General features: G+C 61.2%; 102 protein-coding genes and 1 tRNA gene (2 of these 103 cut by a window edge). 56 read left to right on the forward strand and 47 right to left on the reverse strand.

The genetic code is table 11. The features are described from left to right. Positions 1–12: the start of a DNA-directed RNA polymerase subunit omega gene (rpoZ, locus tag ASD83_RS06010; protein ID WP_056309918.1), read on the reverse strand. Its footprint begins 357 nt before the window's first position; 12 of the gene's 369 nt are visible here — the first part of the coding sequence; the start codon lies at positions 10–12; its stop codon lies beyond the left edge, outside the window. Positions 13–235: 223 nt separating this feature from the next. Here rpoZ and ASD83_RS06015 point away from each other — a divergent pair, with 223 nt between their 5' ends. Continuing rightward, positions 236–787 (forward strand): NYN domain-containing protein, encoded by a 552-nt coding sequence (locus ASD83_RS06015; RefSeq protein ID WP_056308842.1) that lies wholly within the window; start codon positions 236–238, stop codon positions 785–787. A 165-nt stretch (positions 788–952) separates the two neighbouring features. On the opposite strand, the gene smpB is transcribed toward ASD83_RS06015, so the two are convergent. Together smpB and dapA are read right to left on the reverse strand one after the other, a co-directional pair. Then, entirely contained in the window at positions 953–1,453 is a 501-nt protein-coding gene (smpB, locus tag ASD83_RS06020; protein WP_056308843.1) for an SsrA-binding protein SmpB, read from the reverse strand. A 60-nt stretch (positions 1,454–1,513) separates the two neighbouring features. After that, positions 1,514–2,389 carry a 4-hydroxy-tetrahydrodipicolinate synthase gene (dapA, locus tag ASD83_RS06025; protein ID WP_156385776.1) on the reverse strand — a complete coding sequence of 292 codons (876 nt, stop codon included), beginning with the start codon at positions 2,387–2,389 and terminating at the stop codon, positions 1,514–1,516. A 230-nt stretch (positions 2,390–2,619) separates the two neighbouring features. On the opposite strand from dapA, the gene ASD83_RS06030 reads away from it, so the two are divergent. Then, positions 2,620–3,564: an alpha/beta hydrolase gene (locus ASD83_RS06030; protein ID WP_056308847.1), complete on the forward strand. Its 945-nt coding sequence runs from the start codon at positions 2,620–2,622 to the stop codon at positions 3,562–3,564. 3 nt (positions 3,565–3,567) lie between these two features. On the opposite strand, the gene ASD83_RS06035 is transcribed toward ASD83_RS06030, so the two are convergent. Both ASD83_RS06035 and ASD83_RS06040 read right to left on the reverse strand, forming a co-directional pair. After that, entirely contained in the window at positions 3,568–4,923 is a 1,356-nt protein-coding gene (locus tag ASD83_RS06035; protein ID WP_156385778.1) for an OmpA family protein, read from the reverse strand. Between the two features lie 285 nt (positions 4,924–5,208). Further along, a complete protein-coding gene (locus ASD83_RS06040; RefSeq protein WP_056308850.1) occupies positions 5,209–6,663 on the reverse strand; it encodes a hypothetical protein in 1,455 nt (484 codons plus the stop codon). Positions 6,664–7,065: 402 nt separating this feature from the next. Between ASD83_RS06040 and ASD83_RS06045 the strand changes: the two genes are divergently transcribed. Beyond that, positions 7,066–7,806, forward strand: coding sequence for an SDR family oxidoreductase (locus ASD83_RS06045; RefSeq protein ID WP_056308852.1), 741 nt, complete (start codon positions 7,066–7,068; stop codon positions 7,804–7,806). Between the two features lie 41 nt (positions 7,807–7,847). Here the strand turns inward: ASD83_RS06045 and nagA are convergent, their stop codons facing one another. The 3 genes from nagA to ASD83_RS06060 are packed head-to-tail and all read right to left on the reverse strand — an operon-like array spanning position 7,848 to position 10,818. Beyond that, positions 7,848–9,008 (reverse strand): N-acetylglucosamine-6-phosphate deacetylase, encoded by a 1,161-nt coding sequence (gene nagA, locus ASD83_RS06050; protein ID WP_056308855.1) that lies wholly within the window; start codon positions 9,006–9,008, stop codon positions 7,848–7,850. Continuing rightward, positions 9,005–10,033: an SIS domain-containing protein gene (locus ASD83_RS06055; RefSeq protein WP_056308858.1), complete on the reverse strand. Its 1,029-nt coding sequence runs from the start codon at positions 10,031–10,033 to the stop codon at positions 9,005–9,007. The genes nagA and ASD83_RS06055 overlap by 4 nt, the downstream gene beginning before the upstream one ends. Then, on the reverse strand, positions 10,030–10,818 hold the full coding sequence (locus tag ASD83_RS06060) for a GntR family transcriptional regulator (protein WP_056308860.1): 789 nt from the start codon (positions 10,816–10,818) through the stop codon (positions 10,030–10,032). Before ASD83_RS06060 ends, ASD83_RS06055 begins: the two co-directional genes overlap by 4 nt. A gap of 249 nt (positions 10,819–11,067) precedes the next feature. On the opposite strand from ASD83_RS06060, the gene ASD83_RS06065 reads away from it, so the two are divergent. Beyond that, positions 11,068–11,964, forward strand: a complete 897-nt coding sequence (locus ASD83_RS06065; protein ID WP_056308861.1) for an N-acetylmuramic acid 6-phosphate etherase — start codon at positions 11,068–11,070, stop codon at positions 11,962–11,964. A gap of 116 nt (positions 11,965–12,080) precedes the next feature. Beyond that, a complete protein-coding gene (locus tag ASD83_RS06070) occupies positions 12,081–12,557 on the forward strand; it encodes an SRPBCC family protein (protein ID WP_056308863.1) in 477 nt (158 codons plus the stop codon). A gap of 148 nt (positions 12,558–12,705) precedes the next feature. On the opposite strand, the gene ASD83_RS06075 is transcribed toward ASD83_RS06070, so the two are convergent. From ASD83_RS06075 to ASD83_RS06090, 4 genes are all read right to left on the reverse strand, one after another. Beyond that, on the reverse strand, positions 12,706–13,215 hold the full coding sequence (locus ASD83_RS06075) for a GNAT family N-acetyltransferase (protein ID WP_056308865.1): 510 nt from the start codon (positions 13,213–13,215) through the stop codon (positions 12,706–12,708). Then, complete coding sequence (locus ASD83_RS06080) at positions 13,215–14,315, reverse strand: M24 family metallopeptidase (protein ID WP_056308868.1); 1,101 nt, start codon at positions 14,313–14,315, stop codon at positions 13,215–13,217. The genes ASD83_RS06075 and ASD83_RS06080 overlap by 1 nt, the downstream gene beginning before the upstream one ends. Before the next feature lie 195 nt (positions 14,316–14,510). Then, positions 14,511–16,100, reverse strand: a complete 1,590-nt coding sequence (locus ASD83_RS06085; protein WP_056308870.1) for an ABC transporter substrate-binding protein — start codon at positions 16,098–16,100, stop codon at positions 14,511–14,513. Further along, entirely contained in the window at positions 16,097–16,771 is a 675-nt protein-coding gene (locus ASD83_RS06090; protein ID WP_056308871.1) for a helix-turn-helix domain-containing protein, read from the reverse strand. Before ASD83_RS06090 ends, ASD83_RS06085 begins: the two co-directional genes overlap by 4 nt. 210 nt (positions 16,772–16,981) lie before the next feature. Between ASD83_RS06090 and ASD83_RS06095 the strand changes: the two genes are divergently transcribed. The 5 genes from ASD83_RS06095 to ASD83_RS06115 are packed head-to-tail and all read left to right on the forward strand — an operon-like array spanning position 16,982 to position 20,952. Next, positions 16,982–17,974, forward strand: coding sequence for an ABC transporter permease (locus tag ASD83_RS06095; protein WP_244489127.1), 993 nt, complete (start codon positions 16,982–16,984; stop codon positions 17,972–17,974). Beyond that, positions 17,974–18,876 carry an ABC transporter permease gene (locus tag ASD83_RS06100; protein WP_056308872.1) on the forward strand — a complete coding sequence of 301 codons (903 nt, stop codon included), beginning with the start codon at positions 17,974–17,976 and terminating at the stop codon, positions 18,874–18,876. The genes ASD83_RS06095 and ASD83_RS06100 overlap by 1 nt, the downstream gene beginning before the upstream one ends. Beyond that, positions 18,873–19,709 carry an ABC transporter ATP-binding protein gene (locus ASD83_RS06105; protein WP_056308874.1) on the forward strand — a complete coding sequence of 279 codons (837 nt, stop codon included), beginning with the start codon at positions 18,873–18,875 and terminating at the stop codon, positions 19,707–19,709. The genes ASD83_RS06100 and ASD83_RS06105 overlap by 4 nt, the downstream gene beginning before the upstream one ends. Further along, complete coding sequence (locus ASD83_RS06110) at positions 19,706–20,437, forward strand: ABC transporter ATP-binding protein (protein ID WP_056309922.1); 732 nt, start codon at positions 19,706–19,708, stop codon at positions 20,435–20,437. Before ASD83_RS06105 ends, ASD83_RS06110 begins: the two co-directional genes overlap by 4 nt. A gap of 26 nt (positions 20,438–20,463) precedes the next feature. Further along, complete coding sequence (locus tag ASD83_RS06115; protein WP_056308876.1) at positions 20,464–20,952, forward strand: hypothetical protein; 489 nt, start codon at positions 20,464–20,466, stop codon at positions 20,950–20,952. Between the two features lie 137 nt (positions 20,953–21,089). On the opposite strand, the gene putA is transcribed toward ASD83_RS06115, so the two are convergent. Continuing rightward, positions 21,090–24,458 (reverse strand): bifunctional proline dehydrogenase/L-glutamate gamma-semialdehyde dehydrogenase PutA, encoded by a 3,369-nt coding sequence (putA, locus tag ASD83_RS06120; RefSeq protein WP_056308877.1) that lies wholly within the window; start codon positions 24,456–24,458, stop codon positions 21,090–21,092. 120 nt (positions 24,459–24,578) lie between these two features. Here putA and ASD83_RS06125 point away from each other — a divergent pair, with 120 nt between their 5' ends. The 7 genes from ASD83_RS06125 (at position 24,579) to ASD83_RS06155 (ending at position 31,526) form a co-directional block, all read left to right on the forward strand. Then, positions 24,579–25,046, forward strand: a complete 468-nt coding sequence (locus tag ASD83_RS06125; RefSeq protein ID WP_056308879.1) for an Lrp/AsnC family transcriptional regulator — start codon at positions 24,579–24,581, stop codon at positions 25,044–25,046. A 136-nt stretch (positions 25,047–25,182) separates the two neighbouring features. Next, entirely contained in the window at positions 25,183–26,220 is a 1,038-nt protein-coding gene (locus ASD83_RS06130; protein ID WP_056308881.1) for an ABC transporter substrate-binding protein, read from the forward strand. A 202-nt stretch (positions 26,221–26,422) separates the two neighbouring features. Continuing rightward, a complete protein-coding gene (locus ASD83_RS06135) occupies positions 26,423–27,247 on the forward strand; it encodes an ABC transporter permease (protein ID WP_056308882.1) in 825 nt (274 codons plus the stop codon). After that, positions 27,247–28,035, forward strand: coding sequence for an ABC transporter permease (locus tag ASD83_RS06140; protein WP_200946463.1), 789 nt, complete (start codon positions 27,247–27,249; stop codon positions 28,033–28,035). Before ASD83_RS06135 ends, ASD83_RS06140 begins: the two co-directional genes overlap by 1 nt. A gap of 9 nt (positions 28,036–28,044) precedes the next feature. Further along, positions 28,045–29,112 carry an ABC transporter ATP-binding protein gene (locus ASD83_RS06145; protein WP_056308883.1) on the forward strand — a complete coding sequence of 356 codons (1,068 nt, stop codon included), beginning with the start codon at positions 28,045–28,047 and terminating at the stop codon, positions 29,110–29,112. Positions 29,113–29,269: 157 nt separating this feature from the next. After that, positions 29,270–30,592, forward strand: a complete 1,323-nt coding sequence (locus ASD83_RS06150) for an amidohydrolase family protein (protein ID WP_056308884.1) — start codon at positions 29,270–29,272, stop codon at positions 30,590–30,592. A gap of 40 nt (positions 30,593–30,632) precedes the next feature. Further along, positions 30,633–31,526 (forward strand): nucleoside hydrolase, encoded by an 894-nt coding sequence (locus tag ASD83_RS06155; protein ID WP_056308886.1) that lies wholly within the window; start codon positions 30,633–30,635, stop codon positions 31,524–31,526. Here the strand turns inward: ASD83_RS06155 and ASD83_RS06160 are convergent, their stop codons facing one another. Continuing rightward, positions 31,527–32,696 (reverse strand): M20 aminoacylase family protein, encoded by a 1,170-nt coding sequence (locus tag ASD83_RS06160; RefSeq protein WP_056308888.1) that lies wholly within the window; start codon positions 32,694–32,696, stop codon positions 31,527–31,529. A gap of 73 nt (positions 32,697–32,769) precedes the next feature. On the opposite strand from ASD83_RS06160, the gene ASD83_RS06165 reads away from it, so the two are divergent. After that, positions 32,770–33,456, forward strand: a complete 687-nt coding sequence (locus ASD83_RS06165) for a phosphoribosyltransferase (RefSeq protein ID WP_056308890.1) — start codon at positions 32,770–32,772, stop codon at positions 33,454–33,456. 2 nt (positions 33,457–33,458) lie between these two features. On the opposite strand, the gene ASD83_RS06170 is transcribed toward ASD83_RS06165, so the two are convergent. Then, a complete protein-coding gene (locus ASD83_RS06170; RefSeq protein ID WP_056309926.1) occupies positions 33,459–34,247 on the reverse strand; it encodes a creatininase family protein in 789 nt (262 codons plus the stop codon). Positions 34,248–34,257: 10 nt separating this feature from the next. Beyond that, positions 34,258–34,647 (reverse strand): RidA family protein, encoded by a 390-nt coding sequence (locus ASD83_RS06175; RefSeq protein WP_056308891.1) that lies wholly within the window; start codon positions 34,645–34,647, stop codon positions 34,258–34,260. A gap of 216 nt (positions 34,648–34,863) precedes the next feature. Here ASD83_RS06175 and ASD83_RS06180 point away from each other — a divergent pair, with 216 nt between their 5' ends. The 12 genes from ASD83_RS06180 to pepT all read left to right on the forward strand — a co-directional run bounded on the left by ASD83_RS06180 (position 34,864) and on the right by pepT (position 48,607). Next, positions 34,864–35,877, forward strand: a complete 1,014-nt coding sequence (locus tag ASD83_RS06180; protein ID WP_056308893.1) for an ABC transporter substrate-binding protein — start codon at positions 34,864–34,866, stop codon at positions 35,875–35,877. Positions 35,878–36,009: 132 nt separating this feature from the next. Beyond that, positions 36,010–36,774 carry an ABC transporter ATP-binding protein gene (locus ASD83_RS06185; RefSeq protein ID WP_056308895.1) on the forward strand — a complete coding sequence of 255 codons (765 nt, stop codon included), beginning with the start codon at positions 36,010–36,012 and terminating at the stop codon, positions 36,772–36,774. Then, positions 36,771–37,640, forward strand: a complete 870-nt coding sequence (locus tag ASD83_RS06190; RefSeq protein WP_056308896.1) for an ABC transporter permease — start codon at positions 36,771–36,773, stop codon at positions 37,638–37,640. Before ASD83_RS06185 ends, ASD83_RS06190 begins: the two co-directional genes overlap by 4 nt. 160 nt (positions 37,641–37,800) lie before the next feature. After that, a complete protein-coding gene (locus ASD83_RS06195) occupies positions 37,801–39,114 on the forward strand; it encodes a cytosine deaminase (protein WP_056308898.1) in 1,314 nt (437 codons plus the stop codon). Continuing rightward, complete coding sequence (locus ASD83_RS06200) at positions 39,108–40,511, forward strand: FAD-binding oxidoreductase (protein ID WP_413813489.1); 1,404 nt, start codon at positions 39,108–39,110, stop codon at positions 40,509–40,511. The genes ASD83_RS06195 and ASD83_RS06200 overlap by 7 nt, the downstream gene beginning before the upstream one ends. Then, positions 40,511–41,101 carry an NAD(P)H-dependent oxidoreductase gene (locus ASD83_RS06205; RefSeq protein WP_056308902.1) on the forward strand — a complete coding sequence of 197 codons (591 nt, stop codon included), beginning with the start codon at positions 40,511–40,513 and terminating at the stop codon, positions 41,099–41,101. The genes ASD83_RS06200 and ASD83_RS06205 overlap by 1 nt, the downstream gene beginning before the upstream one ends. 111 nt (positions 41,102–41,212) lie before the next feature. After that, complete coding sequence (locus tag ASD83_RS06210; protein ID WP_056308904.1) at positions 41,213–42,208, forward strand: BMP family protein; 996 nt, start codon at positions 41,213–41,215, stop codon at positions 42,206–42,208. Positions 42,209–42,401: 193 nt separating this feature from the next. Then, positions 42,402–43,943 (forward strand): ABC transporter ATP-binding protein, encoded by a 1,542-nt coding sequence (locus ASD83_RS06215; protein WP_056308905.1) that lies wholly within the window; start codon positions 42,402–42,404, stop codon positions 43,941–43,943. Next, complete coding sequence (locus ASD83_RS06220; protein WP_056308907.1) at positions 43,940–45,013, forward strand: ABC transporter permease; 1,074 nt, start codon at positions 43,940–43,942, stop codon at positions 45,011–45,013. Before ASD83_RS06215 ends, ASD83_RS06220 begins: the two co-directional genes overlap by 4 nt. A 2-nt stretch (positions 45,014–45,015) precedes the next feature. Continuing rightward, positions 45,016–45,963, forward strand: a complete 948-nt coding sequence (locus ASD83_RS06225) for an ABC transporter permease (RefSeq protein ID WP_056308909.1) — start codon at positions 45,016–45,018, stop codon at positions 45,961–45,963. Positions 45,964–46,051: 88 nt separating this feature from the next. Further along, positions 46,052–47,341, forward strand: a complete 1,290-nt coding sequence (locus ASD83_RS06230; RefSeq protein WP_056308911.1) for an amidohydrolase family protein — start codon at positions 46,052–46,054, stop codon at positions 47,339–47,341. Between the two features lie 33 nt (positions 47,342–47,374). Beyond that, positions 47,375–48,607 carry a peptidase T gene (pepT, locus tag ASD83_RS06235; RefSeq protein ID WP_056309928.1) on the forward strand — a complete coding sequence of 411 codons (1,233 nt, stop codon included), beginning with the start codon at positions 47,375–47,377 and terminating at the stop codon, positions 48,605–48,607. Positions 48,608–48,748: 141 nt separating this feature from the next. On the opposite strand, the gene ASD83_RS06240 is transcribed toward pepT, so the two are convergent. Then, positions 48,749–49,780, reverse strand: coding sequence for a helix-turn-helix transcriptional regulator (locus ASD83_RS06240; protein WP_056308913.1), 1,032 nt, complete (start codon positions 49,778–49,780; stop codon positions 48,749–48,751). Positions 49,781–50,080: 300 nt separating this feature from the next. Here ASD83_RS06240 and ASD83_RS06245 point away from each other — a divergent pair, with 300 nt between their 5' ends. The 5 genes from ASD83_RS06245 (at position 50,081) to ASD83_RS06265 (ending at position 55,611) form a co-directional block, all read left to right on the forward strand. After that, positions 50,081–50,947, forward strand: coding sequence for a sugar phosphate isomerase/epimerase family protein (locus ASD83_RS06245; protein WP_056308916.1), 867 nt, complete (start codon positions 50,081–50,083; stop codon positions 50,945–50,947). After that, complete coding sequence (locus ASD83_RS06250) at positions 50,944–52,455, forward strand: sugar ABC transporter ATP-binding protein (RefSeq protein ID WP_056309930.1); 1,512 nt, start codon at positions 50,944–50,946, stop codon at positions 52,453–52,455. The genes ASD83_RS06245 and ASD83_RS06250 overlap by 4 nt, the downstream gene beginning before the upstream one ends. Further along, on the forward strand, positions 52,452–53,432 hold the full coding sequence (locus ASD83_RS06255; RefSeq protein WP_056308917.1) for an ABC transporter permease: 981 nt from the start codon (positions 52,452–52,454) through the stop codon (positions 53,430–53,432). The genes ASD83_RS06250 and ASD83_RS06255 overlap by 4 nt, the downstream gene beginning before the upstream one ends. Beyond that, positions 53,429–54,415 carry an ABC transporter permease gene (locus ASD83_RS06260; RefSeq protein ID WP_056308919.1) on the forward strand — a complete coding sequence of 329 codons (987 nt, stop codon included), beginning with the start codon at positions 53,429–53,431 and terminating at the stop codon, positions 54,413–54,415. The genes ASD83_RS06255 and ASD83_RS06260 overlap by 4 nt, the downstream gene beginning before the upstream one ends. Before the next feature lie 65 nt (positions 54,416–54,480). Then, positions 54,481–55,611: a substrate-binding domain-containing protein gene (locus tag ASD83_RS06265; RefSeq protein ID WP_244489114.1), complete on the forward strand. Its 1,131-nt coding sequence runs from the start codon at positions 54,481–54,483 to the stop codon at positions 55,609–55,611. A gap of 97 nt (positions 55,612–55,708) precedes the next feature. Here ASD83_RS06265 and ASD83_RS06270 read toward each other — a convergent pair whose 3' ends face one another. Then, positions 55,709–56,581, reverse strand: a complete 873-nt coding sequence (locus ASD83_RS06270) for a helix-turn-helix transcriptional regulator (protein ID WP_056308923.1) — start codon at positions 56,579–56,581, stop codon at positions 55,709–55,711. Positions 56,582–56,699: 118 nt separating this feature from the next. Here ASD83_RS06270 and ASD83_RS06275 point away from each other — a divergent pair, with 118 nt between their 5' ends. Both ASD83_RS06275 and ASD83_RS06280 read left to right on the forward strand, forming a co-directional pair. Beyond that, positions 56,700–58,106: a glycoside hydrolase family 4 gene (locus tag ASD83_RS06275; protein ID WP_056308924.1), complete on the forward strand. Its 1,407-nt coding sequence runs from the start codon at positions 56,700–56,702 to the stop codon at positions 58,104–58,106. Positions 58,107–58,229: 123 nt separating this feature from the next. After that, complete coding sequence (locus ASD83_RS06280; protein ID WP_056308926.1) at positions 58,230–59,522, forward strand: ABC transporter substrate-binding protein; 1,293 nt, start codon at positions 58,230–58,232, stop codon at positions 59,520–59,522. A 285-nt stretch (positions 59,523–59,807) separates the two neighbouring features. Here ASD83_RS06280 and ASD83_RS06285 read toward each other — a convergent pair whose 3' ends face one another. From ASD83_RS06285 to ASD83_RS06310, 6 genes are all read right to left on the reverse strand, one after another. Next, positions 59,808–61,301, reverse strand: coding sequence for an amidohydrolase (locus ASD83_RS06285; RefSeq protein ID WP_056308928.1), 1,494 nt, complete (start codon positions 61,299–61,301; stop codon positions 59,808–59,810). A gap of 64 nt (positions 61,302–61,365) precedes the next feature. Beyond that, on the reverse strand, positions 61,366–62,379 hold the full coding sequence (locus ASD83_RS06290) for an ABC transporter ATP-binding protein (protein ID WP_056308930.1): 1,014 nt from the start codon (positions 62,377–62,379) through the stop codon (positions 61,366–61,368). Beyond that, complete coding sequence (locus tag ASD83_RS06295; RefSeq protein WP_056308931.1) at positions 62,376–63,383, reverse strand: ABC transporter ATP-binding protein; 1,008 nt, start codon at positions 63,381–63,383, stop codon at positions 62,376–62,378. The genes ASD83_RS06290 and ASD83_RS06295 overlap by 4 nt, the downstream gene beginning before the upstream one ends. Next, positions 63,380–64,291, reverse strand: a complete 912-nt coding sequence (locus tag ASD83_RS06300) for an ABC transporter permease (protein WP_056308932.1) — start codon at positions 64,289–64,291, stop codon at positions 63,380–63,382. Before ASD83_RS06300 ends, ASD83_RS06295 begins: the two co-directional genes overlap by 4 nt. Continuing rightward, positions 64,291–65,265: an ABC transporter permease gene (locus ASD83_RS06305; RefSeq protein WP_056308933.1), complete on the reverse strand. Its 975-nt coding sequence runs from the start codon at positions 65,263–65,265 to the stop codon at positions 64,291–64,293. The genes ASD83_RS06300 and ASD83_RS06305 overlap by 1 nt, the downstream gene beginning before the upstream one ends. Positions 65,266–65,320: 55 nt before the next feature. Next, positions 65,321–66,898, reverse strand: a complete 1,578-nt coding sequence (locus tag ASD83_RS06310; protein ID WP_156385780.1) for an ABC transporter substrate-binding protein — start codon at positions 66,896–66,898, stop codon at positions 65,321–65,323. A 414-nt stretch (positions 66,899–67,312) separates the two neighbouring features. On the opposite strand from ASD83_RS06310, the gene ASD83_RS06315 reads away from it, so the two are divergent. Continuing rightward, entirely contained in the window at positions 67,313–68,233 is a 921-nt protein-coding gene (locus ASD83_RS06315; protein ID WP_056308937.1) for a LysR family transcriptional regulator, read from the forward strand. An 18-nt stretch (positions 68,234–68,251) separates the two neighbouring features. On the opposite strand, the gene ASD83_RS06320 is transcribed toward ASD83_RS06315, so the two are convergent. Both ASD83_RS06320 and ASD83_RS06325 read right to left on the reverse strand, forming a co-directional pair. Beyond that, on the reverse strand, positions 68,252–69,922 hold the full coding sequence (locus ASD83_RS06320) for a GMC oxidoreductase (RefSeq protein ID WP_056308940.1): 1,671 nt from the start codon (positions 69,920–69,922) through the stop codon (positions 68,252–68,254). Between the two features lie 10 nt (positions 69,923–69,932). Next, the gene (locus ASD83_RS06325) at positions 69,933–70,841 is read right to left on the reverse strand and encodes a sugar phosphate isomerase/epimerase family protein (protein ID WP_056308942.1); all 909 of its coding nucleotides are present in this window, start codon (positions 70,839–70,841) and stop codon (positions 69,933–69,935) included. Positions 70,842–71,145: 304 nt separating this feature from the next. Between ASD83_RS06325 and ASD83_RS06330 the strand changes: the two genes are divergently transcribed. After that, positions 71,146–72,201 (forward strand): AraC family transcriptional regulator, encoded by a 1,056-nt coding sequence (locus tag ASD83_RS06330; RefSeq protein WP_056308944.1) that lies wholly within the window; start codon positions 71,146–71,148, stop codon positions 72,199–72,201. 13 nt (positions 72,202–72,214) lie between these two features. On the opposite strand, the gene ASD83_RS06335 is transcribed toward ASD83_RS06330, so the two are convergent. Then, positions 72,215–73,183: an MBL fold metallo-hydrolase gene (locus tag ASD83_RS06335; protein ID WP_056308946.1), complete on the reverse strand. Its 969-nt coding sequence runs from the start codon at positions 73,181–73,183 to the stop codon at positions 72,215–72,217. Between the two features lie 200 nt (positions 73,184–73,383). On the opposite strand from ASD83_RS06335, the gene ASD83_RS06340 reads away from it, so the two are divergent. The 4 genes from ASD83_RS06340 (at position 73,384) to ASD83_RS06360 (ending at position 79,047) form a co-directional block, all read left to right on the forward strand. Beyond that, positions 73,384–75,387, forward strand: coding sequence for a primary-amine oxidase (locus tag ASD83_RS06340; protein WP_056308948.1), 2,004 nt, complete (start codon positions 73,384–73,386; stop codon positions 75,385–75,387). Positions 75,388–75,635: 248 nt separating this feature from the next. After that, complete coding sequence (locus tag ASD83_RS06350; RefSeq protein ID WP_156385781.1) at positions 75,636–77,234, forward strand: APC family permease; 1,599 nt, start codon at positions 75,636–75,638, stop codon at positions 77,232–77,234. 56 nt (positions 77,235–77,290) lie between these two features. Next, the gene (locus tag ASD83_RS06355; RefSeq protein ID WP_056308953.1) at positions 77,291–78,469 is read left to right on the forward strand and encodes an amidohydrolase; all 1,179 of its coding nucleotides are present in this window, start codon (positions 77,291–77,293) and stop codon (positions 78,467–78,469) included. Between the two features lie 71 nt (positions 78,470–78,540). Further along, complete coding sequence (locus tag ASD83_RS06360; RefSeq protein WP_056308955.1) at positions 78,541–79,047, forward strand: MarR family winged helix-turn-helix transcriptional regulator; 507 nt, start codon at positions 78,541–78,543, stop codon at positions 79,045–79,047. On the opposite strand, the gene ASD83_RS06365 is transcribed toward ASD83_RS06360, so the two are convergent. From ASD83_RS06365 to ASD83_RS06385, 5 genes are all read right to left on the reverse strand, one after another. Next, positions 79,044–80,585: an indolepyruvate oxidoreductase subunit beta family protein gene (locus ASD83_RS06365; RefSeq protein WP_056308957.1), complete on the reverse strand. Its 1,542-nt coding sequence runs from the start codon at positions 80,583–80,585 to the stop codon at positions 79,044–79,046. The genes ASD83_RS06360 and ASD83_RS06365 overlap by 4 nt on opposite strands. A gap of 13 nt (positions 80,586–80,598) precedes the next feature. Then, positions 80,599–82,752, reverse strand: a complete 2,154-nt coding sequence (locus ASD83_RS06370; RefSeq protein WP_056308959.1) for an indolepyruvate ferredoxin oxidoreductase subunit alpha — start codon at positions 82,750–82,752, stop codon at positions 80,599–80,601. Between the two features lie 86 nt (positions 82,753–82,838). Further along, positions 82,839–83,621, reverse strand: a complete 783-nt coding sequence (locus ASD83_RS06375; RefSeq protein WP_056308960.1) for an SDR family NAD(P)-dependent oxidoreductase — start codon at positions 83,619–83,621, stop codon at positions 82,839–82,841. A 1-nt stretch (position 83,622) separates the two neighbouring features. Beyond that, complete coding sequence (locus tag ASD83_RS06380; protein WP_056308962.1) at positions 83,623–84,474, reverse strand: fumarylacetoacetate hydrolase family protein; 852 nt, start codon at positions 84,472–84,474, stop codon at positions 83,623–83,625. Further along, a complete protein-coding gene (locus tag ASD83_RS06385) occupies positions 84,471–84,899 on the reverse strand; it encodes a cupin domain-containing protein (protein WP_056308963.1) in 429 nt (142 codons plus the stop codon). Before ASD83_RS06385 ends, ASD83_RS06380 begins: the two co-directional genes overlap by 4 nt. 95 nt (positions 84,900–84,994) lie before the next feature. On the opposite strand from ASD83_RS06385, the gene ASD83_RS06390 reads away from it, so the two are divergent. Beyond that, a complete protein-coding gene (locus tag ASD83_RS06390) occupies positions 84,995–85,504 on the forward strand; it encodes a MarR family winged helix-turn-helix transcriptional regulator (RefSeq protein ID WP_056308964.1) in 510 nt (169 codons plus the stop codon). Here ASD83_RS06390 and ASD83_RS06395 read toward each other — a convergent pair. The 10 genes from ASD83_RS06395 to ASD83_RS06440 all read right to left on the reverse strand — a co-directional run bounded on the left by ASD83_RS06395 (position 85,501) and on the right by ASD83_RS06440 (position 97,130). After that, positions 85,501–85,905: a RidA family protein gene (locus ASD83_RS06395; RefSeq protein WP_056308965.1), complete on the reverse strand. Its 405-nt coding sequence runs from the start codon at positions 85,903–85,905 to the stop codon at positions 85,501–85,503. The two genes, ASD83_RS06390 and ASD83_RS06395, sit on opposite strands and share 4 nt — an antisense overlap. Continuing rightward, on the reverse strand, positions 85,902–86,315 hold the full coding sequence (locus tag ASD83_RS06400) for an acyl-CoA thioesterase (RefSeq protein ID WP_056308966.1): 414 nt from the start codon (positions 86,313–86,315) through the stop codon (positions 85,902–85,904). Before ASD83_RS06400 ends, ASD83_RS06395 begins: the two co-directional genes overlap by 4 nt. Positions 86,316–86,325: 10 nt before the next feature. Then, positions 86,326–87,120: an SDR family NAD(P)-dependent oxidoreductase gene (locus ASD83_RS06405; RefSeq protein WP_056308968.1), complete on the reverse strand. Its 795-nt coding sequence runs from the start codon at positions 87,118–87,120 to the stop codon at positions 86,326–86,328. Continuing rightward, positions 87,117–89,423 (reverse strand): bifunctional salicylyl-CoA 5-hydroxylase/oxidoreductase, encoded by a 2,307-nt coding sequence (locus tag ASD83_RS06410; protein WP_056308970.1) that lies wholly within the window; start codon positions 89,421–89,423, stop codon positions 87,117–87,119. The genes ASD83_RS06405 and ASD83_RS06410 overlap by 4 nt, the downstream gene beginning before the upstream one ends. 125 nt (positions 89,424–89,548) lie before the next feature. Then, positions 89,549–91,183 carry an AMP-binding protein gene (locus ASD83_RS06415; RefSeq protein WP_056308972.1) on the reverse strand — a complete coding sequence of 545 codons (1,635 nt, stop codon included), beginning with the start codon at positions 91,181–91,183 and terminating at the stop codon, positions 89,549–89,551. 47 nt (positions 91,184–91,230) lie between these two features. Continuing rightward, positions 91,231–92,904, reverse strand: a complete 1,674-nt coding sequence (locus ASD83_RS06420) for an AMP-binding protein (protein WP_082560982.1) — start codon at positions 92,902–92,904, stop codon at positions 91,231–91,233. 2 nt (positions 92,905–92,906) lie between these two features. Then, positions 92,907–93,692: a cyclase family protein gene (locus tag ASD83_RS06425; protein WP_082561063.1), complete on the reverse strand. Its 786-nt coding sequence runs from the start codon at positions 93,690–93,692 to the stop codon at positions 92,907–92,909. 2 nt (positions 93,693–93,694) lie between these two features. After that, positions 93,695–94,939 carry an SDR family oxidoreductase gene (locus ASD83_RS06430; protein WP_056308974.1) on the reverse strand — a complete coding sequence of 415 codons (1,245 nt, stop codon included), beginning with the start codon at positions 94,937–94,939 and terminating at the stop codon, positions 93,695–93,697. Continuing rightward, positions 94,936–96,123, reverse strand: a complete 1,188-nt coding sequence (locus ASD83_RS06435; RefSeq protein ID WP_056308975.1) for a thiolase family protein — start codon at positions 96,121–96,123, stop codon at positions 94,936–94,938. Before ASD83_RS06435 ends, ASD83_RS06430 begins: the two co-directional genes overlap by 4 nt. Positions 96,124–96,218: 95 nt before the next feature. After that, entirely contained in the window at positions 96,219–97,130 is a 912-nt protein-coding gene (locus ASD83_RS06440; RefSeq protein ID WP_056308977.1) for a LysR family transcriptional regulator, read from the reverse strand. A 156-nt stretch (positions 97,131–97,286) separates the two neighbouring features. Between ASD83_RS06440 and ASD83_RS06445 the strand changes: the two genes are divergently transcribed. The 9 genes from ASD83_RS06445 to ASD83_RS06485 all read left to right on the forward strand — a co-directional run bounded on the left by ASD83_RS06445 (position 97,287) and on the right by ASD83_RS06485 (position 109,946). Next, positions 97,287–98,777 (forward strand): aldehyde dehydrogenase family protein, encoded by a 1,491-nt coding sequence (locus ASD83_RS06445; protein WP_056309936.1) that lies wholly within the window; start codon positions 97,287–97,289, stop codon positions 98,775–98,777. Positions 98,778–98,800: 23 nt separating this feature from the next. Continuing rightward, positions 98,801–100,405: a GMC family oxidoreductase gene (locus ASD83_RS06450; RefSeq protein WP_056309938.1), complete on the forward strand. Its 1,605-nt coding sequence runs from the start codon at positions 98,801–98,803 to the stop codon at positions 100,403–100,405. Positions 100,406–100,583: 178 nt separating this feature from the next. Further along, positions 100,584–102,188, forward strand: a complete 1,605-nt coding sequence (locus ASD83_RS06455; protein WP_056308979.1) for a GMC family oxidoreductase — start codon at positions 100,584–100,586, stop codon at positions 102,186–102,188. Next, complete coding sequence (locus ASD83_RS06460; protein ID WP_056308980.1) at positions 102,185–103,729, forward strand: sugar ABC transporter ATP-binding protein; 1,545 nt, start codon at positions 102,185–102,187, stop codon at positions 103,727–103,729. The genes ASD83_RS06455 and ASD83_RS06460 overlap by 4 nt, the downstream gene beginning before the upstream one ends. Beyond that, on the forward strand, positions 103,726–104,757 hold the full coding sequence (locus tag ASD83_RS06465; protein ID WP_056308982.1) for an ABC transporter permease: 1,032 nt from the start codon (positions 103,726–103,728) through the stop codon (positions 104,755–104,757). The genes ASD83_RS06460 and ASD83_RS06465 overlap by 4 nt, the downstream gene beginning before the upstream one ends. 89 nt (positions 104,758–104,846) lie before the next feature. Then, on the forward strand, positions 104,847–105,839 hold the full coding sequence (locus tag ASD83_RS06470) for a sugar ABC transporter substrate-binding protein (RefSeq protein ID WP_082560983.1): 993 nt from the start codon (positions 104,847–104,849) through the stop codon (positions 105,837–105,839). A gap of 54 nt (positions 105,840–105,893) precedes the next feature. Continuing rightward, complete coding sequence (locus tag ASD83_RS06475) at positions 105,894–106,940, forward strand: AraC family transcriptional regulator (protein WP_056308986.1); 1,047 nt, start codon at positions 105,894–105,896, stop codon at positions 106,938–106,940. 105 nt (positions 106,941–107,045) lie between these two features. Next, complete coding sequence (locus ASD83_RS06480; protein ID WP_056308989.1) at positions 107,046–108,548, forward strand: aldehyde dehydrogenase family protein; 1,503 nt, start codon at positions 107,046–107,048, stop codon at positions 108,546–108,548. Between the two features lie 6 nt (positions 108,549–108,554). Further along, a complete protein-coding gene (locus tag ASD83_RS06485; protein ID WP_056308991.1) occupies positions 108,555–109,946 on the forward strand; it encodes an amidase in 1,392 nt (463 codons plus the stop codon). A 101-nt stretch (positions 109,947–110,047) separates the two neighbouring features. Here ASD83_RS06485 and ASD83_RS20600 read toward each other — a convergent pair whose 3' ends face one another. Then, a complete protein-coding gene (locus ASD83_RS20600; protein ID WP_082560984.1) occupies positions 110,048–110,587 on the reverse strand; it encodes a class I SAM-dependent methyltransferase in 540 nt (179 codons plus the stop codon). 150 nt (positions 110,588–110,737) lie between these two features. Here ASD83_RS20600 and ASD83_RS06495 point away from each other — a divergent pair, with 150 nt between their 5' ends. Continuing rightward, complete coding sequence (locus ASD83_RS06495) at positions 110,738–111,052, forward strand: hypothetical protein (protein WP_056308995.1); 315 nt, start codon at positions 110,738–110,740, stop codon at positions 111,050–111,052. Between the two features lie 98 nt (positions 111,053–111,150). On the opposite strand, the gene ASD83_RS06500 is transcribed toward ASD83_RS06495, so the two are convergent. Then, positions 111,151–111,240: transfer RNA gene (locus ASD83_RS06500), tRNA-Ser, on the reverse strand. 197 nt (positions 111,241–111,437) lie between these two features. On the opposite strand from ASD83_RS06500, the gene ASD83_RS06510 reads away from it, so the two are divergent. Then, the gene (locus ASD83_RS06510; RefSeq protein ID WP_082560985.1) at positions 111,438–111,998 is read left to right on the forward strand and encodes a DUF2147 domain-containing protein; all 561 of its coding nucleotides are present in this window, start codon (positions 111,438–111,440) and stop codon (positions 111,996–111,998) included. A gap of 110 nt (positions 111,999–112,108) precedes the next feature. Here the strand turns inward: ASD83_RS06510 and ASD83_RS06515 are convergent, their stop codons facing one another. Next, positions 112,109–112,813, reverse strand: a complete 705-nt coding sequence (locus ASD83_RS06515; RefSeq protein WP_056309000.1) for a glutathione S-transferase N-terminal domain-containing protein — start codon at positions 112,811–112,813, stop codon at positions 112,109–112,111. 116 nt (positions 112,814–112,929) lie between these two features. Continuing rightward, positions 112,930–113,370 carry a glyoxalase superfamily protein gene (locus ASD83_RS06520; RefSeq protein WP_056309002.1) on the reverse strand — a complete coding sequence of 147 codons (441 nt, stop codon included), beginning with the start codon at positions 113,368–113,370 and terminating at the stop codon, positions 112,930–112,932. Positions 113,371–113,645: 275 nt separating this feature from the next. Between ASD83_RS06520 and ASD83_RS06525 the strand changes: the two genes are divergently transcribed. Further along, a complete protein-coding gene (locus ASD83_RS06525) occupies positions 113,646–114,413 on the forward strand; it encodes a sulfite exporter TauE/SafE family protein (protein ID WP_056309004.1) in 768 nt (255 codons plus the stop codon). Here ASD83_RS06525 and ASD83_RS06530 read toward each other — a convergent pair. Next, positions 114,410–115,343: the 3' portion of a molybdopterin-dependent oxidoreductase gene (locus tag ASD83_RS06530; protein WP_244489115.1), read on the reverse strand. The gene runs 1,148 nt beyond the window's last position; 934 of the gene's 2,082 nt are visible here — the last part of the coding sequence; the start codon falls outside the window, past its right edge — the gene reads right to left on this strand; its stop codon occupies positions 114,410–114,412. The two genes, ASD83_RS06525 and ASD83_RS06530, sit on opposite strands and share 4 nt — an antisense overlap.

The raw sequence follows: 115,343 nt of genomic DNA on the forward strand, positions 1-115,343 counted from the left end.
GACGCGTGCCACGAACGTCTCCAAAATTGTGGGGAGAAAGTCTCCGCATACACCACGTTAACCGGGATGGCAAGCTTGACGGGACAAAGCGCGCCCCCTTGCGCTGCCGATGCCAAGAAAATATACGGATAGCGAAGTTAAGATAGGTGTCCGGGCGAGATTTCCTCGCCGCGCCCCAGGCAAGCCGGCACCAAGTGGTTGGAAACCACTCATTTCATTGGAGAATTTTGAGAGCATGGCCGTAGATCCACGGGAAAAGATTGCGCTCTTCATCGATGGCGCCAATCTCTATGCCACGTCGAAAGCCATCGGCGTCGACATTGACTATCGCAAATTGCTCAGCGAATTCAGCGCCAAGGCCTATCTTTTGCGGGCCAATTATTACACCGCACTGATCGAGGATCAGGAATATTCCTCGATCCGCCCGCTGATCGATTGGCTCGATTATAACGGCTATACGGTCGTCACCAAGCCGGCCAAGGAATTCACCGATGCGCTCGGGCGGCGCAAGGTGAAGGGCAATATGGACATCGAACTTTGCGTCGATGCGCTGGAACTTTCACCCTATTACGACCACCTTATTCTCTTTTCCGGCGACGGCGACTTCACCGCGCTGGTGGCGGCGCTGCAGCGCAAGGGCAAACGGGTGACGGTGGTTTCGACGCTGACGACCTCGACGCCGATGATCTCGGACGACCTGCGGCGGCAGGCGGATTTTTTCCTCGATGTGGTGGAACTGGCAAAAACGGTTGGTCGCCCGCAGGTGCAGAGGCCGGTCGAGGTTTAAGTTGAGGGCTTGGGTGTTTGCCAACACCCCCTCCCATCCTCCGCCATCAAGGGGGAGGTGTCATATCCAGTTCTTGGGCGCTACCTAGCCAAAATCACAGCCGCAGCACCGCCCCCTTATGAGGGATGGGGGGTGTTGGTGAGCGTTAACGGCTCAAACCAAAACCTAGCCCCGCCCGCCTTCCTTCATGATGCGGGATTTGTCGCGGTTCCAGTCGCGATTGCGCTCGGTTTCGCGTTTGTCGTAATTCTTCTTGCCCTTGCCGATGCCAATAAGAAGCTTGGCGCGGCCCTGGTCGTTGAAGAACAGCTTTAGCGGTACGATCGTGTTGCCGGCGCGCGAAACTTCGGTTTCGAGGTGGGCCAACTGCTTTTTGGAAACCAGCAGCTTGCGGGGCCGCTTTTCGACGTGGTTGAAACGGTTGGCCTGCAGATATTCGGGGATGTGGGCGTTGATCAGCCAGAGCTCGCCTTTTTCCGGGGAGGCGTATGACTCGGTGATCTGTGCCTTGCCCAGACGCAACGACTTGACCTCGGTGCCGGTCAGCACGAGGCCGGCTTCCATGGTCTCGCCGATCGCATAGTCATAGCGCGAGCGGCGGTTTTCAGCCACGAGACCGTGGCTGATCACACCGTTTTTCTTCTTGTCGTTCTTTGCCTGTACCATAAGTTCCCTGGGCGCCTCTCCGGCGTGAAAAACCGGTGCCCACTTTTTCGCTCGATGCTCTTAGATAAGACCTGCATGGCTCATTGCAAAGTCCATGGCGTCCTGGGCCGGCTTGCTGATGGGGGTCAGCGGCAGGCGCATTTCGTTGGCGCAGAGATTGAGACGGTTCGCCACATACTTGGCCGGAGCCGGATTGGGCTCCATGAACAGGTCCTTGTGGAGGAAAGCGAGCTTGTCGTTGATATCGCGGGCCGCGGCAAAATCGCCGGCCAGCGAGAGCTCCTGCATCTGCGAACAAAGGCGCGGGGCGACATTCGCCGTGACCGAAATGCAGCCATGGCCGCCATGGGCGTTAAAGCCGAGAGCGGTGCTGTCATCGCCCGACAGGAGAACGAAATCCTTGCCCAGCTTGATGCGCTGCATGGTGGCGCGTTCGAGATTGCCGGTCGCGTCCTTGACGCCGATGATATTGCTGTGCGCATCGCGCAGGCGCGCAATGGTATCGACGGTCAGGTCAACGATCGTGCGGCCGGGTACGGAGTAAAGAATGACCGGAATGCCCACAGCCTTGGCGACAGCGGAAAAATGCTGGAAGAGGCCTTCCTGGTTCGGCTTGTTGTAATAGGGCACGACCGAAAGCACGGCATCGGCGCCGGTTTCTTCGGCGAACTTGGCCAGCGAAACGGCTTCAGCGGTCGAATTGGACCCAGCGCCGGCAACGATCGGTACGCGCTTATTGGTGACTTCGACGCAAATTTCGACGACGCGGCGGTGTTCTTCGTGGCTCACGGTCGGGCTTTCGCCCGTGGTGCCGACCGGCACGAGGCCGTGCGAGCCCTGCTCGATCTGCCACTCGACAAAGCTGGCGAAGGCTTTCTCATCCACTGTCCCATTGCGCATGGGAGTGATGAGTGCCGTAATCGAACCTCGCAGCATTTTGTCAGTATTCCTCAATTGGCCCGGAAAACCGGGTTGCGCATGTCTGGATTGTCGCCGAAGGGGCCTTCGGAGACGCGCACCATACTTTCAAGTTCAATCTGTCACAAGACGAATGGCGCGCTTCGGCAACTCTGCGCAAAAAGCTGCGGCGCAAAAACATCAGGACTTGATCGCTATGCCCTCGGGCGGGCACAACAGGCAAAGCCCGAGGGCCTGAGGAAAATTCCATGTTGCGCAAACGGCGCGCCGTTCCGCCCGATCACAAGCCTTTTGCCGATTTTCCGGTGGAGTTCATCGCAACCCGGGACGCCAGCGTGCGCGCAGCGGTGCATGTCACTGCGCCGCTAGGCCGGGGGAAAATACCGCTTGTGTGCCTGGCGGGTCTGCAGCGGAACATGAGCGATTTTGCCGATTTCGTGGGCTATTTCTGCCGTCTGGGACCGGGAAACTGGCCGGTGGTGTTGATTGACTTGCCGGGACGGGGCCGCGCCGACGACCGCGCAAAGGCTGGCGACTACAATTCGCTGACCGATGCGCGTGATGTCGCCGATATTCTGACTGCTTTGGGCATAGGGCGGGCAATCATTTTGGGTCAGGGGCATGGCGGGCAGGTTGCCATGGCGTTGGCCGCGGCGCATCCGCTGCTGGTGGCGGGTACGATCCTGCTCGATGCCGGGCCTATCGTTGATTCTCGCGGCATTGTGCGATTGCGTAACAATCATAGGCATATCGATGCGCTGAGGGGCGGCAAGCGCGTTGCGGCCGGGTTCCGACGCATGCTGGCGGGCGACTATCCGGAGCTTTCGGAAGAGGCGCTGGATGCCTTGGCGCAGCGGAGCCACACGATCGACAAGCGGGGGCGCGCGCGGCCACTGTTTGACCAACGACTGCTGGCGCCGCTGGAAGAAATCAGCTTTGACGATGTGCTGACGCCGCAATGGCCGCTTTTCGACGCGTTGAACGGCATGCCGCTGATGATCCTCCGCACGCAACTGACGGATCAATTGCGGCGCGAGACTTATGAGGAAATGGTGCGGCGGCGGCCCGATGCGCTGGCGCTGACCATTGCCGGGCAAGGCTCCCCTGCCCTTTTCGACCAGCACGATGAAATCGAAGCCGTTGCCGGCTTCGTTTTCAAGGTGGGCGCGCCGGTGCGGAGCAAAGCTGCCTGACGATCAAGCGCCGTCGCGCACCGACACGACGATGCGACGGTTTTGTGCTTTGCCGGCGGAGGTGGCGTTGTCGGCTACTGGCTGGGACTCACCATAGCCGATGGCATAGAGGCGTTCCGGGTCAATACCGAGACCAATCAGCGCCGTGGTCACTGCCTCGGCGCGCGCAACGGACAGGGCCAGATTTGCGGCGGCCTCGCCATCGGAATCGGTGTGGCCGGCAACGTCGATGGCGACATCAGGACAATGAGTGATCGCATCGGCGATGGATGCAAGGATCGTCGCTGTGCCCTCGGCCAGGACGGCGGCGCCGGAGCGGAAGAGAATGCCATTTTGGGCGGACAGAGCCGCGAGATTGGTTCGGCACTGCTCGAGGGTTTCGGGTGGCGTGGACGGCGCAGGTGCGGCTGGGACTTGTGGGGCGGCCTGCGCCGCTGGCGCCACGACAGGTTCCGGTTCGGGCTGCGTGACTTCTGCTGGAGGAACCGGCTCCGCTGCGACGGGTTCGGCCGGTGCCGTTGCGACCTGGACGGGTTGGGGCGCATCAGGCGCGGGCACGGCGAGAGCAAGGCTCCAGCCGGCTTCGCTCAAGCGATCGCGGGCGAAAGTCGCGCGGATGGATTCGGCGTCGGACGTCGTCAGGGGCCTGCCGGAAAAAAGCCAGGTACCGCCTTCGAGTTTGATCTCTCCATCTTTCAGCAAGGCGAAGAGAGGCAGGACCTTGTCGAGACTGGCTTCGAAATTGAGGGGTTCGCCCGAGCCGAAGCGCAGGGTGGAGCTGGCGCGCGCGCCGACCGCCAGGAGAAGACGCTGTTCGAGCGCAGGTTTTGGGACAAAGCCGGAGAGGAGCACATTGCCGTTGGGCTGGCGGCGGAGCGAGAAGGCGTAGGATTCGACGCGCGGCGCGGAAATTTCGGCCATGGCGAGGATAAGTCCGGCGGGGACTTCTTTCGCGAGCGACTGAAGCGCGATGAAATCGGCCTGGGTCGCAGCAGTGCCGCTGAGCGACAGCACGGTTCCGCGCAAGGCGAAACGACCTTCGGAGAAACGATCGAGGGCAGCAAGACCGAAGGCCGTCGCGGCGTCATAGCCGGCGGGTGCGCCGGAGCCGAGTTTGAGCCAGGAAACATCGGCGCCCGTGTGGGCACCGAGAGCGTCGCGAATGACAGCACTGGGGGCATAACCATCGAAAACGAATGTGCCGCCGGGTTGGCGCGAAATGCTGACCCAATAGTCGGAAACCTGCGGCGGCGGAACGGCGACGACGGAGGATTGGGCCGCCGAAGGATGGCCAAAGCTCAGAGCCAGGCCAAGCGCGATCATTCCAGACGTCACGAGGTGACGAAGGTGCCTCTTCATATCGATTCCATTAAGTGCCGCATTGCCGGGAAAGTAGATGATTTGGCGCGGGGGCAAAAGTCATCAGCGCTAAAGAGAAGCAAGAAGAATGGTCTATCTCGGCTGGTATGACGCGATTGTCAGCGGATCAAGGCGCGCAAATCTCAGGATGGGCCCCGGACTTCGCCGGGGTGACGGCTGTGCGAGAGTGAACTGTCACGCGACCCGACCTGCCTACCGCTGGCGTTAAAAGCAGAAAGGCCCGGCGTGAGCCGGGCCTTTCCGTTTTGTAACCGAGACCTCGAATTATTCGAAGGACTTGGCAGCCTTGAACTGAACGCGGTAGGCGTTGTTCGAGTACACTTCGCCCTTGATGGACGAGGTGAAACCGCCGCCGGGAGCCCAAGCGAGTTCGGCTGCACCGTAGTACACGCTGTCGCCGCTGTTGGAGGTGTTCGTAGCACCAGCAGCTGCAGGATGAGCAGCCGGAAGCGTGACGTTGTTGAAGTAAGCACCGAGTTCGCCGGTGATCTTGATGGTTTCGGTGACGGCAGCGACGAGCTGAGCCGAAACCTGGGTGGTGCCTTCGTTGACCGAAACGCCAGCGTTGTTGCTGAGGTTGAAGTAACGAGCGCCGAGGTTGATCGAGACGCCTTCGGTAACGGTGGCGCCAACGGAGCCGCCGATGCCGTAGCCGTCGGTGATCACGCCAGCGATATCCTTGCGCTGATATTCACCCGACAGAGCGATCTTGAACATGTCGAATGCAGCTTCGCCGGTCACAAGACCGTGGAACTTGTTCGTGGAGGTCAGGCTGTCGTTGAAGTAAGCGCCAGCAGCGCGGACCTTGAACTGGTCGAAGGTACCGGTTGCGCCAGCATGGAGACCCCAAGCATTGACCGTGCCGTCGAGAACGCCGATGGCAAGACCAGTGACGTGAGCAGTGATACCTTCACCGGCATAGGACAGGACGCCAACGAGCGTACCAGCGTTCTGTGCATTGGCGCCGGGAAGCACCAGAGGGTTAATTGTACCAGAGTTGCTACCGTCGATGTTTTCGAGACCAGCAGCGACGCTCACGCCGTTGCCGAGATCGGAAACGACCTGGATGACATGGCCGCCGAGGTAAGCCGGGGTATCATCATTGTCGAACAGGACGCCGTTGTCGACCTTGGAGTAGCCGAAGAGGCCGAGGTAATTGAACGGAGCGGCATCGCCGAAGTTAGCGATCGAACCCTTCTTACCAGCCATGATGACAGTGGTATCACCAACGGAGACGTAAGCTTCGTCGATGTTCCAGGGCTTGTTGTCGCCCCAAGGAGCGTAGACGCCGTTCTGAGCACGGTAGGCTTCAGCGGTCTTCAGCTTGATGACAGCCTTGGCAGGACCAAAGTCGCTGTCGGCGGTGCCGACGAACTTGAGCCAGGCTTCAACCTTGCTCTGCCAGTCATTACGGACACCGGTTACGTTGTCGAAATCAGCACCGATAACGTCGATGTTCGGGTTGCCATTGGCAAACACGTTGTTGTCCAGAACGGTCGGGCCGACCAGTTCGGACGCACGGTAGTCACCGAAGCGCATTTCGTAGGAAACGCCGCCCGAGATCTGCAGGCAGTTGGTGTCGGACGAGATCGTCAGGCCGGAAAGACCGAGCGCATCGCAAACGTCCAGCGAGGTAAGAACGCCAAGATCGGCAGCAAAGCCGGCGGTCGAGAGACCAGCAGCGGCAACAGAACCGAGGATAAGGCTCTTGAGTTTCATTAGTTGACCTCCAAAGTCAGTCATTTGGTGCCGGTTACCCAGCGGTTTGTCGTAACGCGACCACACTATTCGTGGTGCAGTGTGTTGCCGTCGCGTTGCGACCGACAAACGATCCCATGCATGGATTCGCAAGACCCACTCTACGCATGCAAACATCGGACGCAATCAAACAAAGCCGGTTTCACCCCCGCCACAATATGGTTGCTATCCGGATGTTGCAGATTCAGCACACAGATGGAAACCACCTGTTAAGACTTGTGAAGCAGCCATTAAAAACCACGGCTTTGCAGGGGTTTCGGCTTTCACAATGACGAGATTGCGGCCGCGCAAGCCAGCATTTGACACACGTACCCCACTGCCCGACACATGGCGTAACCGTGACCAGCTTGTGGAGGAGACACTATGACGACCACCGGAATCGCCCTTGTAACAGGGGGCACGTCGGGCATTGGAAAGGCAGTGGCGCTGGGGCTGGCGCAGGCGGGATGGGCCGTCACCATTTGCGGCCGGCGCGCGGAACTGGTTGAGGAGATCGCTCGGGGCGGGCAGGTCGAGGGGCTGGTTTGCGATGTGACCAAGCCCGATGAGGTCGCAACGCTGTTCTCCAAGATTGGGGAAAAGCATGGCCGGTTGGACCTGGTGTTCAACAATGCAGGCCGCTTTGCACCCGCAAAACCGTTCGGCGATCTCGATGTAGAGACCTGGCGCGAGATGATCGATACCAATCTAAACGGCGCCTTCTATGTGGCGCGCGAAGCGTTCCGGCTAATGCGTGAGCAAAGCCCGCAGGGTGGCCGGATCATCAACAATGGGTCGATCTCGGCCTATGTGCCGCGGCCGCAGGCGGCGTCCTATACGACATCGAAGCATGCCATTACCGGGCTGACCAAGGCGATTTCGCTCGATGGACGGGCCTATAATATCGCCTGCGGGCAGATCGATATCGGCAATGCAGCGACGGATATGACGAGCCAGATGAACGCGGGATCATTGCAGGCCAATGGGCAGATGATGCCGGAGCCGACGTTCGATGTGAACCATGTGGTGGAGGCGGTGCGCTATATGGCCGGGCTGCCATTGAGCGCCAATGTGCAGTTCATGACCGTGATGGCGACGAACATGCCCTATATCGGGCGCGGTTGAGGGAGGCGGCGTCCGGGAAGCCCCCCTCACCCGGCCCCCGACTAGGCGTGGAAAACTTCCACGCCGTCGATCCACGTTGCGCGCATCTGACGGGTATCGGAGAGATACGCGAAGCTGGCGACGGCGCCCCGTTGCAGCGTGCCGTAGGTGGCTTCGATGCCCATGGCCTCGGCGGGGTAGAGCGAGGCCATGCGGAGGACTTCATCGACCTCCAGCCCGATCGTATCGACCATGAAATTGACGGCGTCGATCATATCGAGATCGGCGCCGGCCAGGGTGCCATCGGCCAGACGCAGGGCGCCGCCGGCGCGGGTGATGGTGCGGCCATTCAGGGTCAGGGTCTGGATGTCCGTACCGGTCTGCGACATGGCGTCGGTGACGAGGAAGATTTTTCCTGGCCCGCGCTTGGCGCGAAGGGCGGCGCCGATGCTGGCGGGGTGCACGTGGATGCCGTCGGCTATGAGGCCGGCAAAGGCTTTGGGACTATCGAGCGTGGCGCCGACGACGCCGGGCTCGCGATTGCCCATCTGGCTCATGGCATTAAAGAGATGCGTCGACATGGTGGCGCCGGCCGCGAAGGCCGCCATGGCGGTCGCGTAGTCGGCGTCGGAATGGCCGATACTGACAACGGCGCCGGCCTCGGAGAGGATCGCGATCTGCTGCGGCGTCGCCGTTTCTGCGGCAACGGTGCAGATGAGATTGGGCAGGGCTTCGGCGGCGCGCTTGAGGCGGGCGAGATCGGACGCGTCCATGGGACGGATCAGAGCCGGATCGTGCGTGCCTTTGCGCGCCAGCGACAGGTGGGGACCTTCGAGGTGGAGGCCGATGAAACCAGGCACGCGCGCGGCTTCGGCGGCTATGCCTGCGGCGATGGCTTTTTCGTTGACCGCCGCCGTATCGGTGATCAGCGTCGGCAATAAAGCCGTGGTGCCGAACTGCGCGTGGGCAGCGCAAATGGTGCGGATGGCTTCGAGCGAGGTATCGTTGTTGAAAAGGACGCCGCCGCCGCCATTGACCTGCAGGTCGATGAAGCCGGGGACGATCATGCCGCCATCTAGGGCGACGCGCTCGGCATTGGCGGGAATGTCGCTGGCCGGGACGATACCGGCCACATAGCCGAACTCGATCAGCAGAGCAGCGTTATCATGCCAGGCGGCACTGTCGAAAATGCGGGCGCCGGATATGGCGAGAAGATCGCTCATACCGTTTCCGTGACTTTCTTGAGGGCCGGCGGCACGTCCGGATTGAGACCACGATGGCGAGAGAGCGCCTCGACGAAACCGTAGAAGGAGACGATCAGCGCCAGCGGATCGGTGATGGGGTGGCCCGTAGTGGCGAAGGGCAATGCCTTTGCGGCGCCCGGCCGGTCGCTGGTCAGGAAGGCGAGAGCCCCCTGCCCCGCGAGCTTGTGCGCCATATCGGCGACCGAGGCTTCGGCAGCGTCGCGCGCCGCTAGGCCCAGGACCGGATAGCCTGGCGTGACGATGGCGACGGGGCCGTGCATGACTTCGGCGGCGCTATAGGATTCGGCCTGGATATTGCAGGTTTCCTTGAATTTCAGCGCGGCTTCATTGGCGATTGCAAAGCCTGGGCCGCGGCCCAACACATAGAGGGCATTGTGGCCATCGAGGGCGGTGACCAATTCGGACCAGTCGCAGGTTACGGCCTTGGCAAGACTTTCCGGCAGGGCAGCAACGGCGCGGGTGAGATCGGCATCGCCGCTCCAGCGCGAGAGGAGAGCAAGGCCGGCGACGACCGAGGTCACGAAACTCTTGGTCGCGGCGACGCTCTTTTCCGTTCCTGCATGGAGATCAATGGTGAAATCGCTGGCTTCGGCGATGGGCGAGCCGGCGGTGTTGGTGATGGCGATGGTGGTTGCGCCGCTGCGGCGGGCCGACTGGGCCATGCCGACAATGTCGGGGCTTTTGCCGGACTGGGAAATGGCGATGGCCACGGCGTTGGAAAGGCGCAAATCCCGCCCATAGATCGAGGCAATGGAGGGGCCGATGGAGGCGACCGGCAGGCCGAGCGTCAGTTCGATGGCGTATTTCAAATAAGCCGAAGCGTGGTCGGACGAGCCACGGGCGACGGTGACGACGACGGAGGGATCGACTTCGCGGAGACGTGCAGCGGCGGCATCGAGCGTCGGCGCGGATTCGACGAGGAAGCGGGACACAACCTGCGGGATTTCATCCACTTCGCGGCGCATGTGGGTTTGGCTGGTCATGATTTTATCGCTCCATTGGCAGGTGCTTCGCCCAACCGGAGCTCGGCGACGAAGTCGTACATATCGCCCCGATAGATGGAGCGGGTGAATTCGATAACGCGGCCCGAAGACAGGTAGGACGTGCGTTCGATATTGAGGCCAGCCGAGCCCACGGGGACCTGCAGCAGATGCGCATCGTCATCGTTGAGATGGGCGGCGCGAATGCGCTGGATGGCGCGGACCGGGCGATTGCCGGAGAGATCGAGGTGCTTGTACAGCGAATCCCCGATTGCCGCGGGCTCAGGCAGGATTGAACCGGAAAGGCTGGCGCGCTCGATGGCCAGCGGCATGTCGCCGGTCAAACGCAGTCGAGAAATGCGCGCGACTTTTTCGCCCGAGGACAGGCCGAGGATGACGGTTTCTTCCGGCGAGGGAATATAGAGGCCACGATCGAGCCATTCGGCGCGCACGGCCATGCCGCGGCGTGCCATATCTTCGGTGAAAGAAGTGAGTTGGGAGAGCGACTGTTCGACACGCTGGGTGGCCGGGGCGACGAAAGTGCCCGATCCATGGCGCTGTACGAGCACGCCTTCCTGCACCAGATGCGACACGGCCTTGCGCACGGTGACGCGGGACACATCGACTTTCAGGGCCAGATCGCGTTCGGATGGCAGGGCATCGCCGGGATTGAGCGCGCCGCTTTTGATGGCCTCTTCGACCCAGCGCTTGAGCTGGAGATAGAGTGGGCCGCCCTGGGGCAAGGTGACGGGGCGATCGGAAAAGAAGGTTTCATATGTCTCGGACATGTTTTTCCTCCTGATCTCTGCGATAACCGGGTTCATATCCTGGGCAGGAACTGCCCGCGCCCGCGCTCACCCACAATACCAATAAAATACCATTCGTGGGATTTCGTTTCCAGAGCTTTTAGCCCAAAGCGCCGAAGCGCTGGACATTTCTCAACAAAAACTTGGGTCCGACGACAAGCGGGTTATGACCCGAGGCGTTCGGCTGGACAAGTGGTATTTTTTTGGCATTATCCGGCCAAGGAGTTTCTTATGGCCGAAAGACAAACGGAAAAGCGCCACGCGGCAGCCCAGGGGCTTGAGTTGCGACCGCCTGTGGAGATTCTCTCGCTGCTGGCAGCGGGACAGGCAGAGGCGGCGAAAAGCGTTGCGACGGCAGTGGACGCGCTCGCCGATGGCGCAGCGCTGGCGGCCGCGAGCATCGAGGCCGGGGGGCGTCTGGTCTATGTCGCGGCGGGTAGTTCGGGGCTGATGGCGCTGGCCGATGCGCTGGAATTGCCGGGCACCTATGGCATTGCTCCGAGCCAGATCGTGGTGCTGCTGGCCGGCGGGCTCGACTCGCTGGTGAACATGACGGGCGGCCCCGAGGACGACGGCGATGTCGCGAGGGCCGCAATCGAGGATCTGCGGCTCGACGGGCGGGATTGCGTAATCGGCCTGACGGCGAGCGGACAAACGCCCTACCCTCTAGAGGCGCTGGCCGCGGCGAAAGCGGCGGGCGCGCGGACGATTGGCATTTCCAACAATGCGGGCGCCCCGGTGCTCGATATAGCCGATGTGGGTATCTGCCTGCCGACGCCACCGGAGGTAATTGCCGGATCGACGCGCATGGGCGCAGGCACGGCGCAGAAGATCGCGCTCAATATGCTATCGACGCTGATGGCCATTCACCTCGGGCATGTGCATGACGGGTTTATGGTCAATGTGATCGCGGACAATATCAAGTTGCGCGAACGGGCACGGGGAATTGTGGCGACGATTTCCGGGGTGAGCGAGGCTCAAGCTGCGGCTGCGCTGGAAACAAGCAAGGGCGCAGTGAAGCCGGCGGTATTGCTCGCGGCGGGTGTGGCTAGTCTCGGGGCGGCCGAGGCGGTGTTGGCGGAACACAAGGGGCGGTTGCGGCCGGCTTTGGCGGCGTTGCAGGCTTAGACCAACAAAACGTCGCACGGCTTCCTGCCGCGAGAAATTTTCATCACAGAATGTCGAAGGCGCGTTGGGCGCTTCGTCGTTTGGGCATATCAACGCGAAATGCCTGGGAGCAAAAGATGAGCACCGACAATACTATCGATAGCGAACGCGACCTCGTTCTCACCCGCCTGATCGACGCGCCGCCATCAGCGGTTTATCGCTGCTGGACCGATCCGGCGCTGATGGTGAAGTGGTTCGCGCCAAAGCCGTGGAGCACGCCGCGGGCGACTGTAGACCTCCGTGTAGGTGGCGCCACCGAGGTGGTGATGGCCGACGAGGCGGGCAATGAATATCCTAATCCCGGCCAGTATCTCGAAGTGGTGCCGAACAAGAAGCTGGTATTTACCGATGCCTATGTCGGCGACTGGAAGCCATCGGGAAAGCCGTTTTTCACCTGCACGCTGACCTTTGAGGATGAAGGCGGCAAGACGCGCTACACCGCGGTCGCCCGGCACTGGACCAGGGAAGACAAGGAAGGCCACGAGAAGATGGGCTTTCACGAGGGCTGGGGGCTCTGTGCCGCGCAGCTTGAGGAAGTAGCCAAGGGGCTTTGATCTTTACCTCCCCCTGGGGGGAGAGGTCGACGCGAAGCGGCGAGTGAGGGGCCTTTGGTAAGCATCAAGCGAGAGGAAGGCCCCCTCACCCGGCCCTGCGGGCCGACCTCTCCCCCAAAGGGAGAGGTGAAAAGGCTCCCCCATCCGCCTACCGGCGCGCCAGCAAAATCGACGGCTTGTCGTGGTAGGAGATTGTCTTCTCTTCCACATATCCCATGCGTTGCGCCAGCCTGAGTGAGGGCGTGTTTTCCGGGTCGATCAGGCAGCAGGTGCGCGCCATATCTTGCGCATCTGCCCAGGCCAGCAGCGCCGTGAGCGCCTCCACGGCAAGGCCCTGTCCGTGATAGTCGGGATGCAGAACCCAGCCGGCTTCGGGCTCTTTCAGCGGTGGCTCGATGGTCCGATGAAAATCGGCGAGGCCGAATTCGCCGATCACGCTGCCGGACTGCTTTTCGACCACGGCAAAGTAGCCGTAGCCGAGCAGGTCCCAATGCCCGGCATAGCGCAGGATGCGCGACCAGACTTCTTCGGGCGTGCTGGGGCGACCGCCGATATAGCGGGTCACTTCAGCATTGCCCCAAAGCCGGCAGCAGGCCGCGAAATCGGCGACCTGATGGCGGCGGAGGGTTAGCCGCTCGGTTTCCAGAACCGGCGACATCAGCCCGCGGCGACGGCAGTGCGCGGCATTTCCGAGAAGATTTCGGCTTTGCCGTTGCGGATGATGACAATTTCTTCGAGGCGGAGGCCAAACTTGCCCTGGAGATAAATGCCCGGCTCGATGGAGAAGACCATGCCTTCGTCGAGCACGGTTTCGCTGGTGCCGGTGATGTAGGGCGCTTCGTGCACGTCGATGCCGAGGCCATGGCCGGTGCGGTGCAGGAAATTGGGACCGTAGCCGGCGGCGGTGATGACATCGCGCGCAGCCTTGTCGACGTCGCTGGCGACGACGCCGGGTTTTGCAGCGGCAATGGCGGCTTCCACGGCGCGGTCGATGATCGAGTGGATCTGGCCATACCCCTCGGGCGCTGACTGGAAATAGCCCATACGGGTCATGTCGGACGGGTAACCGTCGAGGCGGCAGCCGGTGTCGATCAGCACGGCGTCGCCTGATTTAAGCTGGGTCGCGCCGGTGTGGTGGTGCGGGAAGGCGCCGTTGGGACCAAAGCAGACCGAGCAAAACTCGGTGGTGGCGCCATTGGCCTTGTAGAATTCGCCGATGAAGGTGGCGACGTCGACTTCGGTCATGCCGGGCTTTAGAGCGGCGAAGGCCGCTTCCACCGCGCGATCGTTGAGCAGGTGTGCGGCTTTGATCAGCTTGTACTCGGCCTCATCTTTTCGCGAGCGCAGATAGCCGACCGTATCCTGGGTGAAACGGCGTTTGGCGCCCGGCAGCGCGTCGAGCAGCAGCAGAGCGAAATCGGCGCGCATGGTTTCGTCGAGCACGACCGACGGATTTTCGCGCGAAATCCCGGTTGCTTCGATCAGTTGTTCCAGCGCGGCGCCCGGGCCCTCGGCATCGGCCCAGGGAAAGAAGGGCAGATCGGTATGCTGGCGCGAGGAATCGACGTTGAGCGAGGGCATAAGGAAGCCGGCATAGGTCTGGCTGACCAAGAGCATGACGGGGCGTTCGTCGCCATGAGGCGAGAGATCGGCCAGCCAGCGCATGTGGCTCGACGGGCCGATGGCCACGAGATCGGTTGAGGTCTCGGCCATGCGGCGGCGGAGATTGGCCATGCGGGTGGTGAGCGCGGGGTTCATTGTCGGTCTCAAAACTGGTTTTGGGCTTTTAAGCCCCTCACCCTAACCCTCTTTTTCCAAGGGCTAGGGTGAGGAGCTCTGAGGGAAAATGGGCGGAGCCGGACGGGAGGAGGTGTCCGGCTCCGCAGGCGGCGACCGAGGGACAATCGCCGCCATTGGTGATCGCGGGGATTTTGGCCCCGCGACCGTATTGGATCAGTTCTTCGTCACGAGACGGTAGTAGACGAAATCCGAGTTGGAGCCGTTCACATAGCCTTCGACATTGTTGGCCATGCCGATCTGCAGCTCGGCCTGGAACATGATGACGATCGGGCTTTCGGCCTGAACCTTCTTCTGGAGGTCGATGTAGAGCTCGTTGCGCTTGGCCTGGTCGGGCTCGGCGAGAGCGGCGTTGACTTCGTCGTTCATCTCGGCCGGCACGGCCCAGGCGTTACGCCAGGTCGTGGTCGCGGTGTAGTTGTCATCAGCATTGTTCGAATTGTAGGCGAAAGCCTTGGCGTTCGAGTGCGGGTCCATGAAGTCCGGGCCCCAATAGAGCAGCATGGCCTGGTGGGTACGTTCACGGTACTTGGTGATCACCTGAGCACCGGTGCCGGGCAGGATTTCGAAGTTGATACCGGCTTCGGCAAAGCCGGCCTGCAGCGACTGGGCAATGTCGGTGAACGGGGTCGAGTTGATCACGTCGAGAGTGACGTTGATCGGGGTCTGGATGCCGGCGTCAGCCAGGATCTGCTTGGCCTTTTCGACGTCGTAACTATATGGCGTTTCGTCATAGGAGCCGGGGAAACCCTTGGGCCAGAAGGCCTGGTGCTTTTCCATCTGGCCCTTGAGGAAGGTCTCGGTCATCCCGTCATAATCGACGAGGTAACGCGCGGCTTCCCACACGGCCGGCGGGGTCAGCGATTCCGTCTTCTGGTTGAACGAGAGGAAGTGGACGGCAGCCTGCGGGTAGGACTCGACCTTGACCGTATCGGCCGGCAGGCCGGCGATCTGGTCGGGGGTCAGGTTCTTGGCCATATCGACATCGCCCGAGGTCAGCAGCAGCTGCTGGGTCGCGGCTTCGGCAACGTGACGGATCAGCACCTGCTTCATGGCCGGAGCGCCATCGAAATAGGTTTCGTTGGCGGTGAGGCGAACGAGTTCGGCCGGACGGTAGTCGGTCAGCACATAGGGGCCGGAACCGGCCGAGTTGGTGTTGAGCCAGGCATTGCCCCAGTCTTCGCCTTCAACGTGCTGAGAGACCAGCACTTCGTCGACGATGGCGGCCGGGCGGGCGGCGAGCACGTTCAGCACGAAGGCGGAAGCGAAATCGCCGGTCCACTTCACGGTGACGGTATTGCCGTCAACGGTGACCATTTCGTCGATGTTTTCCGGGGTCCAGCCGAGCTGAGTCAGGATGAAAGCCGGGGTCAGATTGAGCGTGATGACGCGCTTGAACGAATAGTGCACGTCTTCGGCGCGGACCGGATTGCCCGAGGCGAAGGTAGCGCCTTCGCGCATGGTGAAAGTCAGCGACTTGGCGGCTTCGTCGGCAGTCCATTCCGAAGCAAGGCCGGGGGCGAGAACAGTGGTGTCCTCGGCGGCATACTGCACCAGATGGTCATAGAGGTTGGCGTTGATTTCGCCGGCCGAGAATTCATAGGCCTGGGCGGGATCAAGCGCGACGATGTCGTCGATATTCTGAGCGATCACCAGTGCATCGGCTGGGGTCGCGGCGTAGACGGCGCCAGCTGCCAGCGGCAGACTGAGCGCGGATGCCAAGAGGGCAGCGCGGAAGAGTTTCATGTGCGTTTCTCCTTTGAAATGACTTTTTTGCGGACCGGCTTGTTGACGCCGGTTTTGGGTTTCGCGACCACCGGGCGCGGGGGGCGCGCGGTAGAGCGGAAAAGGGCAAGCGTGCCGGTCCAGAGGAGCTTGGCAGGCTGATCGGTGTGGTTTGACCACGAATGGGGGCGGTTGCCGCGGAAATGGAGGCTATCGCCTGATTTCATCACCATCTCCTCGCCGTCGAGGCGCTGGGTGATGGCGCCCTCGAGCACGTAGAGAATTTCCTCGCCCTCGTGGGCAACGGTCTCCGACCGGTAGCCGGGCGGCACGAGCATGATGAAGCTCGAAAGCTGATTGCCCGGAAAATCGGCGCCAAGGCGCTCGTAGATGATCGAAGAGCCGTCAAGCGAGAAGCGATTGCGCTCCCCTGCCCGCGTCAAGGCATTGTGCGGCGCGGGGGCTGCGACGAAATACTCTATGGAAACGCCAAGGGCCCGGGCAATCTGGGCGAGCGTGCCGAGCGAGGGCGTGGCATGGTCGCGCTCAACCTGGCTGAGATAGCCCACCGAAACCTCGGCGGCGGTACCCAGATCCATGAGCGTCATATGCTGCTGACGACGGCGCGCACGAATGAGCGCACCCACTTTCGGGTGCCCCTGCTCCACATCTGCCAGAGCGCTCTGTGCCATCCGTCCCACCAAAATTTTTTTGATATAAGCAAAGTTTCTTGTATGGTGAAAGTGAAATGTGAAGGTTTTGCAACCCGCAAGAGATTCAGCTTGCGGCAATAAAACCTTGTTCTTGCAAGAGGATTTCGTGTGACGACAGAACAGCCCGCACTGACCTCACCAACGGGGCCAAATTTATCTGGCAGGCGCGCCAGGCGTCAGGCCACGGCTATTGCCGGCTTCCTCATCACACTTTTCCTCACCTTTTTAGGCCTCCTGGCCATCACCTTCTTCATCGGGCGCGTGATCCCGATCGATCCGGTGCTGGCTGTGGTCGGCGACCGCGCAACACAGGCGCAGTATGACGCGGCCAAAATCGCCATGGGGCTTGATCGGCCGCTTTACGAACAGTTTTTCTCCTATGTGGTGAACGTTTTTACGGGTGACCTCGGACGATCGGTTTCGACCGGCCGCGCCGTTGCCGACGATCTCAGCCGGTTTTTCCCCGCAACATTTGAAATGGCGACGCTGGGTATTCTGATCGGCGTCGTCATCGGTGTACCGCTCGGGGTGACCGCTGCGGCACGTCAGGGTTCTTGGCTCGATCAGGCCATTCGCGTCGTTGGTCTGCTTGGCTATTCGGTGCCGGCTTTCTGGCTGGGGCTTGTGGGTCTCGCCATCTTCTATGCGCGGCTGCGCTGGGTTGGTGGACCGGGTCGTCTCGACATTTTCTTTGATGGGCTGGTGACGCCAATCACGGGCATGATCCTGATCGACAGCCTCATTCAGGGCGAGTTCGAGATTTTTATGAACGCGCTCTGGCACATCATTCTGCCAGCGTCGGTGCTGGGCTTTTTCAGCCTTGCCTATATCGCTCGCATGACGCGCAGTTTTATGCTGGATCAGTTGAGCCAGGAATTCGTCACCACCGCTCGCGTCAAAGGCGTGCCGGAGCGGATCGTCATCTGGCGCCACGCTTTTAATCCTATTCGCGTGCCGCTGATTACGGTTATCGGGCTCTCCTATGCCGGCCTTCTCGAAGGTTCCGTGATGATCGAGACGGTGTTCTCCTGGCCCGGCATCGGCAATTATCTGACGACGGCGCTGCTCAATGCCGACATGAATGCCGTGCTCGGTTCGACGCTGGTGATCGGCGCCGTCTTCATCGTCATCAACAAAGTTTCGGACGTGCTTTATCGCGTCCTCGATCCGAGGGCACGCTAATGACCACTCGCGCCTGGCTTCTCGCCGATTCCCCCACTTCGCGCTGGCAGGCTAATGCCGGGCGCGCCTATCGGGTGTTCACCGCCCTCCTCCGCAATCCGCTTTCGGTACTGGGCGGGGTCATCATTCTCGTGCTGCTGCTGACGGCGCTGTTTGCGCCGTGGATCGCGCCGTTTTCGCCAACCGGGCAGAACCTGAGCCAGCGCCTCTTGCCGCCCTCGGGCGTCAACTGGATGGGCACGGATGAGCTTGGCCGCGATATCTTTTCGCGCGTGGTCTGGGGTTCGCAGATTACTCTCACCATCGTCTTGCTGGTGGCGCTGATCTCGGCGCCGCTCGGGCTGCTGATTGGCGCGATTGCCGGCTACTTTGGTGGCTGGGTCGATAAGATCCTCATGGGCTTTACCGACATCTTCCTGTCGCTGCCCAAATTGATCCTGGCGCTGGCCTTTGTGGCGGCGCTTGGGCCGGGCATCAACAATGCCATCATCGCCATCGCCGTCACCTCGTGGCCGGCTTATGCCCGCATCGCGCGCGCTGAAACGCTGACCATTCGCAATGCCGAATATATCTCGGCGGTGCAGCTGGCCGGGGGCGGGCCGATCCGCGTGATCGTGCAGCACATCCTGCCGCTTTGTACCTCATCGATGATCGTGCGCGTGACGCTCGATATGGCCGGCGTGATCCTGACCGCAGCGGGCCTCGGCTTCATCGGCCTCGGCGCACAGCCGCCGCTGCCCGAATGGGGCGCGATGATTTCGCGTGGCCGCACCTTCATTCTCGATCAATGGTGGGTCGCCACCATGCCCGGCTTTGCCATCATCATCGTCTCGCTCGGCTTCTGCTTCCTCGGCGACGGCCTGCGCGATGTGCTCGACCCCAAGAGCGAGGGCAAGTCATGAGCGCGCCTCTCCTTGAAGTCGAAAATCTGCGCGTTTCGTTTCCGACGCATTCCGGCCGCGTCGAGGTCGTGAAAGGGCTCTCCTTCACCCTCGGCCGCGAGCGGTTGGGCATTGTGGGCGAAAGCGGGTCCGGCAAGTCGATGACGGGCCGCTCGATCCTGAAGCTCATTCGCAAGCCGGGTGAAGTGACCGCCGACAAGCTGCATTTCGATGGGATCGACATTCTCGACCAGAGCGAAAAACAGATGCGCGCCATCCGCGGCGCCCGCATTTCCATGGTCATGCAGGACCCGAAATTTTCGCTCAACCCGGTGATGACCGTCGGGCAGCAGATCGCCGAAGCGCTGGTGACGCACCAGAAGCTGGGTCGCAAGGAAGTGCAGCAGCGCATTCTCGACATGCTGACGGCCGTGCGCATCAACGATCCAGAGCGCGTGGCAAAACTCTATCCGCACGAGGTTTCGGGCGGCATGGGCCAACGCGTCATGATCGCCATGATGCTGATTCCCGAGCCGGAGCTGCTCATCGCCGACGAGCCGACTTCGGCGCTCGACGTTTCGGTGCAGGCGCAGGTGCTCGACATCATCGATGATCTCGTCACCCGTAAAGGCATGGGCCTGATCCTGATCAGCCACGATCTGGCGCTTGTCAGCCGCTATTGCGACCGCATCCTGGTGATGAATTCGGGGCAAGTGGTTGAGGAATGCGCGGCGGGGCAGCTCGATCAGGCGCAGCACCCCTATACGCGCGGGCTGCTGGCGGCCATGCCAGTGCTGAACGAAACACGCGACGAATTGCCGGTGCTCGACCGGACACAATGGGCGGGCACATGAGCGCACTTACCCTCAAAAATCTCGACATTTCCTATGGCGACACCAAGGTCGTGCATGGGGTCAACCTTGACGTGCCGGAAGGCGAAAGTTTTGCCCTCGTGGGTGAGAGCGGCTCGGGCAAATCCACGATCCTGCGCGCCATTGCCGGGCTCGCACCCGAATGGACCGGCGAGATTTCGGTGCTGGGCACGCCGCGCACCCATCGCGTCGACCGCAATGTGTCGCGCCAGGTACAGATGGTGTTTCAGGACCCTTATGGGTCGCTGCATCCGCGCAAGACGATCGATTCTGCTCTGTCCGAACCGCTCGCCATCCACGGCATCGGCAATCGCGACGAACGCGTCGAAGCGGTGCTGAAGCAGGTCGGGCTCGACCAGCGTTTCCGGTTTCGTTTTCCGCACCAGCTTTCCGGCGGCCAGCGGCAGCGCGTCGCCATTGCACGGGCGCTGATGCTCGAACCCAAAGTGCTGCTGCTCGACGAGCCGACCTCGGCGCTCGACGTTTCGGTGCAGGCGGAAATTCTCAATCTGTTGAAGCGCCTGCGCCGGGAACAGAACCTCACCTTCCTGATGGTGACACATAACCTGCCCGTCGTGAGCTTTCTCTGCGACCGCCTCGCCGTGATGCGGCATGGCCGGATCGTTGAAATTGCCGATGTCGCCCAGCTCAAGCAGGGCGAACTCAGGGAGCCCTATTCGCGCGAGCTCCTCGCAGCGACGGCCGGCTAACAATTTTAGACCAAGGACTTGCCCATATGACTGACCATTCCGCCGCCCTCGCGGCATTCGATGCTGCCATTGCCGAGACCAAGGGCGTCGAGGCGGCTTTTGCCGCGCTGCAGACGCTGGCCGAAGCGACGGTTGGCGTGAAGCTTTTCACCTATATGACGGTCGATATGACCAATGAAGTTGCGCGCCGCGCCTATACGAGCGATGCCGCGAGCTATCCGACCTCGGGCACCAAACCGATCCATTATGACGCCTGGTTCGACATCGTGCACAAAGAGCACGCCTATTTCGTCGCCAACACGATCGAAGACATCGCCAAGGTGTTTCCCGACTATGAGCTGATCAATTCGCTCGGCTGCCAGTCGGTGGTGAATATGCCGGTGATCCTCGGCGGCGAACTGGTGGGCACGGTGAATATGCTGCACGAGACCGGCTACTACACGCCCGAGCGCGTGGCGGAGATCAAGGCGGTGCTGTCGATCCCGGCGAAATTGGCGGCAGCTGTCGCCTGGTGAGATTGAACTTCAGGTAAGAAAAACAAAAGCCCGCGGCGGTTGCTGCGGGCTTTTTTGTCTCCGTGGTTGCCGTTACCCCCGCCTAGCCTCCCCCTAATAGGGGGAGGGATCTGCCGGTGCCAAGGGGAGGGTTAGCCTCAGCTTGCCGTGGCGATCAGCGTGGCATTGCCGCCGGCCGCCGTGGTGTCGATGCAGACGTGGCGTTCGTGCTGCAAGCGGGCCACGTCTTCGGTTGATGTGAGGATTGGCAGGATCGGGCCGTCGCGACCGGCTAGGGTCTTGCGGATCGTTGACAGCGTCGCGTCATCGCCAAACCAGGCGACGGCGTCGAAGGTGGCGACGGCGAGCATATCCTTGTCCAGCGAGGCGACCAGCGGCACGCAACCGGCCTGGCCGGCCATGACCTTCTGGGCCGAAATATCGGCTTCGGTCGGGCCGAGGCACAAGAGGGTTCCGCGCGGCGAGACGTGCAGCACGTTGCTTTCGCCGGTGGGACCCGGCAGGGTTTCGGCGGCGGATTGCAGACCGGAATGACCCTTGGTGAAGCGAGCCACGTAGTGTGGACCGCCGGCCTTGGGGCCGGTGCCGGAGAGGCCTTCGCCGCCAAAAGGCTGGGAGCCGACGACGGCACCGATCTGGTTGCGGTTAACGTAGATATTGCCGGCGTGAACTGCGGCCGAGACCTTCTTTACGCGGCTCGAAATACGCGTGTGCATGCCGAAGGTCAGGCCATAGCCGGAGGCGTTGATGGCGTCGATGACGCTATCGAGCTCGTCGGCCTTGAAGGTCGCGACATGGAGGACCGGCCCGAAGATTTCTTCGGGGATTTCGCCGATGCCACCGACCTTTACAACGGTGGGCGCAACGAAGGTGCCAGCGGCGGGCGCCTTCATGGCGTGAATCACATTTGTGGCGTTGACCTTCAGATACGCCTCGATTTTCTTGCGCGCCGGCTCGTCGATGATGGGGCCGATGTCGGTGGCGAGATCCCAGGGATTGCCGAGGGTCAGTTCGTCCATCGCGCCCTTGAGCATTTCAATGGTCCGCTCGGCTGCATCTTCCTGCACATAGAGCACACGGAGGGCCGAGCAGCGCTGGCCGGCGGACTGGAAAGCCGACGCGATTATGTCGCGCACCGCCTGTTCGGGCAGCGCGGTCGAGTCGACGATCATGGCGTTGAGGCCGCCGGTTTCGGCGATCAGCGGCGCCTTGGCATCGACATGCTCGGCCATGGCGCGATCGATGCGATGGGCGGTCGGCAGCGAGCCGGTGAAGGCGACGCCGGCTATGCGGGCATCTGAGGTCAGTGCTGTGCCGACGTCGGGGCCGCCCGGCATGAGCTGGATGGCGTCCGTCGGAATGCCGGCTTCGTGCATGAGCTGCACGGCGCGGAAGGCAATGAGCGGGGTCTGTGGAGCGGGCTTAGCTATCACGGGATTGCCGGCGACGAGCGCCGCGGCGATCTGGCCGGAGAAGATGGCGAGCGGAAAGTTCCATGGCGAGATGGCGACGAAGGGGCCGCGGGCAGCCGCCAGCGGCTTGGTCTCGGCTTCGTCGGCGTAGTAGCGGAGGAAGTCCACGGCCTCGCGCACTTCGGCCACCGCGTCCGCCCAGGATTTTCCGGCTTCGCGGGCTAGCAAGGCGAAGAGTTCGGCGCGGTTGGCCTCGTAGAGATCGGCCGTTTTGCGCAGCAATTCGGCGCGGGTGCCGGCGGCGGTCTGCGGCCAGGTGCTGGCGACGGCGGCAGAGATGGCCGCGGTGACGCCCTTGGCCGAAGCCGAAACGACTTGGCCAACGATGTCGGTCGGGTCCGCCGGGTTGATGACCGGCGTGGTTTCGCTTGAGGCTTCCGCAAGCGGCAGCGGTGTTGCGAGCCATTGAGTCTTGCAGAAGGCTTCGCGGGCCGCCTCCACGGCGCCGAAGGCCAGCGGATCGGTCAGGTCGAGACCAGCCGAATTGCGGCGCGCGCCGAAGACGGCATCGGGCAGCGGGATGTTGGGGTTGGCAAAGGTGTCGAGCGCGAGGAGCTTGGCGATCGGGTCTTCGGCAACCTTGGCGGCCGGAATGTCCTCGTCGGCGATCTGATAGACGAAGGAGCCGTTGGCGCCGTTTTCGAGCAGGCGACGCACAAGATAGGCCAGCAGATCCTTGTGCGGACCGACCGGCGCATAAATGCGCGTACGCGTGCCGTGGTTGGTGCGCAGCACTTCGTGCAGGCGCTCGCCCATGCCGTGGAGGCGCTGGAACTCATAGGTGTCGTTGAGGCGTCCTGCTTCGGCGGCGAGATGCAAAACGGCAGCGGCCGTGTGGGCATTGTGCGAGGCGAACTGAGGATAGACGCGCTTCTTGGAAAACAGCTTTCGCGCCGCAGCGATGTAGCTGACGTCGGTGATGGCTTTGCGGGTGTATACAGGAAACCCCGGCAGGCCGAGTACCTGGGCGCGCTTGATTTCGGCATCCCAATAGGCGCCCTTCACCAGACGCACCATGATCTTGCGATCGTACTTTTCGGCCGTGGCATCGAGCCAGTCGATCAGCGGCAGGACGCGCTTGCCATAGGCCTGAACGACGACGCCAAAGCCTTCCCAACCGGCGAGTTCGGGTGTTGCCAGCACGGCCTCGATGATTTCCATCGAGAGATCGAGGCGATCCATTTCTTCGGCGTCGATATTGAAGCCCATGTTCGCTTCGCGGGCGGCAATAGCCAGTTGCCGAGTGGCTTCAACGAGTTCGGTTAGGACGCGCTCGCGCTTGGCATATTCGTAGCGTGGGTGCAGCGCGGAGAGTTTTACGGAAATGCCGGGATTGTCGCGCACCGCCGAGGAGGTGCAGTGCGGGGCGAGCGTCGCGATGGCATCCGAATAAGCGTTGAAGTAGCGCTCTGCGTCTTCGGCGGTGCGGGCGGCTTCGCCGAGCATGTCGTAAGAATAGCGATAGCCCAATGCTTCGGGCTTTTTAGCATTGGTGACGGCTTCGTCGATGGTGCGGCCAAAGACGAACTGGCTGCCGAGGAGGCGCATGGCCTGGCCGACGGCGGTGCGAATGACCGGTTCGCCGAGACGGGCAACGGCGCGGTGCAGCGCGTTCCTGGGGCCGACTTCGGGATCGCCGAGCACGTCAGCCGTGAGGTTCAGCGCCCAGGAGGAGAAATTGACGAGCGAATTGGAGGAGCCGCCGAAATGGCTGGCCCAGTCAGACCCGCCAACCTTGTCGTGGATCAGCATGTCGACGGTTTCCGCATCGGGAACGCGCAACAGCGCTTCGGCCAGCGACATCAGCGCCACGCCTTCGTCGGTCGCGAGACCATATTCGGCGAGGAAGCTTTCCATCAGGCCGAGCTTGTTGCCGGTGCGGACTGATGTCACCAGCTTTTCGGCATGGCCGGAGATGGTCTGGCGTTGCGCGGCATCAAGGCCGGTGGCCTCGATCAGCTGGGGAACAAGGATGTTTTCATCCGCATAGATACGGGCGCGCATGGAGTCGCGAAAGGCGGTCGTGTCGGTCATGGAAGAGCACTCAAAAGCGTTGCCTTAAAATGCCAGAAGCCGGGAAGTCGTTTCGCCTATTTGTATGGCCGCAACGCGACGACGGTGGTAATTTTGCCTGACTAGGCAGGCGAAAGCACCATGAGAACCGTCACTCTCGAAACTTTAGACCAGATCGACCGCAAAATTCTTGATGAGCTGGCGCGTGATGGCCGCATCAGCGTCGCCGAACTGAGCCGCAGGGTCAATCTTTCCAAGACTCCATGCCAGGCGCGGATCAAGCGTTTGGAGGCCGAGGGCTATATCCTGGGCTATCGCGCGGTCGTGGATCCCAAGCGACTGGGATTGCCCCATGTCGCCTTTGTGGAAGTCAAACTTTCCGATACGCGCAAGGCGGCGCTTGCAGCCTTTAACAAGGCCGTGCGCGCCCTGCCTGAGGTCGAACAGGCGCACATGATCGCGTCCAGTTTCGACTATCTGTTGAAGGTGCGCACCAAGGATATCGCCGCCTATCGCGAGGTGCTGGGCGAAAAAATCTCGGCCCTACCGCATGTTGCCCATACGAGCACGCATGTCTCGATGGAGGCCGTTAAGGACGACGCCGAATAGAGCAGCGATTTCATGCGGATTGCGACGAAAGCCTACAAATTAGTCTTGTGTTAACTCGGCCGCAAAAATAGGCTGAAATTCGAGGGAGCACACTCAATCACCAGCGGTCCCAAGCCTGCTGGAACAGGGAACAGACATGTCACGTATCGTTGCAACCACTCTGGCACTTGGCCTTGCCGCCACGGCCGCTTTTGCTACGCCTGCCTTCGCGCAGACCAAGACGCTCACCATCTCCTGGTGGGGTTTTAACGGCGAAAAGCTCGAATCCATCATTCTGGCCCCGTTCCGCGAAAAGTGCGGTTGCGAAATCCAGTTCGAAACCGGCAATAATGGCGAGCGCCTGAACAAACTGCAGATCCGCGATGGCGCTGGCGTCGACGTGGCCTATTTCACTGACAATTTCAGCCAGCAGGGCATCGAACTGGGCCTGTTCCAGAAACTCGATCGCACCAAGCTCCCGAACCTTGAAGGCGCTTACGATCTCGCCCAAGACCCGCAGGGCGGCTATGGCCCGGCCTATTCGATCGGCCGCGTCGGCGTCGTCTATGACAGTGCCAAGGTAACGACTCCGATCACCTCGTGGAACGACCTGTGGCGCGAAGACCTCGCCTCTTCCCTGTCGCTGCCGGGTATCACCACCACGGCCGGTCCGATGGTCGTGCTCAAGGCCGGTGACCATCAGGGCGTCGATGCCTTCGCGGATCCCGATGGCGCCTTTGCGGGCGTTGAAGCGCTGAAGCCGAATGTGGTGAAAAACTACAATACCGGCTCGGAGATGATCAATCTCTTCTCGACCGGCGAAGTCACCGCGGCCATCGCTCAGGACTTTACCCTGGCCCAGATCCAGGCCGCGGTTCCCACCGTCGTCTGGGCTGACCTGTCCGAAGGTTCGATCGCAACGCTCAACACGGTCAATATTCCGAAGGGTGCTGCCGAGCCGGAATTGGCCTATGAGTTCATCAACTTCATCCTGTCGCCCGAAATCCAGCAGCAGTTGGCCGAACAGGGCGTTGATGCTCCGGTCAATACCTCGGTCACCCTGACGCCGGAACAGGCAGCGCTCTGGACCTATGGTGCGGACGTGATCGCCGGCCTGCAGCGCGTCGACTATGCCAAGCTCAATGCCGCCAAGGGCGGCTGGGTCGATCGCTGGAACGAAATCTTCGGCATGTAAGATTTTCAGGTGGGGGAGGCGCGCTTCCCCCACCCTCCTTTCTGCATGACTATCCACAGCCAATTCACGGAGCCATTCCCGCGGATGCGGGAATCCCTCTAGAGCTTGGCTCCTTAGAATGTCGCTGACGTGGAAAAAAGCGTCGCAAGGCGGCAAGAGTAATGCGGTGGTTGAGGGGCTACCAAGGAAAAGGCCATAGGCGATGAAACGCTTTGCAGGCTGGACGCTGGCTTCGCCGGCAACCCTGCTGGTGCTGCTGGGACTAGTTGCTCCCGTTGCAGCCACTATCTACACCACCTTCGGCACGCCGGGCGGGCCGTTCGCGACCTATCAGGCCTTCTTCGGCAGCGGCTTCCGTCGCACGGTGCTGCTGCGGACCATCAACGTGTCGCTGATCGTCACGCTGATCGCCGTCGTCATCGGCTTTATCACCGCCTATGTCGTTTCGCGCGCCCCGGGCTGGCTCAAATCCATCCTGATCATTGCGGCAGTCTTCCCGCTGCTGACGGGCGTCGTCGTGCGCTCGTTCGCCTGGCTGATTATCCTTGGCAAGAACGGCATTCTCAATTCGACGCTGATCAATCTCGGTGTGATCGCCGAGCCGCTCTCCATGCTCTACACGCAGGGGTCGGTCATCGTTGCCATGGTCTACCTTTTCGTACCGCTGATGGTACTCACCCTTGTCGGCGTGCTCGAAGCCATTCCCGATGATCTGATCCAGGCTTCGGCCTCGCTCGGCGCCAATTCCTGGGCGACGTTCACCCAGGTCATCCTGCCGCTCGCTGTGCCGGGCCTGATCGTCGGCGCCGTGCTGGTCTTTACCGGCAGCTTTACCTCATACGCGACGCCCCAGCTTCTCGGTGGCGAGCAGGTGATGATGATGGGCACGCTGATGTATCAGCAGGCCATGGTCACCTTCGATTGGGTGAGTGCCTCCACCATCGCCGCCATCATGGTGGTGATCACCATTGCCATCGTCATGGCCATGAACGCCGCGGCGCGCCGCCTCAACCCGATGACCGTCTGATGCCGACAAAAATCCATCCCGCCCTGATCGGCTTCACCGCTCTCGTTTTTTTGTTCCTCGTGGGGCCGCTCGTTATCGTGGTGGGCGCAGCCCTCAGCGACACGACATTCCTCACCTTCCCCCCGCAGGGGTTTAGCCTGCGCTGGTTCCAGAACATCTTTGAGATCGACGCCTTCCGGCGCACCATTCTCACGAGTTTGCAGGTCGCCGTTATCTCGACCTTCGTGGCGCTGCTGATCGGTATTCCGGCGTCTTACGCCATGAGCCGCTACCGCATCCAGCTGCCGGGCTGGCTCTCGACCCTGTTCGTGCTGCCGGTGCTGGTGCCCGAACTGGTGCTGGGCTTTTCGCTCTTGAAAAACCTCGCCTTCCAGTTCAATGCGCCGATCTTTCTGTCGCTGATCATCGGCCACACGATCCTGATCCTGCCCTATGTGATCAGGGTGATTTCGGCCTCGCTCGCCTCGTTCGATTTTTCCATCGAGGAAGCCGCGATCAGCCTGGGTTCGCCGCCATTGAAGACCTTCTTCACCGTGCTCCTGCCCAATGTCCGCTCGGGCGTGATCGCGGCCTTCATCCTGGCCTTCATCACCTCGGTCAACGATGTGTCGATCTCGATCTTCCTCACAGGACCGGGCATTTCGACCCTCCCCATTCAGCTGCTCGCGCATATGGAGCAGTTTTTCGATCCTACCGTCGCCTCGGTTTCGGTCATGCTCATGGTGCTCACAGTGGCCGTCATGGCCATTGTCGAGCGCACGCTGGGCCTCACCTTCCTTGCCAAATAGAGGTCTGCCGTGACCAAGCCGCTTTCCATTCGCAACATCACCGCCCACTACGGCCAGACCAAGGTTCTCGAAGACCTGTCGCTCGACATCGCCGAGGGTGAACTCGTTTCCCTCCTCGGCGCCTCCGGCTGCGGCAAGACCACGACCCTGCGCCTCGTCGCCGGCTTCCTGCAACCGACCTCGGGCAATATCACGCTCGGCGGCAAGGATCTGACGAAGCTGCCGGCGCATCAGCGCGATATTGGCCTCGTGTTCCAGAACTATGCGCTGTTTCCCCATCTTAGCGTGGCCGAAAATGTCGGCTTCGGCCTCAAGCAGCGCGGCATTTCGGGCGAAGCGAAAACCAAACGCGTCGGCGCCATGCTAGAAAGGGTCGGCCTTGCCCATCTAGCCGAGCGCCTGCCCGGCGCCCTTTCGGGTGGCCAGAAGCAGCGCGTGGCCCTCGCCCGCGCCCTCGTGATCGAGCCGCCACTGCTGATGTTCGATGAGCCGCTGTCGAACCTCGATGCCAAGCTGCGCGTCGATATGCGCGTCGAAATCCGCCAGCTGCAGCGCGCCAATGGCACGACCTCGGTCTATGTGACCCATGATCAGGAGGAGGCCTTCTCGATCTCGGATCGCGTCGCCATCATGCATGCGGGCAAGATCATGCAGCTCGACACGCCGGAAAACCTTTATCAGCGCCCGGCCAATGCCTTCGTCGCCCGCTTCGTCGGCTTCGAAAATCTTGTGCCGATGAAGGTCGTGGCACGCGATGGAGCCCAGATCACGGCGGAGGCCGCGGGTGGGGTAAAGCTGACGCTGGGTCTTGAGCATTTTGGCGCCATTCCCGACAATTTCGTGCTGGCCTGCCGTGCCGATGGCCTCGCGGTCACCGACAATATGGGTGCCGAAGGCATCCCGACGACGCTGGGCCTGCGCACCTATCTCGGGCGCGCCTATCAATACCAGAGCGATACCGCAGCCGGCATGCTGGTGGCCAATGGACCGCTCTCGCGGCCGCTTGAGCCTGGTTCGAGTGCCAAGCTGGTGCCGGTGCCGGATCAGTGCACTATTCTGGCGGTGGAAACGCCGTGATGCTGGTGCGTGGGGATCACCCCCTCCCATCCTCCCCCATCAAGGGGGAGGTGCCGACCCAGTTTGGGGCAGTATCTGTTCATAGCCACCAGCCAGACACCTCCCCCTTGATGGGGGAGGATGGGAGGGGGTGGAGCCGCGCGCTCCAAGCTACCCAATGAGCACCCTTCTCACCAATGCCCTCATCGTCACCATGGACGATGCCTTGACCGTCCATGAAAACGGTTGGGTCCAGGTAGAGGGCACGACGATCACCGCACTAGGCTCCGGCAAGCCGCCAAGCGTACTCGGTGCGGAAATCGTCGATTGCGGCGACGATATCGTCATGCCGGGCATGGTCAATGCCCATTGCCACATGGGCATGTCGGTGTTCCGCGGTCTCGGCGAAGATGTCGATGATCGGCTCTATCGTTATATCCTGCCGCTCGAACGCAAGTTCGTATCGCCGGAAATGGTGCGCATCGGTTCGGCGCTGTCGGCGCTGGAAATGATCCAGGGCGGCGTGACCACCGTTGCCGACATGTATTACTTCGAAACCGAGGTGGGCGATGTCTGCGACGAGGCGGGGCTGCGCGCCATTGTCGGGCAGACGCTGGCGGATTTTGATCCGCCTGATCACAAGACTTTTGACGAGGGCTTTGCGCGGGTCGAAGAGCTGGTCGATCGGTTTGCCGGCCACCCATTGGTCACCCCTTCGATAGCCCCGCATGCCCCCTACTCTACCGGCCGCGACGTGATGGCGCGCATCGCCCAGTGGTCGGCCGATCACCCCGACGTGCCCGTGCAAATGCACCTCGCCGAGAGTTCGCTGGAGGTGAAGTGGGCACTCGATACGCATGGCAAGTCCACCGTCGCCGTGACGGCCGAAGCGGGCCTCCTGAAGCCCAATCTCATCTGCGCGCACTGCCTGCAACTCGATGACGCCGATATCCGCATGATGTCCGAGCATCAGGTTTGCGTCGTGACCAATCCGCGCTCCAATGGCAAAGCCGGTCGCGGCATCGCGCCGGTCGAAAAGATGCGCAATGCAGGCTTGCCCGCCGGTATTGGCAGCGATGGCGCCATGAGCGGCAATACGCTCGATCTCTTCAGCCAATTCGCGCCGGTTTCAATGTTTGCCAAACTCCTGGCTGGTTCGCGGAAGCCGCTGCCGGCGGTGGACGTGATCCGCATGGCGACCATCGAGGGCGCGCGGGCCTTGAGCCTCAATTTGAAGACCGGCTCGCTGGAGGTTGGAAAGCAGGCGGACCTGATCCGCATCAGCCTCGCCGCGCCGCGTTTCCACCCAATATATGATCCCTATTCCGCACTGGTTTTTGCGGCCATGCCGTCGGACGTGACCGACACCATGGTTGCCGGACGCTGGCTGATGCGCGACCGGAAGGTGCAGACGCTGGATGTCGGCAAGACCGTCGCCGATGCCAATCAGATTGCCCGCCAGTTCAAGGCGGAAATGGATAGGATCGACCGCCAGGGCTAATGCTCGCGGTCGCCGCTAACGCGTTGAGGATGATAAGACCATGAAAAAGCGCGTCATTATCGACACCGATCCGGGCCTTGATGATGCTTTGGCTATCCTGTTCGCCCTCGGGTGCGGGAAGTTCGACGTGCTTGGCCTGACGACTATTGCCGGCAATATCGGGTTGGAACGGACGACCGCCAATGCCGGTGGGCTACTGGCGGTTATGGGTCGCGGCGACATTCCGGTCGTTCGCGGCACCGACATTCCGCTGACGCGAGAATTGCAGGACCTCGTCGCTATCGTTCACGGCGCTGATGGGCTGAAAGGTGTCATGCTGCCGGAGCCGCTCGCGGCGCCGCTCGATGATGCACCCGGCTGGATTGCGCGTGTTCTTGCCGAGGCAGACCCCGGCAGCGTGGACATTCTGGCGCTCGGCCCGCTGACCAATGTTGCGCATGTGCTGACGGAGCACCCGGAGGTCGCTGATCGGATTGGCGAGATTATTGTCATGGGCGGGACCATCCACGAGCCGGGCAATTCCGGCCCGAATTCGGAGTTCAACTTTGCCTCCGATCCGGAGGCGGCGTCGGTGGTTATCGGCAGCTCCGCGAAAGTGACGATCATACCGCTCGATGTGACCCGAAAAGTGCGCGCGCAGGCCGACTATGTCGAGGCACTGCCGGACACACCACATGGCCGGCTCGCCCGCGAATTGCTCACGGCCTATCTGCAGGATGGGCGGCAGAGCCGGCCGCTGCATGATCCCTGCGTCATGCTGGTGGCGCTCGATCCGAGTCTTTTCAAGATCGAAAACATGAAGCTCGACATCGACCTTGGCGATGATCCCGATGCCGGCCGGTTGCTCGTTGATCGGCGCGGCAAGCTGGTCGATGTGGCGCTCGGCGTCGATACCGAGCGCGCCTTGGCGCTGCTGCGGACCGGGTTTGAGTGATCAGGCGGGCAATTCCTGCTCGACCAGCGTCGCCCAGAAGCGCGCGCCGGTGAGAATGGCTTCATCGTTGAAATCATAGCGGGAATTGTGGTGCAGCGCGCCGTCTACCGCGGGCCCATTGCCCAGCCACACATAGGCGCCCGGCACTTCGGCGCCGAAGAACGCAAAATCATCGCCCGCAGTTGAGGGCGGGAAATCTGTCACGACGGGTTTGCCAGTCACCGCTTGCGCGGCCTTGAGGGCCCGCGCGGTGGCGTCGGCGTCGTTCACGACGGGCGGAATGCGGCGCAGGAATTCGTAGTCCACTCCAATGCCGAACGTGGCAGCGACGCCGCGTGCGATGTTCCCGATCTCAAGTTCGAGTTGATCACGAATGTCGGGCCGATAAGCCCGGGCTGTGCCGCCGATACGGACTATATCGGGAATAACGTTGAGCGCCTTGAAGTCGCCGGCCTCCAGCGCGCAGGCGCTGACCACGGCGGGCTGCAACGGATCAACGACGCGGGCGACGATGGTGTGGATGGCGGCGAGGAAATGGCCTGCGGCCGTCACCGCATCGCGGCCGAGATGCGGTTTTGCGCCATGCGTACCAACGCCTTTGAAGCTGACGGTCCAACTGTCGGACGACGCGAGTTGGGGACCGGCGACGACGGCCATTTCATCGGTGGCAAGGCCGGGCATATTGTGAAGGCCATAGACGGCATCGACAGGGAACAGTTTGAAAAAGCCCTGATCCACCATGGCCTTGGCGCCGCCCCTGCCCTCTTCGGCTGGTTGGAAAATGAAATGGACGGTGCCGGAAAAATTCCTTGTTCGCGCGAGGTGACGCGCGGCGGCGAGGAGCATGACCGTGTGGCCATCGTGGCCGCAGGCGTGCATGGTGTTCGGCGTTTGGGACTTGTAAGGACGATCTGCCAGCTCGGGCATGGCGAGGGCATCCATGTCGGCGCGAAGGGCAATGCGGCGCTTACCGTCACCGACTTTGAGCGTGCCGACGAGACCGGTTTTGCCGAGGCCACGATGAACTTCGATGCCGGCTTCCTCGAGCTTTTCCGCGACGATGGCGCTGGTGCGGATTTCTTCGAAGCCGAGTTCGGGATGGGCGTGAAAATCGCGGCGCAGCGCTGTCATGGCTTCGAGTTCGAAGGGATCGTTGCTGCGCGATTGCATTGGCCTGCTCGTCTTGTCATAGGTTCGATGGAGAACCTTTGCGTGCACCGCATCATTGAATCAAGGACTTGGCGTGAGTTTCGAGCCACATGAATTCTGGCAGGCCTTCGCCGCGCCGGGTACGCATGAGCAAAACCCGGCCGATGGGCATCTGGGCTTTTATCCCGCGCTGCTGGCCGATGGGCGGCAATTGCCGCTGCCGCTGCGGGTGTTGCCGGGCGATGGCAAATCGGCCGTTGCTTCGCTCATTCTCAACCAGGCGAGTTTTGCGGTTGAGGACGGTTTGGCGGCGGCTCTGGCGGCGCTACTCAAACCCAAAAATCTGGAAATTATCATTGGGGTGCCGACACTTGGCTTGCCGCTGGCGTCTAACGTGGCGCGCCGATTGGGGCACACGCGCATGGTGCCGCTCGGGACGTCACGCAAATTTTGGTACCGTGATGACCTGTCGGAACCGATGAAATCGATCACCAGCCCGACGGCAGCGAAGACGCTTTATGTCGATCCGCGCATGCTGCCGCTATTGCGTGGAAAGCGCGTGGCGGTGGTGGATGATGTGATCAGTTCGGGGCAGTCGATGGGCGCGGTTTTGCGGCTTTTGCATAAGGCCGAGATCGAGCCGGAAGTTATCGGCTGCGCCATGTTGCAGGGCACGAACTGGCGGGAGCCGCTGGCGGCCTGGCGCGACCGGATTGTCGCGCCTTTGGCTTCGCCGCGCTTTGCGCTCAATGAAAAAGAGCGTTGGGCGCCAGTGGGTTAGCCTCAGCGGGTGCCGGGGAGCGGCATGGATTCGATTTCGCGGAGGACTTCGATCATGCCGGCGACATTGGCTTCGGCGATGATTTTTCCCTTTTCGGCGGTGGCGATGCTCGCATCGCCGACGGCGCCCGAGGGGTTTATGTCCCCGGCGATCCAGGCATAGGTGTGGCCGAAGGCGCCGGTGGGCCTAAGGTACTGGAATTGTTGCTCATCTCGCGCGGCGATAGAGACAAAATTCTCCGCTTTCGACATGTCGACAAGGTGCGGTTTGAAGTGGAGGACGAGCGAAGTCTCGGCGTCGCCGCCGTGGATGCCGTGGCGGCGTTCCTGATCGCTCAAAACTCCGGGCGGGGTGAAGCGCCAGCCGCTTTTGACCGCCAGCATGCCGGCGCGGACGCGGAGTTCGCGGGCGACGATGCCCATGATTTCCTCGTTGCCGCCGTGAGAGTTGATGAAAATCAACTTCTTAACCCCGGCGCGGGCGACTTCGAGACCGATCTGGGTCCAGGCGTCGATGAGGTTGGTGGCGGTGTGGGTGATGGTGCCCTTGGCCCAGATATGCTCGTTGGATTTGCCGATCTGCTGGACTGGCAAGATGCGGATATCGAGGTCAGTTGGTGCACAGACTGTTAACATTTCGAGCATCGAAGTGTTGATTATGGTGTCGGTTCCGACAGGCAAGTGCGGACCATGCTGCTCCACCGCCGCGATGGGCAGGATGGCGATCGTTTTCATCGGGTCGAGCCCCTCGAATTCGCGCGCGGCGAAATCAGTCCACCAGATCTTTCGCATATAAAATTCCTCAGGCGGGTCCGGCCGCAATGACTTCGATTTCGACGACGAATTCGGGCCGGGCGAAACCGGAAACGATCATCAGCGTCGAGGCGGGGTAAGGCGCGGCAAAGAGCGCGTTGCGCACGCCCATATATTGGGGGAGATGCTCCCGCCCCGTGACATAGGCATTGATGCGGATGATGTGTTCGAGGCCGAGCCCGGCTTCGCGGAGGATCGCTGCGACATTATCGAAGCAGAGCGCGGTCTGGCCGGCGCAACCGGGGGGAATGGTCTTGTCGGCCGCGATGCCGAGTTGGCCGGAGCAGAAGACCAGACGCTGGCCCGGCGGGACGACTATGCCGTGGCTATAGGGCGCGAATGGGGGGTGGATGTCCTTGGGGTCCAGGGCGGTGGTCATGATTATCCAATGCTTGCCGGGCGAATGCTAAGCCAAAGGTAAAGCGCTTGACCAGCCCCAAAACACATAAAATGCACGCATAGCAGGCATTCGCAAATATTGCCTATTTTTTGGGTTCACAGATGGGGCGTGGTGCGAAATGGTGCTGCAAGGGCGAAGGAGATCGCCCGACAAATTAGCCCTGGCAAAACGATCAGGGCTCAGGGGACGCAGCAAATGCACGCTTCAATCAAGACGACCATTCTGGCCGCCATGGCGGTGGCCGCCACGCCGGCGATAACGCCGGCCTTCGCTCAGGACCTCGACAAGGTCACCTTCGCCACCAATTGGCTGGCCCAGGCCGAGCACGGCGGCTACTACCAAGCTATCGCCGACGGCACTTACGAGAAGTATGGGCTTGATGTGACCATCATGCAGGGTGGCCCGCAATCGCCGGGGCGGCCGATGCTGGTTTCGGGTCAGGTGCAGTTTTACATGGGCGGCGCCACCGGGGCGATCAACGCGGTCAAGGAAGGTATTCCGACCATTACGCTGGCGGCGATCTTCCAGAAGGATCCGCAGATCCTGATGTCGCATCCGGGCAAGTTTGCGAGTTTTCCTGAACTGGCTGGCGCTTCGAAGTACATCCTCAGCGCCGATGGTTTTACGTCCTATTTCAGCTGGATGAAGACCGAATGGCCAGAATTCGTTGAAGAAAAGTACGAACCGTACCAGTTCAATCCGGCCTCGTTTCTCTCCGACGACATGGCGATCCAGCAAGGTTATCTGACATCCGAACCACTCTCGATCGAGCGCGAGGCTGGCTTTGCGCCCGATGTCTGGCTATTGGCCGATCAGGGCTATCACCCCTATTCAACTACCATCGAAGCGATGAAGCCTTGGGTTGATGAGCACCCCGATATTGCCAAGCGCTTCGTTGAAGCGACGATCGTGGGCTGGTCGAACTATCTCTATGGCGACAACGCTGCGGCCAATGAGCTGATCAAGGCCGACAATCCGGAAATGACCGACGACCAGATCGCCTATGGCATCGACAAGATGAAGGAATATGGGATCGCCGTTTCGGGCGATGCCGAGACCAAGGGCATCGGCTGCATGACCGACGCGGGCTGGACCGACTTCTACAATTCCATGGTCGAAGTCGGCGTGTTCGAAGCCGGTATCGATGTGAGCCAGGCCTATACGACCGAATATGTCTGCCAGGGCCTCGGCGTCGATCTCTTCAAGTAATTTTTCACACGCCGGCGCGGGCACGACGCCCGCGCCGCTCCGACCCTAGATTGGGCGTTCGTTTTGACCGACTTGATAAACTCCCTGCCGGCTTCGGCCGAGCAAACCGCTGCGCCACGACTGGTCGTTTCCATGCGGCACGTCAGCAAGCTCTTTTCCAACGGCACGCTGGCGCTCAAGGACATGTCGCTCGACGTGCATCGCGGCGAGTTCCTGAGCCTGCTGGGCCCGTCGGGCTGCGGCAAATCCACGGCGCTGCGCATCATTGCCGGCCTTGGCGCGCCGAGTTCGGGGACAATCGACTGGCCGTCTTCGCAGATCAGCAAGAAGGGGTTGCCGGAGGGCGATGTCGGGTTCGTTTTCCAGGAACCGACGCTGATGCCCTGGCAGACTGTGTGGGGTAATGTCTACCTGCCGCTGCGGCTGCGCGGGGTTTCCAAACGCGACGCTGATCCCGCGATCATGGACGTGCTCGGCTCGGTCGGGCTGGCCGATTTTACCAAATCCTATCCGCGCGAGCTTTCGGGCGGCATGAAAATGCGCGTGTCGATTGCGCGTGCGCTGGTGACCAAGCCAAAACTGCTGCTGATGGACGAGCCCTTTGCGGCGCTGGATGAAATCACGCGGCAAAAACTCAATGACGACGTGCTGCGCCTGTGGCGCGAGACGGGGATTACGGTGATTTTCGTCACCCACTCGGTGTTCGAAAGCGCGTTTCTGAGCAATCGCATCGTCGTTATGCGGGCCCGGCCGGGTCAGGTTTATGCCGACCTGCCGCTGATCACCTCGGCGGTGCGGGACGAGAACTATCGCACTTCGGAAGAATATCGCGCCACCACCGACACGGTTTCGCGCGCCCTGCAGGAAGCCATCATGCGTGGAGCCCAGGCGAAATGACCGACGCAGCTTCTCTTCCCAATTCCAATGCCGAAGCCGGCACCGACAGCCAGGTCATTGTGGTGACCAGCCGCTCCAGCGTGAGCGAGCGCGTGCTGTCCGTGGTCATTCCCGTTTTCATGGTCTTGTTGGCGATTGCCGCCTGGCAGGCGCACATCATGATCAATCAGGTGCCGCGCTATATCATGCCGGCGCCGCTCGATGTGGTGAACGCGCTCTGGACCGACTGGGGCACGCTGTCGCCATCGCTGCTGGTGACGCTGCGCATTACCCTGATGGCGCTCGGTCTGGCGCTGCTTGGCGGCGTGGGTCTTGCCATTATTCTGGTGCAGAGCCGCTGGATCGAACTGGCGCTGTTTCCGTTTGCGGTGATCCTGCAGGTGACGCCGATGATCGCCATTGCGCCGCTGCTGATCATCTATATGCCCGATACGCAGTCGGCGCTGCTGACCTGCGCGTTCGTCGTCGCGTTTTTTCCGATCCTTTCCAACATGGTGGCGGGGCTGAAAAGCGTGGATCATAACCTCCTCAATCTCTTCGAGCTTTATGGCGCGAGCCGCTGGCAGACGCTGATCCACCTGAAACTGCCGTCGTCCCTGCCCTATTTTGCGGCCGGTCTGCGGATCGGCGGCGGGTTGTCGCTGATTGCGGCTGTGGTCGCGGAATTTGCGGCTGGGTCGGCGGGCAAGGGATCGGGGCTGGCGTTCCGGCTGCTCGAATCCGGTTATCGGCTGAATTATCCGCGGCTTTACGCGGCGCTGTTGCTGCTGATGGCGACAGGGGTCGTCATTTTCGCGCTGACCTCGCTGATTTCATGGGCGATGCTGCATCGCTGGCACGAAAGTGCGCTGAAGCGGGAGAATTGAGGATGGGAGCATTTGCAGTAGACCTCATGGTGAGGTGCTTTGCCCTTGCAAAGCCTCGAACCACGAGGGCGTGCCCAGATGGTGCAGTGCCACGCCCCCGTGGTTCGAGGCTGCGCTTCGCTCCGCACCTCACCATGAGGGCTACTGGGGGAACTCTGTCATGACCATCTCCATTCCCGCTCACGGCCACTATGTCATCGCCAATGCTTCGGTGCCGGTTTCGCTTCTGGGCGACGCGGCTTCGGGCGATCTGGCCAAGGTCGATATGACGATTGCCGATGGCAAGATCGCGTCGGTTGGCGCGCCGGGGTCGGCCACTCTGCCGCAGCAGATCGATATGCGGGGCGATATTGTGTTGCCGGCATTTGTCGATCTGCACACGCATCTCGACAAGGGGCATATCTGGGCGCGCAAGCAAAACCCGGATGGGACCTGGCTCGGGGCGCTGATGGCGGTGCTGGGGGATCGCGAGGCCAATTGGGCGGCGAGCGATGTCGAGCGGCGGATGGATTTTTCGCTGCGCTGCGCCTTTGCGCATGGCACGGCGGCGATCCGCACGCATCTCGATATGGCGCCGCCGCAGCACGACATTACCTGGAGCGTGTTCGAGGCCATGCGCGAGCGCTGGGCCGGGCGGATCGAATTGCAGGCCGCCGGCCTGATGGGGCCGGATACGATTTTGGACGCGGAGAAGCTGCGCAGTGTCGCAGTGCGGACGAAGGCCGCGGGCGGGATATTGGGCGGGTCCACGGCGGTACATCCGGAAAATCCGGAAATCATGCGGCGGCTGGTGGAGATGGCCGGGGAACTGGGGCTCGATATCGATCTCCACACCGATGAAAGTCCGGACCCGGCGGCCAATGCATTGGAATGTTTGGCGGATGCGGTGATCGAGAGCGGCTTTACCGGCGCGGTGACAGCCGGGCATTGCTGCTCGCTGGCGGTGCAGGACAGCGAAACCGCCAAGCGCGTCATCGACAAGGTGGCGCGGGCGGGAATTGCCGTCGTGTCGCTGCCGATGTGCAACATGTATCTGCAGGATCGCGACAATAGCGCCGGGGTGCGAACGCCGCGCTGGCGCGGAGTAACGCTGGTCAATGAGCTGAAGGCGGCGGGCGTAAAAGTCGCCATCGCCTCGGACAATACGCGCGATCCGTTTTATGCCTATGGCGATCTCGATGGCTTTGAAGTGTTTCGCGAGGGCGCGCGGATTTTGCATTTCGATCATCCGCAGGCTGAAGCTTTTGCCTGGGCGCGGGTGGTTTCGGCTGATCCGGCAGCGATTGCCGGCTTTGGTTACACGGGTGAGCTGGCCGTGGGGGCGCCGGCTGATCTCGTGCTCTTTAAGGGCCGCACCTGGACTGAACTGATGTCGCGACCGCAGGCTGACCGGACGGTGATCCGGGTGGGCCAGGCTGTTGACACCGCACTCCCCGATTACCGTGAACTCGACGACTTGATGGGCCTATCATGAGCATTGCCGCATTCCGCGCCGACCTCGGCGACATTCCGCAAGAAGACAATCCGCGCATCGTGCAGCAGCGCAGCCGCGACCATTATTGGTATTCGCCGGTGCTGAAGGCCAAGCTCGACCATGTGAGCGCCGAAGTGGTGGTTTCGCCGCGCACCAATGAGGAAGTGAAGACCGTGCTGCGCGCTGCCTACAAGCATGGCGTGGCGATCACGCCGCGCGGGGCCGGCACGGGCAATTATGGGCAGGCGATGCCGCTTTCGGGCGGGGCGATGCTCAATCTCATGAACATGGACAAGGTGCTGGAGATCAAGAAGGATCGCGTGCGGGCGCAGGCTGGCGCGGTGCTGGAAAAGCTCGATCATGAGACCAAGGCCGCTGTGGGCGGGGAGTTACGGTTTCATCCCTCAACCTATCGCATGGCTTCGATTGGCGGGTTTATTGCCGGTGGCTCGGGCGGGGTCGGGTCGATCCGCTGGGGTGGGCTCAGGGCGCTGGGGTCGATCCTCGGTTTGAAGATCATCACCTGCGAAGCCGAGCCGCGGGAGTTGGATCTGGTGGGCGAGGATATTCTCAAGGTCGCGCATGCCTATGGGACCAATGGCATTATCGTCGAGGCGGAAATGCCGCTGACCGAGGCGCATGACTGGATCGATGTGCTCGTCGGGTTCGATGATTTCATCGAGGCGGCGGCGTTTTCGGAGAAATTGGCGCGGCAGGATGGCATTCTGCTCAAGGAGCTTTCGCCCTGCGCGGCGCCGATCCCGCAGGATTATTTCAATCGCCACAAGCCTTATATCAAGGATGGGCAATCGGTCGTTTTGATCATGGTGGCGCCGGTTTCGGTCGAGGCGCTGGCGCTGTTCGTCAAGCACCATAAGGGGGAGATGCTCTATCGCTCGGACAGGGCGAGCGAAGAGGAATTGAAGCGCCTGCCGCCGGTTTATGAGCTGGCCTGGAACCACACGACGCTGCGGGCGCTGAAGGTCGATCCGAGCATCACCTATTTGCAGACGCGCTATCCGACGCTGGAGCATGTGAAGAAGATCGTTGCGCTTTTGGGCGACGAATTGCCCATGCATATCGAGATGACGCGGCAGGATGGGCTCATCACCTATGCCGGGCTGCCGATGGTGCGGTATACGAGCGAGGAGCGGCTGGAAGAGATTATCCGCATTCACGAGGAAAACGGCTGCGACGTGTTCAATCCGCATCGGTTTACGCTCGAAGAGGGCGGGATGAAACGGACGGATCAGAAACAACTGGCGTTCAAGCGCGAGGCTGATCCCAAGGGCATTCTCAATCCGGGCAAGATGATCGCCTGGGAGAACCCGGACTATGACTTTTCCTCAGGCAAGGCGTGGTTGTTCGACGGGCTCAACCCGGTGCACGCGGCCTGATGCGGGTCCATGTCATTCACGCGCATCCGGTCGAGACGAGTTTCAACCGGGCGCTATTTCGGACTTCTATCGAAGGGTTGCGGAGCGCGGGGCACGAGGTCGATGCGCTCGACCTTTATGAGGAGGGCTTTTCGCCCATTCTGACGCGGGAAGAACGGCTCAACTATCACAATGTGCCTGACAATATTACGCCGGAGATCGCGCCATATGTGGAGCGGCTGCGGGCGGCGGATGCGCTGGTCGTCGTGCATCCGGTCTGGAACTATGGCTATCCGGCGATTTTGAAGGGGTATTTTGACCGGGTGTTCCTGCCGGGCGTGTCTTTCACCATGGAGGGTGGCGGGGATCGCGGGAAGCTCGTGCCGTGCCTCAGCAATATCAAGAAGGTCGCGTTTGTGACCACCTATGGCGGCAATCGCTGGCGCAGCTGGGTGATGGGCGATCCACCGCGCCGACTTGCCATGCGCTGGGGCTGGGTGACGTTCAGGACGCGGCCGAGATATCTGGCGCTTTACGACATGAACAATGTCTCGCCGGGGCGGCTGAATGGTTTTCTCGGGACCGTGCGAAGGACGCTCAGCCGGTTCTGAAATATGACAGTTCGGTGCACAACGGGGCGCTTGTGCTTGCCAAGACCGGGGTTCTTGCTCAGAGAATGAGCAAGGGATTGCCCGGATGAAGTTTTCGACACGAGGGACAAAATGAGCAAATTTTTTACGCTTGGACGACGCGGCTTTGTAGGCGTGCTGGCGGCCGGCATGGCGCTGGCCATGAGCGGGGTCAGCATGGCGCAGGACCTGACCAAGGTGGCTGCGATCTGGACCGTGCCGGTCGAGCAGCAATGGGCGAGCCGGTTGCACAATGCGCTGATCGCGGCCAAGGATCGCGGCGAGATCGATTACGTTTATTCGGAAAACATTTCCAATACCGACTATGAGCGCGTGATGCGCGAATATGCCGAGCAGGGCGTGGCGCTGATCGTGGGCGAAGCGTTCGGTGTCGAGCAGCCGGCGCGGGCCGTGGCTTCGGAATATCCGGAAATCTCGTTTCTGATGGGTTCGTCGCTGCCCCCGGTCGCGCCGAATTTTGCGACCTTCGACAATTTCATCCACGAGCCGAGCTATCTGACGGGCATCGTTGCTGGTCTCAAGACCGAGAGCAACAAGATCGGCATGGTGGGTGGCTACGCCATTCCCGAAGTGAACCGGCTGATGAATGCCTTCAAGGCGGGCGCGCTGTCGGTGAACCCGGACGTCAAGTTTTCGGTGAGCTTCATCAACTCCTGGTATGATCCGCCGAAGGCCAAGGAAGCCGCCTTCGCCATGGTCGATGCGGGCGCTGATATTCTCTACGCCGAGCGTTTTGGCGTGTCGGACGCCGCCAAGGAACGTGGCATTCTCGCCATCGGCAATGTGATCGATACCTCGGCCGACTATCCGGGGACGATCCTTGCGAGCGCGCTCTGGCATGGTGAGCCAATGATCGATAAGGCGATTGCCGATGTGAAGGCCGGGTCGTTCACTGCTTCGGACTACGGCATTTATGCGTTCATGGAATATGGCGGGTCGAGCGCTGTTTATGACGAGGCGCTGGCCGGGGCTGACGCGGTTGCTGCGGCCAAGGCCAAGGAAGCCGAGATTTTGGCCAAGACGTTTGTGGTCGAAATCGACGATAGCGAGCCGACTTCGACGCAATGATTTGTTTGGGGGCCGCGAAGTTTGTGGCTCCCTCACCCCCTCCCAGCCTCCCCCATCTAGGGGGAGGTGCCGTATCCAGTTTGTGGCGCGATCTGCTACCAACCGCCAGCCCAGCACCTCCCCCTTGATGGGGGAGGCTGGGAGGGGGTGACGGCAAACACCAAGTCCCGACCATCCCTCTGGAGCACCAATCATGACCGATACCCCAGTGCTCCTGTCCCTCACCAATATCACCAAGCGGTTTGGCCCCCTGATCGCTAACAATGCCATTTCACTCGATCTGCATCGGGGCGAAATTCTGGCGCTGTTGGGCGAGAATGGCGCGGGCAAGACGACGCTGATGAATATCCTTTTCGGGCACTATGTGCAGGACGAGGGGGATGTGCTGGTGCTGGGCGACGGGGGGCTGGCAGCCTTGCCCCCGGGTTCGCCGGGCGCGGCGCTGAAGGCCGGGATCGGCATGGTGCATCAGCATTTTACGCTGGCGGAGAACCTGTCGGGGCTTGCCAATATCCGGCTGGGGACGGAGCCGCTGCTGTCGTTTGGGCGCGAAGGTGACGCGCGGGCCAAGGTCAAAAGGATCATTGCCGAGAGTGGGCTCGACGTCGATCTCGACCGGCGCGTAGCTGACCTGACCGTGGGCGAAAAGCAGCGTATCGAGATTTTGAAGGCGCTCTATCGCGACGCGAAAGTGCTGATCCTTGATGAGCCAACCGCTGTGTTGACGCCGCAGGAGGCCGAGGGGCTGTTCGTGGTGCTGCGGAGATTGGCGGCAAATGGCCTCGGGGTCATTTTCATCTCGCATAAGCTCGGGGAAGTGCTGGCCGTATCGCATCGCATTCTGGTGTTGCGCGGGGGGACCAAGGCGGGCGAACTGGTGACGGCAGATGCTGATCGGAGGGCGATTGCCGACCTGATGGTGGGCAAGGCCGTGGCCGAGGTGGTGCGCATTCCGGCGCTGCCAGGGGAAACGCTGCTGGAATTCGACGGCGTGTCACTGCACGCTGGCGGGCGGCAGGCGCTGAGCGGGGTCAGCCTGAAACTGCGGGCGGGTGAGATTGTCGGCTTGGCCGGGGTTTCCGGCAATGGACAATCTGGCATTGCGGCGCTGATTTCGGGGCTCGCGGTGCCGACGAGCGGCACGATGCGGCTTTATGGCGAGGCCGTTGCCAAGGCCAGCCCGCGCGATTTCGTGATGGCCGGGGTGGCGCGCATGCCCGAGGACCGGCAGCATGATGGCGTCGTCGGGACCATGAGCGTCGCCGACAATATCGCCATCGAGGACGTGCGGAGCCCGGCATTTTCGAAGATGGGTCTGCTCGACCGCAAGGCGATGCGGGAGCGGGCGAGCGCGGCCATTGCCGGTTATGACGTGCGCTGCCCCGGTCCCGATGCCGAGGCGCGGCTGCTCTCGGGCGGCAATGTGCAAAAGCTTATTCTGGCGCGGGTGCTGGAGCGCGAACCGCGCGTCATTCTCGCCAATCAACCGACGCGCGGGCTCGATGTCGGCGCGCAGGCGGAGGTGCATCGGCGTATTCTGGCGGCGCGGGATCGGGGCGCCGCGGTGCTGGTGATTTCGGAAGATCTCGACGAGCTTTTTGCGCTCGCGGATCGGTTCGTCGTGGTGCATGCCGGTGAATTGAGCGACGCGGGGCCGAGCGAAGGGCTCGATCGCGGCACGATCGGGTTGATGATGGCCGGACAGGCCCGGCCGCCCGTGGGGATTGCGTCATGAGCTTTCGACTGGAACCGCGGGAGCACGCATCCGTCGGGCTGAAACTCACCGTGTCGCTTGCGGCCGGCATTGTCGCCTTGCTGCTGGTGGCCATTCCGGTGCTGTCCGCCGGTGGCTCGCCCATTGAGGCCTATGGGCTGATGGTTCAGGGCGCGTTTGGCTCGATGTTTGCGCTCAGCGAAACGCTCAACCGGGCGACGCCGCTGATCCTGACCGGGCTTGCCTGTGCCGTCGCCTTCCGCGCGAAACTCTGGAATATCGGGGCCGAGGGGCAGCTTTATATTGGTGCGCTGGCGGCCGTCTGCGTCGGCAGCGGCCTGCTGCAATTGCCGCCCGCTTTGATGATCCCTACCGTGATGATCGCGGGCTTTCTGGCGGGCGGGTTGATGATGGTGATCCCCACGATCATCAAGCAGCGCTTTGGGGCCGACGAGGTGGTCATCACCCTGCTGCTCAATTTCGTGGTCATTCTCTTCATTCAGATGCTGGTCGAGGGCGTTCTTAAGGACCCGCTATCGATGGGCTGGCCACAGTCGGTGCCGCTGATCGCCGAGGCAAAGCTGCCCAAATTGCTGCCGCGGTTGCGGATGCATTGGGGGCTGATCGTTGGCGTCGTCGCGGCGCTGATCCTTTGGTTGATGGTGCGGAAAACCGTGTTGGGCTTTGAAATTCGCGCCGTGGGCGAGAACAAGGCGGCGGCGCGCTTTGCCGGTATTCCGGTCGATGCCACCATGCTGAAAGTGGCGCTGATTTCGGGCGGGCTGGCGGGCCTTGCCGGGGTGGGCGAAGTGGCCGGCGTAAAGGGCTATCTCTCCGCCGACCTGTCGCCGGGCTTTGGCTATTCAGGCATTGTGGTCGCCATGCTGGCGGGGCTTTCGCCCATTGGCACGGTGATATCAGCGGTGTTTGTGGCCGCCGTATTCGTGGGCGCGGATTCAATGAGCCGGGCGACGGGGATTTCGAGCTATATCGCCGATCTCGTCGTGGCCTTGTCGCTGCTCTGCGTGCTGGTCGGTAGCTTCTTCCTGCGGTTCCGCGTCAAATTCGAACGCCGGCAAGTGGGGGCCTGACCATGGATGCGCTGTTCGACATTCTGGGCTCCGCCAATTTCTGGGCTGCCGCCATTCGTATTGCGACACCGCTGATTTTCGGGGTGCTTGGCGCACTGATCTGCGAGCGGGCGGGCGTGCTTAATCTCGGGATCGAGGGGATTTTTGTTGCCGGGGCAATGGCGGGGTGGCTGGCGGTCTATCTCGGCGCGGGGCTTTGGGGCGGCGTGCTGGTGGCGGCACTGGCGGGGGCGCTGTTCGGGTTGCTGCATGCGTTTCTCACGGTCATTCTCGGCCTTTCGCAGCATGTGTCGGGCATTGGCATTACGTTGCTGGCGACCAGCGTGAGCTATTTCACCTATCGTACTGCCCTGCCCGATGTGACTTCGCCGCCACGCATTGCGGCGTTTCAGCCGCTCAATATTCCCGGGCTTTCCGATCTGCCGTTCATCGGCCCGGCGCTGTTTCAGCAGACGCCGCTGACATTTCTGGCGCTGGTCTTTGTGGTGCTGGTGGCGCTCGTGCTTTATCGGACGCCGCTGGGGCTCGCCATTCGCGCGGTGGGCGACAATCCCGCCTCGGTCGAGGCGCAGGGGCTTTCGGTCGTTGGGCTGCGGGTGGGCGCGGTGGTTGCCGGGTCGGCGTTGATGGCGCTCGGTGGGGCGTTTCTCACCATGTCGGCATTCGATGCGTTCTTCTTCGGCATGGTCAATGGCCGGGGCTGGATTTGTATTGCGCTGGTGGTTTTTGCCTCGTGGCAACCGGGCAAGGCGTTGCTGGGAGCGCTGCTGTTCGGGGCGTTCGACGCGTTTCAAATCCGGTTGCAGGCGCAGATCGGTCAGGTGGTGCCGGGTCAGGTGTTCCTCATGCTGCCATATCTGCTATCCATCGTGGCACTGATCCTGGTGGCGCGGCGGGCGGACTATCCGCGGGCGCTGTTGCAGCCGTGGACCAAGGGGCAGCGGCATTAGAGGCGCAACAATGTGCCACGCCTTCGTCCTTCGAGGCCGCTTCGCGGCGCCTCAGGATGAGGGCTACTTAAATGACTGAGGAATAAAAATGTTCGAGCTGAAAATCACCAATGCTACCCTGCCAGATGGGCGCAAAAACGTCGATATCGGGGTCAAGGGGGGCAAGATCGCTGCTATTGAGGCCAATCTTGGCGGCGAGGCGGGCGAGGTGATCGATGCCGATGGGCAGCTGGTGGCGCCGCCTTTTGTCGATTGCCACTTTCATATGGATGCGACGCTGTCGCTGGGGCAGCCGCGGTTCAATGAAAGCGGGCGGCTCCTGGAAGGCATTCAAATCTGGGGCGAATTGAAGCCGCTGCTGACCCAGGAGGCCGTGGTCGAGCGAGCGCTCAACTATTGCGACCTTGCGGCTGCGCAGGGACTACTCGCCATTCGCACCCATGTCGATATTTGCGACGAGCGGTTGCTGGGGGTCGAGGCGCTGCTGGAGGTGAAGCGGCGCGTGGCGCATTATATTGACCTGCAGCTCGTGGCGTTTCCACAGGATGGCTACTATCGCTATCCCGGTGCGATTGACCTCTTGAATCGTGCGCTCGACATGGGTGTCGATGTGGTCGGCGGCATTCCGCATTTCGAGCGGACCATGGCCGATGGCGCGGCGAGCGTGAAGGCGCTGTGCGAGATTGCCGAGAAACGCGGGCTGCTGGTTGATCTCCATTGCGACGAAACCGACGATCCGCTGAGCCGGCATATCGAAACGCTGACTTATGAAACGCAGCGGCTGGGGCTCAATGGCCGGGTCAATGGCTCGCATCTGACCTCGATGCATTCCATGGACAATTACTATGTCTCAAAGCTGCTGCCGCTGATGGCGGAGGCGGATGTTTCGGCGACGGCCAATCCCAATATCAATATCGGCATTCAGGGGCGGCACGACACCTATCCCAAGCGCCGCGGGATGACCCGCATTCCCGAAATGCTGACCTATGGCATTACCTGCGCCTTTGGGCAGGATTGCATGATGGACCCCTGGTATTCGCTGGGTCAGGCCGACATGCTGGAGGTGGCGTCGATGGGTTTGCATGTGGCGCAGATGACCAGCCGCGATGCGATGCGGCAGTGTTTTGACGCGGTGACGAGCGGGCCGGCGAAGATCATGCATCTTGAGGGCTATGGGGTCGAGGTTGGCAACAAGGCCGATATGGTGCTGTTGCAGGCGGCGGATTCTATTGAAGCCATTCGGCTCAAGGCGACGCGCATTGCCGTGATCAAGGGTGGCCGGGTGATCGCGCGGACCGCGCCGCGGCAGACAGCGCTGGCCCTGCACGACCGGCCGACGCGGCTCGATCCGGCGCGCGTGGGTCCGAGCGCCAACTAAGTAGCGACTTTTCTTTTGCAGATGAGCTTTTCCATGACCGATACCGTTCTCGACCGTTTCCTGCGTTATGTGCAGATCGATACTCAATCGGACGGCACTTCGCCGAGCCAGCCGTCGACGGAAAAGCAGAAGGATTTGAGCCGCTTACTGGTGAACGAACTGCTGGCGATTGGCTTTGCGGATGCGGAAATGGACGGCAATGGTTATGTCTATGCGACGGTGCCGACGAACACCGACAAGGACGTGCCGGTCATCTGTTTCTGCTCGCATGTGGATACGGCGCCGGACTTTAGCGGCACGGGCGTGAAGCCGCAGATCGTTCGCAATTATACGGGCGGCGATATTGTGCTGGCGGGGGACACGAGCCGCGTCATCAGGGTTTCGGAGCATCCGGAACTGGCCAATCAGATCGGCAATGACATTGTCACCTCCGATGGCACGACGCTGCTGGGGGCGGACGACAAGGCGGGGGTTGCCGAGATCGTGACGGCGGCGGAAATCTTGCTTAAGGACAAATCCATTCCGCATGGCGTGATCAAGCTGTTGTTCACGCCGGACGAGGAAATCGGGCGCGGGGTCGACAAGGTGGACCTCGAAAAGCTCGGGGCGCGCTTTGCCTATACGATGGATGGCGAAACTGCGGGGACCATCGAGGACGAGACGTTTTCAGCCGATGGGCTGGAGATTTCCATCACCGGTGTCGCCATGCACCCCGGCTTTGCCAAGGGCCGGATGGAAAATGCGATCAAGATCGCGAGCGAGATCATTGCGAGGCTTCCCCATGACGTATCGCCGGAAGGCACCGAGGGGCGCGAGGGGTTCGTTCATCCGGTCGGGGTGACGGGGTCGATGGAAAAGGCCGTCATTTCGATGATCGTGCGCGATTTCACCGAGGTGGGGCTCAAGGAAAAGGAAGCCATGATCGACGGGATCGCCAAGGCTGTCATCGCCCTCTATCCGGGGTCGAGCTATCGTGTTGCGATTAAAGAGCAATATCGCAATATGAAGCAGGTGCTCGACAAAAATCCTGAGATTGTCGAATACGCCGTGGAGGCCATTCGACGGGCGGGGATGGAGCCGGTGCGCGGATCGATCCGGGGCGGCACCGATGGGTCGCGGCTGTCGTTCATGGGCCTGCCCACGGCCAATATTTTTGCCGGTGGGCATGCGTTCCACTCGCCGCTTGAGTGGATCAGCCGGCAGGATATGGACAAGGCCGTGGCCACGATCGTGGAACTGGCGCGGGTCTGGGAGGAGCGGGCTTAGGGCGGTTCTCATGGTGAGGGCGTGCCGCTGAAACATCGGGGCACGCCCTCGTGGTTCGAGGCTACGCTGCGCTTCGCACCTCACCATGAGGGCTACTTGTGGGGCTGCGGGTGGGGCTACTGGTGGGGTTAAACCTGCGCTCTAAGCCGCGCGCTGCTCTCGTCTTGTTTCCTGCGGGGAAAAGCCGAAGCGGCGTTTGTAGCAGGTGGCGAAATACTGGCTTGAGGAGAAGCCGCATTCGAGGGCGACTTCGGTCACGCTGGCATCGGCGTTTTCGCTGAGCCAGCGCTTGGCCGCTTCGAGCCGCACCATTTGCAGGTAGCGCACCGGGGTCATGTTGGTGAGCGCCTGGCAGTGCTGGGAGAACTGGGTGCGCGAAAGGCTGCATTCGGCGGCCATGTTTTCGAGCGTCCAGTTTTCGTCGAGCGCGTGCGGCAGGCGATTGAGAAAAATCTGCACGGTGCGCTTGGAGCTGGCGAGATCTTCGTCGAGCATGGGGGCCTGGCGCTCCAGCTGCTCCATGAATTGCAGCAGCATCAGCGAAATCAGCAGACGCAGGCGAGTTTCGTTACCGGCGACATCGTGACCGGCGACGATCTCGGCAATGTCGTGGAAACTGCGGCCGACGTCGCGGCTGGCGGTGAGCACGTGCTGCTCGTTGCGGGAGAGAAGTTTGGTCAACCGCTCGGTATCGCGCTCGGGCCAGGCCATCCAATCGGGCCAGAGCCAATCTTCATGCGGGCGGCGGACGCCGACATCGAAGAGAACCCAGATGATCTGGCTGGCCGAAACATGGGGATCGCCGAACTGGTGTAATTGCCAGGGGCGCACGACGAACATCTGGCCCTCGGTCAGTTCGTGGCGCTGGCCATCGACTTTCAGCACCATGGAGCCGCGCGCCAGATAGGCGATTTTGACGCCCTCGTTGCAGTGTTCCTTGAGGCCCCAGTCCTGACCGCGCGCGGCGTCCCAGCCGCCGACGGACAGAACCTGCGGGAGCGCATCGCCGAGCGGTTTGCCGGGATATTTGCGGCGGGTCCAGGCGTTGAGTGTCACCTTGCCGGCGAGCGAGGCCTCATAAAGGTCGGCGCAATTGCCGGCATACATGAGCGCGCCGGGCTCGGTGAAGACGGCAGGACGCGCCAGAGCGTGCAAACGGGCTTCTGCGTTCATGGTCCCCTCCCCATGTATAAATTCTACCAGTGTTCTCATTCGAACGCGCGCTCACTTGCATTGCGCAATGATCACAGCGTTCGCCTCCTGGCCATGAACCTAGAGAATCGGATGCCCGGAAGTCAACTAGAGCCGTCATAAAGACAGCCAGACTGACATAACGGGCCGTAGAGGAGTTTTGACTGGAGCCGGTTTTTGCCGCGTTCGAAATTCGCTGGCGGGGTGCGGTGCAACAATTGTTGTACGTGCCTCAAGGCGGGTGCGAGCGGCGGCGCCAGGGTCCAGTGTGAGGGGAAGAGTATGAAGCTCGGCATCAATCTGCTGTGCTTGACCGACTTCGTGACCGAAGCGCATCTGCCGGCAATCCGGCAGATCAAGGCGCTGGGTTATGATGGCGTCGAGGTGCCGGTTCTTTCCGGCGAGCCATCGCATTATGCCTGGCTGGCGAAAGAACTGGATGCCATAGGGCTCGAGCGCTGCACGACCTCCATAGTGCCGAGCCCCGATGCCAGCCCGATTTCAAGCGATCGGGACAATCGCGCACGGGGCAAAAAGCATCTCGACTGGGCGCTCGATTGCGCCATCGCGCTTGGCGCGCAAAGCGTCGGCGGGCCGATCCATGCGCCGATCGGGCATTTTACGGGTTTTGGGCCGACCGAGAGCGAGCTTTCTTATGGCGCCGAGGCGCATCGGGCGCTGGCGACGCGGGCCGAGGCCAATGGCATTTATCTCAGCCTCGAGCATCTCAATCGGTTCGAGACTTATTTTCTCAACACCACCACCCAATGCCGCGACTATGCGCGGCGGGTCGACCATCCCGCATGCCGGATCATGTACGACACGTTTCACGCCAATATCGAGGACCGGAACCAGGTTCAGGCCTACGAAACCGTCGCGCCGCATGTCGGGATTGTCCATATCTCGGAGAATGATCGCGGCATTCCCGGGCGTGGGCATATCGATTTTCTCTCGATCATGCAGGCCGTGCGGCGCTCGGGCTATGATGGCTGGGTGACGCTGGAGGCTTTTGGGGCGGGTCTGCCCGCTATTGCCGCGGCGACGCGTGTCTGGCGGCCGCTGTTTCCCGATTACGATACGCTGTTTGCCGAAAGCGCGGCTTTCATCCGTGACACATGGGACGCGGCCGGGCGGGAAATCGCCGCATGAGTGATGTTCCAACCATCGAAATGCGCGGCATTACCAAGTCGTTTCCAGCGGTGAAGGCGCTGCGCGGTGTTTCCTTCACCTGTTCCAAAGGCGAGGTGCATGCGCTTTGCGGCGAGAACGGCGCGGGCAAATCGACGCTGATCAAAATCCTCTCCGGGGTCTATCGGCCCGACAGCGGCGAGGTGTTGATCGACGGGGTTGAGCAGCATTTCAGGCATCCGCAGGAAGCGCTGCTGGCCGGGATTTCGGTGATCTATCAGGAATTTTCGCTGCTGCCGGAGCGGACGGTGGCACAGAACCTGTTCCTCGGGCGCGAGCCGATGAAGAATGGGCTGATCGACAATAGAGCCATGGTTGCCGAGACGCGGCGCGTGCTGGGACTTTTCGGCGTGCGCCACCGGATCGAGCCGGAAACGCTGGTGGCCGATCTCGACGTGGCGAGCCAGCAGATGGTCGAAATTGCCAAGGCGATTTCGCTCAATGCCAAGGTTATCGTCATGGACGAGCCGACCGCCGCGCTCAACGAAGCGGAATGCGAGGTGCTGTTTTCGCTGGTCGATCAGCTTCGCGCCGCGGGCACGGCGATTGTCTATATTACCCACCGCATGCGCGAGGTTACGCGCCTCGCCAATCGGGTCACGGTCATCAGGGATGGCGAGGTGACGGCGAGTTTTGATCATGTGCCCGCGCCAGATGTCATTGTCCGCGCCATGGTGGGGCGCGATATCTCGGAATATTATCCGGAGCCGGCCACGCCGGGCGAAATCGGCTCGGTGGTGCTATCCGTTTCGGGCGGTGGGAACGCCGCATTGCGCGATATCAATCTTGAACTGCGCTCGGGCGAGATTGTCGGCTTTGCGGGCCTCCAGGGCGCGGGCCGCACGCCGCTGGCCATGGCGCTGTTTGGCGCTGCGCCCTTTACGTCGGGGACGATGATGCTCGATGGCGAGGAGGTCCGCCTCACTTCGCCACGTGATGCGATCCGCGCCGGGATCGGCATGTTGCCGGGCGACCGCAAGGCGCAGGCGCTGTTTCTGATGCAGTCGGTGCGCGACAATGGCATGCTGACGGCGCGTAGTTTTGCCAGCGCCGTGGGTGGCGATGGCGCTAATCGCTTTACCGATATTGCGGGGATGAATGCGCTGCTCGACCAGATGAAGGTTCGCGCGCCATCCTATGATCAGGAAATGCGCTTCCTGTCCGGGGGCAACCAGCAGAAGGCCATCGTGGCGCGCTGGCTGGCGTTGCGCCCAAAGGTGTTGATCTTCATCGAACCCACGCGCGGCATCGATGTCGATGCCAAGGCCAGCATCTATCACCTGATGCGCGATCTCGCCCGGGCGGGCACGGCGGTGATGATGGTGTCGTCGGACCTGCCGGAAATTCTCGGCGCATCCGACCGCGTTATCGTCATGCGCGAGGGGCGGATTGCCGGGGAATTTGGCCGCTCGGCAAGCGAAGCCGAACTGATGTTGGCGGCAACCGGGGAAACGGGGGTGGCCGCATGAGCGATACGCCCCTGCCCGCGCGCCGCCGCTTCCGCTTCGAGCGCCATGCGTCCACCATCCTGCTGCTGGCGTCGGTCGCGCTTTATGTCGCCTTGATCATCATCATGGGGCAGACGCGGTTTCTGACGCTCGAAAATCTGGTGGCCATTCTTGGCCGCTCGATTACGCTTGGTATCACCGCGATTGGTCAGACCTTTGCGATCCTGGTTGCGTCTATCGATCTCAGCGTTGCCAGCGTGATTTCGGCTTCCGCCGTCGTCACTTCGGTGGTGATGAATGGCGACCCGGCCATGATGTTGCCGGCGGTTATCGCGGTGCTGGCGCTCGGTGCCGTCGTCGGCCTCGCCAATGGCCTCGTCATCACCAAATTGGAGGTCAATCCGCTGATCGCGACGCTTGGCATGTCGCTGATCATCCAGGGTGTTTTGTCCTATTATTACAATAACTTCGCCGGCAATGTGCCGGCCGAGTTCCAGATCTTTGCCTATGGCACGGTGGGCATTGTGCCCTTCTCGCTGGTCTTCATGTTCGTGCTCGCCGGTTGCGCGTGGTTCGTGCTGCGCTTTTCCCGCTTTGGCTCGGATGTCTATTCGGTGGGCGGCAACAAGGATGCGGCGCGGCTTGCGGGGATCAAGACTGATCGCGTCGTTATCGGCGCGCATGTCATCTGTTCGCTCTGCGCCGCCATTGCCGGGATTTATCTCGCCTCGCGCTTGCGTTCAGGGGCGCCGTGGATCGGGGCCGAAGGGGTCTATGACCTTGAATCTATTGCCGTCGTCGTCATCGGCGGCACTGTTCTGGCCGGTGGGCGCGGCGGGATATGGGGCACCATGGCCGGCGTCATCATCTTCTCGCTGATCGACTCGATCTTCAACGTCGCCGGCGTCGATGCCTTCGTAAAACAGGTGCTGCGCGGCATCATCATCGTGGCTGCCGTTGCCTTTTATGCCGCCCGTTCGAAGAGGCCTGTCGCATGAGCGCGCAATCCCTGCCCCAAACCGAAACGCCGAAGCGCGGCCTGCCCAAGATCAATCCGGTCTATGTGCTGGTCGTGGCGCTGATCCTGGCCATCGTGGTCATGAACCCGGCCTTCGGCGAACCGACCGGCTATATGAACTTTTTGAAGCGCGTCACCGCCCTCGCCATTCTTTCGGGCGGGGCGCTCTATGTCATCGTTTCGGGAGGATTCGATCTCAGCGTCGGCTCGATCATGACGCTGACGGTTATCGGCTCGTCCATGCTGGCCAGCAACGATCCCAATTCGACCTATTGGATCATTCCGCTGATGCTGGGTATCGGGGCGGTCGTGGGGCTGATCAACGGGCTCGTGGTCAGTTATTTGAAGGTGCCGTCGCTGATTGCGACCCTGGGCATGATGATCACGCTCAATGGCGTGGCGTTCATGTGGTCGGGCGGTGCGCCGCGCGGCTATCTGCCCGATACGTTCCGCTTCTTCGGCCGCTACAATATCACTGATGTGCCTGTCATCACGCTGCTACCGGTGGCCGTGATTTGCCTCGTGGTCTTCGGGGTTATCCTCTGGTGGGGCATGCATCGGACCAATTTCGGCCGCATGCTGCATGCGGTGGGCGATAACCCGCAGGCGGCGCGTCTTGCCGGTGTGCCGGTCGAGCGCGTGCGGATTTCGGCCTTCGTGGTTTCGGCGCTGACGGCGGTTCTGGCCGGGGTCATTCTTGGCGGCCGGGCCGGTGTCTCGGTCAATATCGGATCGGGCTTTGAACTGCAGGCCATCACGGCGGCCGTCATTGGCGGGGCGCAACTGCTCGGCGGGCGCGGCTCGGTGCCCGCGGCAATTGCCGGGGCGCTGGCGCTCGAAGCCATTTTCACCCTGCTCAACCTCTTGGGATTGGCTCAGCCGGTCCGGCTGGTAGTGCAGGGACTTATCCTCATCGGCGCGGTGGCGCTGGCGACCTATCAGCGCAAGCGCTCGGGCCGATGAGCAAGAACAGGCGGCCGTCCGGTCGCCTGAGGGAAGAGTGGGAAAACCTCACGAGGGAGGAAGACGTGAAGAAGATTATTGTGGCAGCAGCCATATTCGGCATGCTGACGGGAGCGGCCTTTTCGCAGGCTCCGAACTTTGACGATCCGGCCGAATTTGCCAAGCAGCGGGAACAGCTGACGGCTAATTTCAACGGCCCGGCCGACAAGATGTATCTGCAATATGCCGGCGAGGCGATGGTCGATACCGCCCAATACAAGAAGGACGCGCCGTGGACGGTGTGCTTCTCCAATGCCGGGGTGAACAATCCCTGGCGTGTGGTGGGCTTTACCAACATGACCGAGGAAGTGAAGCTGCATCCGGAAATCGGCACCTTCACTCATGTCGATGCCGAAGGCTCGGACGACAAGCAGATCGCTGACATCGACGACCTGCTCGCAGGCGGCAATTGCAGCGTGCTGATCGTTTCGCCAAACTCCACCGCGGCCCTGACGCCCGCGGTCGAAAAGGCCTGCGCGGCTGGCCTGCCGGTCATCGTCTTCGACCGTGGCGTGACCACCGATTGCCCGGTGACCTTCGTTCACCCTGTGGGTGGCTATGGTTTCGGCATCCAGGCGGCTGAACACATCATCGCCAATGTGCCGGCCGGCGGCAAAGTGCTGATGCTGCGCATCCTGCCCGGCGTCGACGTGCTCGAAACCCGCGCCTCGGGTGCACGCAATATGTTCAAGGAAGCGGGCCTGACCGTCCTTGGTGAAGAATTCACCGATGGCGACAATGCCAAGACCAAGTCCATCGTTGAAGACTATCTGCAGCGCGGCACCATCGACGCCGTGTGGATGGATGCCGGCGCCACTGCCGTTGCCGCCGTCGAAGCTTTTGAAGACCAGGGCGTCGATGTCCCGGTCGTCACCGGCGAAGACCAGCAGGACTATCTGCAGAAGTGGCGCGACCTTGGCTTCAAGGGCATTGCCCCGACCTATCCGAGCTATCAGTGGCGCACGGCAATCATCGCCGCCGTCCAGACGCTCAAGGGTGAACAGGTCCCCGGCCCGGAATGGGTGCTGCCGCAGCCGGCAATCACCCAGGACGTGCTCGACCAGTACATCAACGAAAAAATGCCGCCGCTGCACTACGCCATGTGCGGGTGTGAAGACATGGCGACCTACCCCGAGGCTTGGGGCGGCACGAAATAAACGTTTCCCAACGACGACGGCGGGGCGCCCACGGGCGCCCCTTTTTGGCAGCAGGGCACATAGCGGCTTATCCACGCGACATCACGTAATTCGTGCTTTAGCGATCGGGAGTTGAGTGGATCTGACGCCGAAGAGATTTGTAGGCCTTGGGTGTCAAGCCAACCAAACTTCGGAAACTCGTCGCAAACCATTGGCTCGAGGAAAATCCGAGATCGAGCGCGATCGTGGTCACCGCATCATCGGTATTGATCAGCCGCCGCTTGGCCTCCCGTATCCGCGCCTCCTGAACGAAACGCGACGGAGAAATACCCACCTCGCGCTTGAATCGTTCATGAAGATAGCCCGGGCTCAGGTCGAAGCGCTTTGCCACCTCGGGGATTGCCAGGGGCTGTTGCAGATTGGCCCTCATGTATTCGGTCACCTGTACCATGCGTTCCGAAGGCATTTCGGCAATGACGAGGTTATGTTCCCGGACCACCAGCACGAGGATCTGCTGGAACAATGACCGGCTATATTGCTCGGCATAGGCATCCGGGTGCCGTTGCTGATTCAACAGGTCGGTAAAAAGCTGAGAGAAGCGGCTCGAAGCCGGAAAATGGTGCCGGGAAATAGAGGCCAGGCCGCGGTTGATGTCGGCGGCGACGCCCGGGTCCATTCCCGGAAGACTGGTGAACGGGAACTCGAAGCGCAGCCAATAGCGCACGCAGGGGTGCACAATGGCGCTCTTGCCGCCCTGCCAATCTCCCGGCCGATTCACAAGGACACTACCGGGCCGCGCTTCGTCGATCTGTTCACCATCCCACCACTCGACCGACCCCGACTCCAGGTAGCCGATCTCAAGACCATCATGTCCATCAGGCCGGGCGCCCCCCAAATGGGATTCGGTTGTTTCGTAGCGACCGAGGCTGACGAGCTCGGGCAAGACCAGACGATGCGGGCGCCGATATATCTCAAGGACTGACTTGTTCATTTTTCTCAGCCTCACCAACTGAAAGACTGCGGATCCCGAGCCACGATAGTGTCCTCCCCAACGAAGCGCGTCAAACAGCCTTCATGGTTGATCTGAGGCGCATAGACGAGGAGCATTTATGTCGGTCGCGAATCCGAAAGTCGTCGTCATCGGCGCCGGGAGTCTGTTTTTTGGACGCCAGGCAATTTGGCAGATGGCGCAGTCAACCTACCTTAACAAGGGCACGCTATCGCTCGTAGATACCGATGCCGGCAAGCTCGGCAAACTCAAGATACTTGCCGAAATGGTGGTTGCGGAAACCGGCGTGGCGCTTGAGATCGAGGCCAGCACGGACCGTAGGGCCGTTCTCGACGGCGCAGATTTCGTCGTGCTCAGCTTTGCCGAGGACACGGTGCGCTATCGCGGGCTCGATGTCGAAATCTCGGCAAAGTATGGAATTCGCATGTGCTCTGGCGATACGATCGGGCCAGGCGGGGTTTTCCGCGCCATGCGAGAACTTCCAGAAATCCTCGATTGCGCCAGGGATATCGAACAAATCTGCCCCGACGCATGGGTGATCAACTACATCAACCCTTCCGCAGTGAACGGAATAGCGTTGAAGCGCTTTGCCCCCAAGCTGAAGAGTTTTGGTCTCTGCGATAGCCTCCACATGCCGCATGTGAAGCGCCACTATGCCGAACGTGCCGGGATCATCGAACCGGGCAAAACGCTGTCGCCCGAGCAGGATGAAAAATTTGACCTGCGCATTGCGGGCGTCAATCACCTCACCTGGGTGCTGAAGGCCGAATATGACGGCAAGGACGTCATGCCCAACATCGGCGAAGCCATCCGCTTGAAAGCGGCCACCGAGACCGCTGGCGGCGACACCGGCGCCAAGGCCATCCACAACGATGCCATCGGCTACCAATTGTACCAGATGTTCGGCAAGGTGCCGGCCTGCGTCCCGCATACCAAGGAATATGTGCGGTTCTGGCAGGGGCATGGAAGGACCGCGGAAGCCATCCCCTCGCTATCCCTGTGGGAGACCGAGGCCCGCTACGCGCGCCATCGCGAGATGTGGGAAGAAATCGATCAGTTCATCTCCGGCGATCTGCCCATTTCACAATTCCTCACCCGCTATGGTGCCGACCACGCAACCGACATCATCGAAAACATGGTCGGTAATCTCGGCAAGCGCTTCTACATCAACACCTTCAACGATGGCGCCGTGCCCAATATGGCCGACGACGCCTATCTCGAACTGCTGTGCGACCTCGACATGAACGGTCCCAAGCCTATTGCCGTGGGCGATATGCCCCGGGGGCTGCGCGCCATTCAGGAAACGGTGCTCGACACGCATGAATTGACGGCTGAAGCCGTTGCCAAGGGCGATCGCGCCTTGCTTCGCCGCGCCTTGCTGATCGACCCGCTGACCAATTCCATCGCCGATACCGAAGCCATCATCGAGGAGCTTCTCGATGCTGAAAGGGACATCATTCCCCAGCACTGGTACGGCGGCGAAGGCGCCTTGCAAAAGACCGCGTAAAGCAAAAGCCAAGGCGCTTGGAGGCGTGCCTTGGCGCCTGACTTTTCGTTAGATCGCAGCCCGACAACGGCGCTGCGAAAATTACGGGATGCGGACCCAAAGGGCCGCAATTTGGAGGAAAAAATGCAATTTCAAACCAACCGTCGCACCTTTTTGATGGGCGGCACAGCGCTTGGCTTGGGGCTCGCGATGGGGACCTTGCCCGCCTTCGCACAAGCGAGCAACCTACGCCTTATGTTCTGGGGCGGCCAGGACCGCGCCGACCGCACCAATGGCGTCGGCGATCTGTTCAAGGACGCGACAGGCGTCAGTATCGATACCGAATTCATGTCGGGGAGCGACTACTGGCCAAAGCTGGCGACCCAGACTGCCGGCGGCAGCGCGCCAGATATCATGCAGATGGACTACCAGTACCTGCTCGAATATGCCAAACGCGGCGCCCTCGCCCCGCTTGATGAATTCGTCGGCGAACAGCTCAAGCTCGATGGCTTTGACGTCGATCAACTCAATGGTGGCAAGGTCGATGGAAAGCTCTTCGGGGTCTCGCTTGGCGCCAATTCCGTTGCCGCTATCGTCAATACGACAGCGTTTGAGGAGGCAGGCATCGACCTGCCCACCAACGACTGGAATTATGAGGACATTTTCGAAACCGGCCAGGCTTTCGCAAAGGCGAACATTCGCGGCGGCATGACGATGATCGCGGATTTCTCGGGGTCAGTGCCCGCCTTTGAGAACTGGCTGCGCCAGAAAAAGCGCGCCCTTTATACCGCAGACGGCCAGCTTGGCTTCGGCGCCGAAGAGGCCACGCAGTGGCTCACCATGTGGAAGGAATTCCGCGACGCCGGCGTAACCGTCTCAGCCGAGAATGCTGCGCTTTCGACCGGCGCTCTCGAGACAACGTCGCTGGTCAGCGGCAAGTCGGCAATCACTCACGCGCATTCCAATCAACTGTTGGGCTTTCAGGCTTTGATGCAGGATCGCCTTGGCCTTATTGGCTATCCGCGCCTCGCAAAGGGCGTTGGCGGCGGCCACTATCGCAAACCCTCGCAACTCTTTGCCGTCGCGAGCACGTCGCAGGGCAAGAAAGAGGCCGCGGAATTCATAAACTTCTTCGTCTCGAACCCAGAGGCCGCAAAGATTCTCGGCGTGGAGCGCGGCGTTCCATGCCTTGCGGCCACGCGTGATGTGGTCGCGCCAACGCTGAGCGAAGAAAACCGTGCTGCCGTGGACTTCGTGACCAATCTTGGCGACCTCCTCGGCGCTTTGCCGCCGCCGCCGCCATCGTCTTCGGGCGAGATCGAACTCTCGCTCTTGCCCAGCATCAGCCAGGAAGTGGCCTTTGATGCTCGAACCCCGGAAGACGCGAGCCAATACTTTGTCTCCGAAGCCTCAGCGATCCTCGAGAGAGCATCCTGAACGAGATGGCGCGCCCCCAACGGGCGCGCCAATTTTGACTCCTTGGATAGAATAAGCGCAGCGGAGCTGGCTGCGGCCGCCCGTTTCACCTTCGACTTTAGCGCTTGCCGCAGATCGTAGGGACCAGGATGGAGTGGCGATCGGACGGTCCGCTTTGATGTGCATGCGGCCGTCGATACCAAGCATCATGTCGTCGATAGCTGTCTTCAGACATTGGAGCTGAAGTGCCGTGCATTCACATCGCGTAGGTCTGCTAATCCGGCAACGTGACGTTGACGCTCTTCATCAGGCAGGATCACTTGATGGCTGAATTGTTGAGCGTCGGTTCGACGTTGAGTTGTTTGGCGGCACCGTGCCTTCGGGAAGAGGCGACGTGTAAGCCTCGCCTCGACGCCGATCAACTAAGTCAGAAGCAGCACGCGCTCTCAGTTCTGGATCGCGGATGACCCGCGCGGCTGTTGCAGCCATTACCTTGGCCGCCGTGATCATGCCCTTGTGCGCTGCGGGAAGTTTTCCCTGGGTCACGGTTTGCCAAGTGTGGAATGGCGTACCAATGGCGGTGGTCGCAACAAGGCATTGTGCGGTCGGCACGATACAACTGACATCACCAACGTCTGTGGACCCGAAAAACAGACGCGGCTCTGCAGGCAGAGGCAAAATTTCGTCGTGCAGCGACTTGGTGAATTGCCTCGATACCCCAAGAGCCTCGGCGCTGGCGCGGCGGTCGGCATCGGTCAACGCGGCAGCACTCAAGCGGTCGGCAAAATCGAAATCGTCATGGTCGAAGGCCGGTGCGCCGAGGCGCTCAAATTCCTCGCGCATCGCCTCTTCCAGCGGGCGGTTCGGCAAGACACCTGATGTGGCGCGATCAAAAATCATTTCGACCTTGGTCTCGGTCATCATCGCAGCGCCTTCGGCGATTTTCTGTACACGGCCGAACAGCGTGCGGACGTCTTCGAGGCGCGGGGCGCGAACCAGATAAAGCCCTTCGGCGAGCGATTGCACGACGTTGGGGGATACACCGCCCGTTTCCGTAACGGCGTAATGCACGCGCGCTTCAGACGGCATATGTTCGCGCATGTAGTTGATGCCCACATTCATCAGCTCGATCGCGTCGAGCGCACTGCGCCCAACTTGCGGGCTCACGGCGGCATGGGAACTGCGTCCGGTAAATCGGAAATAGGCCTGAAAATTGGCCAGAGTGGCGGCTGACATAACTGCGTTATAGTCACTCGGATGCCAGCAGAAGGCCGCATCGAGATCGTCGAAAACGCCCTCGCGCGCCATGTAGGTCTTGCCTGAACCGCCCTCCTCCGCCGGACAACCGTAATACCGTACACGCGCGGCGATGCCGGCCTCTGCCAGGGCGTCCCGCAAGGCAACTGCTGCGAGCAGCGATGCTGCTCCGAGGAGGTTGTGGTGACATCCATGGCCGTTGCCTCCCTCCTGCAAAGGACGGAACTCGGTCAGGCCTGCGCCTTGCGACAATCCCGCGAGGGCGTCGAACTCTCCCAAGAACCCAATGGTGACTTCGCCCTCACCGGCCTCGGCCACAAAGGCGGTGGGAATGCCTGCCACGTTGCGCTGGATGGAAAAGCCTTCGGCTTCGAGAGCCTGAATATGCTCTTCGACAGAGCGATGTTCTTCAAAGCGAAGCTCCGGCATCCCCCAAATGCGATCGCTTAACTCTGTATAAGTGGCAGCCTTGCGATCCGCGCAGCGAGCGATCTGCTCCGTACCGAGAATGTCGTTGCTGGCAAAAGGCGTAGTGGTGGTCATGTTTTTACTCAAAAAGAATTTTACACGCGGCTTGTCGGCAGCGTCCTGCGACGCGGCCCGCTGTTCAGGCCGGTGTGTTCAGATGACAGGCCGAAACCCGGCCGGGACCGACAGGCAGCAATTGCGGCATGTGGCTTTTGCAGCGGTCCATGACGTGTGGGCAGCGGGGATGAAAGGGACAGCCTGAAGGCGGCTTCAGCGGCGAAGGAAGTTCGCCCACGATGGGCTGGTAATCGCGTTCACGCGCCTCAAGCAGCGGCAACTGCTCGAGGAGAAGACGCGTGTAGGGATGGTTCGGGTTGTCGAACAGGTCCTCGGTCGAGGCCACCTCAACCGCCTTGCCGAGATACATGATGACCACACGGTCCGAGATATGCTCGACCACACCCAAATTGTGCGAAATGAACAGATAGGTCAGGTCGAATTCTTCGCGCAGGTCCATGAAGAGGTTGAGGACTTGTGCCTGGATGGAAACGTCCAGAGCCGCCACGGCCTCGTCGCAGATGAGGACTGAAGGCTTCACCGCGAGCGCACGGGCGATGCCGATGCGCTGACGCTGCCCTCCGGAGAACTGGTGCGGATATCGATCCGCATAGGCTCCCGACAGGCCGACTTTCTCCATCAACCCTGTGACGTAGTCACGCTTTTCCGAAGACTTGACGATGCCGTGCACCACAGCGGGCTCGCCGATGATGTCAACGACGCGCATGCGCGGATTGAGCGAGGCGAACGGGTCCTGGAAGATCATTTGCACGCCAAGGTCGAATGCCCGGCGCTGTTCTCTCGTCATGTCCGGTACACGGACGCCTTGATAAGAGATTTCGCCCGCAGACAGGCTGGCAATGCCCGCCAGCATGCGCGCGACGGTTGACTTCCCACAGCCCGACTCGCCAACAATGCCCACGACCTCGCCGCGTCGGACCTGCAGATCCACACCGGCCACCGCCTTGATTTCCGTCTTCTTCACTCTGGCGCCAAACAGATTGGCGATGTGACCGATCACTCCGATAGGCGTGACGAAGCTCTTGGCCAGTCCCTGGAATTCCAGGATGGCCTCCGAAGTGGACTGCGTCGTCATGGGCGTGGTCCTCCCAAAGGGTTCCAGCAGCGATACGCGCGACCATCCGGTTCGATCGTATTCAGGGGTTCGTCACCACACGCTGCAACCGCATAGGCACAACGCTCACGGAAGGCGCAGCCTTGCGGCAAGTTGAGCAGCGACGGCGTCATGCCGGGAATCTGGTGCAGGCGGCTGCCTCGCGTTGACCGCGACGGCACGGAATCGATCAGCCCCTTTGTGTAAGGGTGCCGTGGATTTTCGATGATCTCCTCGGTCGTGCCGAGTTCGACAATGCGGCCCGCATACATAACGGCGATGCGGTCGGCCAAGCCTGCGACCACGGCAAGGTCATGGGTCACCCAGATCAAGGCAGTGCCGACCTGCCGGCACAGCTTCTTCATCTCATGGATGATCTGACCCTGGATCGAGACGTCGAGCGCCGTCGTGGGCTCGTCGGCGATGATCAGACCGGGCTTGTTCATCAAGGCTATGGCAATGGCGATGCGCTGGCGCATGCCACCCGACAATTCGTGGGGATAGCTGCGCAGACGCTCGTCCGGCGACGGGATGCCAACCATGACCAGCACTTCGCGTGCCCGGGCATAGGCCTGGGCCCGGTTGACATTGGCATGGGCCTGCATGGCCTCGATCATCTGGGCATCGATCCGCAGAACCGGATTGAGCGTCATGGACGGATCTTGGAAGATCATGGCGATGTCGCCGCCGCGCAGCTGCCGCCAGCCTTCCTCGTTCAGAGCCGTGAGGTCTTTTCCATTGTAAGTCATAGAGCCGGAGACGACGCGACCGGGCGGATCGATCAGCCCTAGAATGGAGAAGCCCGTGATGGATTTACCGGAGCCGGACTCTCCGACAAGGCCCAGGATTTCACCCTTGGCCAATTCGATATCGACACCATCGACTGCCTTCACCACACCTGCGCGCGTCGCAAAATGCGTCTTTAGGCCCTTTATCGACAACAGGTTTTCGGCGGCCTGGGCGCGCGCACTATTTGTTCCGATCATTGTGCGCTCCTCGGATTGAGAATGTCGCGGAGGTGATCGCCCACAAGATTGATGGCGACGATGATCAGGGCCAACGCGATGCCGGGAAAGAACGAGATCCAGTACTGACCCGACAGCATGAATTCGAAGCCGTTTGCGATGAGCATGCCCAGGGATGGCTGTGTCACGGGAACGCCGATGCCCAGATAGGATAGGGTTGCTTCGGCAGCGATGGCATGCGCCAGGTCGATAGTGGCAATGACGATCAGCGGCGGCATGCAATTGGGCAGCATGTGCCTGAAAATGATGCGCTGCGGCGAGAGGGCGAGGCAGCGAGCCGCCTGCACATATTCTCGGTTGCGCTCGACCAGCGCCGTTCCGCGGGCGGTCCGCGCGAAGTAGGCCCATTGGACCACGATCAGCGCGATGATGACTTTATCGATGCCTTGTCCAAGCACCGACAACAGGATCAATGCGAGCAGGATCGCCGGGAAGGATAATTGCAGGTCGACAATGCGCATGAGCAGCGCATCGACCTTCCCACCGAAATAGGCCGCCGTGAGGCCGATAGTAGCGCCGATCAGCAACGACCCGGTCACCGATACGAAGGCCACGATGAGGCTGGTGCGCATGCCGTAAAGAATCGCCGAGAGCACGTCTCGCCCCTGCCCGTCGGTGCCCAGCCAGTAGGTTATGCCAAGCGATTCCGAAACGCTGCCCGGCGGCAACTGGGACTCGAAAATATCGAGTTTGCCAATATCAAACGGGTTCTGCGGTGCGACCCAGGGCGCCAGCACAGAAGGCACAATTATGAGCGCGAGGAGGATCAGCCCGAAAGTGGCCAACCGGTTTTCCAGAAACTGGGACCTGAGCCGCTGAAACGGGGTTTCGACTGCAACAGTCGGTGCTTGTGGTGATGCGGTGCTCATTAATCACGGACCTTTTCACGCGCCGTGGGATCGATCGCCATGTAGAGAATATCGACCACCAGGTTGAGCATGATGAGAAAGAACACCATCAGAACGAGGTAAGCGACGACGACAGGGCGATCGAGAATGATGATGGAATCGATCAGCAGCTTGCCCATGCCGGGCCAGGCGAAGACGGTCTCGGTCACCACAGCGAAGGCCACAGCCTGTCCGAACTCCAGGCCCGTCACCGTGACGATGGGAATAAGGATGTTGCGGAGGAGATGAACCCCCACCACGCGCCGCGGCCGCACTCCTTTGGCACGGGCGAACTTGATGTAGTCCATCGGCAGTACTTCGCGGGTGGCGGCCCGCGTCACACGAATGATGAGCGCCGCCTTGGCCAGGCCCAGCGTCAGTGCGGGCAGGATGAGATGGCGCCAACCGTCGGGGGTGAGCACACTCAGCGACAAGCCGCCGACACTCACCGTGCTGCCGCGACCTGAAGAGGGTAAAAGTCCGAGGTAGACCGAGAAAAACATAATCAGCATGAGGCCGATCCAGAACGTCGGCAGGCTGAACCCGAGGATGGAGACGGTCATGACGGCCTTTGAGGAGGCCGCCTTGGGACGCAAACCCGCCAGCATACCGAGCGGCACGCCGACCAGGACGGCAAAGCCGATGGCAACCACCACCATCTCGATGGTGGCCGGCATACGCTCGAGAATGAGTTGCATGGCTGGCTGGCCGGTCAGGAAGCTGCGGCCGAAGTCGCCGCGAGCGGCATTACCGACAAAGGTCAGGTATTGCATCCAGATGGGTTGATCGAGGCCGAACGCCTGCCGCACGGCGGCGCGCTCCAAATCATTGGCTTCAGGGCTGACGAGCATCGCTGTCGGGTCGCCGATGAGGTAGAGGCCGATAAAGACCAGCATCGACATCACCACCACTGCTCCCGCAGCCTGAATGAGCCGATTGATGATGAAAAGGAGCACTGGACCGTTCCCCGGTTATCGAATTGGCCCCGGCATGCACCGGGGCCAAAAGAAGTTATTCTGCGCTGACGATATACTGGGGCAGCGTGTACTGATCGGCGCGGCCCTCCATCGTCAGGCCATTGCGCAGAGCCCAGACAGGCACTTCGTAATGGACCGGAATGATGCCGAAGTCGTTGAGCACCATGGAGTCGGCCTGAGACAGAATGGCGCCGCGCGCTGCGTCGTCCATGGTGGATGCTGCTTCGGCGAGCAACGCATCAACCTCAGGATTGGAATAGCGGCCGCCATTGGCGGTGCCCTTGCCCTGCTCGCGGTCATAGGTGTTGATAAGAGCATTTAGCGTGGTGAGATTTTCGCCACTGCCGTTGCCCCAGGCACCCAGATAGGCGCTGTACTTCATTTCATCGCGGTTCTGGAAGAATACCGGCGGCGCCGAAGCCTCGACTTCCGTGGTTACACCGACGCGGCTCCACATGGATGCGATGGTCTGAGCAATGCGGACGTCGTTGACGTAGCGGCCGTTTGGCGAACCCAGCACGATCGAGAACCCGTCAGGATAGCCCGCTTCGGTGAGCAGGGCCTTGGCCCGTTCCACGTCAACGGTCGGCGCAGTCGCGTGATCCGGGCTCGAACCGAGGAAGTGAGCAGGAACCAGATCGCCGGCGGGTTCGGCCAGGCCACCCATCACGCGGTCGACAATGCCGTAGCGGTCAATGGAAATGAACAGGGCTTCCCGGACCCGAGCATCCATCAGTGGATTGGTGTCCGTGCCGGAAATACCCGGGCTTTCACGATCCTGCTGATCGAGCGCAATGTAGACGACGCGACCCGCCGGCGCCTTGGCGATGGTAAGGTCGGGGTTGTTTTCGAAGTCCGAAAGGTTTGCAGTCGGAGGATCTTCCATGACAGCAATGTCGCCGGCGAGCAAGGCTGCAGCACGAGCCGCGGCGTTGGTCATTGGGCGCATGGTGACCGTGTCCCATTCGGGCGCATCGCCCCAATAGTTTGGATTGCGCTCGACCACAAAGTCAGCGCCCTTTTGCCACGAAACGAATGTGAACGGCCCGGTGCCGATCAAACCATCGCCGCGGTTGAGTTCGGTCGTCGTCTTGCCTTCGGGCGCGTCGCCGGCGGCGGCGAGATGAGACATGATCACGACCGATGTGATGTCGGCGGCAAGCAGAGGATACGGCTTAAACGTCGTCATCTTGACCGTGTAGTCGTCGATGGCTTCAACGCTTTCGATCTGACGCGTGAAAAGCGTATAGGCGCTTGGGCTATTAGGGACTTTTGCCACGCGGTCGAAGGAGAACAGAACGTCCTCTGCAGTGAATGGCGAGCCGTCGGAGAACGTCACATCCTTGCGCAGGTTGAACACCCACTCCGTCGGGGTGACATTTTCCCAGCTTTCAGCCAGCGCCGGCTGCGGAACCGCAAAAGCGTCCATCATCACCAGCGGTTCGAACATGGTAAACGCAACCTGCATATTGGTTGCCAACACATGGAACTGAGGATCGAGCGAGCTAGGTTCCGACTTGATGCCGATCATCAGATCAGCCGCATGAAGGGGCATAGCCCCAAGCATCAGTGCTGCCACAGAAGTGGCAAGGGTGCCTGTAAAGAGGCGCATTTTGTTCTCCTTTTTCACCCCGCGCTTTCACGCAAGGCATTCCCGTTCGGCATATTCCCTTCGGTCCAACCTGCTCAAATTTTTCCCTCGTCACCTGCCCCTTGGAGCTTATTCGTGACTTTTGAACAGGGAGGCAGACCTCCTGCGACCGCGAGAACTGGCGGATGAACGCCAAGAAACACGGCACATAGTCGATCGCGGTGCAGCCTAGCCAACTGCCGAAGGGGTGGCGGCGTCACGCTTTGCGAGCGACTGGACGCCATTGTTTGCGCATGGATATATGCATTTCAATAAACTATCACGGCACAAGCCATGAATAGTAGTTATATTGAAATCCTGGCTTAGCCAGAGTAATCCAGCTATGTGATCTAGGCGCCGTCGAAGCCGGCGCCTCGCAAGTGACCGGAGCGCGACATGGATTTTCGCCAGCTTAGAAATCTGGTTTTCGTCGCTCGCCACGGCAGCTTCGGCATCGCGGCCAACACCCTTAACGTCACACAGCCAGCGCTGAGCAAAAGCCTGCGGGTATTGGAACAGTCGATGGGTGTGCGGTTGCTGGATCGGGGCCCCTGGGGCGTCAAGCCTACGGAATATGGCCGCAGGCTCATCGAATATGGAGAAGTCATTCTCAGTCTCAGCGACGAGGCGCGCAACGAGCTGGATGCCATGCGCGGCGCACGCCGAGGACTGCTCAGAGTGGGCGCCAACGCCACTGCCATGCGAGAAATCGTCCCGAAGGCCACGCGGCAATTTCTCGGCACGCATCCTGACGTGGCCGTGACTCTCAATGAGGAATTGAGCCCTGCCCTGCTCAATCTTCTGATAAACGGCTCGCTCGACCTTGCCGTGATGACCCGGCCCAAGGACTTTCCGGCAGAAGAGATCGAATTTCGAACGATCCTCGAAATTCCGGTCGATATCGTTGCCGACCGAGGCCATCCGCTCGCGTCGAGACAAACAGTCGTTACATCGGAACTTTGCGCCTACGACTGGATCTTGCCGGCCCGGCCCGATCCGGACAGGCTGGCGCTCGATTCCCTGTTCGCTACGGCCCAGTTGCCGCTGCCTCAGGCTGCCTGCGAAACAACATCGTCGAACTTGCAAATTGCCATGCTGATCGGGTCGAACTGGCTAAGCTATCTGACACGCACCAGCGCTTATGCCCACGCTGCAGACGCCAAACTCATGCCACTGAACATGTCTGGTCCAACCTGGACCAGACAGATCGGCGTCGCCATACGCAAGAAAAGCATCATGCGTCCGGTCGTCAAAGCCTATCTCAAGGCCGTCGACGCGATTGGCATGGATATACAGCAGCGATCAACTGCTGTCTGAGCCAAGCCTTGGTGCAAGTCAGGCATGGGCAGCATCGAGGCGCCCCGAACGCATTTCATCCGCCAGGCGGCGACAGGCACGCACCGTCAGTGCCATCACGGTCAGCGTCGTGCCCGAAAGGCCGCTACCGGCAAATGCGCTGGCGTCAGTAACCAGGAGATTGGGAACATCCCAGCTCTGGTTCCAGCGATTGAGCACCGAGTCCTCAGGCCGTTCGCCCATGCGTGCGCCGCCGCTTTCATGGATGGCCGATCCCATAACCATGGTCTTGCGGAAAAACAGCCGGAACAGCGCCCGGCTTAGGGGATCCGCCTTAGGATAAGCCCCCGGCCCCATTTCCACCAGACCAAGCGGTGAACCGAGAAACTCGAACTCGCCGCCGGCCCCCTTGATCATATCGAGCAGCGCCGCGTTTTGTTCGCGCATCGTCAGCTCATCGCTCGAATGCATGGCACAACGGATATGCGGCACCGGAATGCCCCACGCGTCCTTGCGTCGCTTGTCGAGCGTCACTCTGTTGTGCGCATGCGGCATCATCCGGCCAAAGCCGAAAAACGCCCAACGCGATGCGGCACCGTCAGCGACCGGACTTCTGCCTATTGCGCCTTGAAAGGTGAAATCTCCCGCGGCTGTACTATCATCAGCGTCGGCAGGCGATATGAATACACCACCAGAGGCGGCGTAGAAGGGATCCTGCAGTGCCGTCTCGTCCTTGCTCCAGCCGGGTGAAGGCGGGAAACTGCCTTGGGCGACATTGGGCAACTGGTCCATGAAATAGCGTCCGAGCATGTCCGAAGTGTTGCCCAGCCCGCGCGGATGGCGCGTCGAAGCCGAGTTGAGCAAAAGCCGGATGCTTTCGATTGGCGACGCGCAGACGACGACAGCAGCAGCATCGACCCGGCGAACGGCGCCCGTTGGTCCGTCGAGATACTCCACGCCAGTGGCGCGGTTGCCCTCCCCGTTTGTCAGGATGCGCCGCACGATGGCGTTGTGCCGCACTTCCAGCAGACCGGTGGCCAGCGCATCGCGCATGGGCCGATACACCCTTTCTGGATCAGGCGCTATATAACGCCAGGAAACGACGTGATGGCGCGGATATTTCGCCTCGATGATACCCTTAAAGGCCGCCTCGGCTTTGCTCAGTCTGGCCTGTTGCGCATAAATGCCGTCCGGCATCGTTGCGAGCCCATCCGTGTTGCCAATGAGGCCAAGGCACTGCTCCACCTCATCGTAGAACGGGGCAACATCCGCGTAACTGATGGGCCAGTCTACCCCGGCATTCTTGCGGCTGCGGATCTTGAAGTCGTCATCGGACCAGCGCAACAGCACGCGACCGAAGCTATGCAGCCGCCCCCCGCCCTGTTTGCCGCGAATCCAGAGGTAGGGCGCGTCGGGCGGCGTCGTGTAGGGGTTCTTGCGATCGTTGACGAATAAATGGCTCATCCATTTGCGGAAAAACACGGCCCGTGCCTGGACACCCTGGCCTTTGAGCGTCGCCTCAGCTCGCTCCATCACATTCGGATCACGCTTCGGCCCGACCTTGCGCGCCGGATCGAAATCACTGGGCGACAGGGATCGTCCAGCTTCAAGCATGAGCACCTTCAGTCCCTGGGCTGTCAGTTCCCTGGCGGCAAAGCTTCCGGAGGCGCCGGAGCCAACCACCAGCACATCATACTGCGCGTCCTGCATCGAGACGGTCCTAGGATACGATCGGCTTCTTGAGGCCAGACAGCCACCGCGCACTCGCCTCGGCGGAGGCAAACGGGGACATGGTGGGAAAGTCCACTTCGGCAATCAGCCAACCGTCGAAGTCAGGTCCTACCGCGCCGATCATGGCGACGAGGTCGAGCTCGCCCAAGCCGGGTTCGGCCCAGAGCCCGTCAACTACGGTTTCGCGATAGGTCTTGCCTGCAGCCTTAGCGGCGTCGCGGACGGAAAGGCGGCAATCCTTGATATGCATGACCGTGACGCGGTCCCGATAGTCACGAACCAGCCCGACGACGTCTGCCCCCGCCCATGACAAATGGCCGGTATCGGGACCAAAGGCCAACTGAGAGGCGGAAATGGCATCAAGGATCTGGCGGGCTTCGCTTTCCGTCTCGCCCCAGCACCCAACGTGAGGGTGGAAAGCTGCCAAAACACCTTCTTCGCGGATAACCGCCGAAACCTTATCTAGGATGGACACCACCTCCGAGAATTCGGAACTCGCGATTGAGGCTCCTATGCCTGGCCTTTCTACGCGAAGAGGGTTCATACGCGGTGACATGAACATGTCGGTGAGCCCGAGAGCAGCGTGCTGGGCCGCGCTCTTCCGAGCATTTTCGCAGGCCACATCGACGCTGACACCGTGGTCAGGCAGTCCAAGCGAGAAATAGCCCGGCGCCGGCTGCAGCCCGGCTTGATCAAGTGCGTCCTTATATTGCGGCACCGTCCAGTCCGGGGGGACTTGGGCGTGGATCGCCTTAAACCCGGAGCGGGCAACTTCAGACATGATTTCGCGAGGCGCCGGCCCCGAATTGGGATTGAGCCAGCCATCTGCGGTAGCAAACCATTGAATAGGATTCAGCGCGACACGGTAGCCGCCATCCATGCGCGATGTATCATTCATTGGATTTCTCCGTTCTGCCCGTGAGGGTTGCTTGTCATGTGAGCGGGGTGGGACCCGGTATCGCGTCGACGCCAACCTCGGTGCGCCAAAAGCGCTGCTCGCTACGATCCTAACGCGCGCCATGGTAGCGCGAAAATGAAAATGAGGCCTCTGGCCATAGCTTTGAGGCATGATGCTCATGAGGAAATTCGGTCCGAAGCTGACATGCGGATTGCACTGGCAGGCTAGACGGCAGGTATAACAGGCATATTCTGAGCAAAGGCCGCGCCTAATTCAGAGGGCCAGCTGTTCCTGGAGGGCACTCATGCTCGGAGAAGTGGTTGCAGCGCATCATGGGCCATCCTCCATCCGGGCCTTTTTCCTCGAACCAGCCCTTGCCGAATTGCGACGGTTGCGGCTTCCGATTCAGAGCAGGCTGAAGCAGTTTGGGTTGACGCTCTCCGACGTCAGCTCGCCTTATGCCTGGGTGCCGCTGCGATGCCACACCGAACTACTCGAAGCCGCCGCGCGACTAACCCAAAACGAATATCTCGGTTTCGAGATTGGGCGCCGTTTCGACGCTCAAAGTCTTGGCCCGTTTTCGGCTTTGCTTGCCAATGCACGCACCCTGGGCGAGGTCTTCGAGCTATATCGCAGCTTTCAATCGGTTTGGCAGGCGAACACCAGTTTCGTAACGGAGCGCTATTCCGACGTAACGCATTATGTCTATGTCATCGACGATCCAACTATATGGCCTCGCCGCCAGGACGCGGAATTCACGATCGCCGCGTTGGTCACGCTGGGCCGGCATCTCGGGTTAACCAAATGGTGCCCGGAGGCAGTGGAGTTCGAGCACCCGCTACCCGCCGATACGCGACCGCTCAAAGCGTTCTTCAATGCGCCTGTCTCAGCAAACCGCGACGCGAACCGGATCATCGTGTCCAATTCGGACTTGGACCGCCCGTTGCCCCGAAACAAAGATGGGCACGAAGAGGCCACAAACGTGCTCGAGCGCCATTTGCGCGACCTCATGAGTGCGGACCACATGAATAGCCCGACGCATGACCTCGTCGACGCCATCAACGCGATTATCAACCGGCGTATGGGGCGTGCCCATCTTGACATCGGAGCGGTAGCCCTTGAAGTCGGGACGTCGGAACGCAGCCTCCGTCGACACCTGGAACAGGCAGGCAAGAGCTTTCGCGACCTGGTTCAGGAACAACGCCTCCTCAGGGCGAAATCTCTTCTGAGCACCGGGCGGACGTCTGTTGCCGATGCCGCGGCAAAGCTGGGCTATGCTGACGCCGCAGCCTTCTGTCGCGCGTTTCGCGATTGGACCGGGATTTCCCCCATGCGCTACGCCCGGCAGCGCAAGAGTTGATCCAGCTGAGCCATTAAACGCGCTGATATTGAAACGCCCCGTCCTCGTCCCGCCACTTCTGCATGCGGCCCGTCGCGACAAGATGGTTGAGCAGTGCGGCGGCCATCGCGTAGTGGATGTCCAATACCTGTTGGCCTGAATTCACGCGAAATAGGGCGGATAGCAAGCCCGCGCCGGTAATCGGAACGTCTGCCGCCTGCCAGGCGCGATTGAGCCGCCGCTCATAGGAAGCCAGATGACCGGTTATCCGGTCGCCGACATTTTGAAACGGCGCGCCATGACCCGGCAAGGCGATGATGGCACTATCGACATCCGCCCAGCTCCGAAGAAAATCCAGCATCCTGCCGAGCGGATCGGCATCGGGGGCATCGATGGCGAGCCCGACATACGGGGTCATTTCCGGTAGTATCTGATCTCCAGTTATCAGTAACCCGTGCTTTTCGTCCAAAAACAACGCAGGCGCGACGGAGTGACCGCCGCCAAGTCTGACGAGCCATTCACGGCCGCCAACGCCGAGGCGCGCGCCTTCGAGCAGTGGACGGTGATGAGCGGTCGGGATCGTCGCCCTGCCGCCCAGGGGCCTTGACGGACTGGCACCGGAACGATGCGCACCCATCTCGCGCAAGAAGCCTTGCCGCAGCAAGGCTGCATCAGAGGGCGTAAGCGCAAATGCGGTCCGAGCTATGTCCATCTCTGCGTCGCTGACGTAAATGGGCAGTCTGTGTGCCTGCTCGAAGTGGTGCGCGAGACCCACATGGTCGGCATGGGCGTGAGTGCAGTAAACCCCGGTCAAGCTTTGCGTACAGTCCAGCTCATCCCACACGCGTCTCGTGCCCGTGTCATCCTTGCCGGTGTCGAAGAGAATATTCTCATCCGCCAACCAGGCATTCACATGCTGCAGCGCGGGATTGTCGGACTGCATCGGCAAGATGATGCGACGCATCCCTGCTTGGTCGAGGCGTTGTTCAGTCGAAAGCGCCATTGGGAAGTTGCCTGGTCTGCGGACGGCCACGGGTGCCGTCCGCTCCTACCATCGCCCGAAACAGCCGGTCCAGCGTCGTCGCAGGACGAACTCAAAAATTTGGCCCGTGGCCGAAAATGCAAAGAACTTGGCCGGGCTTGCCTACTGCCTGCCGTCAATCGCGTGCCAATCTTCGCATAAGAAGACTGGCAGGTGATGACATGCTCAATACGCAAGACAAGACCAATGCGGCTCAGATTTCCGTTGTTCATCCACTAGACCCGTTGACGTTCGAGGAGATCCGCCAAGCTTGCGAGATCGTGCGGGCGGACACAACCGATGCTACTCTGCTGCGCTTTCCATGGGTCGAACTGCTTGAGCCGGTCAAAAGCGAGGTGGACGGATTTTCTGCCGGCAGCGCATTTTCCCGACGTGCGATGCTGGTCACCCTGGACACGGGCACAGGTGCGACGACGGAAGCCATCGTCGACTTGCGCAGCAACAAGTTAGAGAGCCGCAAATCGATTGCGACGGACCACGAACATGGCCAGCCGCCGATCCTCGTCGAGGATTTTCATCGCGCGGCTGCCATCGTCAAAGCCAATGCCGATTGGCGTCAGGCTCTAAAACGGCGCGGCTTGACGGACGAGGAAATTGATCTGGTTCAGGTCGATCCTATTTCGCCCGGCTATTTCGATTTTGAGCCGTACAAGGGACGCCGCATCCTGCGCGCAGTCACCTACTATCGCGCCTACGAAAAGGACAATGCTTACGCTCATCCCGTCGAAGGGCTGGTTGCCGTGGTCGATCTGATCGAAGGGGCGATCATCTCGCTGGAAGACGATGGGCGCAACGTGCCGATCCCACGCCGCCAGTACAATTATGAGACGGCAGCTCTCGGCGCGCCACGGACCGATCTCAAGCCGCTGGAAATCGTCCAGCCGGACGGACCGAGCTTCAGCGTCGATGGATGGAAGGTTACCTGGCAAGACTGGGAATTCCGGGTCGGCTTCACGCCGCGCGAAGGCGTGGTTTTGAGCCAGCTTGGCTTTCGCAATGACGGCCGCGTACGGCCGATCATCTATCGCGCAAGCATCACCGAGATGGCCGTGCCCTATGCAGACCCGACGCCCCAGCACTTCGCCAAATGCGCGTTCGACGCTGGCGAATTTGGGCTAGGCAAGCTCGCCAACCAGTTGGAGCTGGGGTGTGATTGCCTGGGTCACATCCACTATTTCGACGTGCCGGCAAGCGACGATTTTGGTCAGCCCTTCATCATGAAAAATGCCATTTGCATGCATGAGGAAGACTACGGCATCCTTTGGAAGCACAACGAATTCCGCAGCAATGTCAGCGAGACGCGCCGGTCGCGCCGCCTGGTCATCAGCTTCTTTGCCACTGTCGGCAACTACGACTATGGCTTCTATTGGTACCTATACCAGGACGGCACGGTTCAGCTCGAGGCGAAGTTGACCGGCATCGTTCAGACCGCTGCGCTGGAGAATGGCGAGCGCTACAAGTATGGCGGCATGATCACGCCGGACCTTGGCGGCCCCAGCCACCAGCACTTCTTCAACGCGCGCCTGCATATGGCCATCGATGGGACCGGCAATAGCGTCACCCAGCACGAGTATCGAAGCGTGCCTATGGGCGAAAAAAATCCCTTCGGCAATGTTTTCGAGGTGGCATCGGAACTACTCGAAAACGAAGCAGACGCTGCGCGCAATGCCGATGGCGCTACGGGCCGCTACTGGAAAGTCATAAATCCCAACATCACCAACGAGGTCGGTAACCACCCCGGCTATAAGGTGGTGGTCATGCCCTCACCCACCCTTTTGGCCGATCCCGACGGTTCGGTCGCCAAACGCGCCGGGTTTGCTCAGAAGCACATCTGGGTCACGCCCTATGCGCCTGAGGAGCGGTTCGCCAGCGGTGACTATCCGAACCAGCATGGGGGCGAATGTGGCTTGCCGGTTTATATCCGGCAGAAGCGCAGTATCGTGAACCAGGACATCGTGCTTTGGCACAGCTTCGGACACACCCATGTGTGTAAGCCGGAGGACTTTCCGATCATGCCGGTCGAATATGCCGGCTTCACGCTCAAGCCGAACAACTTCTTCATGACCAGCCCGGCCATGACGATCCCACCGGCCGGCAAACATCATCCCGGCAAGTCAGGCAGCTCCGACGCGTGCTGCCATGGGCCCACCGATACCTCGAATTGACCAAAAGCGCCGTCTGAACTTCAGGCGGCGCTGACCTTTTGCGGAGGAAGCGATGATTTGCTGCGCAACACTCATCTTCACTTTAAAGCTGGCCTGGACCGCTGCCAGGGCTCGCCCCGTGACGTGCACAGCGTCAGGCAGCACATGCATGGACACCTCCCCTCAAAAACCGGCATGGCTGCTGCTGGAAATCGGGGTAGCTACCGGTCTGCTTCTGCTCTTGTGCCTGGCCATCGGCGGCTTGGCATTTGGCCAGCCGCCCTCTGCGATCATCGGCAACATTCATCAAATCGGCTGCCTGGCTTTGGGAAGGTTGGGAGCACCTTAAATCGAGCACAATCGCCGCCGGTCGAGGGAAAGGACCGGCGGCGAGAACAATCAACTGGGGAACGCAAATGACAATATCTGAAGGGGTTCGGCGCGACCACGCCGACGAACGTTTACAGGGCGGCCAATTGGGCACCACCTCGGTCGTCTTCATGGTGCTTGCGGCGAGTGCGCCGCTCGCGGTCGTGGTGGCGCTGATGCCGATCGCTTTTGCCTATGGCAACGGCGCCGGCCTGCCGGGCGCCTATTTCATCGCTGTAATGGCTATGATCCTATTCGCCATCGGTTACGTGAGGATCATTCCATTCGTAAAAAATGCCGGGGCCTTCTACGCCTATATCGCTGCGGGCTTCGGGAAGGAGATCGGCTTGGCTGCGGCCTTCATGTCGGCAACAGCCTATTTCACGCTTTGCGGTTCGACTTTGGCAGCGCTGGCATTTTTCTGCGCCGACCTGTTCAAGACCATGACCGGCATGGACACACACTGGGCCGTATGGGGCATCCTGAGCACGCTCCTCATCTTCTTTGTTTCGACCCGCAAGATCACCTCCGCCGCCATTGTGCTGACCCTGGTCCTGCTGACCGAAATTGTCGTCATCGTTGCGTTGGACATCGCGGTTTGGGTGCGCCTGGGGCCGCCGGCTTTCAACCTCAGCGACTTTTCCATCCCGAGCGTTTTTGCGCCTGGCCTCGGCATCGCCTTGATCTATGCATTCAACGGCTTGGCTGGCATCGAAGGCACGGCGATCTACCAGGAAGAAGCCAAGGACCGCACAAGGACGACCAAGCGCGCAACGTTCATCGCCCTGCTGCTGGCTGGAGTTTTCTACATTCTGACGGCCTGGTCGCTGGCCAGCGCAGTCGGTAGCGGCCATGTGGCAGCAATCGCCGGTGCCGACCCCGGACATTTCGTCTTTGCGCAGGCAAATGACTATCTTGGCGCCTGGAGCGGCACCATGTTCAGCATCCTGGTCATCACCAGCGCCTTTGCGGCGTCTTTAGGCCTCTTCAATAACGCGTCGCGCTACGTTTTTGCCCTGGCCCGAGATAGGGTGTTGCCTGCCACTTTTGCCAAGACCCACCCTGTCAATCATTCCCCCCGCAATGCGGCGGTGCTTCTTGGAAGCATCCTTCTCGTTGTGATCGTGCTCTCTGCGGTGAGCGGGCTCGACCCGCTGCTCAATGTATCACCGGCCTTGATCGGCATCGGGTCGATCAGTCTGATGTTGCTGATCGTTTTGACCTCGTTTGCCATCGCGGTGTTTTTTGCGCGCAGGGGGGAGATATCCATAGCAAAGACGGCCGCACCCGTCGCCGGCGGCGTAGTTGTCGGCATTGCCAGTTGGATGGCGATTACAAACTACTCTGCCCTGACAGGTGTCGATTCTCCTGTGGTCAACAGCCTGATCTGGGTCGTCCCCGCCACTGCGCTGATCGGGTTCTGCCTCGCGGTATATCTTCGTGCCGCCAAACCCGAGACCTACGGCAATATCGGCGCTTCGCGCGTGGAAGCGGCGTGATCATTAGAGGCCGGGCGCTGCCCGGCCATTTTGACGGGCTTAGAAGGGAAGTCGAGATGAACGACCGAATTGAGAAGCTGGTTGACGGGGTCCGCGACCAAGTCGTCGGCTGGCGGCGGCACCTGCATGCCAATCCCGAGCTCTCTTTTCAGGAGCATGAGACCGCAGCCTTCATCGTTGAACGCCTACAGGAAATCGGTGGCATCGAAATCCTGCGCCCGTCCGGCACAAGCGTTGTTGGCCGGCTCAAAGGGAATAGACCCGGTCCGACGATCGCCATTCGCGCTGACTTCGACGCCCTTCCTATCGAGGAGGCCACCGGTGCGGCTTATGCCTCGCAGAGGCCGGGCGTGATGCACGCCTGTGGACACGATGGCCACACCGCCATGCTGCTCGGCACAGCGACGGTCCTGTCGCAACTGCGTGAGGATTTCGCCGGCGAGATCCGGCTTCTGTTCGAGAATGGCGAAGAAACCCCGCCAGGCGGCGCTAAAGGGATGATCGAAGGGGGCGCCATGGATGGGGTCGACCGCGTGATCGGCCTGCACTTATGGTCGCCACTCGAGGTCGGCCAACTCCACATCAATCCGCGGCGCATGATGGCGGCCTGCGACATTTTCCGCATCGAGGTCAAAGGCATCGGCGGCCATGTCGGCGCACCGCACCGCGCTGTCGATCCGATCGCCATCGGTTGCCAGATCGTCACCAATCTCCAGCATTTGGTGGCTCGCGAAATCGATCCGGTGGAGGCTGCCGTAGTTGGTGTCACCGAGTTCCATGCCGGACAGTCCGTCGGTGTCATACCGGCCACGGCTGTCATCAGTGGCGGCACCAACATGTTCGATGCCAGAGTACGGGACCTGATCGAACGCCGAATCGGTGAGATTGCCAGCGGCATATGCTCTGCCCATGGCGCCACCTGCGACTATGCCTATACCCGCGTCTATGACGCCGTGATCAACGACCCGGCGACCGCCGGTATCGTCACCACCACGGCACGCGGCATCTTCGGATCGGAAAAGGTCGAGGAACGCGACCCGATCATGCCCGGAGAAGACTTCTCGGCCTTCGGCCAAGTGGCGCCGTCCTGCTTCATTCTCGTGGGTGCAGGCAATAGTCGAAAGGGAATAACGGCGGCGCATCACGACGCGCGTTTCGACATCGACGAAGACGCCCTGGACATTGGCGTGCGGCTTTCCGTAAACGCTCTTCTCGCATTGCTCAGGCATGGCTGACCCATAAACTCTCCCCGCGCCGCGCCGAATCCTCTATTGCATGAGGCATGAAATCGGCGAGGGGGAGAGAAATGGCTGACGATGTTCACGACCGTCGATTGAGCCCGGTGCCGACGCTCGAAAGCCTCGGACTTCAGGACTTTGCACCGTTCCTCGTCAACCGTATTGCCGCTACCTACAATAGTCAGGTGCAGGAAATGCTGCACAGCCATGATCTGACGACGCCCAAGATGCGGACCTTGGCCGTGCTCGCCACGCAGGGCGCTCTCACCGTTAATGAGCTGGCTTACCTTGCGGTGTTCGAGCAATCGACAATGAGCCGGACGCTGGACGCATTGGAAAAACAGGGTTTTGTCCAGCGCGAACAACGCGCCACCGACATGCGCGTGCGGGAGTTGCGCATCACCGGGGCAGGCCGTGCCATATTCGAAAGTTTCTGGCCGGCGCTTTATCGTCTTTATGACGATATGTTCGAGGGCGTGGCGCCCGCGGACCGCGAGCGGCTTATTGATACCCTGCACAGGGTGCTGGCCAATCTCGACCGTACTCCGCGCAAGGGCGGCGAGGCGCAAGACTAGGCTGGCGCACTGTCAAAGCTGTGGATCGTCTGCAACGCTGCATCGAGCGTGGTTCCGGCTTCGTCGGCAAGTGCGGCTTGCACCAGCCGCCCAAGCCATTGACCGCCATCGTCTCGCATCGACAGTAGCGGCACTGCCGACATCACCTTATCGAACTTGGTCAGCCCGCGGCTGTGGGTATCGGAATATCCCTTGATCAACCGACGGGCACCCAGAACTGCCGTCGCGAGATCGTAATTGGTTGGAAGGACGGCCGTTGCCGTATCCAGCCAGCGCGCCGCATGCGCCATTTCCATCTCGTGCCGCAGCATGCCGCGCCGCATGGGCTTGAGCGCGGAAACGACGTAGAGCCCGGCAAACCAGAACAGCGTTCCCGTTTTGACGTGGCGCCCCTTGCTGACAAAGCGATCTAGCCCATCGTATAGCGGCTTGTTCGCGGTGAGCCAGCGGCCCATCCCGGCCGGCAATGTGCCCGTCACTTCTTCCATGCGCGGATGCATGTATTCGGTGGTGTAGACGACCTGCTCCGCCTTGGCGCCGATTTCGTTGCGGACGCGCTCGAACCGGGTGGCGCGCGTCTTGAGGTCCGCAACCCGGACGACATCGTCATAGGTCAGGGCATTCGCGACATATTTCGCGCCGGCCCCGGTGAAGGCGTAGTCACGATTGGCGCCGCCGGCCTCGATATCCAGCTTGTGCAGGGCGGCCAGACGATCGAGATACTCCTCGCCATAGCGCGGGTCCTGCCAGTCGACGACTTTCTTCAGGCCGGCAAAGGCAATAGGCTGAACGCTCGGGGGCACAGCCGCGCGCAAGCGGACAAGAAGGGCGTCGAGCTTGGGATGAGCCGAGGTGGCCGGCAGGGCCAATTCGATTGGGTCAGGCTTGCGCTGCACCGGATCGGCGGCGCCCTGCTCGGCGCGCTCGAAAGCCGCTGAGAACGCGCGGAGGCTCGCTTCGACACCCTTGCCGCCGGCGCGGATCGCGTCCTCGAAGGCTGCGCGTGCGAACGGCAAAACGCCGGCGCCCGCCAAGGCGCCGAACATGGCCGAGGAAATGACGCTGCCGTTCTTTTCAGCGAGGCGCTGCATGTCGAAGACGATGCTGCGCCGTGCGGCGATACCGGACGCATCGGCCACCATCTGCGGATCGCTGGTGCCGTCGCCGGGCACTTCCTTCTCACCGACCGCATAGGAGCGATGCGTGGACGCAATCAATGTGGTGCGATCAGGCGTCACGAGCCCACGCATCATCGAGCGACCCGCTTCCATAAACTCCGCTGCCAGCACGATATCGACATCGCCAGGCGTGGGCATGAGGGAGAGCACGGGCATCTTGCCGTCGGCGCTGGGGCGCAGCAGCTCGACATAATAGATCGTGGCGCCAGTTCGCTGGGCGACACCAGGCACGGATGTCGATTGAGCGGCCCAGCCCTGGGCCTCAGCCATCGACACGATCCAGTCCGCCAGCACACCGCCCCCCTGTCCGCCCATGGCAAGAATGGCGATGGCGATTGGCTTTTCAAATGGGACAGTCATAGTCCTTGCCTCCTCAAGCGAAAGCTACGCGGCGGGCGGCGCGGCGGCGTTGGAGGAAGCCAATGACGGCGCCGCGAAGCCTGGCCACGACGCGATCGAGCCGGGTCGGATTGTAGATGATGTCGGCGCGGTAGAAGGACGGACAAAGCACCGCCGCTTCTGAAACTTCCCCGCAATTTCCGCATCCCACGCATGTATTGTCGATCGATGCCACCGGGTCGTCCCGCAGCGGATCATCGAGATGCTTGAGGGAAAGAGAGGGACAACCGGACAGTCTGATGCAGGCGTGATCCCCTGTGCAGGTATCCTCGTCTACACCAAAGCGCTGGCGCACCATGCGCTTGCCGTCCTTGACGCCTTTGGAGAACAAGGGCTTTTCGCGCCGCTGCTTGTTCAGCATGCATTCCGACGATGCAACAATCACCTTCGGCCCCTCGACATCCGAGGTCAGCGCCGCCTTGAGCGTGTCGCGCATTTTAGACACGTCGTATGTCCGGTCGATCTGGCGCACCCATTTCGCGCCGATCCCCTGCACCGCCTTGGTGATGGAGTTGTTTGTCGAGCGAAGTGGGTTTTCAGCGCGCGAGGACAGGATGTCCTGCCCTCCGGTGGCCGCTGAATAATGGTTGTCGACGATCATGATGACGCCGTCATGCTTGTTATAGACGGCGTTGCCGACGCTCGTATTGAGGCCATTGTGCCAGAATCCGCCGTCGCCCATTACCGAGATGGGACGCTTGCCGGCCGGCACGTTGAACGCTGAGGCCGACGCCGGGCCAAGACCGTATCCCATGGTGCTCCCGCCGATATTGAACGGGGGCAGGATGGAAAACAGGTGGCAACCAATGTCGGCCGAGATGTGATGCTGACCCAGTTCCTTTTCGACCAGCTTCATCGCCGCGAAGATAGGCCGTTCCGGGCAGCCGGTACAAAACCCGGCAGGACGGGCCGGCACCGCCTCTGCCAGGGCCTTGACCTCGGGACTGCCGAGGACTGCTTCGGCGCTCGGCAGGGGCGGACGATTGCCGAGCATTTGCGGCTCGAACTCGTCGAGGAAAGACTGAATGCCCTTCATCAGAACACTTGCCGTGTAGTCGCCGCCCATGGGCAGTCGGTCCTTGCCGGCGACCCGGGTCTGTACATCCTTGCGGCGAAGCGCGGTGTTGACGGCCTGCTCGAGGTAATCGGGATGGCCTTCTTCCACCATCAGCACGGCGCGCTTGCTCTGGCAGAAGCGCACGACTTCGTCGTCGAGCAGCGGATAGGTGACGTTAAGCACGTAGAGCGGCACCGATGTGTTGCCGTAGCTGTCGGCCAGACCCAGCAATTGCAGCGCACGGATGACCGAGTTGTACATACCGCCCTGCAGGACGATGCCGACCGGGCCTTCCTCGGGGCCGAAGAATTCGTTGAGCTGGCGCTCGCGGATAAAGTCGAGGGCAGCGGGCCAGCGCTGTTCGAGCTTTTCCCGGTCGTGCACGGTGATCGATTGCGGCGGCAGGACGATGCGATTCAGGTCCCGAACCGGATTTTCCAGCGCCTCTCTCATCGTGAAGGCTGGCTTCCTGTTGTCCTTGGCGACGAACTGGCCATGCACATGGCAGGCTCGGATACGCACCTGAAGCATGACGGGTGTGTTGGACGCCTCGGAAAGTTCGAATCCGTCTTCAACTGACTTGACGATAGATTCCAGATTGGGCCGGGGATCGAGCAGCCACATCTGTGACTTCATCGCAAAGGCGTGGCTGCGCTCTTGGGGGATCGATGAGCCTTCGCCGTAGTCCTCCCCGAGAATGATCAGCGCGCCACCCTTCACTCCAGACGACGCCAGGTTGGTCAGCGCATCGGATGCTACGTTGGTCCCGGCGGTGGATTTCCAGGTGACCGCACCGCGCAGCGGATAGTTGATCGACGCCGCGAGCATGGCGGCAGCAGCCGCTTCAGACGCCGACGACTCGAAATGGACGCCAAGGTCGTCGAGGACCGGTTTTGCATCAGCGAGCACATCCATGAGATGTGAGATCGGCGACCCCTGGTAGCCGCCCACATAGGACACACCGGACTGCAGCAGCGCCTTGGTGATGGCCAGGATGCCTTCACCCCGGAACAGTTCTCCCTCCCCAAGGGTCAGGTCTTCAACCTCGCGGGCAAAAGAGCGTTCGGCCATGTGCACCTCCCAATAATATGCATTTGCATATTTATGCAGATTAGATTGCGTGTCAAATAAGAAACGGGGGCCGAAGCCCCCATTTTTTAATCTGCATATATGCCGGTCTGGCTGGCCACCTGGCGGTAGGCGGCCCCTGCGGTAAAACCTCCGTCGATGACGAAGTCCTCCCCCGTGATGAAGCTCGATGCGTCCGAGACGAGGAAAAGCACAAGCTGTGCAATTTCCTCGGGCGTTCCGCTCCGCTTCATCGGCGTCATGCCGATCATCGGTTTGAGATGCGGGCTGCTGGCGTTGAGGCCAGTGACGACCAAACCGGGACAAATGGCATTCACGCGAATGTTGTGGCCGACATATTCCATGGCCGAACTGCGCGTCAGGCCGCGCAGGCCCCACTTGCTCGCGGTGTAGGCCGGGTCGTAGTGGCCGGAAAATCCGCTATTGGACGAAATGTTGACGATCGCGCCGCCGCCGCCATCCGCCATCACCGGCGCAACGGTCTGAATGCCCAGAAACGCGCCCGTCAGATTGACCCGCAGCACCCGCTCCCATGCCTCAAGGCCGGTATCGGCGACCGTCGTGCGGTTGATGATGCCGGCATTGTTCACGAGGATGTCGATCTTTCCCATCCAGTCCGCCGCAAGCGTTGCAATGGCCTGCCATTCTTCCGGCCTGGTGACATCAAGGCGCTTGAAGCGCACTGCATGTCCGGCGTCCGACAATTCCTGTTCGAGGGCCCGACCTTCTGCCTCGAGCACATCGGCTATGATCACGCTCGCGCCTTCCGCCGCCAGAAGCCTGACCTCGGCCTCGCCCTGACCCCGGGCGCCACCGGTGACAATGGCAAGCTTGCTCTCTAGTCGTGTCATCTCAAGACCCCGCTTCCATCGTGTGCTGGCGTTGGCTGCCCAGCCCTTCAATACCAAGAGTCATCACCTGCCCAGACCGCAGGAAGATCGGCTCTGGTTTGATGCCCATGCCCACTCCGGGCGGTGTCCCTGTGGCGATTACGTCGCCCGGCTCGAGCGTCATGAAATGACTGATATAGCTGACCAGGTGGCGGACCCCGAAAATCATGGTCTTTGTGCTACCCGCCTGGCGTCTCACTCCGTCCACATCGAGCCACATCGAAAGATTTTGCGGATCAGCGACTTCATCGGCCGTGACAAGCCAGGGGCCGATGGGTCCGAACGTGTCATGGCTCTTGCCCTTGGTCCACTGACCGCCGCGTTCGGACTGAAAGCTGCGCTCGGACACATCGTTGACGAGGCAAAAGCCGGCCACATGGTCCATGGCAGTGTCTTCGGTCACATATTTCGCGCGCGAGCCGATCACCACGCCCAGTTCGACTTCCCAATCCGCCTTCCTTGATCCCTTTGGGATTTCAACGTCGTCGTTCGGGCCGATAATCGCGCTTGTCGCCTTCATGAACAGGATCGGCTCGGCAGGCGGCTCCTTACCGGTTTCCCGGGCGTGATCGGCGAAGTTAAGGCCGACGCAGATGAACTTGCCGACCTGGCCAACACATGGCCCAATCCGCTGCCCTTCGGGCAGTGTCGGCAGCCTTGCAGGATCGAGCGCGGCGATTTTCGACAAGGCGTGGGGCGAGAGTGCCTTGCCGGCGACATCATCAATTATGCCGCTTAAGTCGCGCAGCACATTGTCTTCATCGAGCAAAGCCGGCTTTTCGGCGCCGGGCTGACCGATACGAAGCAGCTTCATTCCGCGCGCCGATAGCCAGCAAGACTGTTATCTTCAACGTCGGGTAGGTTGACGACGATGTTGTCTGGCGTGCGTGTGGTAAGCCACACCAGTTCTTCGGTGGTCGACATATTGGCTTCAACATGGGGCCAGTTCGGCGGCACGAAGACGAAGTCGCCTTCCTCCATGTCAAAATATTCCGAATAGCTTTCGCCGAAATAGATGCGGCCCTTACCCTTGAGCACATAGCCACCTGTCTCGGCTTCACCGTGATGATGCGGCAGCGAGCGGTAACCGGGGTCGTTGCTGACCTTGCCGAACCAGATCTTGGTAGCAGGTGTGTGTTGCGGGCCAACACCAGTTACGCGAACGCAGCCACCGGACTGCCCCGTGCTGATATCCTCAGAACCCTTGCGGGTGACCACTGCCCTGATATCCGATGCCATTTTTCCTCCAATCGATCGGGCCAACACATTGCGTTGGCTGATAGTGACTTTTAGTTTAGGTATGAATTATATCGCTCTGCCGCGGGGGAATTTGCATGAACGAACAGTCGAAGGCCTGGATCGACGCCGAAACAAAGATTGCCGACGCGCCGGAGGACCACCATGACCAGCTTCGGCTGTGGTTGCGGCTTTTCACGGTCGCGCGGCTCATGGAAAACGAGGTGCGCAGCCGCCTGCAGGACCAGTTCGACGTGACATTTCCGCGCTTCGACATCCTGTCGCAACTGTACCGTGTTCCCGAAGGACTGATCCTGGGTGAGCTGTCGCAGCGGCTCATGGTATCGCCGGGCAATATTACCGCAGTCATCAAGCGCCTCATGGATGACGGCCTCATCGTCCGGATCCAGAATCCGAACGACAGGCGCGAGAACATCGTACGCATGACACCATTGGGCACGGCGCGGTTCACAGAGATGGCGGCCGCCCACGAGGGCTGGATCCGCTCGCTCTGCGAAGGGCTGAGCCCTGCCGATGTCAAATCGCTGATGGCCCTGTTGCTCAAGATGAAAACCTCCGCGCGCCGCTCGCTCGCAAAATCGCGCTAAATCTCGTCCGGAACGACGGCCAGGGCGACGATCTCGATCTTGGCGCGATCTTCCATCAGCGCCACGACCTGCACCGCCGCCATGGGCGGGAAATGCCGGCCGATAGTGTCGCGATAGGCCGCGCCGATTTCTTTGAGCCGCGATTTATAGGCGTGCCTGTCCGTAAAGTACCAGGTGAGTTGGATGATATGCTCCGGCTTGGCATCGGCCTTCTCAAGCACCGTGACGATGTTCTTCAGCGTCTGGCGGACCTGGGCGACAAAGTCGTCGGACTGGAATTCGCAATTCTCGTCCCAGCCGACCTGGCCGCCGACTTGCACAATGCGTCCACGCGTCGAGATTCCGTTGGCATAACCGATGGGCTTGACCCAATTGTCCGGTTGGATGAATTGGTGGGTCACGGCGTAGGCTCCAGGTAACGGGAAAGGCCGGCGCGGACGTCGTCCGGCCAGCGTGTGGATTTGTGATCTTCAAGCGAGGTAGCGACGATGCGTTGCTGGATGGTCCAGATCACGTGTTCGCCGACGCTCACCACGGTTTCGAGGTCGAGCGATGCGCCCCCGACCTTGCGAACGTGGACAGCGAAGTCGAGCACATCGCCATAGGTGGCCGGCCGCTTGAACTCGATATGCATGGTGACCGTCGGCAGGCCCATCTTGCGCTCGAACATCAACTCCTTCCAGGTGACCCCGAAGGAGGCGAACATCGCTTCGTTCACATCGACGAGCATGGACAGGTAGGCCGGGTGATAAGCGATGCCGGTGAGGTCGCAGTCGCCGAACCGCAGAGGCTTTGATTGAGTGAAAGGCATTGATTACTCCCTATCCGGCCAGCACTTCGCCACCCGCGACGGCGATCGCCTGTCCGGTGATGGCTGACGCTCCAGGCCCGGCCAGCCACAGCACTGCGTCGGCCACTTCCTTTGGATCGACCAGACGACCCTGCGGATTGGCGCGAGCCAAATCCGCCCGTGCCTCATCGGCACTGCGCCCAGTCTTGTTGACGATTTCGGCGACCGCGCGCCCGATCAGCGGCGTGTCAGTAAAGCCGGGGCAAACCGCGTTGACGGTGATGCCGCTGCGCGCCAGCTCCAATGCCAGCGACCGGGTCAGTCCCACCACACCATGTTTGGCCGCCGCATAGGCGCTGACATAGCGATAGCCGGTCAATCCTGCGGTGGACGCGATGTTGATGATCCGTCCCCCTGCCCCGCCCGCTTTCAGGTCCGGCAGAAATGCCTGCGTCACGAGAAAGACGCTGGTGAGATCGGTGGCGATGACCTTGTTCCACATCGCTGCCGAGGTTTTCTCGAAAGAGGCACTCGGCGCCTCGCCGGCATTGTTGACGAGGATATCGATCGGTCCGAAACCAGCGTGCGCTGCCTCGGCCCCCCGAATAACGCCCTCAGGATCGGTAACGTCAAAGTCGCCGACTAACCACACGCTATCCGCAGGCAAATGCCTGGTACGCTGCCCGAGCCGGTCGCTATCGCGTCCAGTCAGCGTCACCTTGGCACCCGCATGCACGAGCGCTTCGGCGATAGCCACGCCGATGCCCCCTGAGGCGCCGGTGACCAGTGCGTGACGTCCTTCGAGATTGGTTATTCCAATGCTCATCGGGAGGCCCGCTCCAGATTGTTCTCGTATTGCGACTTGGCCGAGTAATACTGCTTGGGCCACGGTATCGACTTGATGCCGATTTTGGCGGTTTCGTGCATCAGCCAGCTTGGGTCGGCCAGATGCGGCCGGGCGACGGCGCAAAGATCGGCCCGTCCCGCAGCGATGATCGAATTGGCGTGGTCCGCTTCGGAAATGGCGCCCACGGCGATGGTCGGAATGCCGACTTCGTTGCGGATCTTGTCGGAGAATGGCGTCTGGAACAGGCGGCCATAGACCGGCTTTTCGTCCTTCCACACCTGGCCGGACGAGCAGTCGATGACGTCGGCACCGGCCCCCTTGAACATTGCCGCAAAGATCGCAGCGTCTTCAGGCCCATTACCGCCCTCTGCCCAGTCGTGACAGGACAAGCGCACCGAGATCGGCTTGTCGGCCGGCCAGGCCTTGCGCACGGCTTCGAAGACTTCGAGCGGGAAGCGCGCACGGTTTTCATGGCTGCCGCCATATTCATCATCGCGCCGGTTGGTCAGCGGACTGAGGAAGCTCGACAACAGGTAACCGTGGGCGCAATGCAGTTCCAGCCAGTCCACCCCGGCCTGAGCGGCTCGAAGGGCGGCCGCGACATGGTCGGCCTTGACGCGATCCATATCGGCCCGATCCATGGCCCGGGGCACCTGCCCGGTCTTCAGATAGGGCAAAGCCGAAGCCGAAATCAGCGGCCAGCCTCCCTCTTCCAGGGGTTGATCGATGCCGTCCCAGGCAAGCTTGGTCGAGCCCTTGCGTCCGGCATGACCCAGCTGGCAGCCGAGCTTGGCATCGCCGTTGGCGTGCACGAAATCGGCCAGCCGCTTCCATCCGGCTGCCTGCTCATCGTTCCAGAGGCCAAGGCAGCCCGGGGTAATGCGCCCGTCGGGCGACACGCAGGTCATCTCGGCAAAAACAAGGGCCGCTCCGCCCATGGCCCGCGCGCCGAGATGCACGAGATGGAAGTCGTCGATCAGCCCATCCTTGGCCGAATACATGGCCATCGGCGAGACCACGACGCGGTTCTTGAGCGTCACGCCGCGCACCGTAAACGGCGTCAGCATCGGTGGCACACCGCGCTTGTCCGGCTCGGCGTTGAGGCCTGTCGTGGTGGCGAACCAACGTTCATAGCCTTCCAGCCAATCGGCATCGCGCAGACGCAGGTTCTCATGGCTGATGCGCTGCGAGCGGGTCAGCATGGAATACATGAACTGCTCGGGTGGCAGCGTATCGGCATAACGCCGGCCCACCACTTCGAACCATTCCATGGCGTTGCGTGCCGCATTCTGAATGCGGGCGACGTCTACGCGACGGATTTCCTCGTAGGATTGCAGAACCGCCGGGATCGCGCTCACGTCATGTCCATGGATGCCGAACTGGTTGGTCAGCTCGATAGCGTCCTCGATGGCGAGCTTGGTGCCCGAACCGATCGCAAAATGCGCCGTATGCGCCGCGTCGCCCATCAGCACCACATGCGAGTGCCCGTTGAAATGGCTCCACTTGCCGCAGATGAGGCGATTGAAATTGAGCCAGGCAGAGCCGCGCATATGCCGGGCGTTGGTCATCAGCGGCGCGCCTTCGAGCACCTCGACAAACAGATTCTGGCAGAAGTCGATGGACTGGTCCTGGTCCATCTTGTCAAGACCGTGGGCGTGATAGGCCTCATCGGTAGTCTCGACGATAAAGGTCGAGGTGTGATCGTCGAATTTATAAATATGGGACTGAAACCAGCCGTGTTCGGTTTTGCGGAAATCGAACGTAAAGGCATCGAACAGCTTGTTCGTGCCCAGCCAGATATAGCGGTTGGGACGCGTCTGCAGGTCGGGCTGAAAAATATCCTGGTAGGCGTTTCGGATGCGGGAATTGAAGCCGTCCGAGCCGATGACCAGATCGGCGTCCGGGAAGTCGAGATCACTATTGGCCTCGGTCTCGAAGACCAGCTTGACGCCAAGTTCCTCGCAGCGTCCCTGCAGGATGTTGAGTAGTTTCTTGCGGCCGATGCCGACGAAGCCATGGCCCGACGTGCGCTGCCGCGTCCCCTTGAACAACACTTCAATGTCGTCCCAATGGTTGAAGGCATCCTTGATGACGGCTGCGCTTTCCGGGTCCCATTTTTCCATGGAATCCATGGTTGCATCCGAAAACACTACGCCCCAGCCAAACGTGTCATAGGGCTTATTACGCTCGACGACGGTGATATCGTGCTCGGGATGGTTCTTCTTCATCAGCAGGCTGAAATAGAGGCCCGCAGGTCCCCCGCCGATACAAACGATGCGCATTTCGCTTCTCCGTCATAGCCACAGCTGGTCGAGGCAATTTACTTTATGATTAAACTATCTTCCCACTTCAATTAGTCAAGACCTAAACTAATTTTCCATCCCGTTTCCGAGTGACAGTTCGGGATTTACGCGACGCGGTTGGCCTCGATGTCCATCCTGCGCAGCTCACCCTTGAAATCCCGCAGGTCGACGGTTTTGGGATCGGACAACATCGCGCTGGCCATTTTCTTGATTTCACCGCGCTGCAATTTCTGGGTTGCGGTGGTTGGCAGGCTGGAAACGAACGCCACGTAGCCGGGGACCTTGTGATAGGCAAGCCGCTCCGCGGAGGCGCGAGCGATGCGGCGCGCCAGATCAGCGCCAGGCGCATTTGCGCTTTCTGCAGCCAAAACAATCAGCGCCATGACCTCTTCGCCGCGCAACTCGTCCGGCACGGGCGCAACCGCGACGCTGGCGATGTCTTCGAGATTTTGCAGGACCCCCTCGACCTCGACCACCGCGATATTCTCGCCTGAGCGGCGGACGATGTTTTTCTTGCGGTCAACGAAATAGAGCGCACCGTCCTCCCCGCGCCGCACGACGTCGCCCGTGTGGAACCAGCCGCCTGTCCAGGCCTCCTCCGTTGCGACCGCATCCTTGAGGTATTCGGTGAAGAAGCCGCGTCGCGGATCGTCTCCGGCTGCCTTGACGACCAGCTCACCCGGCTCCCCTTCCATGGCATCTGCCCCGGCGTCATCGACAATGCGATAGTCCATGTCAGCGTGTGGATAGCCGATGCATCGCATCGCCAGGTGCCGATCGCCCCCGGCGGTCGACGTAGTAGCCCCGCCACCCGTCTCCGTCATCGCCCATGCCTCTGTCAGCTCGATGCCGAACCGGTGCTCGAATGTTTCCTGATGCAGGGGATCGACGCCTGCGCCGAACGCGATGCGAACCTTGTGGCCCCGGTCATGCTCGGTCTCGGGCAGCTTGAGAAGGATCGCCGGCATTACGCCGAGATAATGAATGAGCGTCGCGCCGGATTGCGCCACTGTTGCCCACCAGCGCGAGGCACTGAACCGGTCGAGCGGCACCAACGTCGATTGCAGGATGATGGCACCAAGGGCGGAACAGCCGAGCGCATTCATGTGGAACATGGGCAGCGGGGTCAGGATCACCTCTTCCCCCGTCTGTAGCTTGCCGCCATTGCCGGCGCCCACATACCACTGAGCCAGCCTGACAAAGTAATCGTTCGACAACACGCAGCACTTCGGCTTGCCGGTGGTCCCGGACGTAAAGAGAAACGCGCAAGGATCTTCCGGCCTCGCCTCGAAGCGAGCAGCCTTTTGGCGCGCAGGAGGAACTGTGTCGGTCGGGCCGATGACGCGATCGGACGTCAAGCCGGCCTCGCCCCCGACGCGGTGATAGGCCGGCAACGCTACCAGCAGTTCAGGCTCGGCGATGGTGAACTGATAGGCCACCTCTTCGCTGCGAAGGTCGGGATTAAGCGGTAGGATGCCAACGCCCAGGCTGTTCAACGCGAGGAAATGGACGAAAAAATCCGGGTGGTTGTCGAGCGAGATGGCGACCACACTGCCCGCCCCATAACCCGCCTGCCGATAGGCTTCACTTTGTGCCGCCACCAGCTGAGAGAGCGCACCGTAGGCAATCTGCAATCCGCCCGGTGCATAGTCGAGCTTTGCTGCAGCGGGCAGCGAAAGAAATATCTGCTCGGGTCGAGCAAGCACGGCGTCGGCAAAAAGGGAAAAAGGCGTGGTCATCTTGTCTTCTCGCAAACCCGGACCGCCAAGCGGCCACGTCGGATGATCTAGTGGGCGGCTTGCCGCAGGTTCTGCTTTCGGGCGCGCCAGTCGATGCAACCCGGTTGTGCCAAGGGGTCCTGCGCAATGCCGCGCAGCTTTTCGCGCTGGACCTTCTGGGTGGAGGTCGTGGGGAGGCTGGGTACGAAGAGCAGCAGGCCGGGCACTTTGTAGTATGCAAGCCTCTGTGCTGCGGCGTCGAACAGGGCCTCGGCCAGCGCGGCGGTGTCCTCCGTGCCGGAGACCACGACGGCCATGACCTCTTCGCCGCGCAGCGGGTCGAGGGCCGCAATGATCGCGACCTGTGCCAACCCTGGCACCGAGGCCAGGACGGTCTCGACTTCAGCCGCGGCAATGTTCTCACCGGATCGCCGGATGATGTTCTTCTTGCGATCGACGAAATAGAGCCGACCGCTTTCGTCGCGGCGCATGACGTCCCCGGTATGGAGCCAGCCACCCGACCAGGCCTTCTCGGTTGCTTCCTGATCATGCAGATAGCCGGAGAAAAATCCCTGTCGCGCCTCGCCGGTGCCTGAACGAAGGAGGAGCTCGCCCCGCCTGTCCGGCGGCACGTCTTTGCCGTCATCGTCGGTAAGGCGAATTTCGAGCGGCGGGCCCGACCGGTCCGGCGATCCGATGCAGCGCTCGCCGATGCTGCGCGGCTCGAATGCGGCGCACAATGTTCCTGCGCCACCAGTCTCCGTCATCGCCCAACCTTCGAGAAGCGGAACACCGAAGCGTGCCTCGAATGTCGCGTGATGATCGGGGTGGACGCCGCCGCCCAATGCGAAACGCACCTCATGCGCACGATCATCCGAACTATGTGGCAATTGCAGCAGGATGGCCGGGATGACACCCAGATAGTGAAAGGCAGTGGCCTTGGTCTCGCGCGCCGTGTCCCACCAATCCCTGGGGTGAAACCGGTCGATGATGATCTGCGCGCCTCCGCTGCCCAGCATGCCCATGAAGCTGTGTCCCATGGCGTTGACATGGAAAGCCGGGAGAGGGTTCATCAGCCGTTCTCGGCCCGGCTCGAGCGCGATCAGCCCGCGCTGTGCCCCATACCACCAGGCCCAGTTGAGGAAGAACCGGTTGGACAGAATGCATCCCTTTGGCGTACCTGTCGTCCCGGAGGTATAGATAAGCGCCGCCTCCTGCTCCAATGCCGGTTCGCCGGAGGTCAAAGCGCCACCGGCGGCAGGCACCTTACCGCCAGAGGTCATGACCGGAATGTTGAGCGAGGACGCTACCGGGTCCAACCGAGACGCGTGGCTGTCGAGGCGGACGAGCAGGGACGCGCCGCTATGCCGGAGCAAATACTCGACTTCTTCTTCCCGCAGATCGGGATTGACTGGGACAACGCTTATTCCCAGTCGATTGAGCGCCAGCCAATTCAGAAAATGCGCCGGTCGGTTTTCCAGGGACACCGCCACGCGCTGCCCTGCGACATATCCCGCGCCAGCGAAGGCGTTCGACAGGTCAATTGCAGCTTTCAGAACGTCGGCATAACTCAGGCTGCCTTGGGCTTCGTGCCAAAGCACCTGCACCTTTTCCGGCAAGACGAACAGATCATTGGGACCAAAGGCCTCAGCCTGCCGTTCCAGCAGTCCGAAAACGGTGCCCGCCGACAGATAATGCTGCCCGAGCGCCAAGTTTTCAGCCGGGCTGAGAAGGTCTGTCATCCTCAGTGCTCCACCAGCGCAATGACACGCAGCGGGCTGCCGGAGCCTTCCCTGATCTTAAGCGGGGCCGCGATGATTAGCGCGCCTTGCGGTGGCAGGGCGTCGAGTCTGGCGAGGCATTGCAGGCCGTATTTGCCGGCGCCATGCAAATAGTGATGCGCCGGATAGGGTGGATCGAGGTGGCCGCCCTGCCCTGCATCGGTGCCGATGGTTTCCGTCCCGACGCCGAGCACGTCGCGCTCTTCCACCAGCCAGCGCATCAATTCCGCGTCCGGCCCGGGCGTATGCGCGCCGGTGTCGTCAAGATTGGCATAGGCTGCGCCACGCTTCAGTGACCAGTCGGTCCGTAGCAGCACCCAACTGCCGGGCGGGATGCGTCCATGCTGGGCTTCCCATGCCTCGACAAACGTCACGGTTACCAGAAAGTCCGCATCCTCAGCGCTCTCTGCCGAGCAATCGATCACACAGGCCGGCGCGACCATAAGACTGGTCGGCATGGTATCGACGCTGTTATGCGCAAGGTAGCGACCAGTGATCCAGTGGATAGGCGCATCCAGATGGGTCCCAGTATGCTCGCCAAAACTGATATTGTTCCAATACCATGCCGGGCCGCTATCATCGTAACGAGAGATGGGCTCGATACGCACCGGCCAGGACTGGCCCAATTCAGGAGGCATGACGATGGTCGGCCCGCCCGGATCGAGCGTCTGGGTCAGGTCGACCACGCGCACCTTGCCACTGGCAAGGGCGGCGGTCATCAGGGCGATGGGCGAAGTTGGTTCGTTCATGGTCATTGCTGCCAGAGATCGCGTTCGATTTCCTTGGGATTAGCGGCGAACCGCTCGCGGAAATCCTTGGCCACGTCGCCCACCCAGCGTTCCTCTTCGCCACCTTTCAGGGCCGCGACGATTTCGTTGGCGACAGCGGATGGCTGCACCTTTGGCGGTGGCAAGTGTTCCAGCCAGTCGATCTCCATCGGACCGGTAAAGACGTCCAGCACTCGCACGCCGCTTCCACGCATTTCTGCGCGCAGGGCCTGCGAAAACGACAGGCTGGCCGCCTGCGTGGCCGAGTAGGCGGCAAAGCCCGGCCAACTCAGATGCGCAAAGATCGACAGCAGGTTGACCCAGGCAGCCGCACTGTTATCGCGGTCCGCGCCCCGTGAGCGCATGACGGGCCCAAAGTGGTGCGCTAATCGCAGAGCGCCGAAATAGCTCACTTCCATGGCGTCGCGCGCCTTGAGCAGCTCGGCACCGGACATTAGGCTCCCTGGCCGCAGATGCAGCGCGGTGTGCAGCAGAATATCTGTCTTGGCGCCATAATCGGATGCCAGCGCCGAAACGGATTGATCGTCAGCCAGATCGAGATCCACCAGTTCTACCGCACCGAGCGCTTCCAGCTTTGCTGCGACAGCAAATGGCTTCCAGCGTTCCGAAACGCCGATAACCACCTTGGCGGCACCGGCGGCCAGCAAGGACTTGGCCAGCGGCAGCGTAACGGGATTGCGGCCATCGGTAATCAGGCATCGGCGATGCAGCGGGTCGGCAACCAGTTCGCGCCAATGCGGATCGGCGTCGCTGTTCGCGTCGCCATTCTCGGGCCGCGCATAAATCACGGGTTGACCTGCCTTATCTAGGTGGAGGGAAGCGTGCACGCGCATGCCGGACACGCAGTCAGGGCGGACCTCGGCGACGATCGTGGGTCCGCAGTCAAGCACAATCAAGGCCTGCCTCGCGGGCGCCAGCCGCCGGAAATAGGGTTCGCCACTGATCTGGATCGTGGTCACCGAAAGGATCGTACCACCGCTTTGTACCGCAGCGACGACCAGGTTCTCGGACAGGCATTTTGGACAGGCATCCCGCGCCGGGTAACTGACCGTCTGGCAGTTCTGACATGTGTGAAGGGCAAACTGCCCCTGAGCTGCGGCGCGGGTCAGCCCCTGCGCGGCCCTGCTGCGCCTCGCCGGCGGCGGAAGCGGTGCCGTGGTACGTTGCAGCGGGTTCTTGCGCGGCGGGCGCTGGCGCTGAATGCTCATACGCCGTCTCCCCCGAAAATCACCGCGCCAGACGCCAGCCCCCGATCGTAATTGATCATGCCAAAACCAGAGGCAAGCCCGAGACGGGCGCCCGCTACCTGGGTTGCGCCGGCGCTGCCGGTGACCTGACGGATGGTCTCGACGATCCCAAGATGGCCTCCTGCCGCACCGGCCTGGCCCGCCGAAAGCTGCCCGCCGGTCGTATTATGGGGGAAGCTGCCATCGATGGTCAGATCATTATCGGCCACGAACCGGGCGCCATCGCCCTTGGCGCAGAAGCCGAGGTCCTCGAATTGCATCATGACGATGACGGGGTAGTCATCATATGTCTGCACGACGTCGATATCGCCAGGCTCAACACCGGCCATGCCATAAAGCTCATCGACGTCAAGGGCCCAACCTCCGCGATACTGCACGGGGTCGTCTGGAAACGCATTGTGGCGCTCGATGCTGGACAGAAGCCGGGCGCCGCCGAGCCCGTGCTCGCGCATTGTCTCGCCCCGCATCAGCAAGAAAGCCTCGGCGCCTGCGACGGGCATGACGCAGTCGAAGAGCCCGAGCGGATCGACGATGGAACGAGCGCAGAGATAATCATCGAGCGACATCGGCTTCTTCATGATCGCCCGCGGATTGCGCAGCGCGTTCTGCCGCTGCGCAACACAGATGCGGCCGAAGTCTTCACGTGTCACGCCGAACCGATCCATATAGGCATTGGTTAGATGGGCGAAGCTGGCATTGGCGCCGCCCGCACCATGGGGGTAGACGGCATCCTGCGAGAACCGAGAAAAGCCGGCCAGAAGCTGACGAAACGTGTCGGTATAGTTGGTGTCGGCCGCGATGCATGCGACGATGTCGACATCGCCGGCCTCGAGTGCACGCGCCGCTCTACGGATCGCGGCAATGCCCGAGGCGCCACCCATGGCCATGCTGTCGATCCAGCGCGTGGTCAGGCCGAAATGCTGGGTCATGGCAATTGCCGGATCCGGTCCAAGCGTAAAGCTGGCAAGGCTCAGGCCGTCAAATGCCGTGTGGGATATGCCTGAGGCCGCAACCAGGCCACGCAGCGCCGATCCGATCCACCACTGGGCCGGTTGCGTCGAATAGCGTTGATAGGTCAGACTGACGGGCGCAACGGCGTAAATGTCGTTATACGGCTGCCGTTTCCCGTTTCGGCTCAGGGGCATGCTTCACCAAGAAAGTGAGTGGTAGCATCACCTAGATCACGGGGCAGAACAAACAGACTAGCTCAGGAGCGCAGCGGCGAGATTGCCGTTCAGGGCTAGAATGGTTTTTTGGGAAAGTTCACTTCGGCCAAGTCACCCAAGAGGGTAATGAGGCGACGCAGGGCGGGGGAGATTTCGTCGGCGCGCCAAGCGAAATGCAGGTCGATAAGCACAGGAAGATCGTCCACCGGCAACAGGGTGACCCCATCCGGCCGTCGCCTAGCCTGTCGCGCATTGACGAATGCGATGCCGAGGCCCATCCGCACCAGCGCCAGCATCACGGCCTCGCTTTCAGAGTGATGGATGACATTGTAATGCACACCCGCCGCGCGGATCGCCTGGGCCAGTTGGTCGTAATATTGGGGGCTGGCGGAGCGGTGGAACCAGATAAATCGTTCCTGCTGCAACGTTGGCAGTCGCACCGAGGGCAATTGTGCCAACGGAGAGACGTTGGGCACTGCAAGATAGACCGGATGACGTTCCAACCGGATCGAGACCACGTCAGGATCGCCCTTGGGCGGGTTGTAGAGAAAACCACCGTCGAGACGCCGGGCTCGAATTTCTTCGATTTGAGTGAGACTTGCCATGGACAGCAATTCAAGCTGAATGTCGGGTGTACGGTCGCGAAAGCTGCGCATCGATGCTGGCATGATTTCTGAAAGTGCCGCCACTTCGATGAAACCTAGCTTCAGATGCCCAGCTAAGCCCCTCCCGACGCCGCGCACCTCCTCGACCATGCCATCCAGACTGTCGAGTAGCGCCTGACACCGCGGCAACATCACTTGTCCGGCATTAGAAAGCCTGACACCTCGCGGCAGTCGGATGAAGAGTTCCACCCCCAGCTCCTCTTCAAGTGCCGACATTTGGCGGCTCAACGCCGGCTGCGCAACATGAAGAAGCTGGGATGCGCGGCGAAAGTTCTCCGTCTGCGCGACCGCCACGAAATACCTGATTTGACGCAGATTCATTCAGTTCGATACCTTTTCGGCATCATAACCGACCCGCAATTGTATTGGAAGTCCGACCCAAACTGAGGATCATTCAGGCTTAAAGGAATTTTCTGGCACTTGCATGACAGACGCGGGAAGTCTGCCATCCGCCGGAAAACCGGGAGGAAGATGGAAATGAATGCGATAGACCAGAACCCGCGACTGCCACGGACTGACCTCTATGTGAACGGTGCATGGGTCAAGGCAAGCTCGGGCAAAACTATCCCAGTTTTCAATCCGGCGACCGAAGCACAGATCGCCGAAATCGCTGCAGCCTCGCCAGACGACGTCAATCGCGCCGTAGAAGCCGCACATACCTGTTTTGAAAGCACCGCTTGGCGCCGCATGCGTCCGCTCGATCGCGGGCGTTTGCTGGAAAGACTGGCCCTGATCGTCGAGGAACACGCAGACGAACTGGCGCGGCTGGAAACTCTCGACAATGGCAAACCTTACGGTACATCGCGCTATGTCGACCTCGCCTTCACCATCGATGCCTTGCGGTATTTCGGTGGCTGGGCGTCTAAGTCGGCTGGCGAATACATCACCCTTTCCCCATTCTTTGACGATGGCGGCATCTATCGCGCCTATACAGAACGTAAGCCGGTCGGCGTCGTCGGCGGTATCACCCCATGGAATTTCCCGCTCGGCCAGGCCATCCAGAAGATCGCGCCAGCGATTGCGTTTGGCTGCACCGTCGTTTTGAAGCCATCTGAGGAAACCTCACTCACCACGCTTCGCCTCGCCGAATTGATCGACGAAGTCGGTTTCCCCAAAGGTTCGGTCAATATCGTCACCGGTTACGGGCACGATGCCGGCGCGGCATTGGTCGACCATCCTCTGGTGCGCAAGATCGCCTTTACCGGATCGACGGCGACGGGCCAACGCATCCTGGCGGCCTCAGCCAAGACGATGAAGCGCGTCACCCTCGAATTGGGTGGCAAGTCGCCCACCATCATCCTCGCCGATGCCGACCTGGACCGGGCCATCCCAGGCGCCGCCAATGCCATTTTCGGCAATTCCGGCCAGGTTTGTACTGCCGGATCGCGCCTGCTGATTGAAGAACCGGTCTATGAGGAAGTCACTGCCGGCGTCGCAGAAATCGCCCGAGGCCTGCGCCTTGGCCCGGGCCTCGAGGAAGGCACCCAGCTTGGCCCAATCGTGTCGTCCCGCCAGCTTGAACGCATTTCCGGCCTCGTGCAGAGCGGCTTGTCGGATGGCGCGCGCGCCCTTGCCGGCGGCAATCGCCCGGATCGCGACGGCTGGTTCTTCGAACCCACGGTGCTCGCGGATGTCCGGCCCGATATGCAGGTCATCAAAGAAGAAATCTTTGGCCCCGTGGTGTGTGCCATTCCTTTCAAGAACCGCAGCGAGATCAAGGCAATGGCCAACGATACGCCTTACGGCCTTGGCGCAAGCATCTGGACGCGCAATCTCGACCACGCGCACCTGCTTGCCGAGGAGATAGACGCAGGCACGGTGTGGTTCAACACGCACAACATCCTGGATCTGGCCGTGCCATTCGGCGGAACCAAGATGTCCGGCCTTGGCCGCGAATTCGGCACCGAGGCCATTAACGCCTTCACCGAGCCCAAGGCCGTGGTGATGCGCTTGGCCGGCGACTACTGACCATCGGGACCGTGACCGTGACCATGACCAACAGCATTGAAACAGATTATGTGATCGTCGGCGGCGGCTCCGCCGGGTGCACAATGGCAGCACGTCTGTCGGAAGATGCGGCAAATTCCGTCATCCTGCTGGAGGCGGGAGGACGCGACTGGAACCCCTGGATTCATGTGCCGATCGGTTATGGCAAAACCATTGTCGATCCTGCGCTCAACTGGCGTTACGAAACCGAAAAAGGCGCCGAAATTGCCGACCGCCCGATGTACTGGGCCCGTGGCAGGGTGCTTGGTGGATCGTCGTCTATCAACGGCCTGCTCTATGTCCGTGGACAGTCCGGCGACTACGATCATTGGCGCCAACTGGGCAATGTCGGTTGGTCCTATGAAGACGTGTTGCCCTATTTTCGGAAGGCCGAAAACCAGGAAAACGGCGCCGACGAATTCCATGGGGCCGAAGGTCCGCTCGCCGTTTCCAACCTGCGTGAGCGCAATCCGCTTTGCGACGCCTTTATCGATAGCGCAGTTGAAGCCGGTATACCGCGCAATGACGACTTCAACGGCGCCAACCAGGAAGGCATCGGCTACTACCAGATCACGACCAAAAATGCCCGTCGCTGCTCGGCCGCTGTTGCCTATCTCCATCCCGCCTCCAAGCGTCCCAACCTGCGCGTCGTCACCAAGGCGGCGGCAGAAAAGATCATCTTCGAAGGCACCAAGGCTGTCGGCGTCCAATATGAACAGGGTGGCAAGAGCCACATCGTTAGAGCGCGACGCGAAGTCATCATCTCGGCCGGCTCCATTGCGTCGCCGCAACTTCTAATGTTGTCGGGCGTCGGGCCTGCTGCGCATCTGGGCGAATTCGGCATCCCCGTCGTGGCCGATGTGCCGGGTGTCGGCGAGAACCTTCAGGATCACTACGGCGCTATCATCACCTACAAGAGCCGGCTGCCATTGACCGTCAACGACATCATGACAAGCCCCGTGCGCCAGGTGAAGGCCGGCCTCGATTATCTGCTGTTCCGAAAGGGCCCATTGACCATTTCTGCCGCTCAAGTCGGCGCTTTCGTCAAGTCCGGTCCTCAGGCGACGACACCCGATGTCCAGTTCCTGTTCCAGACCTTCAGCCACGACGAATACGATGCCGGCCTGCATAAATTTTCCGGCTTTGCGAACGTCGTTTGTCCCGTCCGTCCTGAGAGTCGAGGCACGCTTAAATTGCGCTCGGCCAGTGCCAAGGACAGCCCATCCATGCAGCCGAACTACCTCTCCGCGGAAGCGGATCGCCGCATCCTGGTCGATGCGATCAAGATTTCGCGCCGCGTGGCGGAGAAGGCAGCCATCAGGTCACATATCGTCGCCGAATACTCCCCTGGTCCTCAGGTGCAGAGCGACGACGAACTGCTCGCCTTTGCGCGCGAAACCGGCCTTTCCATCGCGCACCAGGTCGGCACCTGCAAGATGGGTCGCGACGATATGGCCGTTGTCGATGAAACACTCAAGGTCCGTGGCGTGCAGAACCTGCGCGTGGTGGACGCTTCGATCATGCCCACGCTGATCTCGGGCAACACCAATGCCCCCACGATCATGATCGCCGAAAAGGCGGCGGATCTGATCCGCGGGCGAAGCCTTTGAGCGCTGCCGGCGAAGGGGCCGGCTGCACTCTGGGGATATTGGGGCGCAAAACCCCGACACTAAGCTTGGTTCGGACGTGAGGGCGTCTGGCCACCCTGCCGGCGGGAAACTGGCGGCAGGACGACGAGGGGGAGCAGGTGCCGGTCACGGCGCAGGCTCCGAAAGTGGAGACAGAGCCGTGCAAGACGGTCAGAGCTTTGACTACATCATTGTCGGCGCCGGTTCGGCCGGCTGCGTTCTGGCCAACCGCCTGAGCGAAAACGGTCGCCACCAGGTCCTCCTGCTCGAGGCCGGCGGCAAGGACGACAGCTTCTGGATTCACATCCCGATCGGCTATGGCAAGACCATTATCGACGAGCGCGTCAACTGGAAGTTCCAGACAGAGCCGAACCCCGCCTTGGGCGGTCGCAGCATCTATTGGCCGCGAGGAAAAGTGCTTGGCGGCTCCTCATCGATCAACGGCCTGATCTATATCCGCGGCCAGGCCGAGGATTACGATCATTGGCGCCAACTTGGTAATGCCGGATGGTCCTACGACGACGTACTTCCCTTTTTCAGGAAGGCCGAAAACCAGGAAAACGGCAGCGATACCTACCATGGCGTTGGTGGCCCTCTGACCGTCACCAATCTGCGCGAGCGCAATCCGCTTTGCGATGCTTTTATTGGATCGGCGCAGGCCCAGGGCATCCCACGCAATGACGACTTCAATGGCGCGCAGCAAGAAGGCGCAGGGTATTTCCAGGCCACTGTGCGTAACGGCCGCCGAGAATCCACGGCGACCGCCTATCTGCGCCCTGCCCTTCGCCGGCCAAACCTCACCGTCCTGACCGGCGCTATGACCGAAAAGGTGCTGATGGAGGGCAAGCGGGCTACGGCGGTCCGGTTCAGTTACCGGGGCAAGGTCCTGACTGCGAAAGCCGGTCGCGAGGTGATCCTTTCGGCCGGGTCGGTGAAATCGCCGCACCTGTTGATGCTGTCGGGCATAGGCAATGCTGAGCATCTTGCCGATCAAGGCATCGAACCCAATCACGATCTTCGGGGTGTGGGGCAAAATCTACAGGATCACTACGGCGGCCAGATCACCTGGAAATGTAACCGGGCGATAACCATGAACGACGTGATGATGAGCCGCTTCCGTCAGATGCAGGTTGGTTTGCAATGGCTGCTCACGCGCCGTGGACCGCTTTCCGTTCCCGCCGGACAGGCCGCGCTGTTTGCACGCGTCCTTCCCGATAGCGCGACACCTGATCTTCAGTTCCTCTTCCAGACATTCAGCGGCGGCTACTACGAGGACGGGCTGTTCAAGTTCTCGGGCTTTGCCAATTTCATCTGCCCGGTGCGACCGAATAGCCGCGGCCAGATCACGCTGCGGTCGCCCGATCCTTACGATCAGCCGCGGCTCGAACCCAATTACTTCTCGGACGAACGCGACCGCCGTACCGCGGTCGAAGGTCTCAAGCTGGCGAGGCGGATGGCGGCCAGCAGGCCTCTTGCAGACTTCGTCATTTCCGAACACCTGCCGGGCTCCGAAACGGCGACCGATCGGCAGATCGAGGCATATCTTGTCGAGAACGGCGGCTGCGTTTCGCACCAGGTGGGCACTTGCAAGATGGGAACGGACGCTATGGCAGTCGTCGATCCGAACTTGCGCGTCCACGGCCTTAGCGGTCTGCGAGTAGTCGATGCCTCGATCATGCCGACCCTAATTTCGGGCAACACCAATGCCCCCACCATCATGATCGCCGAAAAGGCCGCCGCTGCAATCTTGGGACAGGCAGCATGACCGGCCGTTCCGAACCCATCCTCCGCCTGACCGGGATCTCCAAGACCTATCCGGGCGTGAAGGCGCTGCAAAATGTCGACTTCGTCGTCCGTGCCGGAGAAGTGCATGCACTTACCGGCGAAAATGGCTCCGGCAAGTCCACGCTCGCCAAGGTCATGTCGGGCATGATCCAGCCGGATGCCGGGCAGATCTTCGTCGATGGCCGGGAACAGACCATATCTTCCCCCGCGGCCGCCATCGCTCTGGGCATCGTCATTATCAGCCAGGAGTTGACCCTTGCTCCGCCCCTGACGGTGGCCGAGAACATCTTTCTCGGTCGCCTCCCCAGGAACCGTTTTGGTCTCGTCGACTGGCCACAACTTGAGCGCGACGCAGAGGCGGCGCTCGATCGGCTGGGCGTCCATGTCTCTCCCCGCGCCAGGGTCAGCGACCTGAGCGTCGAATTGCGCCAGGAAATCGAGATTGCGCGGGCCTTGTCGTCCAATGCCCGCGTGCTGATCCTGGATGAAGCCACGAGTTCGCTGTCGGAAGCGGCTACGGCGCGTCTGCTCAATCTCGTCCGCAAGGAGCGCGATGCGGGCATGGCGGTGGTGATGATTACGCACCGCATGCCCGAAATCTATAGCGCCGCGTCTGTGGCCACCGTCCTGCGCGACGGACAGTTCGTGGCCACCGTAGCGTTGTCAGAAACAGACGAGCAGAAGCTGGTGCGGCTGATGGTGGGCCGCGAAATCCAAGATTTCTACGGCAAGCGCAGCATTGCCGCCGGCGAAACCATCATCGAGATCGACAAGCTCGCTACGCCGCAAGGCATTCTGAGCCCCACCACCGTCAGCGTGCGGCGCGGGGAGATATTGGGCGTAGCCGGGCTCGTCGGTTCAGGCAAGGCCGAATTCGGGCTCGCGCTTGGCGGGGCCATCTCTGCCACGGGCACAGTCAGGGTTGCGGGGCGCCAGGTTGAACTCGGCGATCCGCGGAAGTCGATCCGTGCGGGCATCGGTTTCGTTCCCGATGATCGCAAGGCGTCGGCCTTGCTACTGGTGCGCAGCATTCTCGAAAACTTCTCGCTTGCCTGGCTCGATCGCATCGGCAGCCGCGGCGGCATGCTCAACCTGCGCGGCGAGCAGGCCGATGTGGACGCGGCCATCCGCACCTATCGGGTCGCGACCGGCTCTTCGTCCCCCGCCATCAGCACACTTTCCGGCGGTAACCAGCAGAAGGTCATTCTCGGAAGAACCTTCGTTCGTCGTCCGGATGTTCTCGTTTTGAGTGAGCCAACGCGCGGCATCGACGTCGGCGCCAAGAGTGAAATCTACCGCATGTTGCAGGACGCTGCCGAAGCGGGTGCGGCGGTGATCGTCATATCATCCGAACTGCCTGAACTGCTCGGCATTGCCGACCGCATCGCCGTCTTCTTCGAAGGCAGCTTGGAGAAAATCTTCGACCGCGCCTCGGCGGACGAAGAAGCCATCGCCCATGTCGCCGTTGCCGGCGCAAACCGGCACCACGAAAACTCCCCGCACATCGGAGCGTCAGCATGACCGCACCATCGATCGCAAAGACCGACAGCCATGGCCGTTACGCCGGAGCGCCATCTCTTCTCGGACGCGTCCTGCAGAACCGCTACACCGGTGCGTTGGTCAGCCTGCTGCTGGTGGCCGCTTTTCTGGCGCTGACGCAGCCGGTCTTCCTGACCTGGCCGAACCTGATGAACATCGTTAAATCCAACACCGTCGTGTTTGTTCTGGCGTTGGGCGCCACCTATGTGGTGATCGCCGGCGGTATTGATCTCTCCGTGGCCAGTGCAACGGCCGCAAGTGCCATGATCTTCGGGCTGCTTCTGGCGGCAGGGCTGGCCACACCGGTGGCCGTCGCCGCCGCAGTGCTGTTCGGCGCTTTTCTCGGCGCCATCAACGGCTTCCTGATCAGCTATCTCAAGATTTCATTCTTCGTCGTTACCCTGGGTGCGCTTTCGATGTTTCAGAGCTTTGCGCTGATCATCAATGACGGCGTCAGCGTCAGCGTGTTTTCCGCGCCCGGCTTCGCCCCGGTCAATGCCTTCGTCAACGGCAATGTGGGGCCCGTACCGGTGATCCTGATCTTCAACATCGTGCTTTTGCTCGTGGCCGGCGGCGTGCTCCGCTACACGACTTTCGGGCGCTCGCTCTACGCCATCGGCGCCAATATGGAAGCCGCGCGCCTCAACGGTATCGACGTCAAGCGCGTCATGTTCTTCGTCTTCGTCATAGCCGGCCTCGCTGCCGGTCTAGGTAGCGTCGTTCAGGTCGGCCGGCTGACTTCCGCTTCCGCAGAAATCGACCCGACGCTTCTGATGACCGTGCTTGCGGCCGTCCTCATCGGCGGCACCGCGTTCACCGGCGGCGAAGGCGGAGTCTTCGGCACGATGATCGGCGTGCTGTTCCTTGGCGTGATCCAGAACGGCCTGACACTCAGCGGTGTCTCCTCCTTCTGGCAGGGCATGGTCAGCGGCGGAATCCTGATTTTTGCGGTGTGGCTGGGTGGCATGCGCCAGCTGTTGCGCCGCAGACGGCAAAGCACCGGAAGCTGACCCCGGCAGATGGTGCGTGCACGAGGGGTGTGGACCCGATGGCCCTGGGAGAGGGCGTAAGACAGATGATCCAAGGAAGGGAACTGAAAATGAAACGATCCATCGTAATGGCCGCTGCGGCGGCACTGATGGGCACGCTGTACGCCCCGGCGACTTTCGCCCAGGACGGCACCACGATTGGCTATATTTCGCCGATCGCGGCCCAGCCCGGCCAGCAGGTAATCAATGCAGCCATGGCGAAGGCCGCGGCGGAACTGGGCTGGCAGTGGCGCCTGCTCGACGCCAATCTGTCGGCTGACCGTCAGGTCTCCCATGTCGATACCCTGCTGACGCTCGGCGTAAAGGCTTTCGCGTCCTGGTCTCTCGATCCAAACGCGGTGGCCGGCGCCTATTCGCGCGCCAATGCACAGGGCGTTCCGGTGATTGGCGTCAATTCGAGCGGCGAAGGCGTGACCAGCTCGGTCTGGTGGGCCGCCAATCTCTGCACCGAGGGCGGCGCATACGACCAGCAGGCAGCATGGATTGCCGAGCGCGCGCCTGCCGCCAAGGTCATAGTCATGGGTGGTCCGCCGGTTCCGTCGATCCAGAACAACGTCGCGTGTTTCACCAAAGCCGCCAAGGCTGCCGGTCTCGAAATTGTCGACCAGGTCGACAATACCAAGGACTCGGCCGCCAATGCATCGACCCTTGCCGCTGACGAAGTCCTGCGCTTCCCGGACGTAAAGGTATTCTGGGCATACAACGACCAGAGCGCTCTTGGCATCTCCGCTGCGCTGGCCTCGTCCGGCAAGGCGGTCTACGGCAGCCAATCGACCGAAGGCGTGATGGTTTTCGGCATCAATGGCGACGACGACGCCATTCAGGCCGTTCGCGACGGCCGCATCACCGGAACCTGGGATCCGGACAGTTATGCCACTGGCTGGGCTGTCGCACTGGCGATGAAGAACGCCATCGAAAACCCGACCGGCGAACATCCCGACCTCACCGTCAGCTCGACCCTGTTCACGTCCGACAATATCGACACATGGGTGGCTCCGCTCGAACGCCCCTACTCGCTCGACAATATCCCACTTGCTGATTGACGCCCTTGGCCCGGCGGATCCTCCGCCGGGCACCCCTTTACTGGAGGTAGCTCGATGACCATCGCCGTCAAGCTGAACCCACAGGCCGCAACGCCCGTCATGTTCAGCGCCTTCGCCAGTTCGCCCTTCACCACGCAATCGCCGGTCAAGGCCTGCTCGCTGGACGAAGCCCGAGACTATCTCACCAATCTCATCGCCCCGCACAACCTGTCCTTGCGCGGCCGCGGCCAAAAACTGCACCTCATTCACAACAGCGCAAAGCTGCACAAGCTCAGCCTGCATTTCATTGCCTATAAGTCCGACGCCTCAGGCGTCGATGTCCTTGCGCCTAAGCTCGAGAGCAATCTTTTGGTGAAGGTGCCGCTGTCCGGCACCGCCGAAATATCCCAGGGCAAGGAGGTCAAGCAAATCCGCCCGGGCATGATTTACCTGGCCGAGCCGCGCAAGCCGCTGATGTCGTCCATGTCAGCCGATTACCAGCAACTCACCCTGCAGATCCCCATGTCCGTGCTGCTGCATGCGGCGAGTGCCGAACTGCAGAACAATTGTCCGGACGCGCTGCATTTCGACCTGGATGCGGTCAATAGCGGCCCTGCCCCGCGTATGTTCCTCAGCACTCTCGGCTCTATCTGCCAGGCGCTGGACATGGGCGATGGCCTACTCGACCAGCCAATGGTTCAACGCTCGTTTCAGATGGCGCTGGTCTCGCTGATACTGTCCCTCCCCAACAGCCTCTCCGAAAAGTTCGGCGACAGCCAGCGTTGCGCTATTCCCTATTACATCCGCCGCGCCGAAGAATTCATGCGGGCGCATCTAACCGACGATATCGGTATTGACGATCTGGTACATGTCGCCGGCGTCAGTCGCAGGTCGCTGCATGCCGGTTTCCGGCGCTTCCGGGACACGACGCCGCTCGGATTACACAAGACGATGCGGCTTGAAGCGGCACGCGCAGAAATTCTCAAAGCCGCCGACACGTCGCGCACCGTGACTGATATCGCCACCACTTACGGCTTTTACCACCTCAGCAAATTTGCCCGCGACTTTCGCGCCAGCTTCGGCGCTCTGCCATCAGAAATGATGCGCGGCGGCGCACGATGAGCCCGGCGTAATTCTGCGCTATCGGGCTAACTGCTGCTCCTTTCGCCTGTCGTACCTTCCTGTGCCGCGGCACACTCCGGCTCACACCGCATTAAGGAGGGTAGAATGCCCCGCTTGGAAAACGATCTTTCGACCCTCGGCAACGCCGCCCGTGCCTATCTCGACAGAACCCACGGCATGCATATCGGCGGATACGCCCATGACACCGCCAAAAGCTACGAATTGAAGGACCCCACCAGCGGCCTGGTGTTCGCCCGCGCTGCAGACGCCTCTGCGGGCGATGTCGACGCTGCCGTCCAGTCCGCGCGTAAGGCGCTTACCGGACCGTGGGGCCGCATGCGCCCGAATGAGCGCGAACTGGCCATGCTGCGTCTGGCTGACCTGCTCGAGCGTCATGAAACCGAACTCTCGGAGATCGAGACGCTTTGCTCTGGTCGCCTGCTTGCCAATACGCGCGGCGTCGATGTCGGCTATTCTGCGCACTTCCTCCGCTACATGGCTGGGTGGGCGACCAAGCTTTCAGGGCAGACCGCGCGTCTTTCTATTCCCTATATCCCCGATGGCGAGATGACCGGCTTCACCTTCAGGGAGCCCATTGGCGTCGTCGGCGCCATCGTGCCCTGGAACGTGGCACTGGGTATTGCCGTGTGGAAAATTGCGCCAGCCCTAGCGGCCGGCTGCACGATCGTCCTTAAGCCCGCTCCGCAAACGCCCCTCAGCGCCCTTCGCTTCGCCCAACTGGCCCTGGAAGCCGGCATCCCTGAGGGGGTCATCAACATTGTTACCGGCAGCGGCGCCGAAACTGGCATGGCTCTCGTGCGCCATCCGAACATCAATATGGTCAGTTTCACCGGTTCCACGGCCGTGGGTCGCCAGATCGCGGTCGATGCAGCAGGCAGCTTCAAGCGCTGTAGTCTTGAACTGGGCGGCAAGTCCCCCGTCATCCTGTTCCAGGATGCGCCACTAGAGCGCGCCATTCCGGCCGCTGCCTGGGCAATCTTTTCCAATCACGGCCAGAATTGCTGTGCCGGCTCGCGCCTCTATGTGCATCACTCGATCTATGAACAGGTCATCGAGGGTGTGGCGGACATTGCGAGAGGCATTGCCATCGGCTCGCCGCTCGATGCGGCGACACAAATGGGCCCCGTGGTCACCCAGGCGCAGCAGAAGCGAATTCATGAGCTCATCGAAGCAGGCAAGGCAGAGGGCGCGCGCGTCGTTGTCGGCGGCGAACCGATCGAGGGAGCGGGCAGCTACGTGCCACCCACCATTCTCGCCAATGTACGCCTCGATATGACACCGGTTCGCGAGGAAATCTTTGGTCCCGTGCTGGTGGCCGCCAGTTTCACAACCGACGCGGAAGCGCTGTCGCAGGCCAATGCTTCGGAATATGGCCTTGGCGCCAGCATCTGGACCAACGACCTGGACCGGGTCCATCATATGACGCGGCAGCTCGAAGCCGGCTCGATCTGGGTGAATGTGCACAATGCCCTCGACGTCGCCCTGCCCTTTGGCGGCTGGAAGAATTCCGGCATGGGTGCAGACCTGAGCGAAACAGCCGTTCTCGCCCATACCAAGGTCAAGGCCGCGGTTCATCATTATCTTTGAGGCGCCATGACGCACTTGCATGAGCTATCGCTTGCCGAGATCGCCCAACGCCTGCGAGATGGCGATGTCACCGCAAGGACTGTGACCGATCAAATTCTGGCTCGCGCAGAGGCCCTGGCTGTTCGTACCAATGCTTTCATCACCCTGCTTCCCGAGCGCGCCCGGGCGGCAGCTGACCGCGCCGATGCGGCACGCGCCGCCGGCCGCCTGCTTGGCCCGCTTCATGGCGTGCCCATCACGGTCAAGGACATGTTTGACATTGCCGGGGTTGCGACCACAGCAGGCATGCCAAGCCGGCTCGACCACATCGCCACCGAGAACGCCACGATCATCGACCGGCTCGAAGCCGCCGGAGCGATCGTCATCGGAAAGGTGAACTTGGCGGAGGGCGTGTTCGGCAAATACCTGCCGCCCTTCAATGAGCCACTCAATCCATGGAGCCTCGAGCATTGGGGCGGCGCCTCGTCCGGTGGTAGCGGCGTCTCGGTCGCCGCAGGTCTGGGCTACGGCTCCATGGCTTCAGATACCGGAGGCTCCATTCGTATGCCCAGCGCCGTCAACGGCGTCACTGGCCTCAAGCCAACCTGGGGCCGGATCAGTCGCCACGGCGCCTTTGAACTTGCGGGGCTTCTCGACCATGTCGGCATCATTGCCCGATCTGCGGAAGACGTGGCTTTGATGCTGCAGGCGGTCGCCGGTCCTGACCCCCAAGATCCGACTACCCTCGCCAGCCCGGCTCCCGACTACGGCGCTGCGCTTAATGAACCGGTATCCGGCTTGAGGATCGGTGTGCCGCGGCAGTGGCTGGCACAGGGCGTCGATCCTGATCTCCTCGCGGCAATTGAAACAGCGCTCGCAGATTTTTCCCGGCTGGGCGCCACGGTTTCGAATGCAGCTCTCGCGCCCGAACCCAACCTCGTGGACCGCTGGTACGACATCTGCACCGCACATGTCGCCTTGGTTCATGAAGACAACTTCGCGCGCCACCGGACTAGCTATTCAGAGCCCCTTGCCCTTGCCATCGAAACCGGTCGCGCGCTGCCGGTGGACCGGCTGCAGCGCGCCTATCGGTATCGCGCCGAATTTTCAGGCCGGTTGGCCCATGCGATGATGGATCTGGACCTTCTTGCCGTTCCGGCCATTCCCACAGCGCCGCCGACGCGCCGGGCCGTCGAGACAATGGACAACGACACCATGTTCGCGCTTCATCGCTTCACGTCGCCCTTTTCCATGGCCGGCGTTCCTACTGTGACCATGCCCTGCGGCATCACCTCGGACGGCCTGCCCTACGCCATCCAGCTTGCGGCCAAACCGCTGGCCGAACCTCTCCTTCTCCGCGCTGCGCATGCCTTCCAAAAGGCAACTGCCCACCACCGGCGACGTCCGCTTAAGCTCTAACCGAATTTTTGCGAGAAGTTGGCCATATTCGGCGGGGCAGAAGGCGCCTGGTGCCAGGAAACCAGCCAGCTTCCGATAATACCGGACGGTGAGCGGTCACTTTAGCGCGGCTTAATCGCGTCAACGATTAGCGAAACGAACCCAAGCTCGTTTAGTGAATTCCGGTGATCGCTGAGGAGGGAACGGTATATCGGTCCTGAGGACCAATCCCAGTGGTTGAAGTGGAACCGACCGCCATCATCGCAATACTCAAGAACGTCCACGGAGAACCCTGCAGACCGTAAAACTTGGGTCAGTGTATTGTAGTTGAACACGCTTCTATGGCCCGCAGCAGGATGGTCAGCTGGCCCGGGGCCGCCAATCTTTACCGTGTTCTGATACTCCTCGTTCCGGAAATAGCCATCGGGCACCGCAACACGCAGAAAGCCGCCAGGCTTGAGGAAGTCGAAACATATTTTGGATGCGTCTCGAGCTTCCTGTTCCGTCAGATGTTCAAACACATGCTCGCATAACAGCGCATCTGCACGGCGCTCTCCGAACCATTCCTCCCAGGTATTTCGGCGCAAAAGGTCCAATTGGTCTTGGTGTGTCGCAGTCCAGCCAGGCCATTGTTGGCTCCCGGCGCCGATAATGACCTTCATTCCTTCGCTCGGCTCCGTGGGTTCGCGATGTTTGGCAGAGTGACTGAGCACAGACTAACGCCCGCTTCGAAGTCGCCGCAATAGTGCGTTCAACAACCGCAATTGGCTCGAGAGGCAAGGGGCCGCTATGAATTCTGCGGAGCTTCAGGCATGGTTATTCGCATGACCACCCAATTTGAACTTCGACGGAAGAGTGATGAACTGGTCTATTCTTTTGCCAAAAAGGATCGGCCCGATGGCCTGCAAGGTTTTCAAAGAACAGATCGCGATCTGTGGATCATCTTTAAGGAGCGCCTTGGCTGGGTAGCTTGGGATGACGAGAACCAGACCGTCACAGGTCGGCCTTGGAACATCTTGCCGGAAGATCAATCCACTGACCTCCCGCCACAGGGCGAATGGGTGAGCTTGAAAGGCACCAAGTCGTATGTTTACGAACTCGTGCACGTAACGCAGAGCATTCTGTGAGCCCCAACTTTTAGAAGGGGCACAATCTTGGGGTACAATCCGAAAGGCACTCTCCGGAAAGCCCAATAAATTCAAAAATTTAGGGGAACAAAAATCGGTGGCGGAGAGGAAGGGATTCGAACCCTCGAGGCCCTTCCGGACCTGCACCCTTAGCAGGGGTGTGCCTTCGACCACTCGGCCACCTCTCCAACCGGGTCGGGTCTAGCGGGAGGGACCTTTGATGGCAAGAGGTTTTTGGGCGCGGGGCGAGATTGTCGGGCAAATCGGGGCATGGATGGTTTCGGCCGGCGTCGTCGCGATTTGTTTGGCCTTGGCGCGGGGGCGCGGATAGGTTTCTCGGTGGGCGATCGGGAACGAATCGCGGCGCGAAGCGGCTGGGGCGGACATGACGATTTGTGGCAGGGCGATGAGCCTCGTGCAGTGGACCATGGCGTGTTGGCTGGGTGTCGCGGGATTTGCATTTGCCCAGACGGAGGCGCCGCAATATCCGTTTCCGGCCTCGCCGGTGGAAGGCGTCTGGCGGGCTCAGCTTTTGTCGGAAGTGACAATCCAGGCTTGCGAACTGGGGTATTGCGGCTTTCTCACCACCATCGTGGTGCCCTCGGAAGGGCTGAGTGCGGAGGAAGCCGAGGCTGCGGCGGCCATGTCGCCGGACCAGTTTTTCGATTATCGCAATGAGGACCCCGCGCTGCGCACCCGGCCGATGCAGGACCTGCACATGCTGACGCTGCGGCCGGGAAACAAGCCGGCGATCTTTGACGGGGAAATCTATAACCCTCAGGATGGCAAGACGTATTCGGGCTATGTGGAGCTGACCGGCCCGGACACGATGCGGCTCAATGGCTGCGTGCTCTATAATGTCATTTGCCGCGGCGAGGACTGGGTGCGGGTGCCGCAGGCGGAGCTGGATGCGCGGTCGGAAGCGGCGGCACCGCCGCAACAGTAGGGCACGCCCTCGCGGTTCGAGGCTTTGCCCCGCAAAGCACCTCACCATGAGGGCTACTTCACGTTTCAGGAAGGGTCCCGGCATTTGCCGAGACCACATCCGTCTACATCTTACCGGGCGCGTTGGTTGAAGAGGACCTTTTGCGCTTCCTTGTCGTCGGCTAAGCTTTTGGCGGGGACGTCCCTGCCCCAATTGAGACCAGAAGCAACGGCCGGGCGGGCGGCGAGGCGTTCGAGCCAGGCATGGACGTGGGGGAATTCTTGCCTGGTGATACCGTAGCGTTCCCAGCCCTGGGCCCAGCCGATGGCGGCGATATCGGCGATGGAATAGTCGCCGGCGATATATTCCTTACCCGCGAGCTGCTTGTCGAGGACGCCGAAGAGACGATGGGTTTCGTCATTGTAGCGCTTGATGGCATAGGGGATTTTTTCGGGCGCATAGACCGAGAAGTGGTTGTTCTGGCCGAGCATGGGGCCGAAGCCGCCGACCTGCCAGAAGAGCCATTCATCGACCTTTACCTGGGCGCGCGGATCGGTGGGGTAAAGCTTGCCGAATTTCAGGCCGAGATATTTGAGAATGGCGCCGGATTCAAAGATCGAGATCGACTCGCCGCCCGGACCCTCGGGATCGACGATGGCGGGGATTTTGTTGTTGGGTGAAATCGCCAGGAATTCAGGGGTGAACTGCTCGCCCTTGCCGATATCGATGCGGTGGTAATTCCACGGCACGCCAAGCTCTTCGAGCATGATGTGCACCTTCTGCCCATTGGGCGTGGGCAGTGAATAGGCTTCGATCGGCTTGATCTGGGTGGTCATGAGCACCGTCCTGTTTTCTCGATGAGAGAGGTATATCGGTGTTTTACGATGAAGAGCAAGACATGCCCACCCAAACCTCCCCCTTGGCAGGGGGAGGAGTCAATCGAGGTGAAGGCTCATGCCCGCATCAGGTGCATTTGCGGCTGGCCATTGCCGCGCAGGGCCGGCGAGAAGCCATGGATATCGACGGTCGCCGTAACGCGCTGGCGATGGGCGGCGAACATGAAGGTTGGCGTGACGTTGACCGGTTCGTCGAACTGAATGGTCACCGTGTAGTGCTGCATGCTGCCCAGGACTTGCAGGCCGATAAGCAGGCCGCGGAAGGGCTGTTCGAGGTAAAAACCCTTGACGCGCATGCCGACCTGGAAGGGGGCGACGACGCGATCGGGCAAGGCGGCGCGCGCCGTGTTCCAATCGCGAAAACCGTGGCTGCGGGCGATCTCTTCGAGGGCCGCGCCATGGGTGATCGGCTGGCCGGATTTCGCGCGCTCTTCGCGCAGGTCCTTGGCCTCGGATTTGAGGGTTTGGGCCGAAGGGGTATCGAGGGAAAAAGACATGTCGGGTCTCCTATAGGAGGCGACTAGATCCATGGGGGCCCGCTTTGCCATGATGCGCCTCGGAGTAACCGAAGTGTCACGCTTTCAAAGGCTGGACTTCACCATGGACAGATGTCCGCGAGCGGCAGGCGTCAGCAACCAAGGGGGTAAATGCGCTTCACGGGCCGGGAAGTCAAGATCGGGCGATCAATCGGGGTGATGGCGGCGATCAGACAATTGTGTTGGGCTGCGGCAGCTGCCCGGTCTAGGAACATGTGTCTGGCTTTGGTGAATTGATGACTGAAATCCTCCTGCTTCTGGCTGGTCTTCTCGGTGGCGCGGTCAATTCGCTCGCCGGGGGCGGCTCGTTTATCGTTTTTCCGGCACTGCTGTTTGCCGGGGTGCCGCCCGTTTTGGCCAATGCCTCGAACACCTATGCCGCCCTGCCCGGCTATGTCAGCGGCGCGGCGGGATACTGGAAATCGGTGGCGCCCTACAAGGATCGGCTGGTCGTCTATGGGCTGATCGCGGCGGTGTTCGGCTATGTCGGGGCGGAACTGCTGCTGGTGGTTTCGGACGAGCAATTCTCCAAGGTCGTGCCCTGGCTGATGGCCTTTGCGGTGCTGTCGTTCATCTTCGGCAACCGGATCAATGCGGCGCTGCGGGCGCGCGGCGGCGGGCGCACGGGGATGAAGGTGCTGGGCACGGTCCTCATACTGGCGCTGCTGGCCGGCGTGTCGGTTTATGGCGGGTTCTTCAATGCCGGGCTTGGCATTCTGCTGCTGGCCTTTCTCGCTATGGCGGGGATGAGCGACATGCATGCGATGAACGGGCTGAAGCTGTTTATCTCCTCGACCATTGCGCTGGTGGCTGTGGCGCGGTTCATCTTCAACGGCACCATCGACTGGTATCACGGCTCAATCGCGCTGGTTGGCGTGACCATTGGCGGCTATGTGGCGGCGCGGCTGGCGCAGTATATTCCGACGCAATGGATACGGATCGGCGTCATCGTTTATGGGATCGTGATGACGGGGTATTTCTTCTGGGGCGCCTATGGAGCCTAGTTCGAACGCCTGATCCACACTGCCGCATCGTGGAAAGGGGCGCCGCCGAAGGGGGGAGCGGGTTGGGCTGAGGTGAGCATATTGATGCCCTGGCCGCCGCGATGGGCTTTGTTGCGGTGGAGGCCTTCAGCGATGAGGGTGCCGGTGGGCAGACCGTCGAAAAGGCGGGCGGTGAGCTCGACCTGGCCGCGGTGATTGCCAAGGGTGACGGCATCGCCATCGCTGAGGCCGAGGCGAGCGGCGTCAGTTGGATGGATGAAGACGGAGGGCTGGCCTTCGCGCTTGAGGCTGCCGGGGGTCTGGTTGAAGGATGAATTGAGGAACGCGCGGGCGGGACTGGTCGCGAGCTTGAAGGGGTGCTCGGCGTCGGTCTTTTCGGTGATATCCCAATGGTCGGCGAAGCGCGGCATGATCGTGGGGTCGCAGACCCAGCGATAGCCCTTCTTTTTTGCCACCGCGTCCCAATCGGGCTCGAAGCGGAAGCGGCCATCGGGCCAGCCAAAGCCTTTGGCGAAGCGGGCGACGTCGTCGGGGCGCTCCTTGTCGATGAAGCCGGTTTTTTCGACCTCTTCGAGCGTGGGGAGGCCCGAGCGCGCAAAAGTTTCGGCGACGACTTCGCGGTCGGTGGTGGCGAAGGTCGGGTCGGTACTGCCGAGGCGCAGGGCCAGGGCATTGATGACCTCGTGATTGGAGCGCGCTTCGCCTGGTGCCTCGACGACGGCGGGACCGAAGAGAATGCGGGTATGGCCGCCGCGCGTGTAATAATCGTTGTGTTCGAGGAACATGGTCGCGGGGAGGACGATGTCGGCCAGCTCGGCCGTTTCGGTCATGAACTGCTCGTGGACGACGAGGAAAAGGTCGTCGCGGAGGAAACCCTTTCGCACGAGGGCCTGATCGGGGGCGACCGAGGCTGGATTGGTGTTTTGCACG

This window comes from Devosia sp. Root685, assembly GCF_001427875.1.
In the GTDB taxonomy this organism is placed as follows: Bacteria; Pseudomonadota; Alphaproteobacteria; order Rhizobiales; family Devosiaceae; genus Devosia.

Coding starts and splice junctions, on each gene's coding strand:
- ASD83_RS06370 (WP_056308959.1), bottom strand. CDS start 82,752: ATGGCCGAACGCTCTTTTGCCCGCGAGGTTGAAGACCTGACCCTTGGG.
- ASD83_RS06425 (WP_082561063.1), bottom strand. CDS start 93,692: ATGAACGAACCAACTTCGCCCATCGCCCTGATGACCGCCGCCCTTGCC.
- ASD83_RS06360 (WP_056308955.1), top strand. CDS start 78,541: ATGGCTGACGATGTTCACGACCGTCGATTGAGCCCGGTGCCGACGCTC.
- putA (WP_056308877.1), bottom strand. CDS start 24,458: ATGACCGACACGACCGCCTTTCGCGACTCCATGCGCGCCCGTATCTAT.
- ASD83_RS06515 (WP_056309000.1), bottom strand. CDS start 112,813: ATGACCACCCAGATCAAGCCGATCGAAGCCTATTCACTGCCCACGCCC.
- smpB (WP_056308843.1), bottom strand. CDS start 1,453: ATGGTACAGGCAAAGAACGACAAGAAGAAAAACGGTGTGATCAGCCAC.
- ASD83_RS06210 (WP_056308904.1), top strand. CDS start 41,213: ATGAGCAAATTTTTTACGCTTGGACGACGCGGCTTTGTAGGCGTGCTG.
- ASD83_RS06175 (WP_056308891.1), bottom strand. CDS start 34,647: ATGACCACCGCCCTGGACCCCAAGGACATCCACCCCCCATTCGCGCCC.
- ASD83_RS06115 (WP_056308876.1), top strand. CDS start 20,464: ATGACTGACCATTCCGCCGCCCTCGCGGCATTCGATGCTGCCATTGCC.
- ASD83_RS06190 (WP_056308896.1), top strand. CDS start 36,771: ATGACCGACGCAGCTTCTCTTCCCAATTCCAATGCCGAAGCCGGCACC.
- ASD83_RS06140 (WP_200946463.1), top strand. CDS start 27,247: ATGCCGACAAAAATCCATCCCGCCCTGATCGGCTTCACCGCTCTCGTT.
- ASD83_RS06450 (WP_056309938.1), top strand. CDS start 98,801: ATGACCAACAGCATTGAAACAGATTATGTGATCGTCGGCGGCGGCTCC.
- ASD83_RS06215 (WP_056308905.1), top strand. CDS start 42,402: ATGACCGATACCCCAGTGCTCCTGTCCCTCACCAATATCACCAAGCGG.
- ASD83_RS06245 (WP_056308916.1), top strand. CDS start 50,081: ATGAAGCTCGGCATCAATCTGCTGTGCTTGACCGACTTCGTGACCGAA.
- ASD83_RS06150 (WP_056308884.1), top strand. CDS start 29,270: ATGAGCACCCTTCTCACCAATGCCCTCATCGTCACCATGGACGATGCC.
- ASD83_RS06430 (WP_056308974.1), bottom strand. CDS start 94,939: ATGAGCATTCAGCGCCAGCGCCCGCCGCGCAAGAACCCGCTGCAACGT.
- ASD83_RS06310 (WP_156385780.1), bottom strand. CDS start 66,898: ATGCGCCTCTTTACAGGCACCCTTGCCACTTCTGTGGCAGCACTGATG.
- ASD83_RS06285 (WP_056308928.1), bottom strand. CDS start 61,301: ATGACCACCACTACGCCTTTTGCCAGCAACGACATTCTCGGTACGGAG.
- ASD83_RS06390 (WP_056308964.1), top strand. CDS start 84,995: ATGAACGAACAGTCGAAGGCCTGGATCGACGCCGAAACAAAGATTGCC.
- ASD83_RS20600 (WP_082560984.1), bottom strand. CDS start 110,587: ATGAAGGTCATTATCGGCGCCGGGAGCCAACAATGGCCTGGCTGGACT.
- ASD83_RS06080 (WP_056308868.1), bottom strand. CDS start 14,315: ATGAACCCCGCGCTCACCACCCGCATGGCCAATCTCCGCCGCCGCATG.
- ASD83_RS06330 (WP_056308944.1), top strand. CDS start 71,146: ATGCTCGGAGAAGTGGTTGCAGCGCATCATGGGCCATCCTCCATCCGG.
- ASD83_RS06260 (WP_056308919.1), top strand. CDS start 53,429: ATGAGCGCGCAATCCCTGCCCCAAACCGAAACGCCGAAGCGCGGCCTG.
- dapA (WP_156385776.1), bottom strand. CDS start 2,389: ATGCTGCGAGGTTCGATTACGGCACTCATCACTCCCATGCGCAATGGG.
- ASD83_RS06130 (WP_056308881.1), top strand. CDS start 25,183: ATGTCACGTATCGTTGCAACCACTCTGGCACTTGGCCTTGCCGCCACG.
- ASD83_RS06160 (WP_056308888.1), bottom strand. CDS start 32,696: ATGCAATCGCGCAGCAACGATCCCTTCGAACTCGAAGCCATGACAGCG.
- ASD83_RS06405 (WP_056308968.1), bottom strand. CDS start 87,120: ATGAGCATTGGAATAACCAATCTCGAAGGACGTCACGCACTGGTCACC.
- ASD83_RS06220 (WP_056308907.1), top strand. CDS start 43,940: ATGAGCTTTCGACTGGAACCGCGGGAGCACGCATCCGTCGGGCTGAAA.
- ASD83_RS06065 (WP_056308861.1), top strand. CDS start 11,068: ATGGCCGAAAGACAAACGGAAAAGCGCCACGCGGCAGCCCAGGGGCTT.
- ASD83_RS06520 (WP_056309002.1), bottom strand. CDS start 113,370: ATGTCTTTTTCCCTCGATACCCCTTCGGCCCAAACCCTCAAATCCGAG.
- ASD83_RS06055 (WP_056308858.1), bottom strand. CDS start 10,033: ATGACCAGCCAAACCCACATGCGCCGCGAAGTGGATGAAATCCCGCAG.
- ASD83_RS06315 (WP_056308937.1), top strand. CDS start 67,313: ATGGATTTTCGCCAGCTTAGAAATCTGGTTTTCGTCGCTCGCCACGGC.
- ASD83_RS06110 (WP_056309922.1), top strand. CDS start 19,706: ATGAGCGCACTTACCCTCAAAAATCTCGACATTTCCTATGGCGACACC.
- ASD83_RS06125 (WP_056308879.1), top strand. CDS start 24,579: ATGAGAACCGTCACTCTCGAAACTTTAGACCAGATCGACCGCAAAATT.
- ASD83_RS06060 (WP_056308860.1), bottom strand. CDS start 10,818: ATGTCCGAGACATATGAAACCTTCTTTTCCGATCGCCCCGTCACCTTG.
- ASD83_RS06090 (WP_056308871.1), bottom strand. CDS start 16,771: ATGGCACAGAGCGCTCTGGCAGATGTGGAGCAGGGGCACCCGAAAGTG.
- ASD83_RS06205 (WP_056308902.1), top strand. CDS start 40,511: ATGCGGGTCCATGTCATTCACGCGCATCCGGTCGAGACGAGTTTCAAC.
- ASD83_RS06280 (WP_056308926.1), top strand. CDS start 58,230: ATGCAATTTCAAACCAACCGTCGCACCTTTTTGATGGGCGGCACAGCG.
- ASD83_RS06255 (WP_056308917.1), top strand. CDS start 52,452: ATGAGCGATACGCCCCTGCCCGCGCGCCGCCGCTTCCGCTTCGAGCGC.
- ASD83_RS06015 (WP_056308842.1), top strand. CDS start 236: ATGGCCGTAGATCCACGGGAAAAGATTGCGCTCTTCATCGATGGCGCC.
- nagA (WP_056308855.1), bottom strand. CDS start 9,008: ATGAGCGATCTTCTCGCCATATCCGGCGCCCGCATTTTCGACAGTGCC.
- ASD83_RS06460 (WP_056308980.1), top strand. CDS start 102,185: ATGACCGGCCGTTCCGAACCCATCCTCCGCCTGACCGGGATCTCCAAG.
- ASD83_RS06185 (WP_056308895.1), top strand. CDS start 36,010: ATGCGGCACGTCAGCAAGCTCTTTTCCAACGGCACGCTGGCGCTCAAG.
- ASD83_RS06275 (WP_056308924.1), top strand. CDS start 56,700: ATGTCGGTCGCGAATCCGAAAGTCGTCGTCATCGGCGCCGGGAGTCTG.
- ASD83_RS06135 (WP_056308882.1), top strand. CDS start 26,423: ATGAAACGCTTTGCAGGCTGGACGCTGGCTTCGCCGGCAACCCTGCTG.
- ASD83_RS06495 (WP_056308995.1), top strand. CDS start 110,738: ATGGTTATTCGCATGACCACCCAATTTGAACTTCGACGGAAGAGTGAT.
- ASD83_RS06325 (WP_056308942.1), bottom strand. CDS start 70,841: ATGAATGATACATCGCGCATGGATGGCGGCTACCGTGTCGCGCTGAAT.
- ASD83_RS06070 (WP_056308863.1), top strand. CDS start 12,081: ATGAGCACCGACAATACTATCGATAGCGAACGCGACCTCGTTCTCACC.
- ASD83_RS06225 (WP_056308909.1), top strand. CDS start 45,016: ATGGATGCGCTGTTCGACATTCTGGGCTCCGCCAATTTCTGGGCTGCC.
- ASD83_RS06475 (WP_056308986.1), top strand. CDS start 105,894: ATGACCATCGCCGTCAAGCTGAACCCACAGGCCGCAACGCCCGTCATG.
- ASD83_RS06440 (WP_056308977.1), bottom strand. CDS start 97,130: ATGAATCTGCGTCAAATCAGGTATTTCGTGGCGGTCGCGCAGACGGAG.
- ASD83_RS06100 (WP_056308872.1), top strand. CDS start 17,974: ATGACCACTCGCGCCTGGCTTCTCGCCGATTCCCCCACTTCGCGCTGG.
- ASD83_RS06385 (WP_056308963.1), bottom strand. CDS start 84,899: ATGGCATCGGATATCAGGGCAGTGGTCACCCGCAAGGGTTCTGAGGAT.
- ASD83_RS06435 (WP_056308975.1), bottom strand. CDS start 96,123: ATGCCCCTGAGCCGAAACGGGAAACGGCAGCCGTATAACGACATTTAC.
- ASD83_RS06320 (WP_056308940.1), bottom strand. CDS start 69,922: ATGCAGGACGCGCAGTATGATGTGCTGGTGGTTGGCTCCGGCGCCTCC.
- ASD83_RS06510 (WP_082560985.1), top strand. CDS start 111,438: ATGACGATTTGTGGCAGGGCGATGAGCCTCGTGCAGTGGACCATGGCG.
- ASD83_RS06180 (WP_056308893.1), top strand. CDS start 34,864: ATGCACGCTTCAATCAAGACGACCATTCTGGCCGCCATGGCGGTGGCC.
- ASD83_RS06480 (WP_056308989.1), top strand. CDS start 107,046: ATGCCCCGCTTGGAAAACGATCTTTCGACCCTCGGCAACGCCGCCCGT.
- ASD83_RS06470 (WP_082560983.1), top strand. CDS start 104,847: ATGAAACGATCCATCGTAATGGCCGCTGCGGCGGCACTGATGGGCACG.
- ASD83_RS06035 (WP_156385778.1), bottom strand. CDS start 4,923: ATGAAGAGGCACCTTCGTCACCTCGTGACGTCTGGAATGATCGCGCTT.
- ASD83_RS06415 (WP_056308972.1), bottom strand. CDS start 91,183: ATGACCACGCCTTTTTCCCTTTTTGCCGACGCCGTGCTTGCTCGACCC.
- ASD83_RS06030 (WP_056308847.1), top strand. CDS start 2,620: ATGTTGCGCAAACGGCGCGCCGTTCCGCCCGATCACAAGCCTTTTGCC.
- ASD83_RS06040 (WP_056308850.1), bottom strand. CDS start 6,663: ATGAAACTCAAGAGCCTTATCCTCGGTTCTGTTGCCGCTGCTGGTCTC.
- ASD83_RS06340 (WP_056308948.1), top strand. CDS start 73,384: ATGCTCAATACGCAAGACAAGACCAATGCGGCTCAGATTTCCGTTGTT.
- ASD83_RS06525 (WP_056309004.1), top strand. CDS start 113,646: ATGACTGAAATCCTCCTGCTTCTGGCTGGTCTTCTCGGTGGCGCGGTC.
- ASD83_RS06075 (WP_056308865.1), bottom strand. CDS start 13,215: ATGTCGCCGGTTCTGGAAACCGAGCGGCTAACCCTCCGCCGCCATCAG.
- ASD83_RS06270 (WP_056308923.1), bottom strand. CDS start 56,581: ATGAACAAGTCAGTCCTTGAGATATATCGGCGCCCGCATCGTCTGGTC.
- ASD83_RS06250 (WP_056309930.1), top strand. CDS start 50,944: ATGAGTGATGTTCCAACCATCGAAATGCGCGGCATTACCAAGTCGTTT.
- ASD83_RS06105 (WP_056308874.1), top strand. CDS start 18,873: ATGAGCGCGCCTCTCCTTGAAGTCGAAAATCTGCGCGTTTCGTTTCCG.
- ASD83_RS06170 (WP_056309926.1), bottom strand. CDS start 34,247: ATGCGAAAGATCTGGTGGACTGATTTCGCCGCGCGCGAATTCGAGGGG.
- ASD83_RS06295 (WP_056308931.1), bottom strand. CDS start 63,383: ATGATCGGAACAAATAGTGCGCGCGCCCAGGCCGCCGAAAACCTGTTG.
- ASD83_RS06085 (WP_056308870.1), bottom strand. CDS start 16,100: ATGAAACTCTTCCGCGCTGCCCTCTTGGCATCCGCGCTCAGTCTGCCG.
- ASD83_RS06155 (WP_056308886.1), top strand. CDS start 30,633: ATGAAAAAGCGCGTCATTATCGACACCGATCCGGGCCTTGATGATGCT.
- ASD83_RS06355 (WP_056308953.1), top strand. CDS start 77,291: ATGAACGACCGAATTGAGAAGCTGGTTGACGGGGTCCGCGACCAAGTC.
- ASD83_RS06410 (WP_056308970.1), bottom strand. CDS start 89,423: ATGCGCATCGTTTGTATCGGCGGGGGACCTGCGGGCCTCTATTTCAGC.
- ASD83_RS06045 (WP_056308852.1), top strand. CDS start 7,066: ATGACGACCACCGGAATCGCCCTTGTAACAGGGGGCACGTCGGGCATT.
- ASD83_RS06420 (WP_082560982.1), bottom strand. CDS start 92,904: ATGACAGACCTTCTCAGCCCGGCTGAAAACTTGGCGCTCGGGCAGCAT.
- ASD83_RS06195 (WP_056308898.1), top strand. CDS start 37,801: ATGACCATCTCCATTCCCGCTCACGGCCACTATGTCATCGCCAATGCT.
- ASD83_RS06485 (WP_056308991.1), top strand. CDS start 108,555: ATGACGCACTTGCATGAGCTATCGCTTGCCGAGATCGCCCAACGCCTG.
- ASD83_RS06375 (WP_056308960.1), bottom strand. CDS start 83,621: ATGACACGACTAGAGAGCAAGCTTGCCATTGTCACCGGTGGCGCCCGG.
- ASD83_RS06445 (WP_056309936.1), top strand. CDS start 97,287: ATGAATGCGATAGACCAGAACCCGCGACTGCCACGGACTGACCTCTAT.
- pepT (WP_056309928.1), top strand. CDS start 47,375: ATGACCGATACCGTTCTCGACCGTTTCCTGCGTTATGTGCAGATCGAT.
- ASD83_RS06290 (WP_056308930.1), bottom strand. CDS start 62,379: ATGACGACGCAGTCCACTTCGGAGGCCATCCTGGAATTCCAGGGACTG.
- ASD83_RS06400 (WP_056308966.1), bottom strand. CDS start 86,315: ATGCCTTTCACTCAATCAAAGCCTCTGCGGTTCGGCGACTGCGACCTC.
- ASD83_RS06335 (WP_056308946.1), bottom strand. CDS start 73,183: ATGGCGCTTTCGACTGAACAACGCCTCGACCAAGCAGGGATGCGTCGC.
- ASD83_RS06240 (WP_056308913.1), bottom strand. CDS start 49,780: ATGAACGCAGAAGCCCGTTTGCACGCTCTGGCGCGTCCTGCCGTCTTC.
- ASD83_RS06380 (WP_056308962.1), bottom strand. CDS start 84,474: ATGAAGCTGCTTCGTATCGGTCAGCCCGGCGCCGAAAAGCCGGCTTTG.
- ASD83_RS06300 (WP_056308932.1), bottom strand. CDS start 64,291: ATGAGCACCGCATCACCACAAGCACCGACTGTTGCAGTCGAAACCCCG.
- ASD83_RS06230 (WP_056308911.1), top strand. CDS start 46,052: ATGTTCGAGCTGAAAATCACCAATGCTACCCTGCCAGATGGGCGCAAA.
- ASD83_RS06365 (WP_056308957.1), bottom strand. CDS start 80,585: ATGACTGTCCCATTTGAAAAGCCAATCGCCATCGCCATTCTTGCCATG.
- ASD83_RS06465 (WP_056308982.1), top strand. CDS start 103,726: ATGACCGCACCATCGATCGCAAAGACCGACAGCCATGGCCGTTACGCC.